Origin of the sequence: Kitasatospora sp. NPDC059160, assembly GCF_042755465.1 — a bacterium.
Taxonomy (GTDB): Bacteria; Actinomycetota; Actinomycetes; order Streptomycetales; family Streptomycetaceae; genus Kitasatospora.
Window position 1 is genome coordinate 1 of record NZ_JBHZCN010000002.1, and the last position, 112,247, is coordinate 112,247.

Sequence of the window (112,247 nt, forward strand, 5' to 3'; positions counted from 1 at the left end):
AAGAGACCGCCGTCGCGGCACCCGCCCCCGGCGTCGCCCCCGGACCGCCGCCCCGGCCCGGGCCGGTCAGTCCTGCGGCACCACCAGGGCCAGGGCGAGCCGCCGGTCGCCGGCGCTGCGCCCGGCCTCGACGGTGTGCACGCCGGTGTTGGTGCGCCAGGTCTGCGCGGCCGGGTCCCAGCTCTGCACGGCCCGCAGTGGGAGGGTGATCCGGGCGGTGGCCTGCTCGCCGGGCCCGGCCTCGACCACGGCGAAACCCGCCAGCTGGCGGTCCGGGCGGCTGCGGTCCGAGCCGTCGGTGGCGACGTACACCTGCACCACCTCGCGGCCGGGCCGCGCACCGGTGTTGCGGACCCGGACGGTCACCTCGGCGAGGGCCTCGGCGGAGCCGTCCGTCGGCCGCGCCTCGCCGGTCAGGCGCGCCTCCTCGGACTGCCGTGCCTCGCCGGTCAGGCGCGCCTCCAAGCCCTCGTAGGACCAGTCGGTGTAGCCGGTGCCGGAGCCGAACCAGTAGGCGGGGGCGGCACCGGAGCGGCGCTGCCAGGCCCGGTAGCCGATGAACAGGCCCTCGCTGTAGTCGAGTCGGCCGTCGGTCGGGGAGACCTCCCAGACCGGGCTGTCGGCCTCCTCGGCGGGCCACGTGGTGGGCAGTCGGCCGCCCGGTTCGACGGTGCCGAGCAGCACGTCGGCCAGCGCCTCGCCGGCCTGCTGGCCCGGGAACCAGGCGAGCAGCACCGCGGCGACCGACTCCCGCCAGGGCATCAGCACCGGGGCGCCGGAGTTGACCACCACCACGGTGCGCGGGTTGGCGGCCGCGACCCGGGCGACCAGCTCGTCCTGGCGGCCGGGAAGTCGCAGTCCGGCACGGTCCACGCCCTCGCTCTCCACCTCCTCGGTGGTGCCGACCACGACCACCGCGACCTCGGCCGCCCGGGCCGCCGCCACGGCGCGTTCGATCAGCTCCTCCGCGGAGGCGGTCGGGGCGGCGTGGCCGAGGGTGAAGGAGACCAGCCCGAAGCCGGCGAAGCCGGCCGCCTCCGGGAGGAAGTGGGTGAGCGTCACCTCGGCGGTGCCGGTGTCGGTGAGCTCCAGGTCGAAGCGCCGCTCCGGCGGGTTGAGGAAGGCAGCGGCCGGGTCCTCGCCGACGGGCAGCAGGACGTCGTCGAAGAGCACCGCGCCGTCCGCCTCCAGCCGGAAGCGGCCGACGCCGCGGACGGAGAGCTGGTGGCGCCCGGCGGGGCCGGCCGGGACGGTGGTGGTGACCCGGACCCGGGACAGCCCGCCGAAGGCCACGCCGCCGGGCAGGGTGCCGAGCCAGCGCACCTCGCCCTCCGGCAGGACGGCGGTGCCGAGCGCCGTGCCGTCCGCGTCGAGCAGTTCGGCGGTGCAGTCGGCGGCCAGCGGGGAGAGGTGGGTGCGGGGGTCGGAGCCCAGCTCGTACACCAGCTCGGCGCCGGGGCCGAGGGCGGCGCGCAGGCCGTCCAGCGGGCTGACCACCCGGGTCGGGAAGACCTGGGCGCTGCCGCCGCCGCCGATCCGGGCCTCGGCGGCGGCAGCGCCGATCACCGCGAGCCGGGCCGGCGCCGGGGCGAGCGGCAGTATGCCGCCCTGGTTGCGCAGCAGCACGAAGGACCGGGCGGCCAGTTCGCGCACCAGCGCCTCGCCGTCCACGGGCGCGGGCAGCTGCTCGGCCGGGACGGCCGCCGGTGCGCCGGCCAGCAGGCCGACCCGGGCGGCCAGCCGCAGGACGCGGCGGGCCAGTCCGTCGACCACGGACCCGGGGACCAGGCCCTCGCGGACGGCCCGCACCAAGTGCTCGCCGTAGACGGTGGCCGGGCCGGGCATGGCGACGTCGAGGCCGCCGAGCGCGGCCCGGACGGTGTCCCGGGCGCCGGTCCAGTCCGAGACCAGGACCCCGTCGAAGCCCCACTCCTCGCGCAGGACCCGGTTGTTGAGCTCCTGGTGCTCGCTCATGGACGGGCCGTTGACGCCGTTGTAGGCGGCCATCAGGCCCCAGGGCCGGGCCTTGCGGACGATCGTCTCGAAGGGTGCCAGGTACAGCTCGCGCAGGGCGCGTTCGTCCACCCGGACGTCGACGGTGTAGCGCTCGGTCTCGGAGTCGTTGGCGACGAAGTGCTTCGGCGTGGTGCCGACCCCGCCTTCCTGGACGCCGGCCACCAGCGCGGCGCCGATCTCCCCGGTGAGCACCGGGTCCTCCGAGTAGCACTCGAAGTGGCGGCCGCCGCGCGGGCTGCGATGCAGGTTGACGGTCGGGGCGAGGACGACGTGGGCGCCCTTGCGGCGTGCCTCCTGGGCGAGCAGCCGGCCGGCCCGGCGGGCCAGCTCCGGGTCCCAGGTGGCGGCGAGCGCGGTGGGCGAGGGCAGGGCCACGGACGGGTCGTCCGGGGTCCACCGCTCGCCGCGCACGCCGGCCGGGCCGTCGGACCAGACCAGTCGGCCGAGGCCGATCCGCTCGTCGGCGGGCAGCGACCACATGTCGGCGCCGGCCAGCAGGGCGACCTTGCCGGGCAGGTCCAGCCGGGCCAGGGCGGTCTCGACGGCGGCTTCGCGGCGGGCGTCGGGGGTCATCGGGTTCTCCTTGCGGTCGGTCACGGGTCAGATCCAGCCGTCGAGCGCGGCCATGAAGCCGTCGAAGTCGTCCCGCTGCACGGTGTGGCCGGCGCCGGGCACGGTGCGGACCTCGAAGCCGCGCCCGCGCAGGGCCTCGGCGTCATCGGGGCCGACCAGGAAGCTGCCGTCGGCGAGCACCACCAGCGACTGCACGGCCGCGGCGGCGGGCAGGCCGGCCCGCCGGTCGGCCAGGCCGCGCGCGGTGTCCGGGTCCCAGACGGCGAGGGTGGCGAGTTCGACGTCGACGTCGGCCGCCTCCCAGCGGGGGTTGAGCGCGGTGATCTGCTCCCGGGTGGCGTCCCGGAAGGCGACGAACATCTCCGGGTCGACCTGTGCCTGGGCGAACTGCCAGGCCGGGTCGACGTACACGGCGCGAGTCGGCCTCAGCCGCTCGACCGCGCCGAGCAGGCTGAGGCCGCCGAGCGAGTGGCCGACGGCCAGCTCGATCCCGGCCGGGAGGGTCTCCACCAGGTCGTCGGCGTACGCCTCCAGCGGGTAGCGCTCGTGCGGGCTCGCGCCGGTGCCGCGCGGGCTGAGCCCGTGGCCGCGCTGGTCGACGGCGATGACCCGGTAGCCGTGTTCGGCGAGCGCCGGGCCGACCCGGCGCCAGCTGCGGTGGTCGGACATGATGCCGTGCACCAGTACGGCGATCCGGTCGCCGCTGCCCCACTCGTGGGTGCTCAACTTCATTGCTCTGCAACCTTTCCGGGGGGTGAGCAGCGTGTTCGGTGCCGCAGCGGTTGGTCATGGTTACACGTGTAACGGTTACTCGTGTAACCATAGGTTTAGCAGCAGGATCCGGCCACCGGCCAGAGCCTCGGCGTGAAAAGATGCGAACCGTTATGAACAGCAGCGACACTCCGGCCCCCGAGGCCCCCGCAGGCCGGCCGACCGCTCCCGGCGGGGCTCCGTCGGCTCACAGCGGCACCTCGTCCGCGCCCGCCGGCGGGCGGCCCGGTCTACGGCCCGACGGACGGCCCGCCGACGTACCGGCCGACGACGCACTGCCCGCCGACGTCGGTGGCGCGCCGACCAGCGCGGACGTGGCCCGGCTGGCCGGGGTCTCCCGCGCCACCGTCTCCTTCGTGCTCAACGACACCGCCGGCGGCCGGGTGAGCGAGCGCACCCGGACCAGGGTCCGCGCCGCGGCCGAGCAGCTCGGCTACGTCCCGCACGCGGGAGCCCGCTCGCTGCGGGCCGGCCGCACCGGACTGGTCCTGGTGGTCGGCGACGCGGTGCCGATCGGCCCGCTGTTCAGCGGCTTCTACCGGGAGTTCCAGGAGGCCCTGCACGGGCACGGGTACACCGCCGTCCTGCTCGGCCCCAGCCAAGGAGCCGGGGACGCCGCGGCCCGCACCTGGGCCGAGCTGCGCCCCACCGCCGTGCTCTGCCTGGCCCGTGACCTCACCCCGGACGGCGTGCGGATCCTGCGCCGCTCCGGCACCCGCGCCGTCCTCACCCTCGGCGTGCCGCCCGTCCCCGGCGCGCACGCCCTGACCATGGACCAGCGAGAGGTCGGCGCGGTCGCCGCAGCGCACCTGCTGGAGCGCGGCCGGCGCCGGATCGGCGTCGTGCTGCCCGAGGACCGCGCCCTCGACGTGTTCAGCGACGCCCGGTTGGCGGGCGCCCGGGCGGCGGTGGCCGCCACGGCCGATTCCGGTTCCGGCCCCGGAACCGGTGCGGTCGTCGAACCGCTGCGCCTCGCCTACACCGAGGCATCCGCCGCCGCCCTCGCCGAGCGCTGCCGCGCACTAGGCCTGGACGCCCTGTTCGGCTACAACGACGAGTACGCCGTCCTGGCCCAACGCGCCCTCCAGGACGCCGGGGTCGACGTACCCGCTGCGGTGGCCGTGGTCGGCGCCGACGACCTGCTGCTGGCCCGGCTGGTGCGGCCGAGGCTGAGCTCGGTCCGGGTCGGGCTGCCGTCCGGCGAGGAACTCGCCGCTCTGGTCGAGCAGTTCGTCGCCGATCCGGAGGCACCCCGGGTGAGCCGGAACCTGATGACGGTCGACCTGGCCGCCCGCGACTCCTCGTAGGCCGTCCGCGGGGTTCCTGGTGGTGATCGGGGCGGGGTGCCGCTCCCGGTCGGCAACCCGGCTGGCCGGACCGCCGCAGGTGTTCGGGGGAATGGTCCGGGCCGAAGGGGGCAGGCGGGCGGTCGGCAGGGCGTCGGCGGGGCCGGCGGCCGGCCCGATGGGGAGGGGGCGGGTTCCGGAGTGCTGGGTCAGTCACATGCGATCGGCGGGGCGCTGCTCTTCGCGGCGACCGCGCCGGTGCTGCCGGAGGCGCTGTTCGACACGGGGATGCGGCCGAGCGAAGTGCTGATCGGCACCCTGCTCTGCGCCGGAGCGGCGCTGCTGCCGGACCTCGACCACCACGACGCGACGCCCGCGCACCTGCTGGGTCCGCTGTCGAGGGGGCTGTGCCGGCTGATCGGCAGGCTGTCGGGGGGCCACCGGCACGCGACCCACTCGCTGCTGTTCGTGGCGCTCACCGGGTGGGGCACCTGGATGGGCGTCACCCGCGTCGGCAATGGCTTCACCGTCGGTCTCGCCTTCGTGCTGTTCGCGCTCGCGGCGCGGGCCCTGCACCTGCACCCGCCGGGCCGCGGGCTGACGGCATGGGTGACCTCCGTCGGTCTGGCCGGGGTCGGGGCCGCGACGGTGGCCGTCTGGTTCACCGGCTTCGCCGACCGGCTGCCCTACACGGTCTGCCTGGGGACCTTGAGCCACCTGGTCGGTGACTGCCTGACCCGCAGGGGCGCGCCCCTGTTCTGGCCCTGGCCCGGGCGCTTCGAGCTGGTGCTGATCAGGCGCACCGGCGGGAAGGTGGAGACCAGGTTCGTCGTCCCGCTGATGACGGTCGCCACCTTCGCGGTGCTGTGGTTCTCGGTCTTCTCCCCACTCCTGGCCGCGAGTTGAGCGCCGCGGTGCGGTCCGCGGCTGAGTCGACCAGGTGAGCCGCCTCATGCGATCCGATCACGGGCCAGATCCACGCGACCAGGGCGATTGACCGGGCGTTTCGGGGACAGACGGCTGCTGTGATGAGATTTCTCGCAGTTGCCCTGACAGTCTGTTCAGCGGTCGGCACCACGGTGGCCGCCCTGGTCGTCTCGCCGTGGTGGTGGTGTGCGGCGGCCGTCCTCCTCCCGTTGTCGGCACTGGCCCTGGCGGACCTGTTGCAGACCCGGCATTCCGTGCTGCGGAACTTCCCGGTCATCGGTCATCTGCGGTTCGTGCTGGAGGGCATCCGGCCGGAGGTGCAGCAGTACTTCGTCGAACGCAATGTGGACGGCAGCCCGTTCGACCGTGACACCCGCAGCATCGTCTACCAGCGGGCCAAGGGGACGGACGCGGAGGAGCCCTTCGGCACGGAGCTGGACCTGTACGGCACCGGACGCGAGTTCCTGGTGCCGTCGATGGCCCCGGTCGCCGTGCCGGACCGGGCGCCCCGGGTGCCGGTCGGCGGTCCCGACTGCGCCCGGCCGTACCCGATGGCGTTGCTCAACGTGTCGGCGATGTGAGCTACGGCTCGCTGTCCGCCAACGCGCTGCTGGCCCTGAACACCGGTGCGGCGCTGGGGGGTTTCCCCCACGACACCGGCGAGGGAGGGCTGTCCGAGTACCACCTGCGGCCCGGAGGAGACCTGATCTGGGAGATCGGCACCGGCTACTTCGGCTGCCGCACCGAGGACGGCGACTTCGACCCCGGCGCGTTCGCCGAGAAGGCGGCGCACCCGCACGTCAAGTGCGTGTCGCTCAAGCTCAGCCAGGGTGCCAAGCCGGGGATCGGCGGCGTGCTGCCCGGGTCGAAGGTCGACGCGCGGATCGCGCGGGTGCGCGGGGTCCCGGAGGGCAGGACGGTGGTCTCCCCGCCCTACCACCGGGTGTTCTCCACGCCGCGCGAACTGGTCCGCTTCATCGGCCGGATGCGCGAACTGACGGGCGGCAAGCCGACCGGCTTCAAGCTCTGTGTCGGTTCGCGCCAGCAGTTCCTCGCCGTCTGCAAGGCGATGCTGGAGGAGGGGGTGACACCGGACTTCATCGTCGTGGACGGCGCGGAGGGCGGGACGGGGGCCGCCCCGCTCGAATTCGCCGACCACCTCGGAATGCCGCTCACCGAGGGACTGATGACGGTCCACGACGCACTGGTCGGCACCGGGCTGCGGGACCGCATCCGGATCGGCGCCAGCGGCAAGGTGGCCACCGGGAGCGACCTGGTCAAGCGGCTGATCCAGGGGGCGGACTACACCAACGCGGCCCGGGCCATGATGTTCGCCGTCGGCTGCATCCAGGCCCAGCGCTGCCACACCAACACCTGTCCGGTCGGCGTGGCCACCCAGGACCCGCGCCGCGCCCGTGCGCTGCACGTGGGCGACAAGTCCCAGCGGGTACGGCGCTACCAGGAGGCCACCGTCCGCAGCGCCCTGCAGATCATGGCCGCCATGGGCGTCGACCACCCGTCCCAGCTGCGCCCGCACATGCTCCAGCGGCGCCTCGGCCCGCAGACCATCCGCTCCTACGCGGACACCCATCACCGGCTGGAGCCCGGGCAGTTGCTCCAGGAGCCACCCGCCGGCTGGGCGCGCGACTGGGACGCCGCCCGCCCCGACCGGTTCACCGTCTGACACCCCCGAGAGGAACCCCCGTGGCACGAACCGTAGCCCGCGTGATCGTCGATGCCCTGCAGGAGCTGGGCGTGCGCCAGGTGTTCGGCGTCGTCGGCGACGCCCTGAACCCGCTCACCGACGCCATCCGCACCACCGAAGGCCTGGACTGGGTCGGCTGCCGGCACGAGGAGGCCGCGGCGTTCGCGGCCGGCGCCCAGTCCCAGCTGTCCGGCAGCCTGGGCGTGTGCATGGGGACCGTCGGCCCCGGCTCCGTGCACCTTCTCAACGGACTGTACGACGCGGCCAAGAGCCGCACCCCGGTACTGGCCATCGCCGGCCAGGTTCCGCGTTCCGAGCTGGGCAGCGACTACTTCCAGGAGGTCGACAACGACCTGCTGTTCCGGGACGTCGCGGTCTTCCGGGCCACCGTGACCTCGCCGGACCAGCTGCCCAGGATGCTGGAGACCGCCGTCCGGAGCGCGGTCGGCGAGCGCGGTGTCGCCGTCCTCACCGTCCCCGGGGACCTCGGCGACCGTGAGTTGACCGACGACCGCCCCGCCCGCTTCCCGCGCGTGCGGCCCGTCACCCGGGCCGATGACGCGGGCATCCGCGAGGCCGCCGACCTCGTCAACGCCGCGGAGCGGATCACCCTCCTGGTCGGCCGGGGGGCCCGGGACGCCCGCCAGGAGGTGCTGGAACTCGCCGGGCGGCTGTCCGCCCCGATGGTCCTCACCCTGAAGGCCAAGGAGGGCTTCGAGGGGGAGAACCCGTACCAGATCGGCCAGACCGGCCTGATCGGCAATCCCGCCGCCGCCCAGGCGCTCGACGCCTGCGACACCCTGATCATGCTCGGTACCGACTTCCCCTACCGGGACTGGTACCCCGCCGACTGCAAGGTCGTCCAGATCGACCTCCTGGAGCGCAACCTCGGCCGCCGCACCCCGGTCGACGTGGGACTGGCCGGCGACACCGGTGCCACCCTCCGCGCGCTCCTGCCGCTCCTGCGGCCCGCCGGGGGCGACGCCCACCTCAAGGAGGCCCGCGAACGCTTCGAGCAGTGGACCGAAGGACAGCGGCACCTGGCGGACCCCCGGCACGACCACCGACTGCTCGGACGGCTGCGCAGCGCGCTGGACAACCGCGACCACGACGTCCGGCCGGAGGCGTTGGCCGCCGCGGTCGACGCCTGCGCGAGCGACGACGCGATCTTCACCTCCGACACCGGCATGGCGACGGTCTGGCTGTCCCGGTTCGTGACCATGCGCGGCCGCCGTCGCCTGCTCGGGTCCTACAACCTGGGTTCGATGGCCAACGCCATGCCCCAGGCCATCGGCGCCCAGCTCTGGGCCCCCGACCGGCAGGTCGTGGCCTTCTGCGGTGACGGGGGGCTGAGCATGCTCCTCGGCGACCTGATGACGATCAGGACCCACCGGCTGCCGGTCAAGCTCATCGTGTTCGACAACCGCCGCCTCGGCATGGTGAAGCTCGAACAGGAACAGGCCGGACTGCCGGAGTTCGGCACCGAGCTGGACAACCCGGACTTCGCCGCCGTCGCGACCGCCCTCGGCCTGACCGGTATCCGGGTCACCCGTCCCTCGGAGCTGTCCGACGCGGTCCGCCGGGCCTTCGACACACCCGGACCGGTGCTCCTGGACGTCCTGACCAACCCGCAGGAACTCGCCGTTCCGGGCAAGCCGACCGTCGAGCAGGGTTGGGGATTCGCGATCGCCAAGATCAAGGAGACGCTCCGGAGCCACGACGGCTGACCGGGACCCGCCGGGGTTCAGGGCGGGTCACCGGCCGACGTCATCGGCCCCGCCCGGCGATCGCGGGTCTTCGCCGGGCGGGGCCGGGCGTGCTCCGGTCAGGGCGGCGACGGCCGCTTCGACCCGCTGGTGGTGCGTCACCAGGCCGTCCACGCCGGTCAGGGTGAACAGCATCCGCAGGTGGGCGGGTGTGCCGACCAGCGGGAGCCGGGTTCCGGGGGGACGGGGGCGGCGGGAGGCGAGGACGAGCTCGGAGACCCCGATCGAATCGCAGAACTCCAGCCCGGAGATGTCCAGGACCACCGGTACCCCGGTCGGGACCCCTTCGAGGGCCCGGTGGAGGCGTGGCGCGGTGTGGTAGTCGAGCTCCCCGGCGAGCACGACGACGGCCGCACCCGCCGGATGGGTGCTGACGACGATGGTGAGGGTGAAGGCGGGCACCACGTGGCTCCGGGGAGGTCGGTCAGTCGAGGCGGGCGAGCAGGAGGGCGACGTCGTCGGTCTGGGCCCTCGCGAACGTGGTGAGCAGCAGGTCGCCGGTCGCGTCCAGGTCGGCGGGGGCCCGGCAGAAGGTGTCCCGGAGACCCTCCAGGCTGACTTCCAGGTCCTCGCCCGGTACCTCCACCAGGCCGTCGGTGACCAGCAGCAGGGTGCTGCCGGGAGGCACGTCGTAGGTGCGGACGGGCGGCTGCGGCAGGTCGAGCCCGAGCAGGATGCCGTGCTCGGTGAGGTAGCCGGCCGAGCCGTCGGGCAGTCGCAGCAGCGGCGGCAGGTGGCCCGCGTTGGCGAGGTGGAGCCGGCGGCGGCCCGGTTCGATGAGCACCAGGCAGACCGTGGCGGTGACGCCCGGGCGCAGCCGGACGAGCAGTGTGTCCAACCGGCGCAGCAGGGCCTGCGGGTCGTGCCCCTCGATCGCGTAGGCGCGCAGGGCGTGCCGGAGCTCGCCCATCACCATGGCGGCTTCGAGGGAGTGCCCGGCGACGTCGCCGATGGCCAGGAGCAGGCCGGCCGGTGTGTCGATCGCCTCGTAGAAGTCGCCGCCGATCTCGCTGCGGTCCGAGGCGGGCTCGTACCGGACGGCGAGGTCGACGCCGGCGACGGTGGGGAGCCGGCTGGGCAGGAAGCTCCGTTGGAGGGTCAGGGCGAGAGCGTGCTCCTCGGCCTGGCTGCGCAGTGCTTCGAGGGCGAGCGCGGTGGCCTGGGTCAGCTGGGACAGCAGCCGGCGTTCGTCCAGTCCTGCGACGGCCCGGGCTTCGACGGCCAGGGCCACCAGGGGGCGGCCGGGCTTGGTCCGGGCGACGACCAGGGCGACCGGACCGTCCTGCGGCGCACCCGGCGAGCCGGCGCTCTCCGCCAGCGCGGCCCGCCACTCGGCGGCGCCGAGCTCGGCGATGGCGGTTCCGGTGGTGTCCCCCAGGGTGTGGTGGGCGATCGTGTCCAGCAGGGCAGGCCGCGCGGTGAGCAGGCGGATCCCGTGGTTGTCGGCCGCCACCGGCCGGTCGGTCGCCCCGGGCGCCGCGCCGCCCGGGGAGCACTCGGCGAGGTGGACCGACTCGGCGTGGGGGCCGAGCGCGATGGCGGTCGCGCAGCCGGCGCCGAGGTCGGCCGCGCCCAGCGCGGCGGCCGTCACCAGGGCGTTGGCGTCGGCCGCGCCGTAGAGCGCCAGGGTGCTGCGGTGCAGCGCGGCGACCCGCCCGGCCAGCAGTTCCGCCCTGCGGCGTGCCCGGGAGTAGCGCAGCACGGCGCTGACGGTGGCCTGGAGTTCGGCGGGGTCGATGGGCTCGGTGAGGTAGGCGTCGGCGCCCCGGTGCAGTCCCTGGGTGCGGTCGCTCGCCTCGATGGCGGTGGCCGAGATGTGGATGACGGGGAGGTCGGCCGTGCGGGGCCGCTCCTTGATCCGCTCGCACACCTCGAAGCCCGTCATGTCGGGCAGCTTGACGTCCACCACGGCCAGTTCGGGCAGTTCCCGCTCGGGGGCGTCCGCGAGCATGGCCAGCGCCTGGCCGCCGTCGACGGCTTCGACGACGGTGTGTCCGTTGCGGCGCAGCCAGCTGCCCACGACGTAGCGGGTGGCGGGGTTGTCGTCGAGGACCAGGATCGTGGCCGGCCCGGCGTCGGGAACGGCGGTACCGGTCATGGGTGCTCCTCCGGCTGGGCGGGCGGGCCCGGCGGCCGCCGACTGGGCGCGCTGGTCTCCGGCACGGCGGCGCGCGCGGCCCCGCCGTGCAGGGCGCGCCCCAGCCGGTCGCCGGTCAGGTCCGACTTGTGCAGGATCGCTCGGGCCCTGGTCAGGCGGTCGTGGTCGAGGGAGGTGAGCAGGGCGGAGGTGAGGACCACGACCGGCAGACGGCTGACGGCCGGGTCGGCCTTCAGCTGCGCCAGCACCCGGTAGCCGTCGAGGTCCTTCATGTGGAGGTCGAGGAAGACGCCGTCCGGCTGTTCGCGCCGGATCACGGAGAGTGCCTCGGCACTGTCCGCGACCTCCACGACGTGCTCGGCGACCTCGTGCAGCAGGGGTTTCAGCACAGCACGGAACGCCGGGTCGTCGTCCACCACGACGACCCGCGCCGCCCGGGGCGCCGGTCCGCCGCCCTGATCGGGCGACAGCGGGAGCCGCACCGTGATCGTGGTGCCCACGCCCTCGGTACTGCTCAGGTGCAACTCGCCGCCGAGGAGTTCGGCCAGTCGCCGGGCGTACGGCAGGCCGAGGCCGGTGCCGTGCCGCCCCCGCTGGTGCGGGCCGCGGACTTGGTAGAACTCCTCGAACACGCGGCTCTGCTGATCAACCGGGATCCCGATCCCGGTGTCGGCCACGGTCAGGACGAGCTGCTCCGGTCCGAGCGGTCCGGTCCCGTCGAAGCGGGCGTCGAGGTTCACCGACCCCGTCTCGGTGAACTTCAGGGCGTTGGACAGCAGGTTGCGCAGGATCCGGGTGAGCATCGTCTCGTCGCCGAGGACCGGCCGCGGGTCCTGCGGTGCGGTGATGGCCAGTTCGACGTCCGGGCCGGCCAGGCCGCGCAGTGTGCCCTCCAGCTGGGTCAGTACGGCCCGCAGGTCCAGCTGCGCCCAGGTGGGTTCGAGGTTCCCGGATTCGGCCTTGGCCACGTCCAGGAGTTCGTCGACGAGGGCGAGCAGGGTGCGGCCGGAGTCGGCGATCAGCGAGAGCTGCTGCCCGCGTTCGGCCTCCGGGCACCCGGTGTCGGCCAGCAGCAGCTCCGCCAGCCCCACGACCGCGTTGACGGGCGTGCGCAGCTCGTGGCTGACATTGGCCCAGAACCGGGTCTTGGCCTCACTGGCCTCGCGCAACTGCCGCGATTTCTCGTCCAGTTCGGCGTAGAGCGCGACCACGCCGCGATTCGTCTCCTCGAGCTCCTTGGAGAGTTCGGCGTAGAGGGCGACGACCCCGCGGTTCGTCTCGGCCAGCTCCTCGTTGAGGCGTTTGAGCTCCTCGCGCTGCGCCCGGGTCTGTTCCAGCGCGGCTATCAGGTCGTGGGCCTGCGCCCGGGAGTCGTCCAGGTCGCTCTCGCCGCCGTGGCTGTCCAGCAGCCACCGTGCCCGCTGTACGGCGACGAGTTGGTCGCCCGCCAGGTGCGGGAGCTGCTGCTCCAGGCTCACCCAGCCGCCCGCGCCGCCGGGGCCGATCCTGGTCGTGAGCAGCCGGCCGCAGGCGCCGACGGTCTCGTCCGAGGGCACCCGGGCACCCTGCCACTCCAGGGTGACGTGCAGGCCGGGGAGAGGCGCTAGGTGGAGGTCGAAGCGGGCGGTGAGCAGCTCACTGCCGAGCAGATCGCGGCAGAGCTCGCTCAGGGCGGTCGCCAGGCGCACGGCGTCCTGGTCGTCGGACCCGAGCAGCTCCGCGACGGTCTTGCCGACCCGGCGCAGGACGAAGCCGTCCCTGGCCGAGACGACCGGTACCGTGCCGAGCCGGAGTGCGGAGGGTTCCACCGGGGCGTTCACCACAGTCCCTTCGCCACCAGGACGCCGGCGTCGTCCCGGCGCACGCCGGCCTCGCGCAGCAGCAGCGCCGCGGCCGTGGCCGGCAGGTGGGAGAACGCGCCGCCCAGCTCGGAGGGCCGCCAGCGGTCGGTCAGCCCGTCGGAGTGCATGACCACCGCGCTGTGGTCTGCCAGTCGGTGGCTGATGGTGCGCAGCACGGGCAACTGGTGGCCGACGATCCCGGGAGCCGACGGGAGCGAGCGGCGCGTCCCGGTCGCCGGGTCGACGACGAAGGTGCTGATGTTGCCGACACCGCTGAAGCTGACCCGGTGCTCGGCCGGCTCGACCAGGGCGACCGCCACCGCGCCGCCGCGCCCGGAGCGCAGGGCGCGGTGGATGTCGGCCAGCACCCCGTCCGGCGTCCGGGCCGCGCTCCGGCGGAAGGCGGCCACGGCGTCCAGGGCGGCCTTGGCGGCGAGCGGCCCGTGCCCGAGACCGTCGCAGAACATGGTCAGGAACGCCCGGTCCGCGGGCCCGGTGGCGCGCTCCGCGGCAGCGGCGGTCGGTGCGGCGGGCCGGAGCGCGGCGCGCGTCGCGGACGCGTGCTCCGCCCGGTCGGCCGGGCGCGACGGCCGGGTGCCGGTGAGCACCGACCAGTCCAGCACCGTGCGGTGGGCGGCCGGCCGGGTGGCCGGCTCGACCGCCCCGGCTTCCGGCGCCGGGCGCACGGCGTCGACCGGGCGGGCGGCCCAGGCGTCCCCGCAGTGGTCCTGACCGCTCATCGGCCGGGTGATGCCCGTCACCACCGGCTCCGGGCAGGCCGCCGCCCGCCGCCCGCCCGCCGTGCGGTTCCAGAACCGTGCCGTCAGCACGGTGCCCGCTCCGGGCAGTGAGTGCAGGTCGAAGGTGTCGGCCAGGCGGGAGATGGCGCCCAGCCCGATTCCGAGCGTCCCGCGCGAGGAGACGCCGTCGGTGAGCGACCGGTGGACATCGGCCATGCCGGGCCCGCTGTCCATGGTGACGCACTCCAGTGCGGCCTCGGAGTCCGTGCGGACCACCCGGAGCAGCAGCGACCCGTCCCGGGCGTGCCGGCGCAGGTTGGTCGCCGCCTCGCTGACCGCCAGACCCACCTCGCCGACCCGCTCGGGCAGCAGCCCCGCCCGGTGGCCGATGCTGCGGGCCGCGCTCCGGGCGGCGGCCGGCAGCGATTCGGTGTCCCGGAACCAGACCGCGTCCTCGCACTCCAGCAGGGGGACGGTCAGCGTGCCCATTTGGTCACCGACACCTTCGTGCCCACCGCGACCACGCTCTCCAGGGCGAAGTCGTCCACCAGCCGGCGCGCACCGCTCAGCCCGAGCCCGAGTCCACCGCCGGAGGTCCAGCCGTCGGTCAGGGCCAGGTCGAGGTCGGGGATGCCGGGGCCGCTGTCCTCGAACACCGCGCGCACGCCCCGCCGCCCGTCCCGGTGGATCGCGCCGCAGCGCATCGCGCCGCCGCCCCCGTAGACCAGGGTGTTGCGGGCGAGTTCACTGGCGGCGGTGACCAGCTTGGTCTGGTCCACGAGGGAGAGTCCGCACTGCTGGGCCAGGTTGCGCACGAGCTGCCTGGCTCGTACGACGTCGTCGTTGGACACGATCGGTACCGTCTGCTCCGTTCCTTCGCCCGACCCGGTCATGGGCGCTCCGCACGGGAAGTGCGGTCGCGCTCCAGCAGGGCGAGGCCCTTCTCCAGGGTCAGTGCGGTGCGCACACCGCCCAACGACAGGCCCAGTTCGACCAGGGTGATCGCGACCGCCGGCCGCATGCCCACGACGACGGTCTCGGCGTCGAGCAGCTTCGAGATCGCGGCGGCGCCGGCCAGCATCCGCCCGACGAAGGAGTCGACGATCTCCAGCGCGGTGATGTCGATGACCACGCCGATCGCTCCGGTCGCGACGATCCGCTGGGCCAGGTCGTCCTGCAGGTCCAGTACGGTCTGGTCCTCCAGGTCGATCTGGATCGACACCAGCAGGACCCGGCCGAGCTTGAGGATGGGTACGCGGTCGGTCACTTGTGGCCGCCCGCGGCGCTCTGCTCGGCACCGATGCGCTGCAGCACGTACCGCAGTGCGTCGGCCAGGGTCGCCTTGGTGACGATGTCCCCGAACTGGACGCCGAGGGCCACCAGGGTCTGGGCGATCTGCGGCCGGATGCCGGAGATGGTGCACTCCGCGCCCATCAGCCGGGCGGCCACGACCGTCTTCAGCAGGTGCTGCGCGACCTCGGTGTCCACCGCGGGCACGCCCGTGATGTCGATGATCGCCTGCTCGGACTCGGAGTCGACCAGGCTCTGGAGCAGCTTCTCCATGACGATCTGGGTCCGTGCCGAGTCGAGCGTGCCGACGAGTGGAACCGCGACCACACCCTCCCACAACTTGACGACGGGAGTGGAGAGTTCGAGCAGCTGCTCGGCCTGGGCGCTGATGATCTCCTCACGCGTCCGGGCGTACGCCTCGATCGTGAAGAGCCCGAGCCCGTCGAGCAGGCGGGACAGCTGGAGGTAGGCGGTGATGTCCTCGGCCGAGCTGGACGTGGTGGGCTCCAGCACGTCCTTGCAGGAGAACACGCTGGCGGCGGTCTCGGTGGGGGTGAAGCCGTGCTGCGCCCGGCTGCGCGAGAGCTCCACCAGCAGGGCCCGGACCTCCGAGTGCTCCTCCGCCCGCCAGTCCAGGCCGCCCTGGCGGAGGCCGTGCGCCAGAGCCTGGTAGAGGTCGGTCAGCTCCCGTTCGATCTCCGCCCGGCTGATCCGGCCGCGCAGGTTCCCGGAGACTTCCTCCACCCACTTGTCCAAGACCGCCGCGTCCCGCGTCAAGAGCTCCACGAGCCGCTCGGCCGATTCCACTGCCGCCATCAGGCGCACTCCTCCACTACCGCCGAATCGGCTCCCGGAGAGCCCGGGAGCCGGGAGACCGCCCGGGCGCACCGCGGCGGGACGACCGGGCGGTCTCCCGGCCGACCGGTCACCCGGTGCCGATCGGGACCCGTCTGCCCCGGAATCCGGATTCCACTCAGCCGAATCCGATTCCCGGGAACACCCGGGGTGCGGAGGCGGGCTCCGTCAGCCCTGATCGGACCGCCGGGCCGGTACCCGCGCGCCCGGACCGCCGCCGTGGGGTCCGCGGAATCCGACGCGGATCCTCGTGCCGGCCGTGTACGCGGCCGCCGTCGCGTAGGCCGTGTAGGCGCGTCGGTCGGCACCGGTCAGGTCGGCGTCGTGGACGAACGGGCTGGCGAGTCCGCGGGGCCACAGCCGCAGGTGCCGGACGGCGGTGACCTCCGCGCAGGCGACCAGGGCGAGCGCCGCCAGGTAGAGCCAGGCCATCAACCCCAACACGATGCCGAACAGGCCGTACGTCGCGGTGGCTCCCCGAAGCACGTGCCCGACGTAGTACGTCCCCGCCGACAGCAGGAGCTGCCAGACGAGCGCGGCTCCGAGCGCCTCGGGCCACAGGCGGCGCACCGGCGGACCGTCACCGATCAGGAGTTTGAAGGCGAGCAGCAGTAGCCCGCTGTCGACCAGGACGGCCAGCGGTCCGGCCCCGGCCCGGACGAGCGAGTCGAGCGGTGCCGGGCCGACGTCCGCCGTGGCGGCGATGGTGGCCAGGGCGCCGGAGACGGCGACCGCGGCGGCCAGCAGCCCCAGCAGCGGAAGGCCCCGGAGCCTGGCGGCGACGGCGTTGCGGCGCCGGTGCCGGGGCACGGCCCAGACCGTGTCGAAGGCGTTCTGGATGGCCTGGGCCACGCCGGAGGCGCCGTAGAGGCTGCCGGCGATCCCGATGCCGAGGGCGGGTCCGTTGCCCTGGAGGGAGTGGATGTTGGTCGCGATCTGATCGCCGATCACGGGGAACCGGCCCAGCGCGGAGTGCAGGATCTGCTGCTGGAGCTGCGGGTCGCCGTGCAGGGCGAAGCCGAGTGCGGTGACCAGGAGCAGCAGCACGGGGAAGACCGAGAGGAAGCCGTAGTAGGTGATCAGTGCGGCGAGGTAGGCGCCCTGGTCGTCGACGAACTTGTAGATGACCGCCAGTACGGCGCCAACGCGCCGGTGCCGGCGCTGGTAGTCGTCGAGCCGGTCCAGCAGTTCCACGGGCCGTGCCTCCTCGGATGTGCGGGGCCGCCCCGGGAGGGGCGGCCGGTGCACCGTCCAGGGGACGGCCGACGTTGCGGGGCGGGGCCCGGCGGGCGGAGCCGACCTGTCCCTTTCGGGTGACGGCACTCGTCTGCCCCGCTCCGGCCCGGGCATTCCCGCCTCCGTCGGGTCGCGGGCGCTCGGGCGTGCCGGTCCGCCGGGAGTGGCGCCTGCTCGGGCGGACGGTGCGGGCTGGTCAGCGGAGCAGGTAGTCGAAGGTGCCGGTGAGGTGCAGCAGCCGGTCCAGGAGTGCCGGGCGGGGGTCGATCCGCAGGCGCAGGCCGGCGGCGTCGGTGTGGCGGCGGATCTGGATCAGGGTGGACAGCCCCATGGAGTCGCACATGGTCATGGCGGTGCAGTCCAGCTGGAGCGTGCTCGCGCCCGGCCGCGCCGACAGCTCGGTCGTGACGGCCGAGAGGAGGGCGTCACAGGTCTCGTGGTCGAGGTCGGCCTCGACCACGACGGTGATCGTGTCGGGTCGCGGGGCCGGTCCGGGCGCGACGGGGTCTCGATCGGTGGGTGTGGTCATGCCGGGTTTCCGTGGTGCTGGTTCGGGACGTGGACCGTCGGTGGGAGCAGGGCCGCGACCGCGGTGCGCCCGTGGTCGAGCAGGGTGACGGAGCGGGGCAGGTCCCGCAGTTCGTGACGGAGGATCTCCAACGCCGGCAGCATCGAGGAGGCCGGGACGGCGCGGGAGCCGAGGACACCTGCGGTCCAGCTCAGGAAGCCGCAGAACAGGTCGGGGTCGTCGGTGTAGAGGCCGGCGGCCAGGAAGTCGACCACGTGCGCGATGTCCTCGGCAGTGTGCTGGAGCTGTGCCTCCGTGTAGGCCCTGACTGCGGGCACCTCCTTGAGCAGGCCGGAGACGACGGCGCCGACGAGGCGGGGCGCGCTCCGGCTCAGCAGGGTGTACTCCTGGTCGGCGAGGTGCGGGAGGTCGTCGATGGGCTGGTGCTCTGGCACCGGGGAGGCGAGTCCCCGGGCCAGCCGCTCGGCCGCGCCCCGGGCGCTCCGGGCCCAGGCGTCGGCTCCCAGCAGCCGGGCGTACCGGCCGTCCTGGCCGAACGCGGCCCCTCCTGCGAGCACCGGCACGCCCGCCGCCTGGGCGGCCGTGATCGTGGTGTGCGCGGCCGGCAGCCGGGGGGCGAGCGAGGCCGACAGGGCCAGCGCGTCGGGCGCGGTGCGGTGCAGCTCACTGATCAGGAGCGGAGTGGGGACCTGCGAGCCGAGGTAGTCGACCTGCCAGCCGCGCAGGACCAGGACCTGGGCCAGCAGCCGGGCCGGAAAGGCGTGCCACTCGCCGTCCACGCACGACACCGTCACCCTTCCGCGGGGGGTCCGCGGGACGCTGCCGCGCACCGCCGGGTGGGCGACGAGGGCGGTGACGACCCGGTCGTTGATCGCGGTGGCGGTGTGCTCCTGGGCCACGGTCAGCCGGTTGGCGGCCCACTCGGCGCCCACCCGGGCCTGGACGGGGGCGATCACGTCGAGGAGGACGGCCTCCGGCGCCACCCCGGCGCCCAGGGCGTCGAACGCGACGGCGCCGGCTGCCGCCTCGTCGCCGGCCGACACCGCGGCCCACAGACCATCGGCCCATGCCGCCGGGTCGTCCGTCCGCGGAGCCGGAACCTCCAGGTCGGGGGCCGTCACTGGTCCGGCTCCCCGGCAGCGCGCCCGGCACCGGCGGAGAGCCGGCTGCCCTGCGGCGCCGCGATCACGAGAACCGCCATGTCGTCGTGCCGGCTGCTGCCGACCCATTGGGAGGCGAGCATCAGGACCCGTTCGACGATCGCCTCGGCGGGCATCCGGGCGCATTCGCCGAGCACGCGCACCAGCCGTTCCTCCCCGAACATCACGTTCCCCAGCGGACCGCCCCGGGCTTCGGTGACCCCGTCGCTGTACAGGACGCAGGCCTCGCCGGGAGCCAGGACGACGGTGTCGGACTCGATCCGAGTCTCCGGTAGGGCGCCCACCAGGCTGCCGGACGTACGGGCGGTCTCGACGCTCCCGTCCGCCCGGACGACCAGTGGAGCCGGATGGCCGGCCGCCGACAGCCGGACGGTGACCCGGTCCTCCTGCCGCCGCACCGATGCCAGCACCATGGTGGCGAAGCGCGTGTGCTGCGAGGTGAGCAGCGCGCGGTTCAGCAGGGTCAGCAGCCTGGGGTGGTCGTCCGCGAGCGGCAGCAGCGCGTGCAGGGTGTTGCGGATCTTCCCGGTCAGTACGGCGGCCGCCAGCCCCTTCCCGCAGACGTCGCCGAGTACCGCCAGGGTCTCGCCGTCCGGGTCCGTCGCGGGGTGGACGTCGTAGAAGTCGCCCCCGATCCGGTCCCGGTCGACCGAGGCCCGGTAGCCGGCGGCGTAGTCGGTCCCCGCCACGTGTTCCAGCCGCGGCGGCAGCAGTTCACGCATCAGCAGGTCCGTGACGGCGGCCTGCTCCGAGTACATCACCGCAGCCGAGACCGCCGCGCCCGCGCGGGCGGCGAACAGCCGGGCGAAGACCTCCTCCGAGGGCGAGAAGGCGCCGTGGCCCGCGCCGCGCAGCAGCACCAGCGCCCCAGCGGGAACACCGTGGCCCGGCAGCGGGGTGACGGACACCGCGCCGACGGCGGTCATGCCTTCGGGAACGAGCCACTGGGGCGCCGAGGAGGGGTCGATCCAGCGCGAGGGCACGGGCGGGAAGCCCCGCAGGGCCTCCGCCAGGCCGGGTACGGCGGAGGCGTCCGCCCGGGCCCGGCCGTGCACCGGCGGCTCGCCCCGGACGCAGGACACGAAGCGCAACAGCCTGCCGCTGGTGGGGGAGACGACCACCGCGGCGTCCGCCAGGTGGACCGCGGCCTGCTGGGCGGTGGTCTCCAGACACCGTTCGACGTTGAGCGAGGCGAGCAGCTGGCCCGAGAGGTGGGCCAGCAGTTCCCAGCGGTCGCGTTCGAGGGCCGCGGCCAGACTGCGGTCGGCCCCGTCCACCAGCCACCACACGACGCTTCCGTCGGCCTGGACCGAGGGATGGGCCTCGACCTCGCCGCCGGCCAGGACCCCGCGGACGGCCGGCGAGGAGCCCCGGGCGGAGCGCCCGGGATCGCCGGGGCCCTCCCCGGACATCCGCAGGTGGGCTTCGAGCAGCCACGGTGCGACCGCGGCGCCCCGGGCTGCGGAACGGCCGCCGAGCAGCTCCCGGGCGGTGCCGCTGGCATGGACCACGGTCCCGTCGGCGGCGAGGAGCAGCACCGGGTGGGGGGCGTCCGCGAGGAAGGCCAGACCGGGGTGGGTCGGCGTGGGTGGATCGTCCGTCGGAAGGATTGGCATCTCGTCCGGCCCTGCTGGACCATCACCTCACTCTGTTCGTGCAGCGGCTGCGACCGGTGCGCGCTGGCCCGAAGGACTCGGTCGGCCGGCCGCGGAACCGCACGAAGTCGACGGTGCGCTGGATGAGGGTCCATGGTAGCGGCCTCGATCCGCCCCCGGGCCGACCCGATCGGCCGCGCGCGGATGCCGTAGCATCCCGCTGTGACGGAGAACGACGAGGTGGTCGTCCACGGGGCCCACTGGCCGGGCCATCGACTGGTGGCAGCCGAGGGCGAGCTCGAGTGGGAGAGCGCCCAGGCCTTCGCCGAGCAGGTCGACCGCGCCGTCGAGGGGTTCTCGGGCCTGCTGGTCGCGGACCTGTCGCGGGTGGAGTTCGCCGATTCCTCCGCACTCCACACCCTCTTCGAGGCCCACCGGAGCCTTGCTGCCGGAGGCGGGCGGCTGGTGATCGCCGGCCCGCTGGATCCGCTGGTGCGGCGCCTCTTCGAAGTCTCCTCGACCACCGGGTACTTCGCGTTCGCGGAAACCGTGGCCGAGGCCGTCGGTGGACCGGAGCCCACCGAGCCCCGTGCGGGTGGGGCCGGGTGACTCCGGGACCGGAGCGGTGCGGAGTGATGCACGGCTCACCGGGCATGCGAAGGTTGACATCCCGCACCGTTCGCACTCCGAACCTTCCCTGCGGCTTCACCCCGTCAGAGGTCCTCGTATGCCGGAACCGCTCCTCCCGCCCGACAGCACGGCGGGCCCCGCAGTACTGCGCACAGGACCCCCGGCGGACGAGCAGGGGGTCCAGGTGCACCGCGCGGCAGTCGGCGGAGGCCTGCCGGTGGCCACCGCGGCGGATGCCCGGTCGGTCATCACGTCCTTGCTCAGCGCCGTACCCGGTGACACGAGCGCGGCGCGGCGGGACGCCCACCTGGCCGTGACCGAACTGCTCACGAACGCCCTACGGCACGGGGGCGGGCTGACCGGCTTCCGCGCTCGGCTGGACGTGAAGCCGCCGGTGCTGCGCATCGAGGTGGAGGACCGCTCGGACGAACTGCCCCGGGCCCCGGAGCGGGAGGGGCCGGGCCCAGACCGGCTCGGCGGCCGCGGGTGGGTGATCGTCCGGCGACTGGCGGCCAGCTGTAAGGTCGAGCGGTTCCCCGGGGGAGGAAAGCGCATCACCATCACGATCCCCGTCCGCTGAGGGCCCGCCGCCGAACCGGCGGGGGGCGTAACGCCGGACGTCGGTCGGCCCGCGACATGGCATGCTCCTCGCATGACGGACCACGACCGACCAGCACCGCCCGGTTCGAGCGCTGACAGCAGTGCGACGCCGGGTGGTCATCCGCAGGAGAGCGCGATCCAGGACGTGCTGGACGCCTCCTTCGGGTCGATGGTCCTGCTCACGCCGGTGCTGGGGACGCACCGGGAGGTGGTGGACTTCCGCTTCACCGCGAGTTCTCCCCAGGCGGTCGACATCGCCGGGCGCCGCGGCCCGGAGCTGCTGGGACGGAGCGTCCTGGAGATGTATCCCGGGGTCGCCGGCAGCGACCTCTGGCGCGGCTACCTCGACGCCCACGCGACCGGCGTCCGCTGGGAGGGCGAGCTGAACTACGAGGAGGTCGCGGCCGGCATCCCCCGGTCCTCCCGCTACAAGGTGCGGGCGGTGCCCTGCCGGCAGGGACTGGTCGTCTCCTGGACCCGCCTGGACGCCCACGAGCGGAAGCGGCGCAGGCAGGCCCTGATGCGGCAGTTGGGCCGGACCGGCTGGATGGACCACGACCTGGTCCGCGGCGAGGTCAGTTGGTCGCAGGAGGTCTACGCGATCTTCGACCGGCCCCGGCAGCTGGGGCCGCTGGCCTTGTCGGACCTGCCCGCCCGGGCAGCGGAAGAGGACCGTGAGGTCCTGGCCGCAGAGGTCGGCCGGTTGATGGGCGGCGGCGGGCGGATCGACCGCACCGTGCGGATCGTGCTCGCCGGGGGAGAGGTGCGACACGTCCGGATCGTCGCCGAGGCCCAGATGGACGCGCACGGTGATCCGGTCGAACTCAACGGGCTGTTCCAGGACCTGACCGCGGACAGGCGCGCCGAGCAGGAACTGCTGGAGCACCAGCAGGCGGTGCTCGCCCACCAAGGACTGCTCGCGGCCGAACGGGACCTGGCCGCCCGGCTCCAGAACACGCTGCTGCCGCAGTCGCACCAGGTGCTCGAACTGGCGGGCCTGGTCGTCGACGTCGCCTACCGGCCTGTGCAGGAGGGGCTGAACGTCGGCGGCGACTGGTACAGCACGCTCGAACTGCCGGACGGCAGTGCGCTGCTGGTCGTCGGCGACGTCGCGGGCCACGGCCTCGACGCGGTGGCCACGATGGCCCTGCTGCGCTTCACGGCCAAGGGCATGGCCATCACGGGCACGCCGCTGCCGGAGATCCTCCACCGCCTCAACGCCCTGCTGCTGCACAACTACGACCGGCCGTTCAGCACCGCCACCATGATCATGGCCTGCTACCGGCCCGACACCTCGCGGTTCACCTGGGTGCAGGCCGGCCACCTGCCGCCGCTGCTCCTCCGGGACGGCGAGGCCCGCTTCCTGCCGGCTCCGGCGGGCATCCTGCTGGGAGCGACCGGCACCCCGCGCTACGAGGCGTCGTCGATCGAACTGCTGCCCGGCGACGAACTCCTGCTCTACACCGACGGGTTGATCGAGAGTCCGGGGGAACCCCTGGACGCGGCCATGGCGCGACTGGCCTCCGCGGCCCGGGGGCGTGGCGGCGGCGGGCCGTTCCTCGCCGGGCTGGTGCGGGAGTTGGTGGGGACGGCCGAGCGCCGCGACGACGTCTGCGCCCTGCACGTCCGTCGCTGACCGGACGGCAGCCTGTCCCGGCACGTCCGGCGTACACGGAATCTTCACGCCGGAGCCGGGCATGCTCCCGCCGCGAGCGGGTAGTCGCGCCGCCGGCTGTGCCGGAGTGATGGAGGAAGAGGACCGACATGGGTATCACCACTGAAGAGCTGCTCCAGGTGGAGACCGGCCTCGCGCCGGATGCCGCCGGCCCGCTCGTCGGCGCTTCCGGACGCGACGCTGCACCGGAACTCGCCGACGTGGAGGACCCGGGTGAGGTCGCTCCGGCGGACGCCCGGGAGCTGACCCGGGCCCTGCTGGCGCGGCTGGCCGCCCTGGAGGAGGGCACCAAGGAGTACTCGTACGTGCGGGGCACCCTGGTCGAGCTCAACATGTCGCTCGTGCGCTTCGTGCTGCGGCGGTTCGGCGTGAAGCGGGAGAACCAGGACGACCTGCTCCAGGTCGGTGCCATCGGCCTGATCAAGGCCATCGACCGCTTCGACCCCGAGCACGGGGTGGAGTTCAGCTCCTTCGCCATCCCGACGGTGCAGGGCGAGATCCGCCGCCACTTCCGCGACAACACCTGGACGGTGCACGTCCCCCGGCGGATGCAGGAGCTGCGCCTGGCCCTGGCCAAGGCCCAGGACGCGCTGTCCCAGCAGTTCGACCGGGCGCCCACGGTCGCGGAACTGGCCCGACACCTCGAACTGCCCGAACCGGAGATCGTCCAGGGCCTCGCCGCCGCCAACGCGCGTACGGCCGGTTCCCTGGACCTCTCGGTCGACTCGCAGCGGGACGGCAGCGCCATGTCCGTGGCCGACCGGCTGCTCGGCGTCGACGAGGACCACGCCGAGCGGGTGGCCGATCTGGTGGCGCTCAAGCCGTTGATCGCGGCCCTGCCGGCGCGGGAGCGGCTGATGCTGTCGATGCGGTTCACCGAGGACATGACGCAGAGCCAGATCGGGGAGCGGCTGGGACTGTCGCAGATGCACGTCTCCCGGCTGCTCAGCCGCACGCTCAAGACCCTGCGCGAGGGCCTGGCGGGCGACGGGGACCGAGCCAGGCGGGTCGGCCGCAGCAGTGGGCGGGCGTAGGGTGCGTAGGGGTTCGGTGGACGAAGGACGATGATGACGAACGAATCGGGAACCAGCAGCGTGCCGCGGGTCGAGGATCCGCCCGTGACCGGGCTGGAGGTCCGCCTCCACCGCACCGCGGGCGAGCTGTCCGTCTGCGCACTCGTCGGGGACCTGGACATCGAGTCCCGCGCCCCCGCGGGCTGCGCGATCGACGGACTGATAGCGGAGCGCCCCCCGTTGGTCGTTATCGACCTGGAGCGGGTCGGGTTCTGCGACTCCTCCGGCCTCAACCTGCTCCTGCGGGCCCGGATGAACGCCATCGCGGCAGGAGTCGACTTCAGGCTCGTCCACCCCTCGCCCGCGGTGGCGCGGGTCCTGGAGATCACCGGCACCGACTCCATCTTCTCGATCGACGCCGACGGTGAGAGCCTGCGCACCGCGTCCGGCCGATGAGGGACCGCGGGGCGGAGCCGGTGCACCGCGGGCCGGCGGCCGAGCCGTCGATCCACGTCCGAGTCCGAGTGAGCAGCGGGTCCGGCCGGACCGGTACCGCAGTGGAAGGGGGCAGCCGCCCATGACTGCCAACGGGGTGACCCTGGGCGACGGCAGAGCGGCCGTCGGGGCCGTACGACCGGCCGGCGGACAGCTCCGGCGGCTCGGACTGGCAGGGGTGGCCAAGCCCGTGGCCCGGTCCCGCTCCTTCACCGCGCGAGCGCTCGCCGACTGGTTCGGGCCCCTCGAACCGGTCGAACCCTTCGGGCCCGAGGCGTCGGCGCCGACGGGCCAGGACGTCGTCCTCCTGGTGGCCGAACTCGTCGCCAACGCCTTGATGCACGCGGGCGGTGCGCTGGAGCTCGCGCTGCACGCGCGTCCGGGCACGCTGCGGATCGAGGTCAGCGACGGCTCCCCCGTCCTGCCCGCTCTCCGCCTCCCGCACCTGCCCGGTACGCCCGGCGGCCACGGGCTGGTCATCGTCGAGCGCGCCTCCTGCCGGTGGGGCGCCGAGACCCACGAGCTGGGCAAGACCGTGTGGGCCGAGGTCCGGCTGTAGCGACCCCGCCGGAAAGCCCGCAGACGATTCCGCCGATGCCGACATTCAATCCCGGATCCAGGGCACCCGAGGAGCAGAGAGCCGACTGACGAGGAGTGGGACAGCATGGGTATCGGTGGCTGCATCGGATTGTTCGCCCTCGGCGCCATCATGGTCTTCGCGACGGACTGGCACCTGAACGGAATCAACGTGCACACGGTGGGCTGGATCCTGATGGCCGCCGGACTCCTGGGCATGATCACCTATGCGAACATCTACCGCCGGCGGCGCCTGGTCCGCCGGATCGGAGTGGACGAGCCGGTCGAGGAACGCCGCTACTACGAGTAGGCGTCGGGCCGGGGGAATCGCCCGCGGTCAGCGCGGCCTGTGCCGTCCGCGGGCACGACCGGGCGCCGTCGCCGGTCGGCTGCGGCTCAGTAGGCGAACGTGGCGCGAATGCGCTTGCCCCCGTTCGGCAGGGGCTCGATGCGGCAGGTGTGCGCGAGGATCTGCACGAGCGCCCAGCCGCGGCCTCCCGGTGCTTCGGGGGCCCGCTGGTCGAGCGGCTCACCCGTGGGGTGGCGTTCGTCGGCGTCCTCGACATCGACGACGAGCCGGCGGCGCTCGTGGTCGATGCGGGCGTGGAAGCCGGTCAGCCCGCCGGCGTGCCGGTGGGCGTTGACGACCAGTTCGGTGGCGGCGAGCTTGACGTCGGCGAGCAGGCGGTCGGTGTCGCCGTCCAGGGTTCGGACGAGCTCGGTGAGCAGGGCGCGGGCGTCGGCTGCGGTGACCACCCGCCGGGGTCGGTGACGGGTGCCGTCCGCGCCCGGTCCGTCGGGTGAGACCGTTCCGTCGGCGTGGGACATGATGCGGCCTCGTATCAGGGTCTTGTGCGCGGAGCGAGCAGAGGAAGGACGCTGTGGGGCGCTGTGCGATGCGTGTGCCCGGAGAGTGGTGGTTGATGCCCGGACGGAGTGGTCACGTCGGGCCGGTGCCCGTGGTGGGCGGTCGGCGGAAGGCCGCGGCCATCCGCGCGGCCTCGCGCGGATCGGGTGCGAGGGTGAAGTGGCGGTCCGTCGCGGTGACCTCGAGCAGGCGGCTGACGGCGCTGGTCAGCGGCCCCACCAGGAGGAGCAGGCCGCCTTCGGACCGCATCCGCCGGTCGGCGAGGACCAGGAGGCGCAGCGCGAAGGAGTCGGCGAAGGTGACCTCGGCGAGTTCCACGGCGAGCACCGGCGGCCGCGCGGCGACCGCGGCGTCCAGCTGCTCGGAGAGCTCGGCCCCGCGGTCGTAGTCGAGTTCGCCGCTCAGCGCGAGCACGGCCATGCCCGGGGTGTTCCTGTGGTCCGTCACCCGGCCGATGCTATAGACCTCGGGGTGGCGGCCGGGAGGCGGGTCACCTGCCCGTAAGGTCGTCCACCGGTGCGTCGGCCGGCCCGGCCGACGCGGCACGATGACCCGGTCCAGTGCGGTCGGGTGTGCCCACGTCGACGGGGGAGGAACTCCGGTGCCAGGTGCAGTGCTGCCCCCGGCGGGAGGTGTGTTCGGCGCCGACCCGCTCGTCGGCGCCGACCTGGCCCGGGTCGACTGGGCGGCGACGCCGCTGGGAGAGCCGGAGCACTGGCCGCAGAGCCTGCGAACCGCCGTGCAGATCCTGCTCTCCTCCCGGTTCGCGATGTGGATGGCCTGGGGCCCGGAGCTGACGTTCTTCTGCAACGACGCCTACCGGCGCGACACCCTGGGGCAGCGGTACCCGTGGGCGCTCGGCCGGCCCTTCCCCACGGTGTGGCCGGAGGTCTGGGAGGATGTCCGCCTCCGGGTCGACAGCGTCCTGCACGACGGCGTGTCGACCTGGGACGAGGACCTGCTGCTGTTCCTCGAACGCTCCGGGTACCCGGAGGAGAGCTACCACACGTTCTCCTACAGCCCGTTGCGCGACGAGTCGGGCGCCGTGGCCGGCGTGCTGTGCGTGGTCAACGAGGAGACCCAGCGGGTGGTCGCCGAGCGGCGGATGGCCACCCTGCGCGACCTCGGCTCGGACCCCGGCGCGGTACGCACCGAGGGCGAGTTCCTGGCGTTCGCCGCGGAGCAACTCGCCCGCAACCCCTACTCGATGCCCTTCACGCTGACCTACCTGTTCGAGGAGGGCGGATCGGCGCGCCTGGCGGCCTCGTCCGGCATCGACGCCGCCCACCCCGCGGCCCCGGCGCGCCTTCCCGCCGACACGGAGGTGCCGTGGCCCGTGGCGGCGGCCCGCCAGGGACACAGCCGGGTGGTGGACCTGGACGCGGCACCGGTCTTCGACGGACTGCCGCACGGGATGTGGAGCGAGCCGCCGGCCCGGGCACTGGTGGTCCCGCTGACGCGCGCGGGGGAGAGCCCGGACGGTTTCCTCGTGTCCGGGCTGAACCGGTTCCGGCCGCTGGACGGTGACTACCGCGCCTTCCTCGGCCTCGTCGCGGGCCACCTGGCCGCCGGGATCGCCAGCGCCCGCGACCACGAGGCGCAGCGGCGGCGTGCCGAGGAACTCGCCGAACTGGACCGGGCGAAGACCGCGTTCTTCTCCAACGTCAGCCACGAGTTCCGCACCCCGCTGACCCTGATGACGGGTCCGGTCGGGGACCTCCGCCGACGGCTGGCCGACGCCGGAGAGGACGTCCGGGCCGATCTGGAGGCCGTCCACCGCAACGGCCTGCGGCTGGGCCGGCTCGTCAACGCCCTGCTCGACTTCTCCCGCATCGAGGCGGGACGGTTGCGGGCGGCTCCGGTGCCCGTCGACCTCTCGGCGGTCACCGCCGACCTGGCGTCCGTTTTCCGCTCCGCGATGGAGGCGGCGGGCCTGGCGTTCGAGGTCGACTGCCCGCCCCTGCCGGCCCCGGTCGCGCTCGACACGGGACTCTGGGAGCAGGTGGTGTTCAACCTGCTCAGCAACGCCCTCAAGTTCACACCCGAAGGCGCGGTGCGGGTGCGGGTACGCGCGGTGGACGGGCGCGCGGAACTGACGGTGCAGGACACCGGCACCGGCATCCCCGCCGCCCAGCTCCCGCACCTGTTCGAACGGTTCCACCGGGTGGACAATCCCCGGGCACGCTCGCAGGAGGGCAGCGGCATCGGCCTGGCCCTGGCCAGGGAACTGGTCGAACTGCACGGGGGCACTCTCACCGCCGTGTCGGTCGAGGACGAGGGCAGCAGCTTCACCGCGGCCCTGCCGCTCCGCCCCGGGGCGCGGCCGACGGAGCCCGCCAGCTCCGGTCCGCCGTCCCCGGGGGCGCAGTCCTACCTTCAGGAGGCCCTGGGCTGGCTCCAGGACGCCGAGGAGCCCGACGGCCGGTACGCCGACCCTTCCCGGGACGGCTCCCCCGCGACCGCCGCGGCCGCCACCCGCGTGCTGGTCGCCGACGACAACGCGGACATGCGCCGCTACCTCGCGCGCATCCTGCGCGGCGCCGGCCACTTGGTCACCGTGGTTGCCGACGGTCGGCGCGCACTCGCCGCGGCCCGGGCCCACCTCCCCGACCTGGTGGTCAGCGACGTGATGATGCCCGGTCTGGACGGACTCCACCTGGCCCAGGCCCTGCGGACCGACTCCCGCACCGCAGGGGTGCCCATCCTCCTCCTCTCCGCCAGGGCCGGACAGGAGGCCGCCGTCGAAGGACTGGCGGCGGGCGCGGACGACTACCTGGTCAAGCCCTTCGCCGCCGCCGAACTCCTCGCCCACGTACGCTCGATCGTCGACCTGTCCCGGGTCCGCAGCCGACACGCCCGCTGGCGCACCGCGCTGGTCGACTCCCTCCATGACGCCTTCTTCGTCTGCGACGGGGACGGCGCCGTCGTCGAGACCAACCCGGCCTTCGCCGCACTGCTCGGCCACGGCCCCGAACACCTCCCCAGCGCCCCGCCCCACCCGTGGTGGCCGGACGCCGACACCGAGCCCGACGCGCACCGGCGGACGGCGCGCGCCTTCGCCCGCCTCGTCTCCGGGGACGGCGGCCGTGCCACCCTGTCCGTGCGGCACGCCGACGGGAAGCGGCTGTGGGTGCAAGCGGCCTGCAACCGCGTCCAGGACCCCGACACGGGGACCACCGTCACCGTGGGAACCTTCCGCGACGTCACCGCCGAGTACCACGCGATCCGGCGCGAGGGTGCGGTCGCGGCCTTGGGCGAGATCGTCGCCGACGCGGTCGGCGTCGCCGGGGCCCTCGACGGAGCCGTGGCCGAACTGCGGGCCCTGTGGGACGCGGAACGGGTGCTCGCCGTACTGCTGCCCCGCGAAGCCGCACCGGTGCCGGTCGCCTGGGCCCCGGCCGCCCAGGAGGCGGCGGCCGTTCCCCGGCACCGCGATCTCGCGGCCGTGGCGGGAGCCCCGATGCTCGCGCCGATGGCAGTGCCGGGCGGGGCCGTGGTCCTGCTGGAGCACCCGGCCGGCCCGCTCGCCCTGCTGGTCGAGCTGGGCGGACGCCGGCCCTTCACCCGCGAGGACGAACTGCTCCTCACCCTGCTCGCCGGTCGTCTGGCCCAAGGGCTCGCCCGAGCCCACCGGATCGATCAGCAGCGCGAGACGGCCATCGCCCTGCAACGCGCCATCCTCGGCCCCGCCGATCTCCCGCAGGACTTCGCGGTCCGCTACGAACCGGCCACCCGCCCCCTGGAGGTGGGCGGCGACTGGTACGACACCGTCCCCCTGCGCGACGGCCGGATCGGCATCGTCGTCGGCGACTGCGTCGGCCGCGGGATCGAAGCCGCCACCGTCATGGGCCAGTTGCGCAGCGCGTGCCGTGCCCTGCTGCTCCAGGACCGCAGCCCGGCCCGCACCCTCGCCGCCCTCGACGAGTTCGCCGCCGGCGTCCCCGGGGCCCTGTGCACCACCGTCTTCTGCGCGGTCCTCGACCCGGTCACCGGTGTCCTTCGGTACTCGATCGCCGCTCACCCGCCCGGCATCGTCGCGCTGGCGGACGGCGGGACCGTCCTGCTCGACGACGGCCGGTCGCTGCCCCTCGCCGTGGCCCCCGACACGGTCAGGCCGGAGGCCGTCGCGGTGCTCCCGGCCGGCTCCGTCCTGCTGCTGGCCACCGACGGCTTGGCGGAACGCCGCGGGGTCCCGCTGCCCGAGAGCGTCGAGCACGCCGCCCGGGCCCTCGCCGAGAACGTCGGACTCCCGCTCGACCGGCTCGCCGACCGGCTGATGCAGACGCTGGCCCCACCCGGCGGTTACGAGGACGATGTCGCGCTGCTGCTGTACCACCACGGCGTCGCCCCGGCCGAAGGGCCACCGGACGGTGACGATCCGATCGGGCAGCAGCCCTGGTGACGTGCCGTGGCATCCACGACGCCGCGCCGCGGGACGACGGCGCGCGACGACCGCTCGGGGCTGCACCCGGCCCCGTCGCCCCGACCTCCGGCTCCCGTACGGCCCCCGGTACCGGGTGTGCAGCAGCCCTCGGCGTTCCGGGCGGGCGTCGTGCCGGGAGCGAGGAGGCGGAACGGCCGTCCGACGACGGCCCGGTGGTGCATGAAGTGGTGGCACGGGGGTAGCCGGAGGTGTGTGGACAGGCCGGCGGCGCGCAGGTTACCCCCCGGACTCGGCGCGCCGCTCCTGTCCTCCGGCCGGTCTCGCTGCGGTGAGACCGGCCCCACTCCTCTCCCGGGTGGTCTTCGTCCGACGCTGCCGCCTCGGGCCGTGCGCCTCCCTGGTGTGTGCTTCGCGCACGTTCTCTCCTCGGTCCATTCCGAAGGTTCTGGGGCTGGGTCGGGCAGGTCGTCGCCCCCGGTGGGGACGGGCGGCCCTGACCCTGGCCCCGCAAGTGGTGCGCGACCCTCACCCACCGGATTCCGGTCACCGCCGGCGGCGGCCGCACCACCGGCGACGTCCAGCTCGCCCACTGGATGGGCAGCCTGACTGGTTTCTTTCTTGATCATTTCAGGTAGGATCCCTGGCGCTGATGACTGGTCTTCGTCATCACCAGAGCCACCGGGGGATGGCCCCAGAAATGGATGTAGTCGCTATGAGAGCACGCGCACTGGCACGTGTCGCTGCGGGCGTGACGTTGTCACTGTCCGTGGTCGTCGGCCTCAGCGGAACGGCCGAGGCCTCCACCACCGCCCCTTACGTGCAGAAGGGGTCGCACGGACCCGCGGTTTCGTGTGTTCAGGCCTTCCTGAACGGTGTCGGCCTCGGCCACAGGATCGCCGTGGACGGCGACTTCGGGCCGGATACGGAGGGCATGGTCGAGGACTTCCAGCGCGCGTACGGCAACGGCCTCAGCAGGGACGGCATCGTCGGGCCCAAGACCGGTACCGCCCTGTGGAATTCGTACTGGCAGATCAATCCGCAGGGCGGCTTGCAGTACTGCTACGACTACATCCCGACGAACTCGTAGCCTCGCTGATGATGCCGGACGGCCCCGGCGCTCCTGCGCAGCGGAGATCCCGTTCCAGCACCGCACCCGCCAGAGCCCGACGTACCGCGCTCACGCCCCCGACGTCGACAACCCGGCGTCCGGCGCTGATGATCGGCCCTTCGGACCGTGAACCACTCCTTGCCCTCGGCGGAGCTGTACGCCAGGACGATGATGCCCGCGATCGATGCCGGCCAGCGAGATGATCGAGCCGCGGGAGAGCAGCTGGATCACCCCGGTGGCGATCGTGAGCCACTCGATCACCAGCACCGTCTTCCGGGTCCGCCGAGACCGTCGCGGCGATGTCCACCCCGGCGGCGGTCATGCTCAAGGAGAGCGTCAACCGCTCCTTCGAGACGACGCTCGCCGAGGGCGTCCGCTTCGAACGCCGGCTGTTCCACTCGGTGTTCGCCACGGCGGACCAGAAGGAGGGCATGGCCGCCTTCGCCGAGAAGCGGGCGCCGAAGTTCGAGCACCGCTGACGGTCCGCGCGTGCGCAGCCCCCTCGCCCGGGGCGGCGCACGCCGGTCAGCCCTCCGACCGCCGCAGCAGGTAGGTGTCCATGATCCAGCCCTTGCGCTCGCGTGCCGACTCGCGCAGCTCGCGGATCCGTGGGGCGGCTTCGGTCAACGGCCCGGCGACCAGGATCTCGTCGGGAGTGCCGAGGTAAGCGCCGTAGTGGATCTCCAGTCCCTGGGGGTCGAGGCCGGTGAAGGCGGCCCGGCCGTCGAGCATCACCACCACGTCGTCCACCCCCTCGGGGAACCCCTCGGCCAGGCGGCGGCCGGTGGTGATCTGCACCGGGCGGCCGACCCGGGTCAGGGTGGTGCGGTGGGCGGCGGCGAGCGCGGAGACACTGCTGATGCCTGGGACCACCTCGTAGTCGAACGCGACCGCGCCGCGGGCCCGTACGTCCTCCACCACCGCGATGACGCTGTCGTAGAGGCCCGGATCCCCCCAGACCAGGAAGGCACCCGTCTCGCCCTCGCCGAGGTGCTCGGCGGCCAGCCGCTCGACCAGGTCGGCGCGCCGGAGGCGCCAGTCGTCCACGGCGGCGGTGTACGCGGGCGTGGTGCGGTCCCGCTCCGCGTCCGGTGCCTCGACCACCCGGTGCCCGGGCCGGCCGTGCTCGGTCAGCATCCGGCGCCGCAGGTGGATCAGGTCCTGTCGTTCCTCGCTCTTGTCGAGGATGAAGAACACGTCCGTGCGACCGATCGCCCGGACCGCTTGCAGGGTGAGGTGGTCGGGGTCGCCCGCGCCGATGCCGATGACGAAGATGTGCCGCATGGGAGCCATTCTGCCGTCCCTGAGGACCTGGCCAGGACGGCGGGGAGAGGAGCGCGCGTCGCGACGGCGGGTGCCGGGCAGCGTGGTGTCGCGCTCGAACCCTTGACCGGATCTTTTCCGTGTCGCCATGATGGGCCGTCAAGTTGTGACTCCGCCCTCGGGGGAAGTCCGGTTCGAGTCCGGCGCTGACCCGCAACGGTAGGCCTCCGACTCCGCGTCGGTGGCGAGCCCGAGTACCCGTCGGCGGAGGTGTGTCGTCCACTCCTCCCGTCGTGGTCTGCGGGCCGGAGCTCAGAGGGCTGCCCGGTGCGTCGCCGAGGCCCTCCGGGCCCCTGTGTGCGGGCCCGGAAAGGTCTCCATGCCCGCGCTCCGCCGCACCCTCGGTCTGCTCGCGATACCCGCTCTCGCCCTTGCCGCCGCGCTTCCGGCGGCCACCGCCGCGAGTGCCGCGCCCGCCGCCCCGACCTCGTCCGCGACGTTCCGCCCCGACGCCGCCGCGGGCGGCTGGCTGGCCCGCCAGCTCGTCGGCGGCGACCACTTCGAGTCCGTCTTCAACGGGACCGCCTACCCCGACCAGGGCCTGACCATCGACGCGGTGCTGGCCTTCGCCGCCTCGCGCAGCTCCGACGACGCCGCCGCGAAGGCCACCGCCTGGCTGGCGAAGCCCGAGATCATCAGCGGCTACCTCGGCGACGGCACCACCGAGGCCTATGCGGGCGCGACCGCCAAGCTGCTGCTCGCCGTCGAGGTCCGCGGCGGGGACCCGACGGCCTTCGGCGGCGTCGACCTGCCGGCCCGGCTGCGCTCGCTGCAGACCGCCGGAGGCCGCTTCTCCGACCGCTCCCAGTGGGGCGACTACAGCAACGCCTTCGGCCAGTCCCTCGCCCTGATCGCCCTGCACCGCACGCCCGGTGACGCCCCGGCGGCGGCCGTCGACTTCCTGGCGAACAGCCAGTGCGCGGACGGCGGCTTCCCGGTCTCCTTCGGCCAGGCCGCCTGCACCAGCGACCCCGACGCCACCGCGCTCGCCGTCCAGGCCCTCGCCGCCACCGGTCGCGCCGCCAAGGCGAACACGGGACTCGGCTGGCTCACCGCCCACCAGAACGGCGACGGCGGGTTCGCGGCCGCCGGGGCGACCGCCTCCAACGCCAACACCACCGGCCTGGCCACCCAGGCGCTGTTCTCCGGCGGGCGCCTGGCCGCCGGGTTCAAGGGCTGGAGCCGGCTGGTCAAGTTCCAGCAGGACTGCTCCGCCGACCAGGCGGTCCGCGGCGCCGTCGCCTACGACGCGAGCGGTTTCAACGCGGGCAACGGTGCCCGGGCCACGGCACAGGCCGTCCTCGGCCTCGCGGGCACCCCGCTGGCCACGCTGTCCGCCGCCGGTGCACGCCCCGGCGCCCCTACCCTCGCCTGCCCGGCCACGGACACGGCCAGGGACACGGCCACGCCCACGGCCGTGCGCTGAACGAGCCTGACTCCAGGAGGATTTCACCGATGACCGACACCTTCACCGCGGTCCGCCCGGCCCGCCGTGCCCGCCCGGCCCGCCGTACGCTCGGGTCGATCGCCGCTGCGGCGGCCCTCACGGCCGGCCTGCTCGGCGTCTCCGCCGTCCAGGCCCCGCAGGCGCGGGCGGACGCCTGCACCGGCACCACCGGGGTCACCGTCGTGGTCGACTTCACCGCCGTCGGCGGCGGCGTCCAGACCGGCTGTGCGCCCGGCGACCCGGCCAGCGGCCTGGCCGCGCTGACCGGGGCCGGTTTCTCGTACTCCTTCCACCCGCGCTTCCCGGGCTTCGTCTGCACGATCAACGCCCTGCCGACGACCTGCACCAACCCGACCGGCAGCGCCTACTGGTCGTACTGGCACGCCCAGCACGGCGGCCCCTGGTCGTACAGCAACCTGGGCGCGGGCAGCTACAACCCGGCACCCGGCGACGTCGAGGGCTGGTCCTTCGGCGCCGGTGCCCAGCCGGGCATCACCGCGCCCTGAACCGCGTCCTGAACCGCGTCCTGAACCGCGGACGCCGACCGGTGCCCCGGCTCCTCTCCCGGGAGGGGCCGGGGCACCGGTGACCCCCCCACCGCTGCGCGTCAGCCCCGGTGCCGCACCCGGGTCCTCCCGCTCGGCCACCGCTGACGCCTCATTGACTCTGCTTCGGTCAACGTGGTCTGATGAACCGATTTTTTGCCCTCGGCATTCAGGGGAAGCCGGTCCAACTCCGGCGCTGACCCGCAACCGTGGACCCACCTGAGGGTGGGTGAGCCGGAATGCCTGGACCGGGGGTGTGTTCACACAGCACTTGCGTCGTCGCGGACTACGACGTGGTCTCGACGGTCCCGTGTTCCCCGTGGGCGGCCGTCGGCTGCGCCGTTTCTCCCGTGTCGACCGACCAGGGAGTCGTCGTGAGGGTCAGCAGCAGTCGTACACGTCACAGAAACCGGGACCTCGCCTCGCTGGTGGTCGCCGGTGCCGTCGCGGTCGCCGCCTGCGGTACGGTCCTGCTGGGGCACCCCGAGAGCGCGGCAGCCCGGCCGACGATCCCGGCCCTGACCGGTGCCGACCTCACCACCGCCCGGCACGACGCGGACGGCCCCACCGCCACACCGACCCCGCCTGCCGGGAGGAAGCCGGACGCCGCCAAGGGGAGTGCCTACCTCACCGACCCGTCCCGCCTGACGGACGGTCACTACTACGAGGGGTTCCCGGCCTTCGCCGACTTCGGCCTGACCATCGACGGGGCCTACGCCCTCGCCGCGACCGGTACGGACGACGCCGCGCTGCGCAGGATCGTCGACTTCCTGGACCAGCAGGGCAAGGACGCGAGCGCGCGCACCGTCAACGACTGGACCGCCATCGGCACCGAGTACGCCGGCGGCGGGTCCATCGGCAAGGAGGCGCTGCTCGCCGAGGCGGTCGGCCGCAACCCGCGGAACTTCGGCGGCCACGACCTGATCGCCGCCCTCGCCGCGATGGTGTGCACCAAGGCCGACGCGAGCACGGGCTGCGACGCCCCGGGCAACTACACCTACGCCACCTCGGTCTTCTCCCAGGCGCTCGCCGTCATGGCCCAGCTCCGGGCCGGAGAGTCGACCGGTGCCGCTCCCGCGATCGGCTATCTGAGGAGCCTCCAGCACCCGGACGGGTCCTGGCCGAGCCTGATCCCGGCCGCCGGTGACGCGGATGTGGACAGCACGGCCATGGCCGTCATGGCCCTCGCCCTGGTCCCCGGGGACGAGGCCGCCCAGGCGGTCGAGAAGGGCCTCGGCTGGCTCGCCGCACGGCAGTTGCCCGACGGCGGCTTCCCCGGCGCGGCCGGCAACTCCACCAACTCGGCCGCGCTGGCCGTCCAGGGGATGACGCTGCGCAAGGCCGCCTACGGCGGACAGATCGCCAAGGCGCTCGACTTCCTCGCCGGGCAGCAGAACGGTGACGGCGGGTTCAACGTCGCCTCCACCGGGCAGCGGGGGTCGGACGTCCGGGCGTCCACGCAGGTGCTCGGCGGCGCCACCGGCATCTCCTTCGGCACGCTGTCCCGCGACCTCGGCGGCTCGCCGACGCCGACCGGGACGCCGTCCACCACGCCGACGGGCACGCCGACCCCGACCGGTACGGCCACCCCGACGGGTACGGCCACCCCGACGGGTACGGCCACCCCGACGGGTACGGCCACCCCGACGGGTACTCCCTCCACCACTCCGACCGGCACGCCCACCCCGACCGGCACGCCCACCCCGACGACCACGTCCTCCGGAACCCCGACCGGCGCGCCCCCCACGACCGCGCCCGTCCCCGCCACTGACCCGCCGTCGTCCGGCGGCGGCGACGCCCCGGTGGGTAGCGGTGCCGATGCGGTCGGAGGCGGACCGGCGCAGACCGGTTCGGACCACCTGGCCAGCACCGGAACCCAGGCACTGGCGCTGACGGCGGCCGCCGGTGCGCTGACCGCGCTCGGTGCCGCTGCCGTCGTCGTCGCCCGTCGCCGCCGGACGGCCGCCCCGGGGCGTCACCGGTGAGCCGGGGACTCGGGCAGCGGCTCGCCCGGCTGTCCGGAGCGGCGGCACTGACCTCCGCGCTGGCGTTCGGCGGCCTCGCCGTGGGCGTGGTCCCGGCTGCCGCTGCGCCGTTGCCGATGGAGCAGTGCACTCCGACCTCCGGGGTCGTCCTCGCCGTGGACCTGAGCAAGTGGGGCGGCCCGCTGCTGCGCTCCTGCGGCTCCACGCCCACCACCGGCTACACCCTGCTGAACCAAGGGGGTTGGAAGACCACCGGCACCGGCCACGACGGCCCGGCCTTCATCTGCCGGATCGGCTACAGCGGTTACCAGGGCGGCAAGCAGTTCCCGACCCCGGACCAGGAGAAGTGCGTCCTGACACCTCCGGCCACCGCGTACTGGTCGTACTGGCACGCTGATCCGGGCCAGAACGAGTGGTCCTACAGCCAGCTCGGGGCGATGCTCTACCAGCCGAAGCCCGGCAGCGTCGACCTGTGGATCTACGGCGGCACCAACGTGGAGGGCACCGAGGGGCGTCCGACCTTCTCGCCGGACAGCGTCCGGGCCCACAACCCCAGTTCCGGCGGGCAGCCGGCCGACCCGGGCCAGGGCACGACGGGCGGCTCCGGCGGAGCGGCGAGCGGTTCCGGTACGACGGGCGGATCGGGCACGACGGGCGGCAGCGGTACGACGCGTGGCGGCGGCTCCGGCTCGACCGGGGGTGCCCCGGCCCCGGCCGCACCCCGGCCCGGCGGAACCCGTCCGCCGGCGCCCGCCGCGACCCCGGGAACGGGTACCGCGGCCACTCCTGCGGACGGCATCACCCCGCCGGGAGCGCCCGATCCCACGCCGGTACCGGCCGAAGTCTCCACCGCCCCGCCGACCGAGACCCCGAGTGACGGGCCGACACCGCAGACGGCCGTGGCCGCGGCCGGGGCGACGTCCGCGCCCGCCGTGCCCGGCGGGGTGGTGGACGCCAACCCGGTGGCCGACGCCCCGCACGACTCCGGTTCGATGGTGCCCGCTGCGCTCGGGGCGGTCCTCGTCGTGGCGCTGGGCGTGGCCACGGTGGTGGCCGCACGCCGTCGCCGCCGACGGGCCGAGTGATCCGGTGAGCGCGCAAGACACCTGCGGCCTCGGCTCCCCGCAGCGCAGCCCCGGGCGGGGCGCCGGGGGCCGGCGCGCCCCGCGCAACCTCCACCCGCTGGCCTGGTGGGCCTGGGCGCTCGCCCTGGCGACCGCGGCCAGCCGCACCACCAACCCCTTGCTGCTCCTGCTCGTCCTCGCCGTGCTCGGCTACGTGGTCACCGCCCGCCGCAGCGAGGCCCCGTGGGCCCGCGGGTTCACCTACTACCTGTGGCTGGCGCTGACGGTGGTGGCGATCCGGGTGGTCTTCCGATGCGTCTTCGCCACCGGTGTCACCCCGCACGACCACCTGCTCTTCTCCCTGCCGCACATCCCCACCCCCGACTGGTACGCGGGGATCCGGATCGGCGGCCCGGTCTCGCTGGAGGCCACGCTCTCCGCCGCCTTCGACGGGCTGCGGCTGGCCTGTCTGATCTGCTGCATCGGCGCCGCGAACACCCTCGCCAACCCCAAGCGGGCCCTGCGCGTCCTGCCCGGTGCCCTCTACGAGCTCGGCGTCGCCGTGACGGTGGCGCTCAGTGTCGCGCCCCAGCTGGTGCAGAGCGTCCAACGGGTCGCCCGGGCACGGCGGTTGCGTGCGGGGCGGCGCAAGGGCGTCCGTGCCCTGCGCAGCATCGTGGTGCCGGTCCTGGAGGACGCGCTGGAGCGTTCGCTGGGCCTCGCGGCCGCGATGGACTCGCGTGGCTACGGGCGTTCCGGCACCGCCTCGCGCCGGTCCCGCCGGCTCACCGGGGTGCTGATGCTGCTCGGCCTGTGCGGCCTGTGCGCCGGGGTGTACGGACTGCTGGACGGGACGGCCCCGGCCGCGCTCGGCCTGCCCGCCTTCCTCGCGGGTGCCGTGCTCTGCGTGGCGGGTCTGCTGCTCGGCGGGCGCCGGGTGCGGCGCACCACCTACCGGCCGGACCGCTGGCGGGCCGCGGAGTGGGGCGTGGCCGGTTGCGGAGTGGCCGCCGCCGTGCTGCTGTCCGCCACCGTCGGCTACGACGCCACCGACCTCAACCCCTCCCTCTACCCGCTGACCTGGCCGACGCTGCCGCTGGTCCCGGTGCTCGCCCTGCTCCTGGCGGGCGCGGCCGGGATCGTCTCGCCGCCGCCCGGCCGCACGCCCGGACCCACCGCCGTGCCGGGGCCGCGCCCGACCGCGCAGCCCGACGACGCCACCGCCATCGCCGCCGCCACCACCACCGACCGCACGACCTCCGAGGTGAGCACGTGATCCGATTCGACCGGGTCGGCGTGGTGTACGACGGCGAGAGCACGCCCGTCCTGCGCGACGTCGACCTGCACATCCCGGAGGGCGAGCTCTGCCTGGTGGTCGGCCGTACCGGGGCGGGCAAGTCCACCCTGCTCGGCGCCGTCAACGGCCTCGTGCCGCACTTCACCGGCGGCACCCTGCGAGGCCGGGTCACCGTGGACGGCCGGGACACCGCCCACCACCCGCCGAGGGAACTCGCCGACGTGGTCGGCGTTGTGGGACAGGACCCGTCGGCCGGCTTCACCACCGACACGGTGGAGGAGGAACTCGCCTACGTCATGGAGCAGTTGGCGATCCCCCCGGAGGTCATGCGCAAGCGGGTCGAGGAGACCCTGGACCTGCTCGGCCTGGCCGAGCTGCGCCACCGCGCCCTGCACGAGCTCTCCGGCGGCCAGCAGCAGCGCGTCGCCATCGGATCCGTCCTCACCGCGCACCCCCGCGTGCTGGTCCTGGACGAGCCGACCTCCGCGCTCGACCCGACGGCGGCCGAGGAGGTGCTGGCCGCGATCACCCGGCTGGTCCACGACCTCGGGGTGACCGTCCTGCTGGCCGAGCACCGCTTGGAGCGCGTCGTCCAGTACGCCGACCGCGTCGCCTACCTGCCGGGGGACGGGACGGTCGTGCACGGTCCGCCCGCCGAGGTCTTCCGGGACACCGCGATCGCGCCGCCCGTCGTCGACCTCGGCCGCCTGGCCGGATGGCGGCCGCTGCCGCTGTCCGTCCGGGACGCCCGCCGCGCCGCCGCACCGCTGCGGGAGCGGCTCACGGACGTACCGGTTCCCCCGCCGCGCCGGGCAGCGGCGGCGGGGGAACCGGTGCTGGAGGCGAAGGGCGTGGTGGTCCGGTACGGGCCGGTGGCCGCCGTCCGGGACGTCCGGCTGGACCTGCGCGCGGGCGAGGTCACGGCGCTGATGGGCCGCAACGGCTCCGGGAAGTCCTCGCTGCTGTGGGCCCTCCAGGGTTCCGGGCCCCGCCAGGGCGGCAGCGTGAAGGTCACCGGAGCCGGGGGCGGGAAGGCCGAGGACCCCAAGCGCCTGCCCGCGGCCAGGGCGCGGCAGCTGGTCGGGCTCGTCCCGCAGACCCCCACCGACCTGCTGTACCTGGAGACGGTCGCCCGGGAACTCGCCCAGAGCGATGCCGAAGCCGAGGGCGCCGACGGGCCGACCGCCCGGCAGATCCTGGACCGCCTGGCCCCCGGGATCCCGGACGACACCCACCCCCGGGACCTCTCCGAGGGGCAGAAGCTGGCCCTCGTCCTGGCGATCCAACTGTCCGCCGCACCAAGGGTCGTGCTGCTGGACGAACCCACCCGGGGGCTCGACTACCACGCCAAGGAGGCGCTCACCGGCATCGTGGACGCGCTCGCCGCCGAAGGCCGTACGGTCGTCGTCTCCACCCACGACGTCGAGTTCGTCGCCTCCGCCGCCGACCGCGTCGTGGTGATGGCCGAGGGCGAGATCGTCGCCGACGGGCCGACCGCCCAGGTCATCGTCGCCTCGCCCACCTTCGCCCCGCAGACCGCCAAGATCCTCGCCCCACTCGGCTACCTGACGATCCGACAGGTCGCCGAGGCCCTCGAACCGGCGGAGGCCGCGCGATGACCGCCGTACGGATCCCCGGCCGGGCCCGCGTCGTCGTCGCCCTGGCCGCCTTCATCGGCCTGGTCGCCTTCACCTGGCCGTTCGTCGTCGCACCCGGGAAGTTCGGCTCCAACTACGCCCCGCCGCTGATCTTCGCCGCCCTGCTCGTCCTGGTCCTCGCCGTCGTCATCGCCGAGATCTCGGCCGGCGGCATCGACGCCAAGGCGCTCGCCATGCTCGGCGTCCTGTCCGCCGTCAACGCCGGGCTCCGACCCCTCGGCGCCGGGACGGCCGGCGTGGAGACGGTCTTCTTCATCCTCGTCCTGGCCGGCCGCGTCTTCGGCCCTGGCTTCGGCTTCACCCTCGGCTGCACCTCGCTGTTCGCCTCCGCCCTGCTCACCGGCGGAGTCGGCCCCTGGATGCCCTACCAGATGTTCGGCTGCGCCTTCGTCGGCATGCTCGCAGGCCTTCTGCCGAAGACCCGGCGCCGCCGGGTGGAGGTGCCCGTGCTGGCCGTGTACGGGGCCTTCTCCGGCTACCTGTTCGGCTTCCTGCTCAACCTGTCCTTCTGGCCGTTCTCCACCGACCCGAACAGTTCGATCGCCTACCTCCCCGGTCTGCCCTTCACCGAGCAGTGGCACCGCTACCTGCTGTTCGACCTCGCCACGTCGCTCGGCTGGGACACCGGCCGCGCCGTCACCACCCTGACCGCCGTGCTCGTCGTCGGGCCCGCCGTCCTGACCGTCTTCCGCCGAGCGGCCCGCCGCGCCAACTTCGAACCCACCGTGCGCTTCGAGGCCGATTGACGGCCCCGGCGGACAGGCCTACTCTGCCGGATGTAGTGATGGCGTAAGGAAGCCGGTGGAACTCCGGCACGGTCGCGCCACTGTGAGCGGATCGCCCTTCGGGACGGCCCGCGAGTCAGATACGACGCCATCACGATTCGCCCCAACAAGAGCGGGACGCACGATCCCCGAAGGAGGCTCCACCGTGAGCACCAGTATGCCCGGACCCTCTGCCCTGCCCGTCCCGGTCGTGGTGCCGGCGTCCAAGGCCGTCGCCTGGCTCGTCGTCACCGCGTTCCTCGCGCTGGCCGTCTACTACTTCATCGGCGTCGACCAGGGCGCCTACTCCGTGTTCGGCAAGGACATGCACATCCACGAGTTCGTCCACGACTCGCGGCACTTCCTCGGCTTCCCCTGCCACTGACGAGCGGAAGCAGCGAACAACCAGACATGGAGAAGAAACTCATCCTGCGCGGCGTGCTCGCCGGCGCAGTGGCCGGCCTGCTCGCCTTCGTCTTCGCGCGGATCTTCGCCGAGCCGCAGATCAACGCGGCGATCGAGTACGAGAGCGGTCGTGACGACGCGCAGGGCCTGCTGGACAAGGCCGCCGGCCTGCCCATGGACATGGGCGGACCGGACATCTTCAGCCGCACCGTCCAGGCCAACGTCGGCATCGGCACCGGCATGATCCTGTTCGGTGCGGCGATGGGCGCGCTGTTCGCGGTGGCGTACACCGTGTGCCTCGGCCGAACCGGCAGGCTCCGCCCGCGCAACCTGGCGATGCTGGTGGCCCTGGGCGGGTTCCTCGGCCTGTACCTCGTGCCGTTCGTCAAGTACCCCGCCAACCCGCCGGCCATCGGACACCCCGACACCATCCGCGACCGCGGCAACCTGTACCTGGCCATGGTCGCCTGCTCGCTCCTGTTCCTCGTGCTGGCGGTCTGGCTCGGCAAGCGCCTCCAGGCCCGGTTCGGGAACTGGAACGCCACCCTGCTCGCCGCCGGCGCCTTCGCGGCGGCGATCGGCATCGTCATGGCGGTGCTCCCCTCGCTCGGCGAACTCGCCGACAACGTCCAGCAGTTCGGCCATCACGCGACCGAGACGCCGCTGCCGCTGACCGACGACAAGGGCGCCATCGTCTACCCGGGCTTCCCGGCGGACACCCTGTTCGAGTTCCGCTTCTACTCGGTGGCCGCGCAGCTGCTGCTGTGGGCCGCACTGGGCCTGCTCTTCGGACCGATGGCCGAGCGAGTGATCAACGCCCGTGCGGCGGCCGCCACGGCGGTCCCGGCCGAGTCCGGCCCCGAGCCGGTCGGCGCGGCGTGACGCACACCCGACCGAGGACCGCGACGCCGCAGCGTGTCGCGGCCCTCGGGCCGTTCTTCGCCTACGAGACCCACGAGGCCGACGAGGCCCACGAGACCTGCCAGGCCCACGAGACCCATGACGACGGCGCAGTCGCCGTGCCGTGGCGGCCGATGGCCGAACTCCTCGATGATCCAGCGGTGTTGGGGGAGCGGGTGGCCTTCGCCCGGAACCACCTCGTGGCGGCGGGGGGTCGTCCGCCCGAGGCGGTCGAGCAGCGGGTGGCGGCCTCGGTGACCCACCTGGGGCTGGTGGCGCGGCTGCTCTCACCCGCGTTCGCGGTGGCCGTCCTGGACGGGGCGCTGCTCGGGTACGGGCTGCGGGAGGCGAGGTGGCAGCCGACACCGGGCGGCCTGTTCCCGCTGTCGCTGCCCGCCCGTGACGCCGTTCCCGTCGCCGACCGGGCCGAGCTCGCCGCGCGGTTCGCGGCGGAGGTGCTGGACGGGCCGGTGCGGGAGCTGGGCGAAGCGGTGGCCGCCTTCTCCGTCTCACCGCGGATCCGCTGGGGCAATGTCGCGTCGGCGGTCAACGGAGCGGCCGCGGGCGTCGCCCGCTCGCGGCCGGAACTCGCCTTGGCAGCACGGGAGTTCGCGAGGCGCCTGCTGGCGGTTCCGCCGCTGCGCGGGGCCGGCACCGTGGCCGCGGACGGCACCGGCTTCCGCCGCCGCAGCTGCTGCCTCATCTACCGGGCCGCACCGGACCGGGCCGGCGCGCTGTGCGGCGACTGCGTCCTCGCCGGGCCGGCGGACGCCTGAGCGGAGCAGGGCCCCCTCGGGCCTGCCGCAAAGCCCCCGGGCGGCCGATCCCAGGAAGGATGGTGAGCGGAGCCATGGCCCCACGCGAGGACCGACTGCCCCGGCGGCTCACCGAGGTCCCGATCGGCTGACCGACCGATCGAAGGGGTGACCGGCCGTACGGTTTTCGGCCAAGTGGGTCGCGGGCGCCGGGCCGTTCCACGACTCCGCTTAGGGATACCCGTGGGCATGTTATTGAACATGTCCCTGACAGGAGTGTCCGGGCGGTGACAGCCGGACGCTGTGACCGGTGTTCCGTTTGGAGGCACGGCGGTTCGGTGGATCCGGCCAAGGTGTACCGGCCCTGTTCCGTGGGGTCCGTCGTTCGCGGAGGATTCGTTGCCCGAGTCCTCCGGTCGGGACCGGAGGAGCGTGGACACGCGTCCTGCCGTGCCGCGGGTCCGGCGGACGTCAACGGAGTTGGAGGGGGCTTTGTCCAGAGGTGCCGGCATGGCGCGGTCGTCCGCGCGCTCGCGGTTCCGGTGGATCGTGTTCGTGGTGGCGACGGCGCTGGTGGCTCCGTTGGCACAGGCGGGAGGCCTGCCACCGGCGCAGGCGTCCGCGCCCGCGCCCGCGTCCTCATCCGGATCCGTGGCATCGAGAGCGGTGCCGCGGGATCTGCCGATCCTGTCGGTCCCGTCGGCGGCCGGGCAGCAGCCGCAGGCCGAACTGCGGGAGCCGAAGGCCGACTTCGCGCCCTTGGCGGCCAGCGGGGATCCGCGCTCCGACGAACGGGGGCGCGAGCGCGCCGCAGCCCAGGAGGCGCCGCAGACCAGCCCGGTGTCCCCGGTCGACGGCGCCGTGGTGGGGACGGAGACGCCCGCGCTGCAGGTGGCCGCGGCCGGTGACGGCGTCCTCTACTGCTTCAAGGTCTCCACCGGGTTCGACGGCCGATCCGGCAGCGTGGTGGACTCCGGGTGCCTCGACCAGCCGCAGTGGACGGTCCCCAAGCACGTGCTGCACGACGGTGGCCGGTACACCTGGACGGCGGCGACCGCGGTGTCCGGCGGGACGACCGCCACGCCGCCGCAGTGGGTCGGGCACTTCACGGTCAACCAGCGGGTCGGCGACCCGGGGCCGGCACCGACCGACCACCTGGGCCCGGTCACGGTGAACCTGTTCAACGGCAACGCGCACGTCGAGGCCGCCGGGCCGGCGTTCCAGACCGTCGGCGGATCGGCGGGCGTCAACCTCGCCTACAACTCCCGGGAGGGCGCCCCGCACGGCGTCCGCGCCTCGTACTTCAACGACTCCCGGCACGCGGGCGCCCCGGACGCGATCCCAGTGATGGTGCGCGGCGAGTCACAGGTCAACCTGGACTGGGGCATCCCGTGGACCGGCAACCCGGACAACCTGCCGTGGCGTGACAACCCGATGCCGCCCGCCCTGGACAAGAACTGGTTCGTGGTGCGCTGGGAGGGCCAGTTCAAGGCCCCGGTCACCGGGGACTTCCGGTTCGCCGGCGCCCACACCGACGGCGCCCGGATCTGGCTGGGCGACAAGCTCGTCTACGACAACGCGGGGCCCGCCGAGCCCGGCAACGACTTCCTGCTGCCCGGCCCGCGCCAGGCCGGCGAGGTCGCGTTGAAGGCCGGCCAGTCGGTGCCGATCCGGGTCGAGCTGTACCACCACTCCGACGACCGTCCGCGCATGGTGCTGTGGGCCAAGAGCAGCACCGGCACCGACGACCACCGCACCCACAACCTGGATCCGAGGATCGTGCCGACGGAGTGGCTGCTCTCCGCGGACTCCCAGGCGCTGCCGGCGGGTTGGACGCTGTCGGCGCAGTCCAGCGGCTACAGCCGTGCCGAGATGCTGGACGGCTCGGTGGTGCTCACCGACGGAGCCGGCGGCAAGCACACCTGGGCCAAGGCCTCCACGGGCGGCTACGCGCCGCCGGCCGGTGAGGACGGCGTCCTCGCCTTCGACACCTCGGGCCGGATCACCCTCACCGAGGGTGACACCGTGTCGCTGTTCAACCCCGACGGCACGCTGGCGGCGGTGGAGTCGGTCCTGGACGGCAAGAAACCGGCCGCCCTGCAGTACCTCTACAGCGGGACGCCGCCGCGGCTGACGCAGATCAAGGACCCGGTCTCCGGCCGCTCGCACCAGCTCTTCTACAACACCGACGGCGGCGACGGCTGCTACGGCGCAACGCCCCGCCCGCCCGGCTCGGACCCGGCGCCGCCGCAGATGCTCTGCCGCATCCGGTACTGGGACGGCAGCGAGACCAGGCTCTGGTACCAGATGGGCACCCTGGCCCGGGTCGAGAACCCCGGCGCGGTCATGCAGGACTTCGACTACCTGGGCCGGGCCTCGGCCAAGCAGCGCTACGACGAGGCCGGGGACAACGAGGAGGAGAAGCAGAAGGCCCTGGACAGCATCGGGCCGCTGGCCACCATCCGGGACGCCCTGGCCTACGACTGGGTGGCGCACCAGGCCCCGTCCGCGGCGAACGCGTGCACCAACACCGGTGACACCGCCGCCGTCTGCACGGTGATCGGCTACGACTCCGTGACCGAACAGCCCCAGGAGCCGCCCGCCCTGCGCGCGGTCCAGGTGCTGGCACCGGCCCCGGACGGCCGCTCCGCCGACAAGCGCGCCGAGCACTTCTACCAGTACTACCTGGAGCGCAAGCAGGCCACCGTGGCCCTGGCCGGGGTGTACGACTCCACCCGCTCCCGCACCGTCACCTACGACGACGCCGGACGCACCCTGGTCACCACCGACTTCACCGGGGCGAGCATCGCCGCGGAGTGGAACACCAAGGACCAGGCCACCGCGGCCGTCGACAGCGCCGGCCGCCGCTCCACGACGGTCTACGACCACGCCGACCGCCCGGTCGACAAGTACGGGCCCGCACCGGCGTCCTGCTTCACCGGCCAGACCCCGACACCCGCCTGCGCGGCGAAGATGCCGCACACCCACACCACCTACGACGAGGGACTGGCCGGGCTGTCGGCCGCCTTCTACGACAACCCGGAACTGGCGGGCGTCCCGCAGGCGTTCGCCACCGGGGTCGGCGCCGCCGACGGGGCACTGTCACGGTCGTGGGGACCGAGCCCGCCGGTGGCGAACACCGGCGGCTGGTCCGGACGCTTCACCGGCGAGGTGCAGTTCCCGGCAGCCGGGCAGTACGGCCTCGGGTTCACCGCCGTCGACGGCGTCCGCCTCTGGGTCGACGACGTCCTGACCGTCGACAGCTGGAGCGACAAGCCCGCCACCGCAGTCACCGGCACGTACGCCAACACCACGGCCGGCAGCCGGCACCGCGTCCGCGTCGACTACTACAACCGCTCCGGCACGACCGGGGCCCTGGCCTTCACCTGGACCCCGCCCGGCACCGGTACCCCGGTCCCGGTACCCGGGACGAACCTCGCCCCCCGCTACGGCTGGGCGACGGGCACCACCACCGACGACACCTCCGGCGGCGACCAGGAGCGGGCACCGTCCAAGCACAGCGCCAGCAGCTACTCGGACCCGGCGGCGGGCATCGACCCGGCGTACGGGCTCACCGTGTCCACCACGGCCGATCCCGGCGGAATGGGCCTGACCGCCCGTACCACCTACGAGCGTCCGGGCGACGGATACCTGCGCAGGTTGGCCTCGGCCATGCCTGCCGGTGACATTGCCAACCCCGACAAGCGCACCACGACCGTCTACTACGGCGATTCCGAGACCCGCGCCAATCCCTGCGATCCGAGCGCTCCTGCCGCCAACCAGGCCGGCATGGCGAAGACCGCCACTGCGGCCAAACCGGACAGCGGGGCGGCGCTCACGGGTGAGACGGTGTACGACGAGGCGGGCCGCGTGGTGGCCCAGCGCGTCAACGGCGAGCCGTGGGCCTGTAACAGCTACGACGCACGTGGACGGGTGGTCAAGAAGAGCGTTCCCGCGCAGGGGGGCAAGCCGGGTCGTACGGTCGTCACGGACTGGGCGGTCGACGGTGATCCGCTGATCTCGAAGCTGACCGACGAGAACGGGTCGATCACCACCGGGATCGACCTGCTCGGCCAGGAGGTCCGCTACACCGACGCCAACGGCGTCACCTCGACCTCCACGTACGACCAGGTCGGGCGCCTGATCACGGACACCACCACGGTCAAGGGCGTGTCCAGCACCGTGACGTACGCCTGGAACGACGCCACCCAGTTGACCAGCGTCAAGCTGGACGGGACCACCGTCGCCACGCCCGCCTACGATGCGGCCACCGAACTGGTCGGTGTCGCCTACGGCAACGGATCCCGCCTGGACTCGCTGGTACGCAACAGCGCGGGCAAGGCAACGGCGTTGGCGTGGAGGACCTCCGCGTCCACGGTCGTCGACACGGTCACCCGGTCCCGCGACAACCGGGTCACCGACGACGTGGTGACCGCGGACGGGAAGTCCGTCGCGACGTACGCCTACACCTATGACACGGTGGGCCGGCTCGTCGCGGCGAGCGTCCCGCACCACCAGCTCACCTACCGGTTCGACCCGACCGACGGTTGCGGGACAGCGAAGGCCGCCGGGCTGAACACCAACCGCACCACGTCCACGGACAGTCTCAACGGTGCCCCGGCGGTCGCCACCGGCTATTGCTACGACGGTGCCGACCAGCTGACGTCCACCAGTGGTGGCACCGCGCTGTCGTTCGGCTACGACGACCTCGGCGACACGGTCAAGGCCGGGGGCGACACCCTGGGGTACGACGTCACCAAACGGCACGTCCAGACCACGACCGCCTCCGGGACAGCGATCTCGTACACCCGGGACCCGGCCGACAGGCTGACCGCCCGCACGGTCACCGGTGCCACGGACGTGTCGAAGAACGGGACCACCCGCTACTCCTACAGTTCCAAGCACGACGACGCCGACCTCATCCTCAGCAAGGACGGCGGACTGCACCAGCGGATCGTGGCACTGCCCGGCGGCGTGCTGCTGACCAAGAACTACGACCAGACCGCCACCACCAACTGGTCCTACCCCAACATTCACGGGGATGTGCTGTTCACTGCGGACGGGGCCGCCACCCTCACGGGTGGCATCCGCCTCTACGACCCCTACGGCCAGACCATCGACCCCGCCACCGGCTCCTTCACCGACGTCCCGATCCCCGCCACCGTCGCCGGCGGGATGGACTTCGGGTGGCTGGGCCAGCACGAACGGCCGGTGGAACACCTGGCTGGCCATCAGGCCATCGAGATGGGCGCCCGCCTCTACCTGCCGGTACTCGGCCGCTTCCTCCAGGTCGACCCCGTCGCGGGCGGATCGGCCAACGACTACGACTACGTCAACGCGGACCCGGTCAACGGCTTGGACCTCGCCGGTACCTTCGGCTGGAAGTCCGTCGTCTCCACCGCCACCAAAGCGGCAGAAGTCGTGGCCTACGTGCCGGGCCCGATTGGAACTGTCGCCTCCGGCGCAGCCGCAGCCGGGCAGCTGGCGCAAGGGCACTACAAAGAAGCCGCCATGGACGCGCTCGGTGCCATCCCCGGTGGCAAGCTCGCCAGCACTCTCGCCAGAACCGCCGGAAAGGAAGCCTCGACGGTCGGTAGAGCCGTGCAAGCTGCGGAGAAGTGCAACTCCTTCTCCGTGGAGACCCCTGTGGTGATGGCCGACGGCTCGACCAAACCCATCAGCGTCGTTCAGGTCGGCGACCGGGTCCAGGCCACGGACCCCGCCACCGGCGCGACCCTGGACGAGCCCGTCACGGACGTCATCGTCGGCCACGGCACGAAGCACCTCATCGACATCGGTCTCGATGCCCGGACCCCTGGGACCACGATCACCGCGACCGCCAACCACCCGTTCTGGGTGGACGGCCCGGGCTGGACCGACGCGGGGGACCTGCGGCTCGGCGACCGCATCCGAAGCGGAGGCGGCGTCGACGTCGCGACCGTCACCAGCGTGCACGATCGCGGTGACGTGGACGGCCAGACCGTCTACAACCTCACCATCGGCCACGTCCACACCTACTACGTACTGGCAGGGCCCACCCCCGTCCTGGTGCACAACAACAGTTGCGGCCTGCCGCAAGAGGGCGTTTACGCGTTCAAGGACAGGGCGGACGCGCAAGGGCGCACGTACGTGGGGCAGACCAACGACTTCGACCGCCGACTGAAGGAGCACGCCAGGAACGGCAGGACGGAGAAGGGAGACGACGTCCTGCTCGTCCACGTGCCGGGTGGCAAGGCAGCCCGCGAGAAGGAAGAAGCGTCTCTCATCGCCGAACTCGGAGGCAAGGGAAACCTTTCGAACAAGGTCAATTCTCCGGGGTACAGGCCGTAAGGACCCTGATAGATGCGCTACGAAAGGATCACGCCGGTGACAACCGAACGACCAAGGCAGAGACGGACCTTATGGAGGAAAGCCACCGTCGTCGCGGCGGTGCTGTGCGCGGCAGTGGGACTCATGGCGTCCCCCGCCGCCGCGCGTGAGGAGAGTGGCACGTCGGTCACGGCGCTGGTCCAGCTGACCTTCGCCAACGTCAGCAACGGGAAGCTGCTGGACATCCAGGACGGCAGCTACGACGACAACGCGGCCGTCTCCGTCAACCCGGCGCCGGGGTCCGCCACGACGTGGCGCATCAACACGAACACGAGCCTCGGCTCGGGCTTCGCCATCGTCAACACCACCACCGGCAAGTGCGTGGACCTGACCACCGCCCGCTACCAGCTGCGGCAACAGCCCTGCGACGGGCGGGCGTCCGAGCAGTGGTACTTCCAGCCGATCGCCGGATCGGCGCAGAAGGCGTTCAGGATCCGCCAGGTCGGCGACAACTCCTGCCTGACCGTCCAGATACCCCCCGCCTACGACAACTGGGCGTACACCTACCGCTGCGACAACACGCCGTACCAGCAGTGGACGCTGCCCGACGCGGTCTACCAGACGGCGTGGAACATGGCCGTGGACTACGCGGCCGCCCGGTGCAACAAGGACACGGCGACCTGCTCGTGGTCCACGACCAGCCAGACACCGCCGTTCACGCTGCCGGAGGCCTGCGTCTCCCCGATCTGGTTCAACGACACCTCGACCACGATCCCGTGGGAGTTCTCGCTGAGCACCACCACGGGGTGGACCAACACCATCGGCTTCAAGCTCGGCGGGAGCCTGAAAGTCGGCGGCAACATCGGCCTGGCCAACGTCGAGCTGACGATCACCGGTGAGATCAACGGATCGACCACGCTGGACCTCAAGCAGGAGCTGGGCAGCAAGCTGACCGTGAGCGTGCCCCCGCGCCAGTACGGCTGGGTCACGCTGTCCGAGCTGGCCACGAAGGCCACCGGAACCTTCACGTTCGACGCCCAGGGCTTCCCCTGGACCGCCGACGACACCATCACCGTGCCCCTCAAGTACGACACCAACGGCGGCGCGAGCATCTACAGCGCACGGACCAGGCCCACGTTCACCAACTGCGCCGGAACGTAGCAGCGCCCGGTCGGGTGAGGGGGTGTGGTGGCCCAGGCCACCGCACCCCCTCGTCGCGCTGTGTGATCACGCCCGTCGACTACCCCTCGTCGACGTCCGGGTCGACGGCTTCGTTGGCGCGGTCGATCTCGGCCATGTGCTCCTCCGCCCAGGTCCGCAGGCCCGCGAGCACGGCCTCCAGGGACAGCCCGAGTCCGGTGAGCCGGTAGAACACCCGCGGCGGCACGGTCGGTTCGACCCGGCGCGACACCAGCCCGTCGCGGGTCAGGCTCCGCAGTGTCACGGACAGCATCTTCTGCGAGACGCCGGGCATCCGGCGTCTCAACTCCGCGAAGCGCACCTCGTCCGGTGCGGCGTCGGCGAGCGTCTTGACGGTCATGGACGTCCACTTCGTGCCGATGCGGTCCAGCAACTGCCGCGTCGGGCAGAGCGGATCGAACAGGTCGCCGCGTGCCCCGCGACCGGCGGCCCGGGCTCCTCGGGTGGTCACCCGTGGCTCACCACCTTCCCTGAAAGTGCCGTCTAGGAAGCGGTCCGACGGTTACCTATCGTTCCGTGGTAACCAATGGTAACCGTCCTGAGGAGCCGTCATGCCCGTCCCCACCGCACACCGACTGCACCGCATCGCGACGAACGGCGTCCACCTCAACGTCGCGATCGCCGGGGACGGGCCCGCGGTCCTCCTGCTGCACGGCTTCCCGCACACCTGGCGACTCTGGAGCGGCACCATGGACCGACTGGCCGGCCGCTACCGGGTCATCGCCCCGGACCTGCGGGGCCTCGGCGCCAGCGAACGCGCCGTCGGGGGTTACGACGCCGGCGCCCTGGCCGCCGACGCCGAGGGGCTGCTCGACGCACTCGGCGAGCCCTCGGCGGCGGTGGTCGCCATCGACGCGGGGACCGCCCCCGCCGTCCTGCTCGCGCTGCGCCGGCCCGACCTCGTCCGGCGCCTGGTCGCGATGGAGGCACTGCTCGGCACCCTGCCCGGAGCCGAACACGCCGTCACGGGCGGTGCCCCGTGGTGGTTCGGCTTCCACGCCGTCCCCGGCCTCGCCGAAACCGTCCTGGCCGGGAACGAGGCGCCGTACGTCGACTGGTTCCTCGACGCGGGGACGCTCGGGCGAGGAGTGCCCGACGACATCCGTGCGTCGTTCGTTCGTGCCTACACCGGCAGCGAGGCCCTCCGCTGCGCGTTCTCCTACTACCGGGCCCTGCCCACCAGCGCGCAGCAGATCCGGGACGCCGTCGCGACGGCTCGGCTGACCATGCCCACCATGGCCGTCGGCTCGCACCCCGTCGGCACCGGGCTCGAACGCCAACTCCGCCCCATCGCCCACGACTTGGTCGGCCACCTGCTCCGGGACTGCGGCCACATCATCCCCCTCGACCGCCCCGACGACCTGTACGCGCTCCTCGACCCCTTCCTCTCCGCCGACCTGCCGAACTGACCGGACCCGAGCCGCGGAGTGCCCTCGTGCGGACCCTCAAGACCCGCGAGCGGATCGAGCGGCTCACCGAGCTGCCTGAGCAGTCTCAATCCGGCGTGCGGCGGCTGATGCGCGCCTCCTTGAGCTGCGGATCGCACTGGTTGTCGCGAAGTCTTGACAGTGCGTGATGAGCTGAGAACTCCGGTGCTGTACTCCAGGGACGCGAGGGACACGGCATGCCATGGTTCGACGAGAGCGGACGCCATCAGGGTTTCCCGGCGGCGGTGTTGGCGGACGGCAGCGAGCCGGCGCCGTTGCCGGACGGGCGCACGACCTGGTGGCTCTACAACGGCGCGGACGGCCCGCGGGCCGTCGCGGTGCGGGGCGGTTGGTAGCTGTCGCATTGCCGTGAGCGGTGACTGTGGGGGTTCGGCGTTCCGAGCAGCGCACGCCTTCGGCGATCGTCTGGCCGGGGCGGCAGCCGACGAAGTCCAGCAGCCAACCGGCGCTGGCGCGGAGTCGGCCGTCGCTGTCCCGGTGGACGGGGCAGCCGAGGCCGGACCAGCGCGTGGCCTGGGCGTCGGCGGAACTCAAGCCCGGTTCGGTCGGCGCCTGGGACTGTTCGGATCGTTGTCACCTGGGCGCCATAGCGTGGCGCGGGCCCCGCCCCACGGCAGGGCCCGCGCTTCTGCGGCGTTCTCAGGCTGTCACCGTCACCGTGGTGGTCTCGGGGCTGGCGCTGTTGCCCTGGTAGACGGTGTCCCCGCTGTAGACGGCGGTGATGGTGTGGGTGCCGGCGGTGTGGAAGGCGGTGACGGTCCCGGCCGCCGCGCAGGTGCCGAGGGAGAGGAACAGGCGTCCGGTGCCGAGGGTCGTGCCGGTGGTGGTGTCGGTGAACGTGACCGTGCCGGTCGGCCTGGTCGTGGCGCTCGTACTGGCCGGGCAGACGATGTCACTGAGCACGACCGGAGCGCCGACCCGGGTGCGGGAGGGCATCGCGGTCAGGGTCGTCTTCACGGGCTTGCCCGGGGTGGTGTAGCTGATGGTGATGCCCGGGGCGGCGCTGGTGGCGGTGGGGCCGGTGCCGCCGGCGGGGACGAGCGACGAGCCTCCGCCGCCGCCACCCCCGCCGCCGCTCGGACTGATGAAGGGGTTGATGTTGCCGCCGCCGCCTCCGCCGTAGTAGCCGCCCCCGCCGGCACCGCCGGTCAGGGAGGCGCCCGGGCCGCCTCCGGTGCCGCCGGTACCGAGGGTGCCGGGCCCACCACCGAAGAACCCGCCCCCGCCGGTGCCGCCGGCCCCGCCCTGGGTGGACGTCCCCGCCCCGCCGCCGTTCCCTCCGTTGCAGGTCGCGTTCGTGCCCGGCTGGCCGGCGTCTCCGCCTGCGCTTCCGGTGCACTGGCCGGCCCAGCCGGCTCCACCGCCGCCCGCGGCCACGATGAGGCGGGAGTCGGTGGTGGTGAGGGGCGTGGTGCCGGGCTGGGTGCGGACGTCGGAGGCGCCGCCGCCGCCTCCGCCGAAGTGGGTGCTGCCACCGCCGTTGAACCCGCCGGTGCACTGCGCGCTACCGGCGCACTGGGCGCCGCCGGTGGCGGTGGCGCCGACTTCGACGTAGAGGGTCTGTCCCCCGGAGAGCCCGGTGAGGGTGCCGGACACCTGGGCGCCCCGGCCGCCGCCGACGCCGTTGTCCTCCACGCCGCCGGCCCCGCCGATCGCCGTGACGTCGACCTGCGTGACACCGCCGGGCACGGAGAACGTCTGCTCGGCGCCGGTGGAGGCGAACGTACAGGTGGTGGTGGGGCCGGACACCGTGCAGGTGCCCTGTGCGTGGGCGGGCGCGGGCAGCGCCAGCGGGGCGACGGCCGCGGCGCAGAACACGGCGGCCGCCATGGCCGCCACCCGGCTCCGACGCCCGGGCGAACCGGCATGGTGCCCGCGCGTTGAGCTCGGCCGGTCGGCGACCTCCGACAGTGGGAACATCACGATCAACTCCAGAAGACGGAAGAGGGTCTCTCGGCGAGGGATCGCCTTCCGTCACTGTCGATCACACGGGCGGGGTCGCGGTCGCCCACCGGGCTGACACACCGCCGGTTCACACCGGCGGCCCCTGGCCGGGCGTTCGGCAGTACCCGAGTCCAACGGGTGCGGGCGCAGGCGGAGGGCGCCGGCGACGGCGCTTCCTGGGCGGGGCCGGCCGCCGACGCCGTTCTGTTCGCTCCCGGAACGATGAACAGCATCAACAGCCTCGCGCTCGGCATCACGACCTCCTGGGTCATCGGCTACGCGGCCGAGGCGACCGGCAAGGGCATCCCGCTGACGGTGATGCCGTGCACGAACACGGCGCTCACCGGGCACCCGCAGTTCCCGCGGAGCGTCGCCACCCTGCGTGACGCCGGTGTGCGGGTGCTGCTCGGTGAAGGAGGGTTCGTCCCGAACGTTCCGGGTCAGGGAGTCGACGACGGCGTCCGCGCCCAACTGGCGGGCGGTGCTGCGCTTCTCCTCGCTGGAGGCCATGGCGACGACCGTCGCGTCCACGTGCTTGGCGAGTTGGACGGCGAGCGAGCCGACACCCCCGGCGGCAGCCGGAATCAGGACGGTGTCGTCGGCCGTCCTCGCTGAGCACGAGTTCGCGGTCACCACCGCCGCCCGCCGCCTCGCCCGGGGCGAAGCGATGATGCAGGAGGTCATCGACGTCATGGACGTCCGCGACCGCATCCACACCCTCGCCGTCTACACCCTGGCCCTGCTCCTCGCCGTCTTCTGCCGCAAGCGGGTGCAGAACATGCTCGACACGCCGCCCGGACGACCGAGGCGGTCAGCGGTCGGTCGCGCCCGTACGAACCTGGACACCACCACCCCCGGCGGTCGGCTCGTCTTCCACGCCTTCGCCGCCTTCGCGGAGTTCATCCGCGAACTCATCGTCATCGGCACCAACGAGGGCCTGGCCGCAGCCCGCGCCCGGGGCCGCGTCGGCGGACGTGAACTGCGCGCGGGCGCCGGCCCCCGCCAGCTCGAAGCCCCCGCGAAGTAGCCCAGCACGAGCAAGATCAATCTCAGCGGCACTTCTGTACGGCAACTACTCACACCCGGATCAGCGGGGCAGGATGCGCAGTACTGCCTCGCGTTCGCCGCTGAGCCGCAGGCCTTGCTGTAGTGCGGTGCTCAGGTCGAGGTCGCCGAGCAGGGTCGCGGCCAGCAGGTGCGGCGGTCCGGTCAGGGACGCGGTGGGGTGGTCGACGCGGCCGGCGTGGGTGTGCACCGAGCCGTCCTTGACTTCGATGACCAGGTCTTCGTTGCCGTCGGCGTGCAGTTGCAGGGCGATTGCCGGCTGGTCGGGGCGATGGTCGGTCAGTGCCCGGGCGGGCATGTCCAGCCAGTGGGTGCGGAAGGTGTCGCTGCCGCCCGGCTCACGCAGCAGCGGCACGCCCCACCGGCTCAGTTCCTGCAGCACCGGCTCCAGCGCGCGGCCACGCTCGGTGAGGGAGAACAGGGTGGTGGCCACCGGCGGCGGGGCGGCCTTGCGGTGGATCAGGCCGGCTTCCTCCAGTTCGCGGAGCCGGTCGACCAGCAGATTACTGGCGATCCCGGGCAGGCCGTTGCGCAGGTCGGTGTGCCGGCACGGACCCAGGGCGAGCAGTTCACGGACGATCAGCAGGGTCCACCGGTCGCCGATGGTGTCCAGTGCTTTCGCGATGCCGCAGTACTGCCCGTAGGTGCGCATGCCACCACCCTACCTTGTGGCGTTGAGATTCAGAACTCTCTTGTTGACTTTCTCAACAACGGAGGTCTAGCGTCGCTGCCCATGACCACCACTCTTTCCGTGCGTCGGCTGGCCTGGGCCGGCGTCGAGGTCCGTCTCGGCGACACCCGCCTGCTGATCGACCCGCTCGAGAACGTCGCTCCGCTGGCGCCGGTGATGGGGCCGCCGCACCGGCCGGTCGACCCGGTCGACACCCCGCCCGGCACCCACGCCCTCATCACCCACCTGCACCCCGACCACTACGACCACGACCTGATCGCCCGGATCGCGGCCACCGGCACGATCGGCTGCCACACCCCGAGCGCGGCGGCGCTGCAAGAGGCGGGCATCACCCCCGTTGCCCAGGACCTGGGCCGGTCACGCCGCATCGGAGAGCTGACCGTCACCCCGGTGACCTCGCTGGACTGGCGCGGCAACGACTGCGACCAGGTCGCCTGGGTCGTCGAAGGCGCCGGTCGGCGGATCATCCACTGCGGTGACACCCAGTGGCACGGCAGCTGGTGGCAGATCGCCCGCGACCACGGCCCGTTCGACGTCGCGTTCGTCCCGGTCAACGGCGTCATCGCCCACTTCGAGGGCTACGCGGCCAACGTCCCGGCGACCATGACCCCCGAGCAGGGCGTCGAGGCCGCCGTCGCGCTCGGCGCCGGCACCGTCTGCGCCATGCACTACGGCCTGTTCCACAACCCGCCGTTCTACACCGAACAACCCGACATCGAGCAGCGCTTCCGGCACGCCGCCGCCGAGCGCGGCATCACCGCGGCCGTCATCGCCGACGGCCGGCCCGTCCTGTGACCATCGGAAACAAGGAGCAACACATGAAGATCGTCCTGTTCGGTGCCAGCGGCAACATCGGCCGGCCCACCACCGAGGAACTCCTGCGTCGCGGCCACACCGTCACCGCGGTCACTCGAGCCGGCCACGTCGACGGACTCGAGCACGAGGCCCTGACCGTGACCACCGGTGACGTCACGGACGCCGCCGCGGTCGCCGGCCTCGCCGCCTCCCACGACGCCGTACTGTCGGCCGTCGGCCCCCGGATCGGCCAGGAGAACGACCGCGCCACGATCGTCGGAGCCGCCCGTGCGCTGATCGACGGACTTCGCCGAGCCGGCGTCACCCGCCTGGTCACCATCGGTGGTGCCGGTAGCCTGCGCACGCCGACCGGCGCCCGGGTCATGGACGACCCGGACTTCCCCGCGCTGTGGAAGGCCAACGCCGAGGCCCAGTCCGAAGCGCTCGACCTCTACCGCGGCGTGCACGACCTCGACTGGACGTACGTGTCGCCCGCCGCGGTCATCGCAGCGGGCGAGCGGACCGGGGCCTACCGCAGCGCCGGGGACACCCTGCTCACCGACGACGACGGCAACAGCCGCATCTCGTACGCCGACTACGCGATCGCCTTGGCCGACACGATCGAGAGCGGCACCGCGATCCGCCGCCGCATCACCGTGGCGTACTGAGCCATGAGCAACGACGCCGCCGGCCCGCACACCCGATTCATCGTCCTGCTCGCAGCGCTCGCGGCCCTGGGACCACTGTCCATCGACGGCTACCTGCCCGGACTGCCGGAACTCGCCGGCGACCTGCGCGCCGGCGCCGCGGCCACCCAGCTCACCATCACCGCCTGTCTGGCCGGGCTGGCCATCGGGCAGCTGATCGCCGGGCCGCTGAGCGACACCTACGGCCGGCGGCGTCCGTTGCTGGCGGGCCTCGCCCTCTACACGATCGCCAGCGCGTTCTGCGCGGTGGCACCCGACGTCCCGACCTTCGTCGGCCTGCGCCTGGTCCAGGGCATCGGCGGGGGGTTCGGCATCGTCATCGCCAACGCCATGGTCCGCGACCGCACCTCCGGAACCCGCACCGCACGTCTCTTCTCCGCACTGACCTTGATCACCGGCCTGGCGCCCGTGTTCGCGCCGGTCCTCGGCGGCCAGCTACTGCGCGTCACGGCCTGGCCCGGAATCTTCGTGGCCCTGGCCGTACTCGGCGCCGTGATGCTGGCGGCCTCCGCCGCAGGACTGCCGCAGACCCGCCCCTCCGCGTCACGCCAGCCGCTGCCGGCTGTCGTCGGGCAACTGCTCAGCGACCGGGTCTTCACCGGGTACGTCCTGGCCAACGGCCTGGTCTTCGCGGCGATGTTCGCCTACATCTCCGGCTCGCCGTTCGTCCTGCAGGAAATCCACGGCCTGTCACCGCAGCAGTACAGCGCCGTGTTCGCCGTCAACGCCGCCGGACTCATTGCGGCCGCCCGGATCAGCGGCCGGCTGGTGGCCCGGGCCGGCGCCCGCGTGCTGCTGCTCGCCGGTCTGCTGGGCGCGACAGCCGGTGGCACCACGGTCCTGGGCGCGGTGCTGACACGGGCACCCCTGCCCGTGCTCCTGATCGGCCTGTTCGTCCTGGTCTCCAGCGTGGGCCTGGTCATGCCGAACGCCGCGGCCCAGGCCCTGGCCGACCACGGCGGACACGCCGGGTCGGCCGCCGCTCTGCTCGGCTTCAGCCAGTTCATGTTCGGCGGGGCACTTGCTCCGCTGGCCGGCGCGGGTGGCGCCACCGACGCCTTGCCGATGGGAATCATCGTCGCCGTGCTGCCGGCGCTCGCTCTGCTCACACTCGGCGTCCTCACCCGGTCGATGCCCGGTGAGCGCACTCCCAGGCCGGCTCGCCAAGGACCTGCCGGGCACCGGCGACCGCGCCGGCACCCACGCGGATCTTCTCCATGACCGGCTCGAACTGGGTGCAGTCCGCCCGCTGTCCGGGTGTGACCAGCAGCGACAGCGGGCGGCAACGGCCATCCGCGCTCAGGTGGACCTTGGCGGTGAAGCCGCCGCGCGAGCGGCCCAGGCCCTCACCCGGAGCACCACCTCCTCCAGCTGGCCTGCCAGGCCCGTCCACGCCGGATCGATCCGATGTTCCGTCACGGTCGGCGCGGTGGGCTCAGCCGGCGGTGATGATGCGGCAGACGTCGCCCTCGGTGCAGGTCGCAGGGTCGGCCGGGGAGGCGGTGCGGGTCAGTCCCTCGGGGCCGGCCGGTTCGACTTCGATGGCGCGGCGCAGCTGTTCCATGCGTTGGGGCAGCGGGTGCCAGCCGGGTTCCGCGGCCATCTCGGTGTTGAGGTCGTGGATCGCGCGGGCGTAGGCGCGGGCCAGGCCGCGGAAGTGCAGGGGCAGGCCGGGGCGGGGGTGGCCGCTGGGGGCGATGCTCACCCACAGGGCGTCGGTGGTCTCGTTGCCCGGGCCGAGGGGTTGGGTGGTGTCGCGTGCGACGAGGTGGCTGCGGACGGTGAGCCAGTGGCGCATCGCGGTCCGGGTGGGGCTGGACAGCGCGACGGTCTCGGTGGCGGGCGTGGTGCGCGGGTTGCGGTGCTGGGGGAGGCGGGTGAGGCGGATCGTGCCGCGGTGCAGGTCGACGTCGTCCGTGCGCAGGGCGCAGAGTTCGCCGGCGCGGCAGCCGGTGTCCAGCACGGTGCCGATGATCGCGAGGATCCGGCTGCGGGACTCCGAATGGCCGGGGCGGGCGGAGTGTTCGAGGTGGCCGAGGAGGATGCTGCGGGGGCGGGCGGGGACCACGGGCCGGAGTTCTACTCGCGGCGGGTTGCGGTCCGGGAGTATGACGGTGATGCCGGCCAGGGCGCCGAGGATGCGGAGGCAGTCCTCGCGGACGCGCATGGACGCGGGTGAGGCTTGGCCCGGTCGTGCGGCGGGCTTGCGTCGCAGCAGGCCATGCTCGGCGGCTGTGAGGTAGTCGGCGAGGGTTTCCGGCGCGAGGAGCAGGGCGAGTGAGCCGGTGGCCATGGGCGCGATCGCTCCGCGCTCCAGGGCGGTGCGCAGTTCGCCGGCGACCCAGCGCAGTTGCTTCGCCCGAGACCTGCCGGTCGGCGGTTCGCAGGCACGCTCGACGAGGGTGTCCAGCGCCTCGACGCAGGGTGCTGCTGTCGTCGGGGCGTCCGCCATGAGGTCACCCTAGCGCCGGGGTGGGGCGGGTCGGCGGGTGCTTGCCGGCATAGGGGACTCGGAAGGCCCCACAGGCCCCGAGCGTAATAACTGGCTTGAAGCAAGATCGTCGGTGGGAGCAGACGGCGTGGTGGCTGTCTTCGCCGGCCCGCGCCGCTCCGGTGGTGACCGTCCTTCGGCAGCCGCCGAGGGGGCCGTACCAGGGCTCCGCCCTTTCTCGCGGTGGAACCCGACGATGACTTCCCGGGCGCGGTGAGCGCCCCGATCAGCCCTGACGGACCATCAGTAAACTCAGCATTGAGTCAGCATTGGTCCTGTCAGGCCCTGTCGCGGATGGTCGAACGGTGTCATGCGTCAAGGGCGGAAGTGAGTGCCGGCCGGGATGCTTCGGGGTGAGCGCAGGGGACTCCGGCTCGGTGGTGCGGCGGACCCGGCCGCCGCACCACCGATTGGCAAATACCCAGGTCAGCGCACGTTTCCCCGGGGCTTGAGGGGGGTTCCCGGGAGCTCCGGGGCGGGCAGGCGGTCGCCCGGGTAGCCCTCGACGGCGCCGAAGCGGGCAGGCTCCGCGGAGCTCATCCACTCCTCGCGGGCTCGGGTGATGTCTTCGTGAGAGCGCCCGATGAAGTTCCACCACATGACGATCTCCTCCTCGAAGGGCTCGCCGCCGATGAGGACGAGGCGGGCCGGGGCGTCGGCGGTGTTGGTGAGGGTCAGGGTGGTGGCGCCGGGGGCGAGGTAGCCGAGGTCGCCCGGGTGGAGGGCGGTGGTGGCGAGGCGGACCTCGCCGTGGTCGACGAGGACGCCGTGCTCGAAGGCCGGGTCGACGGCCAGGGTGACGATGGCGTGCGGGGCGAGGGTGAGTTCGGCGCCGAGCAGCGGGGTGAAGGTGGGGACGGGGGCGGTGCGCCCGGCCAGGGTGCCGAGGAAGACGCGGACCTCGGCGCCGTCCAGGGTGACGGGTTCGGGGACGTGGTGGTGGAAGTCCCGTGCCGTGTCGCGGTGTTCGTCGGGCAGCACGACCCAGAGCTGGACGCCGTGCAGCACGGTGGTCGCGGGGGTGGAGACCTCGGAGTGGCAGATGCCGTGGCCGGAGGTCATCAGGTTGAGCTCGCCCGGGCGGACGAAGGCGTGGACGCCGAGGCTGTCCCGGTGCTCGATCTCGCCGGTGAAGAGCCAGCTGACGGTCTGCAGGCCGGTGTGGGGGTGCGGGGCGACGTCCATGCCGCCGGTGTCGGCGACGTCGTCCGGTCCGTAGTGGTCGACGAAGCACCAGGCGCCGATCAGCCGGCGGGAGCGGTGCGGCAGGGTGCGGCGGACGGTCATCGCGCGCGGTCCGCCGAGCGGGACGTCCCGGGGGGACAGCACCTCGACGTACGGGTCCTGCTGGTCCTGCGGCCTGGCGGCGGGGTGCGGCTCGGTCTCGGCGGTGCTCACGGCGGTGGTCCCTCCCTGGACGGTGTCGACCGGCGGTGCCGCCGGGCGACGTCGACTACTGGATAGTTCTAGATTCAACTATTATGGCATGGCAGAGTGTCGAACGGCAGCGGGCCAATGATCGCAGTGGGAGTCGAGGAGTCCAGGTGAGTGCTGACATGACGGTGGTTCCGGCGGAGCGGCGGGTGTTCATCGACAAGCAGAGCCCCAAGGCGTACAAGGCGCTGCTCGCCGCCGCCGAGGCGGCCAAGGAGGTCGCGGCCGAGGCCGGGCTGGACCGGCGGCTGGTGGAACTGGTCAACCTGCGGGTCTCCCAGATCAACGGCTGCGCCTACTGCCTGCACGTGCACACCCGGGCCGCCCTGCGCGAGGGCGAGACCGCCCAGCGCCTGGGCGTGCTCCCGGCCTGGCGGGACACCGAGCTGTTCACCGCCCGGGAGCGCGCGGCGCTGGCGTTGGCGGAGGCGACCACGAACCCGGCGGACGCGGCCCTCCAGGCGGCCGCGTACGGCCTGGCGCGGGAGGTGTTCACCGAGGAGGAGCTCTCGGCGGCGATCTGGGTGGCGATCACGATCAACTCCTTCAACCGGGTGTCGATCATGAGCAAGCACCCGGTCCGGCCGATGCCGGGGCTCTGACCCCCGGGTCCTTCGGTCCGCGGCAGGGGCCGGTCGGCTCCTCCGTTCGGCGTAGTGTCTACGTTGGTGGGAGTACGACCGGTTCCTCCCGGTGGAGGATGACGGATCATCACGTCAGCGGCGAGGCTGTGGACTCGGAGGCGGGCGGGGCCCGCCGTGGACGAGGGGGTCGCATGGCACGTCGTACGGGTTCCTTGACGGTGGTGGCGGCGGCGGTCTGCCTGGTGCTGGCCGGGCCGGTGGTTTCGGCGGGCGCCGCCGAGCCGCCCGCGGCCGTCGCGGCCGAGAATGCCGCGCGGACGGCGAACGCGGCGCGGACGGCGGCGCTGAGGGCGGTGACCGACGCGGGCGCGGCCGCGGCCATCGCCGAGGTCCGCGACGAGAACGGGGTCTGGCGCGCGGGTACGGGCGTCGCCGACCTCGCGACCGGCGCCCCGGTGCGGGTGGACGGCCGGTTCCGCGCCGGGAGCATCACCAAGACCTTCACCGCCACCACCGTGCTGCAACTGGTGGGGGAAGGCCGGCTCGGCCTGGACGACCCGGTCGAGCGCCACCTGCCGGGGCTCGTCCCGAACGGCGGGCGGATCACCGTCCGTCAGCTGCTCAACCACAGCTCCGGCCTGTGGGATCCGACCAACGAGCCGGGCGGGCTGTTCCCGCACACCACGGACCCGGTCGAGATCCGGAACTGGCTCGACCAGGGCGGGCTGACCCGCAGCATCACCCCGGCCCAGGTGGTGGCCGCCTCGGTGGCGCACGCGCCCAACTTCCCGCCGGGGGCCAGGTTCAGCTACTCCAACGTCAACTACACCCTGCTCGGCATGATCATCGAACGGGCGACCGGCCGCAGCTATGCCCAGGAGATCACCGCGCGCATCCTGCGGCCGCTCGGGATGACTGCGACGTACTTCCCCGGCACGGCCACCGACATCCGGGGCCCGCACGCCCACGGTTACTGGACGCTCGCCGAGGGCCCGGCCCCGGAGGACCGCAGCGACCGGGACGTCACGGTGGAGAGCGTCACCTGGGCGAACTCCGCGGGCGAGCTGATATCCACCCTGTCCGACCTGAACCGCTTCCACCGTGCCTTGCTGGGTGGGCGGTTGCTGTCGCCCGAGCTGATGCAGCAGATGACGACCACCATCCCGGCGCAGTCCGGCGACGTGCCCGTGACCCTGTCGTACGGTCTGGGGCTGGCCCGGCTGGAACTGTCCTGCGGGCCGGTGTACGGGCACGACGGCGGGATGCCCGGGTTCTCCTCCCAGTTGTGGAGCAAGGGGGATCGGCAGGTCGCGATGTCCGTGACGTCCAGGGGTGACCAGGCGCAGGCGGTGCAGCAGCTCCTCGCGCAGGGCGGCTTCCTGGAGGAGGCCTTCTGCGGCAAGCACCAGGGCGGGGGTGAGGTCCGGCCGAAGCTCGGCTGAGTCGGCCCCGGCTGCCGAGTCGACCGCTGCGCTCCCTCACCACGGAAGCGGCCCGGGGTCGCCGAAGAGCGCGAAGGGTGCCCATGCGACGGGCTCCGGGAAGCGGCGCCGCACGGCCTGTTGGCCTCGGCGCAGCGCCGCGGTCCTGGAGGCCCCGCGACGCAGCGCGCGGTAGAACTCGCACATCAGCTGCACCGTCGGCTCACTGGGAACGTCCCAGACGCTCACCAGGACGGACCGGGCGCCGGCGATCTCGAAGGTGCGGCGAAGGCCGAACACGCCCTCGCCCGGATGATAGGAGCCGAGGCCGGTGACACAGGCGGAGAGCACGACCAACTCGGTGCCGAGCAGGTCGAGGTCGTAGACGTCGGAGGCGGTGAGGACTCCGGGGCCCAGGCCCTCGGCCGGCTCCTGTCCGGCGAGGAAGGTGTTCGCGCCCGCCAGGGCCAGGCCGGTGCAGAGGAGCGGGTCCACGGCAGGGCCCGGGGTTTGCGCCGGGTCGGGGGTGCGTGCCGGGTCGGGAGGCGGGGCGCCCGGCGGGCTGGGCGCGGGGCCAGGGTCCGGCCGTCGGGCGCCGGTCGGGCGCAGGGGCTCGGCCAGGGCGTAGCCGTGCGTCGCCAGGTGGAGGACCAGCGGACTCCGGGCCGTGCGCAGTCGGGATGTCGAGGCGTCCGGGCCGGTGTACAGCTCGGCGCTGATGTGGTCGGCGATCCACCGCCCCTCGGCCCCGGTCTCCGGCAGTGGTGCGAACGGGCCTCCGTCGAGGGCGGTGCCGCCGGCCTCGTAGTCGATGTCGGCGAACACGACCGGCGGCGCCGGGCGGGGCCCGTACCGGCCGCGCAGCAGGTCCCGGCCGGTGGTCAGGAAGCCGATCTCGAACGTGTCGAGCAGTCGGCTGCCGTCGGGCGAGGGGAGGGCGGCGAAGGGAAGGAGGTTGAGGCTCCCGTCCGGCGAGATGAGCAGCCGGTCGACTCCGGTCAGGGCGGCGTCGATCCGCCGGATCAGCACCCGGTGGAGCTCCAGGCCCAGCGCCCGTTCCCCGGTGTCCTGGTGTCGGAGGAACTCACGCCACTGCCGGACGCCCTGGTCCAGGGTGTCAGCGGTGCCGTGGGTGAAGAGCTGCGGCGGCGAGCCCGGGGTGAACACCAGGCTCAGTACGGCGGCTTCGTCGCCCAGCTCCGCGCGGTAGTACTCGACGAGTGCGGTACCGGGCGGGAGGGCGGCGGTCACTGCCTGCCAGGTCGGCAGGGCCGCCGGGGTACCGCCGAGGTCGGTGTCGGTGTCGGGGTTGGGGCCGGTGCCGGGGCCGGGGTGGGAGAGCCGGTCGGCGAGGAGCATCTCCAGCCGGCCCTGCCGGGCCCGGAGGTCGTGGACGTGCCGGTCCGGGTGCGGCCGGAGGGGCTCGTCGTCGAGCGCCAGGCGCCGCAACTCGTGCCGAACGGTGCGGAGTTCGGTGGCGACGGCCGCGATCCCGGGCTCGGGGCCGTTGGACAGCATCGCGCGGTCGCGGGCCACGGCCTCCGCGACGACGGCCTTGCGCCGCAGGACGGCGTTCGCCAGGAGCTCCAGCAGCTCCGCGCCGGGCTCGAAGCCGGTGGCGGCGAGCAGGACGACGACGAAGGCGTCCAGTCTGCCGAGGAGGGTCCGTGCGTAGGCCAGGCGCTGCACCTCGGAGGAGGCGGCGAAGACCTCGAGCAGGTGGGCGTCCTCGATGTCGAGCTGCTCCCGCACCAGGGCGGCGGCCTCGCCGAGCCGCCCGGTTTCGAGGCAGAGCATCCCGAGGCTGAACAGTGAGTCGGTCATCGCCACGCGGTTGGGGTCCGCCAGTTCGCGCCGGCGGGTGATCACGGCGCGGTAGAGCTGTTCCGCCTGGTCCCGCTCGTCCAGGGCGTGGTGCACCAGGGCGAGGAGGTCGAAGGTGTTGAGCTGCTCCTCGGTGGCCGTCGCCGGGGCGAGGTGCGCCGCGGCGGCCCGGGCGTACGCCAACGCCCGGGTGAGGCGTCCTTGGTGGCGGCACCGTTGCCCGATGCTGGTCCGCAGCGAACGCAGCAGTTCCGGTGTGGTCTCCGGGTCGTCGGCGGCCGCCGTGAGTGCCGCGTCCAGGTGCTCGTCCGGGACGTCCAGGCCGTACCGTGCGGTGGCGACCAGGGCCACCGCCGTCCTGAGCGGGGACCGGCGGGGGCGGGCCCGGGCCACATCGGCGGCCCGGAGAGCCAGTTCGAGAGCCCGGGCGAGGTTGCCCAGGCGGTCCTCCTCGGAGGCCTGTTCGATCAGCGTGCGGAAGGTGGCATCGGGGTCGTCCGGTTCTCCACCGGCCTGCGGCCGGGCGTCGTGCGCGAGTTCGAGGAGCATCCGGCGGCTCGGGGACCGCCCCTCCTCCTGTTCCAGGGCCGCGAAGTTGCGCAACACGGCGGCGGAGGGCGCCATGCCTGCCGCCGCATCCCGCAGTTCCCGGTAGATCGACCGGGCGACGGCGGGGTCGCCGTGGAGCTGGTGGTAGGCGGCGAGGTTGCCGCGCGCCTCGGCGAGGTGTGCGGCGGCCTCGGGGCCGGCCGCGGTGAGGAGTTCGACGGCTTCGGTCAGGACGGCCTCGGCGCGCGGATCGCCGTCGAGGGCCAACAGCTTGCCCAGGTTGGCGAGGGTGATCCCCAGGTCGATGTCCGGCATCCGCGGGTCACACCGTGCCTCTCGACCGCACCGCTCAGGCCCCTAGGCGCCGGAGCTCGACCGCTTCCTCCAGCAGGGCCCTCGCCGCCGCGTCGTACCCCGCCTTGTGCAGGGTGACGGCGATCTGGTTGAGCGTCCTGGAGAGCTCGGCCGGATTCGAGCCGAGGATCTCCCGGGCGTAGCGTTCCGTGGCCTTCGCGGCCTCTCCCACCTGGCCGGGGCCCTCCGCGCGGCGCAGGGATTCGGTGTAGGCGGCGAGCCAAGGCGGCAGCAGGGCGACCGGTCCGTGCTCCTGGACGTGGTGCACGGCCATGCCGGCGACGGCGAGCGCGTCGGGGTGCGCGCCCGTCTCCTCGGCGATGCCGTGCATCGTGGCCAGGTGGCGCAGGCAGCCCTCGGCGTCCTGCATCCGGTGGCACAACTCCTGGGCCGTGCTGGTGTACTGCCAGGCCTCCTGGTGCCGGGACAGGTGGCGGGCCAGTCCGCCCATCCACTCGTAGCAGGTGGCCTGTCCCACCTCGGGCGGCCGGGACAGGGCCTCCCCGCTGGCGAGGAGCCCGGTCAGCAGGGCGAGTGCCTGCTCGTGCCCGCCCTGCCGGGAGAGTTCCCCGCACCGGGCGAGGGCCCGGTCGAGGGTCTGCGACACGGCGACGCCGGGCAGCGGGACGCCCAGGCGCTCGGCGACCGCGAACGAGGCCCGGCCGTACCGCTGCACCGCGGCCGGGTCGTGGCGGAGTTCTGCCGGTACGGTGAACCGGGCGGGGAAGTCGGCGCGCAGCCGGTCCCCGTGGAGCCGGCAGAGCCGGTCCAGCAGCGCGGAGTCCCCGGCGTCGACGGCTGCTTCGAGCTCGTACCAGAGGTGTCCGGTCATCTCATGCTCCGACGTCCTCGTAGGTGAGTTCCGCGAACACATGGCTCTCGGCCGTCCTGCTCTCTGCCGTCCTGCCCTCCGCCGGCCCGCCGACGGTGCTCCCCGCCGGGCCTCGGCCGCCGAACTCCTTGCGGCCGAACAGCCGGGGGCGTACGCCGGAGACGCGGAACAGCGGCGTGAGGCCGTCCGGGGCGATCACCTTCACGCCGACGCCCTTGGACCCGACGATGCTCAGCCCGGCGGACGCGGAGGCGAGCGGGATCGTCCCCGAGAGCGCCTCCGCGGAGGCGGCGAGGTCGACGCTGGCGCCCTGCTGCTGGGAGACGAGGATCACGGCGGGGCCGGTGGCCACCACCTCGGTCACCACGACCTGGGCGGCCGGCCACCGCCCGGCCGCCGCCAGGTCGAGCACGCGTCGGCCGAGCGCCTCGCGGTCGGCGATCTCGCTGATCCGGCACGACCGCGCCTGGAAGACGATGCCGTGCCGGCGGCTGAACGACACCGCGACGCGGGCGAGCGGTCCGCCGTCGACGTCCGTCGAGACGGCGACCTCGGCGGCCGAGCTGTAGTCCAGGTCCACGCCCCGCTCGCGCTCCCGCACCGCGAACCCGATGCCCAGGTCGGCGAGCGAGGTCAGGCGCTCGAACCGGTCCCGGTGCAGGCGGCCGACGTCGCCGAGTTCGAGATGGGTGTTGGGGAGCCAGCTGGACAGGTAGTCGAACTCCGCGCGGAGTTCCTCCGAGTACTGCTCGTGGATCGCGGGCACGCACCCTCCCCCTGGACGCCGGAAGCGCCGGCAGTCGGCATCGTAGGCCAGTGCCCGGACCGGCGGGGTGCAAACGGGTACTCCCAACTTCTGCGCCCGGCAGCGGCGTTGCGGGAGCAACCGGTCCGACCGGTCCGACCGGTCCGACCGGTCCGACCGGTCCGACCGGTCCGACCCGTCCGACCGGCCCGGCGTCGCCGGTGGCATCAGGCGGGGCGGCGCTGCTCCGCGAGGTAGTCGTGCACCGGGGTGACGGGGGAGAGGGTCAGGTCGGTGAGGACGTGGCTCGCGGAGACCACCTCCAGCACCGGCAGGTCGGCCAGGGGTGCCATGACGTGGGCGTTGAGCTGGAGGCGGGCGGGGCCGGTCCAGGCCTCCTTGACCGTGAGGTCGGTGATCCGGGTTCGGACCAGGTCGCAGACCCGCAGGCCGCCGGTGTAGTCGGGGACCACCTTGACCGCGAAGGTCGGCACGCCGATCTGGGCGCGGGCCTCCTCCCGGTCCAGCGGCCGCCACTTGTAGGCCATGGTCGCGGTGGCGACCCGCTGGCTGGCGTAGTCCAGGGTGCCGACCAGCGCCCCGGCCTCGGTGAACAGGCGTGGCGAGCCCATCACCTTGGGGTAGGCGCTCAGTTCCCGGCCGGCCGCGGTGGCGGCGAAGTTGTCCAGGTACATCGCGTGCAGGTACTCACCGTGCTCGTCGCCGTGGCGTACGGGGACCACCTGCCCGGCCTCGACGTACGGGCCGTAGCCGTCGACCTCGCCCATCTTCATGATCTCGAAGCGCACCAGCGGCTCGTCGATCTCCAGCGGTTCGGGGACGACCGCGCGCAGGGCCTCCGGGTCGGTCCGGTAGACGACGTTCAGGTACTCGCGGTCGGTGAAGCGGGTGGCGCGCAGCGGGTAGACGGGGGCGGAGAGCGGGGTGGTGGCGTGGCGGACGACCTGGTCGGAACGCATCGGGGGCTCCTCGGGGGCGGGATGTGCGGGGCGGGGTTGTGCTGCCCGCCCAAACGGATACGATGTGTATCGGATACACCATGCATCCGATGGTGGCGGTGAGGCAAGCGCGAACCACACGGCGCAGGCCCGGGCCCCTCGGAGCGCAGTACAGCCAAGGAAGTGATCTCGATGTCGTTCACCACTCCCGACCCCACCGGTCGCCCCGTCGCCGTCGTCGGAGCCGGCACCCTCGGGCGCCGCATCGCCCTGATGTTCGCCACCGACGGCGGCGAGGTGCGGATCTACGACCCCTCGGCCGAGCAGCTCGCGGCCGCCGGCGCCTACGTGGCCGAGCAGCTGCCCGCCGTCGCCGCCGGCGTCGGTGCGGGAGGGCCGGGCACCGTCGCCGTCACCGGGGACCTCGCCGAGGCGCTGCGCGGCGCCTGGCTGGTGATCGAGGCGGTTCCGGAGCGCCCCGAGCTCAAGCAGCGGGTCTTCGCCGACCTGGACCGGCACGCCGACCCGGACGCGATCCTGGGCAGCAACTCCTCGTCCTACCCGACCAGCCACTTCGTCGACCGGGTGCGCGAGCCCGAGCGGCTGGTCAACATCCACTTCTACATGCCGCCGACCCAGAACGCGGTGGACGTGATGTCCAGCGGCCGCACCAGCCGGGCGGTCATCGACCTGCTGTTGGCGGAACTGCCGCGGCACGGCGTGTTCCCGTTCGAGGCGCGCCGGGAGAGCACCGGCTTCATCTTCAACCGCATCTGGGCGGCCATCAAGCGCGAGTCGCTCGCCGTGGTCGCCGAGGGCGTGGCCACCGCCGAGGAGGTGGACGCCATGTGGTCCGTCAACACCGGCCTGCGCGGTGGCCCGTTCCGCGCGATGGACCAGGTCGGCCTGGACGTGGTGCTGGACATCGAGCAGCACTACGCGGCCGAACGCCCGGGCCTGCCGGACGGACCGCGCACCCTGCTGGCGGAGTACGTCGGGTCCGGCCGACTCGGCGTCAAGGCCGGGCGCGGCTTCTACGAGTACGAGGCCGGGGCCAGGGACGGGGCCGGGGACAGGGACCGGGAGGGCGCTGCGGCCGCCTGAGGGCTCTCCGGCGGGGCGGGCGGCCCCGGTCCACCCGTAGACTGGGTCCGGGGCCGCCGTCGGCACCGCCGAGCGAAGAACGAGACCCGAGGACCGCAGTTCGTGCCCAAGTCACCCACGAAGCGGCGCCCGCTGACCGTCGCCGCCCTGAACGACAGCGCCCTCGCCCTGTTCACCGAGCACGGCTTCCACGCCACCTCGATCCGTGACATCGTCGCCCGCGCCGGGCTGACCCGGGGCGCCTTCTACTCCAACTACCAGGACAAGGAACAGCTGTTCCTCGCCCTCTACGACCAGCAGATCGACCGGCTGCTCGCCGACCTGCGCAGCGCCTTCACCGCCGCCGCTGCCACTGCCGCTTTTGACAGCGCCACTGCCGCCGCCGCTTCCGGTAGCGCCGCCGCCCAGGATGTGCCGTCCCGGCTGCTGCGCGAACTGGCCGACCGGCGGCGGGTGGACGAGGGCTGGTTCCTGCTCTCGATGGAGTTCACCCTGCACGCCGCCCGGCACCCGGAGGTCGCCCGCAGCCTCGCCGAGCACGAGGCCCGGCTGATCGACGGACTGGTCGAGCTGATCGGGGAGGCCACCGACCACGCCCCGGAGATCAGCCCGCGCGACCTCGCCCGGTTGCTCGTCATCCTGCACGAGGGCGCCACCGCCATGCGCCTCACCGAGGAGGCCCGCGGCGACCTCGCCGAGTTCCCGGAGGACCTGCTGCACCGCGTCGTCGACGGGCTGTTCCACCCCACGGCTCCCCGGTAGGCCTGTCCGGCCCCGCTCTGCCGAGGCGGACAATGGTGGACGTGACAGACATGACGCTCAACCTCTGGCGGCAGCCGCTCGGCCCGGTGGCCGCCGAGGTGCTCAGCTCGGTGTGGGACCGCAACGACCTGACCGTGCTCATCCTCGCCGAAGGCGCGCTCTCCGAAATCCCGCCCGGCATCAGCCGGTTGATGCGGCTGCGCACCCTCGACCTCGGCCACAACCTGTTCACCGAGGTGCCCGCCGAGCTGACCCGGCTCACCTGGTTGCGGGACTTCCTCTACCTGCACGACAACCAGCTGACCGTCCTGCCGGACGACATCGGGAAGCTCACCGAACTCCGCTACCTCAACGTCGGCGAGAACCAGCTCACCGAACTCCCGTTCGCCATCGGCAAGATGACCGAACTGGTCGAACTGCGGGCCCAGCACAACCGGCTCGGCGTCCTGCCCGAGTCCATCGGCGCCCTCGGCGAGTTGCGTGAACTCTGGCTGCGCGGGAACGAGTTGACCGCCCTCCCGGCCTCCTTCGGGCTGCTCTCCGAACTGCGCGAGCTGGAACTGCGGGAGAACGCCCTCGCCGAGCTGCCCGCCGTCCTGGCCGGGCTGCCGCGGCTGCGCCGGATCGACCTGCGCAGCAACGGGATCACCGGACTGCCGGACTGGCTGGCCGACCCGGCCGCACTGCCCGCGCTGGAGAAGCTCGACCTGCGGTGGAACGACGTCCAGGTGTCGGACCGCGTGCGGGAGGCGCTCGCCGAGCGCGGCTGCGCCCTGCTGATGTGAGCTCTCCCATAAAGATCAACGCCAAGGTCCGGGTGCTGCTACCGTGGAAGGCATGAAGCGCGCTGCACTCGCCACGACGACGCCGGAAAGAGTCCCGGCGCTCTGACTGCTGACCTAGTCCGAAGCCCCGGGGCGAGTGCCCCGGGGCTTCGTCGTTCCCGTCCCCACTCGCCCGCGGATCCCGAGTGGAGACCATCCCCATGAACGACCGCCTCGTGAACGACCGCCCCGCCCCCGCCCCCGCGCACGACCGCCCCGCCCCCGCGCACGACCGCCCCGCCCCCGCGCACGACCGACCCGCGCACGACCACCGCAAGCTCGGCCGCGAACTCGACCTCTTCGACACCGACCCGCTGATGGGCTCCGGCCTGCCGTACTGGCTGCCCGACGGCGCGGCGATCCGGCACACCCTGGAGGAGTTCATCCGCGGCCGCGAGCGCCGGGCGGGCTACCGCCACGTCTACTCGCCGGTGCTCGGCAAGCGCGAGCTGTACGAGATCTCCGGCCACTGGGACCACTACCGCGAGGACATGTTCCCACCCATGCAACTCGGCTCGGAGGAGATGGTGCTGCGCCCGAGCCTGTGCCCGCACCACGCGCTGATCTTCCGCTCCCGTCCGCACAGCTATCGGGAACTCCCGCTGCGGATGGCCGAGTTGGGTGGCATGTACCGCTCCGAGCTGTCCGGCGTGCTCGGCGGGCTGACCAGGGTCCGGGCGATCCAGCTGAACGACGCGCACGTCTTCTGCACCCCGGAGCAGGCCGCCGACGAGGCCGTCGCCGCCCTGGAGCTGATCCGTGAGGCGCACCGGGCGCTCGGCATCAAGCCGGTCCGCTACCGGCTGTCGCTGCCCGGCGAGGGCGGCAAGTACGTGGCCGACCCGCAGCTGTGGCGGCGGGCCACCGCGCTGCTGACCGACGTACTGGAGCGCTCCGGGGTGCCGTTCGAGGCGGCGGAGGGCGAGGCCGCGTTCTACGGGCCCAAGATCGACGTGCAGATCGCCGACGGCGCCGGGCGGGAGTTCACCCTCTCCACCGTCCAGATCGACTTCCACCAGCCCGAGCGCTTCAACCTGCACTACATCGGCGCGGACGGCGCCAAGCACCGGCCGGTGATGGTGCACCGCAGCGTGATCGGCAGCGTCGAACGGGTGGTCGCCCACCTGATCGAGCTGTACGGCGGGGCGTTCCCGGCCTGGCTGGCACCGGCCCAGGTGGTGCTGCTGCCGATCTCCGACGCCGAGCTGCCGCAGACCGAGCGGCTGCGGCAGCGCTGCCTGGACCTCGGGCTGCGGGCCGAGGTCGCCGGACCGGAGCACGGCAGCCTGGGCGCCCGGATCCGGGAGGCCCGGCTGGTGCCCTACCAGGCGGTGATCGGCGCCAGGGAGGCCGCGGACGGCCGGGTCGCGCTGCGGCTGCGGGACGGCCGCCGGCTGGAGCCGATGGCGGCGGAGGAGGCCTGGGCGCGGATCGGCGCGCTGGTCGCGGACTGTAGCGCCGAGCCGTGGCGGGACGCCCCGGCCGAGTGAACCGGGAGCATACGTACGACTAGTGCGCTGCGCGGTGTGTCGGCGGGGCCGGCGGCGAGGGCCGCCCGTCGAATGGGCGGGGCGGCCGAGTCCCCCGCCGCCGCTGTCCCCACCCTTCCGGAGGTAACCGTGCGCAGACCGCGCAGCTTCGTCGCTCCCGCCCTCGCCGCCTGCCTGACCCTCGCCGGGGCGGTGGCCGCCGCCCCGGCGAGCTCGGCCGGGCTCCGCCCGCTGCCCGTCCCCGAGGTCCAGTACTGCGCGGCCGTCCTCGGCCACCTGCCCGGCGCCGACGGCGCGTCGCCGGTGCTCGGCCGGGCCTGCTCGCCGGACTCCCGCGCCGACGCGCTCGCCCTGGCCGACGGCCGGACCCTCACCCGCGGTGCAGACCAGCCGGCCGACCGGACGCTGCTGCTGGAGGAGTTCAAGGACATCGACTACCAGGGCGGCGTCATCTACTCCTTCTACGGTGACGCCGGCGGTTGCGACGGCACCGGCTACCACCTGGTCAACTACATCGACGTGGCGCTGAGCGTCTCCTCGATGAAGGGCTACAACAACTGCAACGCCGTCCACCTCTGGTCGACCCTCGGCGTGGAGAAGACCACGGACCTCCCGGCGGCCCAGCTGGGCGCCAACTTCAACGACGCGGTCCGCGAACTGCAGGTCTTCCACCGCTGAACGCCCCGGGCGTCGTCGACCGCCGGGAGCGCGCCCCGGCGGTCACGGTCAGTAGGACTGCAGCTCGATCAGGTGGCCCTCGGGGTCGCGCAGGTGGGCGCTGCGCAGGCCGGGACCCCACTCGGGGTGGTCGGTGGCCGGGACGGCGAGGACGCCGCCGTGCCGGAGGCAGAGGGCGAGGGCTTCGTCCACGTCGCCGACCCGGAGGACCAGCATCGCGGTGTCCTGGGTGGGGGTGGCCGGGCGGGCTGGCAGCCCGGTGGTGCCCAGCGTGGCGGACATCGCGGCGCGGTCGAACAGCACCAGGACGGCCTGCCCGTCGACGTCCCAGTTGGCGTACGGGCCCTCGGGCGTGCCCTTGACCAGGGTGGCGCCGGTGAGAGCGGGGAGGACGGCGCGGTAGAAGCCGAAGGTCTCGGCGAAGCGGGTGACGAGCAGGCGGGGGTAGAGGGCGTCCACGGTCGGGCTCCAGCGGGGATCTGAATCAGTGGGTTGACACCCACTATAGGGATCGACCCTAGAATGTCGCCATGGCCTCCGAGAACCCCGCCCCGCCCGACGCGCTGCCGCCGACACTGCTGGGCCTCAGCACCTTCCTGCTCGCCCGGACCGGTCGCACCGCGCGGGCGCGACTCGCCGGGCAACTGGCCGAACGCGGCCTGCGGCTCTGGGACATGGCCGTGCTGGCGGCCCTCGTCGACTTCGGTCCGCAGGCGCAGCGGGACCTGGTCCGGCGGCTGGGCATCGACCCGAGCGACCTCGCCAAGGTCGCCGACCAGCTCGGCGCGGCCGGGTACGTCGAGCGCAGCCGGGACCAGGCGGACCGCCGGCGGGTCTCGGTGTCGGTCACCGCCGACGGGCGGGCGCTGCTCGCCGAGCTGGAGGCGCGGGCCCGGGCGGTGCAGGACGAGGTGCTGGCCCCGCTCGACCCGGCGGAGCGCCGGGTGCTGCACGACCTGCTGCTGCGGGTGGAGCAGGGGATGCCGGAGTGACACGCCCCCGCGTGATCCACCGGACGGGCTACGTGGGCACCGCTCCGGGGCGGCGGGCGCCGGCGAACTCGTTCGCCCAGCGCGGGATGTCGAGCACGTGCTCGACCCGGGCGATCAGGGTGCCGGTCCGCTCGGCGTGGATCATCGCGCCGTCGCCCGTGTAGATGCCGACGTGGTGCAGCGGGGCGTCGGGGCGGGAGAAGAACAGCAGGTCGCCGGGGCCCAGGGCGTCACGGTCGACCGGGGCGCTGCGGTTGAACTGGGCCACGGTGTAGTGCGCGAGCTCGATGGTGCCGTGGCTGGCGCGGTACCAGCAGTACAGGGACAGCCCGCTGCAGTCGAAGCCGACCGTGCTCTCGCCCATGCACACGCCGTTCAGGTAGCCGTTCTCGCCGTCGCAGAAGCCGAGGCCCGGGCCCAGCCGGTCGCCGCCGCCCCAGGCGTACGGGAGGCCGAGTTGGGTCTCGGCCACCGTGACGACCCGCCGGCCGAGGGCGGCGGCGGGTTCGGTGCCGACGGGGTCGGTGGGCGCAGGGTCGGTGGGTGCCGGGTCGGTGCGGGCGTCGGACGGCGGTGCGGCGTGGGCGGGTTGGGACGCTGCGGCGAGGGCCGGGGTGAGGCCGGCGCCGAGGGCGAGGCCGAGCACCCGCCGGCGTCCGACACCGGACACCCGGTCGTACTCGGGGGGTTGGGGCTCCATCGGTCGACTCCTTCTGGCTGGGGGTGGCCGGTCGCGGCCGACGGTGGTCGATCGGGGTGCCGGCGTGGGTCGGCACCAGGATCGACGTCTGGGGGTGTCGTCCGCCATCACCCACAACGGTGAATCGTGGGCACACGGGCCTTGGTACGGAAGGGGTTTCGCCCGAAATCGGTTTGACGCCCGTTCGTCCGAGGCCAACGATGAGCGCGAACGTTCGGTCGCGATCCCCTCGGAGGCCCCATGAACAGCGCGGTCAAGCTGGTCCGCAACACCCGCCTGACCCAGGCCGTCGACTACGCCTACGCGGCGGTGGTCGACGCCCCGGTCCGCTCGCTCTGGCTCGCCGGGGCCTGCCCGTTGGACGAGGAGGGCCGTACGGTCGCGGTCGGCGACTACGAGGGCCAGGCCCACCAGGTGATGCGCAATCTGATAACCGTGCTGGAGGACGCGGGCGCTGGGCTCACGGACATCGCGCGGACCACCGTGTACGTGGCCTCCGGCAACCAGGCGGACTTGGTGAAGGTGTGGAACGTGTACCGGGAGTACCTGGGGGAGCACGACGCCCCCAGCACGCTGCTCGGCGTCTCGGTGCTCGGCTACACGGACCAGCTGGTGGAGGTGGAGGCGGTGGCCGTGCTGCCCTGACGGACCCGGGTGCTCAGGAGGAGGAGGCGGCGGCGAGCAGGGCGTCCAGCTTCCGGTAGCCCTCGGTCACGCCGCGCTCCATTCCGCTGGCCAGGATCGCGTCCCGGGCCACCAGGTTGTCGACCACCGACAGGACGGTGACCCGGGTGCGGCCCTCGCCGACGGGCTCGAAGACGGCGGTGTCCAGCGAGACGCCGTCCGGCACGCCCTCGAAGGTGAAGGTCTGAACGAGTCGGGTGGCCGGCCGGATTTCGTGGAAGGAGCCGTAGAAGGCGGCGACCTCCTGGCCCTCGCGGTGCACGGAGTAGCGGTAGTGGCCGCCGGTGCGGGCCTCCCACTCGTCGATCTTCAGGTCGAGGTCCTCGGGGCCGAGCCACTGCGCGACCAGCCCGGGCTCGATCCAGGCCCGGAAGACCCGCTCCTGGGGGGCGTCGAACTCGCGGACGATCCGGATGGTGGGCAGGGCCGGGTCCGCCTCGATGCGGGTCTCGCGGCCGGTGGTGGAGGTCATGACGGGTCTCCTTCGGTGGGTGCGGTGGGTGCGGTGAAGCGGTCGGTGCGGGAGTGGGTGCCGGTGTCCGGGGTCGCATCCTGGGTCGGGGCGGTGGCGGCGTTCTCGTCGGTGGCGTCGCTGTCGCCCATGGCCGCGAGGACGGCGTCCAGGCGGAGGAAGCGTTCCTCGGCCCGGCGGCGGTAGCGCTCGATCCAGCTCGTCATCAAGTCCAACACCTGCGGCTCCAGGTGGCACGGCCGCCGCTGGGCGTCCCGGCTGCGGCTGACCAGCCCGGCCTCCTCCAGCACCTTGAGGTGCTTGGAGACGGCCTGCATGGACATCGCATAGGACTCCGCCAACTCGCCGACGGTCGCGTCCCGGACCGAGAGCCGGGCGACGATGTCGCGCCGGGTCGGATCGGCCAGGGCGACGAACGCCCGGGAGAGCTGGTCGACGGCCACGGTGGCACCTCTGTTCTTCCTCAACCGATTGGTTGACAACCACGCTACCCCTGCCCGCCTGCTTGTTCAACCGATTGGTTGTGGAAGTCGCGGAAGCGGAGCTTTGGCAGCTGGTGTCCGGAGGAAGAAACCGTTCATTCGGTTTCTTGGCAGTACTACGAGGCGGCGGTCGCACTGTTCGGCCGATCCATCGGGAGGTGCGACCCCTGATCGCCGAGTCGGGAACTGGCGGACCGTTGACGGCAACTGTGCGGGCAGGTGGGGGAAGAGAGGGCGATTCGGCTGCCTCGTGGGCATCGTCTTGTCGCCCGTTGGGCGCCCGTAGCTAAGATACGGGGTGTTTGGTTTGGTTTTCCCGGAGCGCAGGGCGGGGTGGTTGCGGTGGTACGGCAGGAGCGGGCGCTCCGGACGCGCCGGCTGATCCTGGAGGCCGCGGCGTCGGTCTTCGACGAGTTCGGCTACGAGGGCGCGACCATCGGGGAGGTGGTCTCCCGGGCGGGTGTGACGCGCGGTGCGGTGTACTTCCACTTCGCCTCGAAGCGGGACCTCGCGCAGGGAGTCGTCGAGGAGCAGTTCGTCCAGGACGGAGTGCCGGAACGGAGCTGCAAACTCCAGGAGTTCGTGGACACCGGGATGGTGGTGGCGCACCTGATGCCGCGCGATCCGCTGCTCAGCGCCGGTGCCCGGCTCTCGCTCGGCCAGGACGTGTCTGACGACTTCGGCAGCGGTGCGATCCCCGGCTGGATCGGCCGGATGGAGGCGCTGTTGGTCGCCGCCGGCGACCGGGGCGAACTGCTGCCGCACATCGTCCCGGCCGACACCGCCTGGCTGATCACCGCTGCCTGGACGGGTGTTCAGATCCAGTCGCAGAAGCTCTCCGGCCGGGCCGACCTGGAACTGCGGGTGTCCGGGCTGTTCCAGCACCTGATGCCGAGCGTCGCGGTGCCCGGGGTGCTCGGCTCGTTGCAGATGGGGCCGGACCGCGGGGGGCAGGTGGTCGCCGAGGTTGCGGCGGCCCGGGCGGCGGAGGGTGCTGCTGACGGATCGTCGGCGGGGTCGGAGACGGCGGGTGTCGCGGACGGGGTCGGGGTGGGCTGACCGGCGGGCCGCGCGGTACGGGCGGCAACGGGCCCCGGGGCCAGATGAGTTGGGTACAGGTGGCGGCGCGAGGCCCAGGGGGCCGGCGCCGCCTTCGGTTTGTCCGGGGGTGGGCGCGGAGGGTGATCACGTGCGGACGCGGGGCCCCGGTGGTGGGTCGCCCGGTGAAGGTCGGCGCTCGATTCCGTAAAAAACAGCGCGTACGGTTTTGTATTGACAAACCGCACGTGCTGTTTTTCACTGAGGACGGACGGTTGACCCAGGGGTGTCGACTCGGGGTCGGCTGTGGCGGAGGCGCTGCGGCGGAGGGGCCGTGGCGTTCCGCGTGATGGGGGTGGTCATCGTGGAGATCAGGGTGCTCGGGGCGCTGGACGTCCGGGTGTGCGGGGAGTCGGTGGTGCCGACGGCGCCCAAGCCCCGCCAGGTGCTGGGCTTGCTGGCAGTGCGAGCGGACCAGGTGGTCCCGGCCGGGGTGCTGGCCGAGGAGCTGTGGTCCGGCCGCCCGCCGCGCACGGCGCGCACCACCGTGCAGACCTACGTCCTGCACCTGCGTGACCTGATCGACCGGGCGCTCGCCCGGGCCGCTGCGCCCGCCGGGGTCTCCTGCGCCAAGGACGTCCTGGTGACCTCGCCCGGCGGCTACCTGCTGAACAGCGGCAACGGGACGCTGGACGTGCGGGAGTTCGAGCGGCTGGCCGGGGCGGGCCACCGGGCGATGGGCGAGGGCGACCATCCGCAGGCCGCCCGGACGCTCGGCGAGGCGCTGGCGCTGTGGCGCGGACCGGCCTTCGCGGACGTCCCGGCGGGCGGCCAACTCGCCGTTGAGGCGCAGCGGTTGGAAGAGGCCCGGCTCTGCGCGCTGGACCAGCGGATCGAGGCCGACCTGCGGCTGGGACGGCACCGGGCCCTGCTGGCGGAGCTGACCGTACTGGTCGACCGCTACCGCACCCACGAGAGCCTGCACGGCCAGTACATGATCGCCCTGCACCGCTCCGGCCGCCGGGGCGAGGCCCTGGCGGCCTACCAGCGCCTGCGCGCCACCTTGGTGCGGGAGTTGGGCATGGAACCGTCCGCCGGGTTACGGCGGCTCCAGCGGTCCGTCCTGCTGGCCGGCTCGGAGGGGGCGGAGCGCGAACCCGCGCCGGCGGCGCCGTAGCCGGCCCGCCGTCGGCCCACCCGGACGGCTCGGAGCATCTGGTTCGCCCGGAGCAACCGGTTCACTCGGCCGATCGGGTACCCGTTCCCGGGCCCGCCCGCGCCGAACCGGGTCGAATGTCAGTGCGCCTCGCCATGATGGCGGTATGAAGGACGCAGCCACCACGGCCACCCCCGCCACCCTCGCCTCCCCGCAGGCCTACGCCGACGCCGTCGCCACCGCCGTCCGGGCCGCCGGGGCGTACTACGGCGACGGCTCCACCCCGCTCGGGGACGACGAGTACGACGCCCTGGTCCGGGGGATCGAGGCCTACGAGCGCGCGCACCCCGAGCAGGTGCTGCCCGAGTCGCCCACCGGCAAGGTGGCCGGCGGCGCGGTCGTCGGCGACGTCCCGCACAGCACGCCGATGCTCTCGCTCGACAACGTCTTCTCCGCCGAGGAACTGGAGTCCTGGGCCGCCGGGCTGGAGCGCCGGCTCGGCAGACCGGTCGCCGCCTGGTGCGTCGAGCCCAAGCTGGACGGCCTCGCGGTCGCCGCCCGCTACCGGGCCGGCCGGCTGCACCAGGTGCTCACCCGGGGCGACGGCCTGGCCGGGGAGGACATCACCCACGCCGCCGACGCCGTGCTCGGCCTGCCCGCCCGGCTCAGCGAGCCGCTCGACGTGGAACTGCGCGGCGAGGTGCTGCTCACCCACGAACAGTTCGAAGCGGCCAACGCCGTGCGCACCGCCCACGGCGCCACCCCCTTCGCCCACCCGCGCAGCGGCGCCGCCGGCACCCTGCGGGCCAAGGACCGCCCGTACCGGGTCGAGCTCACCTTCTTCGGCTACGACGCCCACGGCCTGCCCGGCCTGCCCGGCCTGGACCACGCCGCGCTGCTCGCCCGTATCGCCGGACTCGGCGCCAACACCGCCGCCACCACCGCGGCCGCGCCCCGCCGCTGCGCCACGCTCGCCGAGGCCGAGCAGCGGATCGAGGAGATCGCCGCGCTGCGCGCCGCACTGCCCTTCGGCATCGACGGCGTCGTGGTCAAGGCGGACGCGGTCGCCGACCAGGAGGAGGCCGGTTCCGGTTCCCGCGCGCCGCGCTGGGCGGTCGCCCGCAAGCTCCAGGCCCAGCACAAGGTCACCCGGCTGCTCGCCGTGGAGTGGAACGTCGGCCGCACCGGGATCATCGCGCCCCGCGCGGTGCTGGAGCCGGTGGTGATCGACGGCGTCACCGTCACCTACGCGACCCTGCACAACCCCGCCGACATCGAGCGCCGCGGACTGATGCTCGGCGACCAGGTGTTCGTCTACCGCGCCGGCGACGTCATCCCGCGCGTCGAGGCGCCGCTGGTGGACGAGCGCACCGGCGCCGAGCAGCCGATCGCCTTCCCCGAGGCCTGTCCGCGCTGCGGCGATGCCATCGACCGCTCGGAGCAGCGCTGGCGCTGCGTGCGCGGCCGCGGCTGCCAGGCCGTCGCCTCGGTGATCTACGCGGCCGGGCGCGACCAGCTCGACATCGAGGGCCTCGGCGGCACCCGGGCCGTCCAGTTGGTCGAATCCGGGCTGGTCGCCGACCTCGCCGACCTCTTCACCCTGACCAAGGAACAACTGCTCACGCTGGAGCGGATGGGCGACACCAGCGCGGACAACCTGCTCGCCGCGATCGAGACCGCCCGCACCCGCCCGCTGAACCGGGTGTTCTGCGCCCTCGGCATCCGCGGCACCGGCCGGACGATGTCGCGCCGGATCGCCGCGCACTTCGGCAGCATGGCCGCGATCCGGGCCGCCGACGCGGAGGCGCTGGCGGGCGTGGACGGCATCGGAACGGAGAAGGCGACCGTGATCGTGGCCGAACTCGCCGACGTGGCGCCGCTGTTGGACCGACTGGCGGAGCAGGGCGTGGGGACGGCGGTCACCGAGCCGCTGGTCGCGGCGGCTGATCCCGCTGCCAGTGCGGCGGGCGAAGGCGCGGAGACGGAAGGTGCGGTGGCCGGTCCGCTGGCCGGGCAGAGCGTGGTGGTCACCGGGAGCATGACCGGCGTCCTGGCCGAGCTCTCCCGCAACGCGATGAACGAACTGATCGAGCGTGCGGGCGGCAAGGCCTCCTCCTCGGTGTCCAAGCGCACCACCCTGCTGGTCGCGGGGGAGAAGGCGGGCTCCAAGCGGGCCAAGGCGGAGGAGCTCGGGGTGCCGGTCACCACCCCGGAGGACTTCGCCGTCCTAGTCGCCGACTTCCTCGGCTGATCGCGCGGCCGACCGCACGGCTCAGCGGCCGGTCGGTGGGCCCGGTCGGTGCGGTAGGGTGGCCGACGCTGTACACGACGAACACGACCGAGAGCCAGGGAGGTGAGACCCATTACCGGTATGTCCGAGCGGGTGCTCCCGGAGCGCGGCCGTGCGGGCGCATCGCGCGCGTAGCGCGGGCGCGCCGACGCGGTGTCGGCCCTGGCGGGAGCCCTGACGGAGTCCTCCGTTCTCCTCCCGTCCTGCCCTAGGAATCCCCTTGTCGGTCTTCTCCTCCGCCGCTCTCCGTTCCTCCGTCGTCTCCCGACTGCGCGCCGCCGGCTGCGTGTTCGCCGAGGACGAGGCCCGGATCCTGCTCACCGCCGCCGCCTCACCCGCCGAACTGGCCGCCATGGTCCGGGCCCGCGCCCAGGGCCGACCGCTCGAACACGTCGTCGGCTGGGCCGAGTTCGCGGGTCTGCGGATCGCCGTCGACCCCGGCGTGTTCGTCCCGCGCCGCCGCAGCGAGTTCCTGGCCGCCGAGGCCGCCCGACTCGCCGGCCCCGGCGCCGTGGTGGTCGACCTGTGCTGCGGCAGCGGTGCCCTCGGCGCCGCCGTGGCGGACCAGGTCGACCACCCGGTCGAGCTGTACGCCGCGGACCTCGACCCCGCCGCCGTCCGCTGCGCCCGGCGCAATCTGGCCGGGACGGGCGCGCGGGTCTACGAGGGCGACCTCTTCGCGCCCCTGCCCGAGGCACTGCGCGGACGGGTGGAGGTACTGATCGCCAACGTCCCGTACGTACCGACCGCGGACGTCGAGCTGTTGCCGCCCGAGGCGCGACTGCACGAGGCCCGGCCCGCGCTGGACGGCGGTGCGGACGGGCTGGACGTGCTGCGCCGGGTGGCCGCGGTCGCGCCCGGGTGGCTGGCGGCGGGCGGGGCGCTGCTGTTCGAGACCAGCGAGCGGCAGGCGGCCGGTGCGCTGGAGGTGGCCCGGGCGGCGGGGTTGGCGGCGGAGGTGAGCCGCGAGGAGGAACTGGACGCCACGGTCGTCACGGCGACCCGGAACTGACCGTCGTCGGCGGGTGGTCGCCTGGGGGCGCCTGGGGGTTGTCGGCCCCGGGAGGCGGGTGGTCGTTCGGGGGCGCTCGTCCGAGGGCGGTCAACGGCCCGGCCACCGTTCCCCTGTGACGGTGGCCGGGCCGGGCTGGTCGGTCGCCGGTCGCCGGTCGCCGGTCACCCGGTCATCCGGTCATCCGGTCAGATCCGGGCGCCGTACACGTGGTCGACCGGGATGGTGAGCAGTACCCGGCGGTCGGCGACCATGACCCTGCGGTAGTCCGCCCAGTCGGGGTGCTCGCCGGCGGCCCGGCGGTAGTAGTCGACCAGGGCCTCGACCTCGGGACCGTCGGGGTCGAGGCCCGGTCCGGTGAGGGTAGCGGTGCCTTCGGCGGTGGCCCAGGAGCGGCCGTCCGGTGCGGTCACCTCCAGGCTGACCCGCGGGTCCCGGCGAAGGTTCGCGGTCTTCGCGAGTCCCTCCCGGGTGGAGATCAGGAGGACGTTCGCCTCGCGGTCGTAGTACGGCAGCACCGGCGAGAGCTGGGGCCGGCCGTCGGCCTTGATGGTGGCGAGGATGCCGAGGCGGCTCTGCGCGAGGAGGGCGTACGGGTCGTACGGAGGGCGCGTGGTGGTGGTCATGGGAGCATCATCGGGCTTCACGCCGGTGTGAAGGGCGGGACCCGGCAGGTGTGTTGCGCCGCTGGCGCCTGGTTGGCCCCGAAAGATGAGGATCTGCGGAATCGCCGGTGGCCGCCGCCGTGCCGCGGCTAGGGTCGGGAGCCGACAGGGCGTGACGATCCGTCACCGAGTGCTGGTCCGAACCGAGGGAGCACACGCGATGGCTGCCGACTACCGGCCCAGGGAAGTGCTGGAGTTCTCCGACGACCTGCACCACGAGGACGTCCTCCCCTTGCAGGCCTTCCTGTCGGCCCGTCTCGGCGAGGTGGTCAAGGCCCAGCCCGAGGGCAGCGCCGGCCGTTTCGCGGCCGAGCGCCTCGCCGATGTCACCCGCCGCGACTGCGTCCACCTCGGCGACCTCCTCGTCGCCTGGCGCGAGGTGGTGGTCGAGGACCGGATCGAAGTGCCCGGGGAGACTCAACGGCTCCGGCAGGACGTGATGGTGTGGTGGGAGCGGCTGTGCGGAACGGCCGACGGCTTCCGCGACCACCCCGACCACAGACCCCGGTGGCGGGCGCTGCGCTTCCTGAACCTCGCCCATGCCGAACTGATGGCCGGTCTGACGGACCTGTCGCGGGGCGGGTACGGGGACGGGGCGCACCCGTGAGCTTCTGAACGCCCGAACGCCGGAACGTCCGCACGCCGGAATGCCCGAACCTCGGAACGTCCGCACGCCGGAATGCCCGAACCCCGGAACGTCCGCACGCCTGGAACCCCGGCCACCATACGGGCGGTGACCGGGGTTCCAGGGCTCAGGCGCCGGGCGGGGTCCGGCCGGCGTGGGCCGAGGTGATCACGGCGGTCGCGGCGGAGAGCGCGGCGGCCGTCCGCCGCACGTCCGCCTCCGTGGTGCGCCAGTTGCTGAACGCCGCGCGCAGGGCGGGCAGGCCGGCGTAGCGGGTCGGGGTGAGGAAGGCTTCCGCGGAGAGCTCGGAGGCGAGGGCGGCGAGGCGCTCCGGGGTGGGGTCCTCGGTGAGGGTGAAGCACACTACGTTGAGGCGGACCGGCGCGAGCAGCCGCAGGCCGTCGATCGCCTCGACCGCCGCGCCGAGCGCGCGGGCCCCGGCGACATTGCGCTCCACGATCTCGCGGTGGCCGGCCCGGCCGTAGGCGCGCAGCGTGAACCAGGCGGCCAGGGCGCGCAGGCGGTGAGAGTTCTCCGGGGTCAGGTGCACCAGGTCGGGGTGGTCGCCGACCGGGCCGAGGTAGGCGGCGGCGTTCTGGAAGACCCGGGCCTGGAGGTCGCGGCGGCGGGTGAACTGCACGGCGCTGTCGTAGGGCACGTTGAGCCACTTGTGCAGGTCCACGCAGACCGAGTCGGCGAGGTCGAGCCCGGCGACCAGCTCGGTGTGGTGGGGGGAGAGCGCGGCGAAGGCGCCGAAGGCGGCGTCCACGTGCAGCCAGAACGGGTACCGCTCGCGGAGGGCGGCGATCGCCCGCAGGTCGTCGAAGTCGACGGTGTTCACGGTGCCCGCGTTGGCGACCACGACGCACGGGCCGTCGGCCCCGGCGAGGGCCCGCTCCAGGGCGGCCACGTCCACGGCCTCCCGGCCGGGCAGGGCGGGGACGGCGGTCAGCGCGGTGCGGCCGAGGCCCAGGACGGACAGCGCCTTGGCCACGCTGGAGTGCGCACTGCCCGACAGCACCCGGACCCGGCCCAGCGCGGCGACCCCGTCCTCGGCCACGTCGACCCCGAGGCGTTCGCCCAGCCACTCGCGGGCGATCGCCAGTCCGACCGTGTTGGACTGGGTGGCGCCGCTGACGAAGGTGCCGCTGTGCGCGGGGGAGAGCCCGAACAGCTCGCGCAGCCAGCCGACGGTCTCCCGCTCCAGGTGTTGACCGGCGGGGTCGAGCGAGGAGTTGGAGTTCTGGTCGGCGGTGGCGGTCAGCCAGTCGCCCACCAGCGCGGCCGGGGTCGCCCCGCCCGTCACGAAGCCGAAGTAGCGCGGCCCGGCGCCGGCCGACAGCCGTGGCTCCCAGCGCTCGCCGAACTCGGCCAGGGCCGCCCGCAGTCCGTCGGCGTCCTCGCGCAGCGGCTCCGACGGTGTCGGTCGGCCGGCCTCCTCCGGGATGACCGGCCGGTCGTCGAGCCCGCCGAGGAAGTCGACGGCCCGCTGCCGGGCCTCTTCCAACAGGGCGGGCAACTGGTCGAGGTCGGCGGCGAGTTCGCGGTGCATGGGTTCTCCGTTGATCGGTGGTCAGGCCGAGGCTAGTGGCGGACGGAGAGGGTGTCGCGGGCCAATTCCGTGCCGGTGGCCCGGGCGGTCGGGGGGCGGGACCGCCCGGGCCACCGGGGGTCGGGGCTGGGGCTGGGGTTGGGGTTGGGGGCTCGGGCCGCTCGGGCCGCTCGGGCGCGGGCCGGGCTCAGGCGGTGGCGGTGTTCTGCGCCTCGCCGGCCCTCGGGTCGGCGGCGGGCCGGTCGGGCGCGGTGGCGGCGATCGGCGGGGCGGGGATCGCGGCGGCGACGGCGGCCGCGAGCAGGGCGACACCGCAGCCGAGCACCAGGCCGACCCGGAATCCGCCCTCCGAGGGCAGGGTGCGGCCGCCCAGGGTGGTGGTCAGCTGGGACAGCACCACGCCGACGACCGCCGCCGACACCGAGGTGCCCAGGGAACGCATCAGGGTGTTGAAGCTGTTGGCGGAGGCCGTCGAGGACAGCGGCACCGCGCTCATGATCAGGGCGGGCATCGCGCCGTACGCCAGCCCCACGCCGCCGTTGGAGACGAGGGTGGCGGTCAGCACGCCCCAGGTGGAGCCCATCAGCGGCAGGGCGAGCCCGTAGCCGGCCGCGATCGCGAGCGCGCCGACGACCAGGGTGAACTTGGGACCGCGCGCGGCGGAAAGGCGTCCGCCCAGCGGGGAGACGAGCATCATCATCAGACCGCCCGGTGCCATCCACAGGCCCATCGCCAGCATCGACTGCCCGAGGCCGTAGCCGGTGGCCTTCGGCAGTTGCAGCAACTGGGGCACGATCAGCGCCTGGGCGTACATGCCGAAGCCGACCAGGACGGACGCGGCGTTGGTGAGCAGCACCCGCGGGCGGGCGGTCACCCGCAGGTCGACCAGCGGCGCGGTGACCCGCAGTTCCCAGCGGGCCCAGAGCAGCAGTACGGCCGCGGCGGCGGTGAACAGGCCGAGGGTGCGGGTGCTGCCCCAGCCCCAGTCGCCGCCCTTGGAGACCGGCAGCAGCAGGCAGACCAGGCCGACGCTGAGTCCGGCGGCACCGATGAAGTCGAAGCGGGTGGCGCTCGGTCGGGTGGCCGCTGCTGGGGCCTGGGTCGGTGCGGGTGCCGGTGCTGGTGCCGGTACGACCGTCCGGATCATGCCGATGATGACGACGGTCAGGACGGCCGTGCCCCAGAACAGGGCGCGCCAGCTGGCGTAGTCGGCGACGGCGGCGGCGATCGGCAGGCCGAGGCCGCCACCGATCCCCATCGAGGCGCTGACCAGGGCGATCGCGGAGCCGAGCCGCTCGGGCGGCAGGACGTCGCGCAGCAGGCTGATGCCGAGCGGCACCAACCCCATGCCGATGCCCTGGAGGGCGCGTCCGGCGATCATCGGCAGCACGGAGGAGGAGAGCGCGCACAGCACGGAGCCGAGCAGCAGCGGGACGCAGGAGGCGATCAGCATCGTCCGCTTGCCCAGGAGGTCGCCGAGGCGCCCGATGATCGGGACGAAGACGGCGGCGGAGAGCAGCGTCGCGGTGATCACCCAGGAGGCGTTGGACGGGGTGGTGCGCAGCAGTTGGGGCAGCTCGCTGATCAGCGGGGTGACCAGGGTCTGCATGATCGCGGCGACGGTGCCGGTGAAGGCGAGCGTGGCGACGATCGGACCGGTACGGAGGGTGGGGGCGGGGCCGTCGATGGCGGGCCTCCTGGGGCTCGGCGGGCGAATGTGCTCCATGCATGAGATGTGCATCATGCACATCGCTGGGAGCATACCCCTCTTGTGCGCCGTGCACATCATGTGGGCGCTGCACTCCTCTGGCATACTGATGGTCGCGATCAATGAGGAATCCGCAGGTCGAGCGGGCGATGGAAGGACTTCGACATGACCAGCCCCACGCACCAGGTCGCCCTTGAATTCCTGGTGTTCGCCCGTCACCGCGACCTCGGCCAGGTCGGCAACCGCCCCGAGGGCAGCCAACTCGAGCGCAGCGCGTACATCCTGCTCAGCCGGGTCGAGGCCCAGGGGCCGATGTCCATCGGCCAGCTCAGCGATGCCTTCGGCCTCGACGTCTCCACCCTCAACCGGCAGACCGCCGGGCTCACGGGCGCCGGCCTGCTGGAGCGCATCCCCGACCCCGACGGCGGGATGGCCCGCAAGTTCCGCCTCACCGACGAGGGCCGCCGCCGCCTGGACGAGGAACGCGGCGCCCACGTCCGCGCCCTCGACCTGGTGATGTCCGACTGGTCGGATGCCGACATCGCCGGCTTCGCCGACTACCTGCGCCGCTTCAACACCGGCATCGAACGCCTCGACGGACGGCCCTGGCCCCGGCCCTGAGGCCGCACCCCGCAGGGCGGTTCGCGGGGACGGCGGCCGCTGGTAGGGCCACGTCGGCGACGTCGAGTTCTTGACCGCCCGGCTCGCACACCCAGAGGTACGTTCCAGCGGTAGTGCTGGAACGAACCGTCGGTTCGCGGTCGGCAATAATGCCCTGGTGAAGACCTGGACGGACCGTCTCCCGCAGATACCCTTCCCCTACCACGCGCTGCCGCCGGACGGTCCCTGGCTGACCCAGGAGGAGACGGCGTCCTACCTCGGTGTCGGGGAGTACCACCTGAACACGTTGACGTGCGTCACCCACCGGATCGACATGGTCCGCACCACCACCGACAAGAAGTTCGCCTGCACGCGTGCCAGCGTCGAGGCCGAGAAGGAGTGGCGCGACACCGCCAAGCCCTGGCGGAAGATCCTGCGCCTGCTCCGGGACAGCCTCAAGCAGTTCTGAGGACGGCCTCGCCGAGGCGGCCAGCTTCCGCCTGGTCAAGTGATGCCTGGCCGTGCCCGGTTGTGGGCCGTGGGCGGGGTGCGGCGTCGGGGGCGTCAGCGGCGGGGGAGTTCGGCGGTTCGGACGGGGCTGTCGACCAGGCTGCGGCTGACGGCGCCGACGGCGGCCGCGCCCTCGGGGGTGCCGGAGAGGTCCGACTCGCGGAAGCTCCAGCCCTCCTCGGAGGAGACCTGCCACCAGCGCTCGCGTCCGTCGCCGCTCTGGGTGGCCGCCTCGGTGGCGAAGCCGTGCTCGGCCAGCTTGCGCAGGTGATAGCTGACCAGGGGGCGGATCCGAAAGGAATGTTGCGCGATGAAAACTGCGCAATGAATATTCCTGATCTTTCCGGAGCGGAGCCTTCTAGGATCTTCGGCATGGCGACGAGACTCGTGCAGATCAACATGAAGGCCCGGGACGATGCGGCGCTCGGCCGGTTCTGGGCAGCGGCGCTCGGCTGGGGCATCGGCAGCGAGGCGCCCGGCGTGACCAACCTCGAACCCGTGGGCTTCGCCTATCCCGACCCGGCGGCGGTCTGCATCGACCTGGTCGTCAGCGAGGAACCCAAGACGGTGAAGAACCGGGTCCACCTCGACCTGGCCACCACCTCGGCCGCCCACCAGGCGGAACTGGTGGCGCGCTTGAAGGGCCTCGGCGCCACGCTCGCTGACGTGGGGCAGGGTGACGTGCCCTGGACGGTCATGGCCGATCCGGAGGGCAACGAGTTCTGCGTCCTGGAGCCCCGCGAGGTGTACCGGGACACCGGGCCGGTCGCCGCGGTGGTGGTCGACTGCGCCGACCCGCGAGGAATGGCCGGGTTCTGGGGGGAGGCGACGGACTGGACGGTGCACGAGGTCGCCGACGGTTTCGCGTCGATGCGTTCCGCCCGGGGCGTCGGCCCGTACCTGGAGTTCATCCGCACGTCCGATGCCAAGAGCGGGTGGAATCGCGTCCATCTCGACGTCAGCCCCTACCGCGGGGACGACCCGGCGGCGGAGGAGGCCCGGCTGCGCGCCCTCGGTGCCACCGACCCCGGGATCGACCAGTCCTCGATCTCCTGGAGGATCCTGGTCGACCCGGAGGGCAACGAGTTCTGCCTGCTCAGTCCGCGCTGAGGCGCGGTGGGGGTGCCGGTCGTACTCGGGCCGACGGCCGGCAGGAGGGGGCCGGGTGACGGGGCCGGGCGGTGAACGGTTCACCCCCGATTGGATTGACGCGAACATGACGTGCATCGTTGTCGGGCCCGGAACCGCGGTGCCAGGATCGGCGCACTGTCCGTACGAACCAATGGGAGAACCCATGAGGATGCGTACCGCTCTGCCCGTCGCCCTGCTCACCGCGGTCGGCCTGTTCGCTGGCGTCAACACCGCCACGGCGGCGGGCGGCGGCTACCCCGGCTTCCAGTGCTTCAAGACCGCCGACCGCGACGTGTACTGCAGCGACGCCAAGGTCAAGAACCACGCCACGGGCGCCGCCTGGATCGCGTCCTGCCCGGCCGACGTCGTCGCGCACATCAGTGGCAAGCCGTACATCGCGGCCTCGCGCCCCGCCTCGGCGCACAGCTGTTGATCCTCCGCAGGAGCTGACGAGCCCGCCCGGTGGACATCCGCCGGGCGGGTTCGGTCGTCTCCGGGCTCGGTGGCTCCTGGGGCCGGGTCAGCGGGTGAGGGTCGGGACGGCGCCGCCCTCGACGTGGTCGACCCGCACGCCCGGCAGGCCGCGGGACCAGGCGGCGGCCACCGCGGCGAGCTCGGTGCGGGGGAGCGGGGCGGGGCCGAGGCCGATCGGGAAGTGGGTGCGGCCGTCGCGGGTCCGGTACGGCTGGGGCCAGGCGTGGAGCCCGGTGGCACCGGCCTCCTCCAGGGCGGCGAGGAGGCTGCGGAGGCGGCCGCGCGCCGGGCCGACGGACTCCTGGTCGGCGGAGACCACGGCCCAGGCGGCGTGGCGGCGGTGCAGCGGGGGCGGGGTGAGCAGGGCGGGCCAGGGGTCGGGGTCGGTGGTGGTGAGTTCCCAGGCGCGGTAGAGCTCCTCGGTGAGCTGGTCCCTGGTGTCCGGTCCCACCTGGGTGGTGCAGCTGCGGACGGGGGTGGAGGGGGTGAGCACGGTCAGCGGGCCCCCGGCTGGTCCGGAGTCGGAACTCCCGGTGGTTTCCCTGGCGGTGGCCTCCGCGGTGGCTTCCACGGTGGCGGGTTCTGCGGTGAGGGTGACGGGTTGGCGCCAGTCCCAGGAGGCCCAGGTCTCGGTGAAGCGCTGGAACAGGTCGTCCTCGGAAGTGTCCAGCAGGTCGAGGACGGTCCGGGCGGCGAGCACCGACCAGGCCAGCGAAGGCAGTTGACCGAACGGCGCGCCGTCCAGGCCGCGGGCCCGGGCCCAGGACTTGACCTGCCGGGCCAGTCGGACGAACCGCGGCCGTTGCTCGCCGAGCGCGGAGCGGATCGCCTCGGCGTCGGTGACCGCGCTCAGTGCGACGGCCGCCGCCTCGCCCAGTTCGGTGCGCCGGGCGACCGCCTCGGCGGGGTCGAGGACGCCGGTGAACACCACGGCGAGGTCGACGGTCAGCCCGTCCGCCTCCAGCCGCAGCCCCGGCACCCGGGCGCCGCGCACCTCGCGGAGCCGACGGGCCTGCGGCAGGGCCGCCGCCACCCGGGCCAGCACCCCGGGAAGGTCCGCCGGGCCGGGCAGCGCCGCCACCAGGTCCAGGTCGCCGCCGTCCAGCTGGCAGCCGAGCCGCCGCGAGCCGACCTGGTGGACGACCCCCTCGGGCAGCGCGGCGGTCAGTCGGCGGGCCAACTCGTCCGCGACGGCGGTGCGTTGCGAGGGCTCGGGGTGGAGAGACACCGTCGGCTCCGCCGGGAGCACCCGCACCTGGCCCGTTCCCAGGGTGACCACCGCGCGCGGGCGCATCGGCTCCTCGCCCCGGCGGGACAGCACCACCAGCTCACCGACCAGGGCGTCCGTCCCGCGCAGTCGGGCGGCGCAGTCGGCGGCCACCCGCTGGGGGTCGTCGCTGCGCCCGAGGCTCAGGTGCGGGGTGTACCCCTCGGCGCGGCCCCGGCAGCGGGGGAACCGACCTTCGAGGGCGTGCCGCAGTGCCGCCCAGGGTTCGGCCGCAGTGGCGGCCGGGTCCAGCCAGATCGTCGCGTCCTCGCGGTGGCCGAAGGTGTGCACGCCCTCCAGCCGGGCGGTGAAGGGGGCCACCTCGGCGGCGGCCGCGCCGAGCAGTGGCAGCGCGCGGTCGAACGCGGACTCCGGCACGAAGCCGAACAGCAGATTGACGTGCGGGGGCCAGCGGCGCAGCTGCGGGTCGTACGCGGCGCGCAGGTCCTGGATGGGCGGCCACAGCTCCTCGGGCGGGAGCCAGGCGACGGCCGTCCGGGCGGTGGGCGCGGCGTCCAGGGAGTCCGGGGAGGCGGCACCGTCGAGGGCGAGGGCGAGGTCGACGACCAGGCCGTAGTGGTCGGAGGGGTGGAGGCCGTCGGCGGTGGGCCGGTCGCCGAGCAGGGCGGCGGCGGTGACAGCGGCCCGGTCGGCGCGGTACAGGACGCGGTCGATCCGGCCCGGGCGGCCGGTGAGGGAGGAGACGGCGGCGAGCGGGTTGACGGTCGGGTCGAAGGTGGGGGTGTCGTCGCCCCGGCCGTGCACCTGGGTCCAGGCGTCCCGGAGGCCGAGTGCCGTGGCGGGGCCGTCCGGTCCGGAGCGGGCGTCGTTGAAGTCGCCGAGCAGCAGCAGTTCTCCTTCGACGCCGGCCAGGCCCTCGGCCAGCCGGGTGAGTTCGGCCTGGCGGCGGGCCGGGCCGTCCGTCGAGTGGTCGCTGCTGAGGTGGACGGCGGCGACGGTCAGCGGCGCGTCGGCGGCCCGGACGGTGACGGCCGTGACGGCCTTGTGCGGGCCCAGCGCGTGCCGGCCGGCCTCCAGGACGGGGAGACGGCTGAGCACCAGCAGGCCGTACTCGGGCACGTCGCGGCCGGAGGGGTCGGTGCCGAGGACGTAGCGCTCCCGGACCCAGGGCTCCGCCAGCAGCTGGACGACCAGGGCGGGCTCGACCTCCTGGAGCGCGATGACGTCGGCGTCGGCGGCCGCCAGCTCGGCGAGCAGCAGCGGTCGGCGGCGGGCGGTGGCGATCCGGTCGGCGTCGTAGCGGTCCCACAGGGTGTTCCAGGTGACCACGCGCAGGGTGCCGGTGGCGGTGGGAACGTCTGTGGTGGTGGTGGTGGTGATGGCGGCGGCGGTCGGGCCGGTTCCGCCCGTGGTGCCGTCCGCGGTGTGGTGGGGCTGCCAGCCGCCGTCCGGCCGCCAGGCGTACGGGGTGGTGGCGGTGAAGAAGGGCGCGGGCAGGTGGCGCGGTTCGGCGCGGTGCCCGGCCTCGGTGGTGTCGAGGTCGTCCACGCCGGTGGAGCGGTCCCACACCACGACGCCGTCGGCCTCGACCTGGTACACCCGGTGCCAGGGGATCTCGCCGGACGCCAGGAAGGCCTCCAACGGGACGCGCGCGATGCGGTCGTCGCGCTGGCGCACGCCCAGGGTGAACCGGGCCGGGTCGAAGCGGGCGTCCCAGCGGATCCGCTGGCAGACCTGTTCGATGGGGCGCATCAGTCCTCCTCGGAGTCGAGCGTTCCCGCCGTGTCCTCCACGGTGCCACCGGCGCCGACGTACCAGGTGCGGTGTGCCTGGCCGGGGTAGGGCGGGTTGAAGCGGTGCAGTTGGGCGGAGAGCACCTCGGGCGGTACCGGGTGCGGGCGGACGGCGTTGCGGCGCAGCAGTTCCTGCTCGCCGACCAGCAGCACCACCTGGGTGACCAGGGCGTCGCGGCGCCGGGCGGTGCCGTGGACGTGGGAGCGCTGCTCGCGGTTGAGTGAGGTGGCGTCCCAGACCACGGTGGCGGCCCGGTCGGCCAGGGCGGAGTCCAGCCGGGCCATGGCGGTGCGCAGCACCTCGGGGTTGTTGCGCTGGTCGGCGCGCGAGCCGCGGGCGGCGCGCAGGTCGTCCAGGCTGATCCGGGCCGAGACACCGGGCAGGGCGGCCGCGAAGGTGCTCTTGCCGCTGCCGGACGGGCCGCTCAGGTGGACCAGCCGCGGGAAGCGGCCGTCGCGCCAGCGCCAGGTGGCGGCCACCGCCTCCTCGACGGTGCTGATCCGGCCGAGGGCGTAGGCCTCGCGGGCCTGGGCCCAGCAGCGGTCGGCGGCGTCCGGTGCGTCGGCGGCGAGGTCGGCGAGAGCCTCGCGCAGGCCGGTGCGCAGCCAGGCCAGTGGGTCGGGGTCGAGCAGTCCGGCGTCCTCGGCGTGCAGGGCCGACCAGGCGACCTGCTCGCGCTCGGCGGGCCAGGGGGCGGTGGCCGCGGCCACCGCGTGCAGCACCCCGAGGTCGGCGGCGCTCGCGAGCCGGACCAGCCCGGCGCGGCGCTCGGTGTCCGGGTACGGCTGCTGGAGGCCGGGGTGCAGTCCGACCAGGTCGGCGACCCGGCGGGCCAGGGGCAGGCCCAGGCGGTCGGCGAGCCGGGGTGCGAGCGACTCCCGGCGGGCGGAGCGCAGCGCGGTGGCCAGCACGCCGGCCAGACGGGCGTCGCCGGTGCGGCCGAGCTCGTCGAGGCGGGCGGAGACGTCGGCCAGCTCCTCCGACCGGCGGTCGGGGCCGGGTGCGGTCGGGGCTCCGGGCACGGGCACGGGTGCGGGTGCGGGTGCGGGTGCGGGTGTGGGGGAGGGGACGGGCACAGTGGTGAGTTCGGGCAGGTCCAAGGCCTCGGCCAGCAGCGGGAGTTCCGGCAGTCGGCCGGACCGGATGTCCCAGAGTGGGGCGTCGGGACCGAGGCCGTTCTCCACCACGGCGGCGTACATCCAGTGGGTGTCGGTCCGTACGTGCTGCGGGCGGACCCACTTGGCGACCCGCACGCCGAACTCGCCCCGGGGGAAGCCCCGGACGGTCCGGACCACGTAGCCCTCCTGGCGGTCGAGGTCCAGGCGCAGGGCGCGCAGGGCCCGTTCGTCGAAGCGGCCGCGCCAGAGCACCCGGGGTGTGGGGATGCCGAGGCGGCGCAGGAAACGCACGGTGGCGTCCCAGTCGAGGCACTCGTCCCGGTCCGTCCAGACCGAGAAGCCGTAGAACCAGCTGTCCAGGTCGGTGTACGGGATGGAGTGCCGGGCGAACAGGTTCTCGCCGCAGATCCGCCAGCCGTCCGGGATGCGGGCGCCGACCCGGTTCTGCAGGCCCTTGACCCAGGCGCGGGAGGGGTGGTGGGCGGAGTCCAGCGAGCGGGCGTGCAGCCCGTCGGGGTAGAGGGTGGTGTTCTCGCCGTCCAGCTTCTCGGTGACCACGATCTCCGCCCCGGCCAGGCCGGAGACGTCCCCGGTCCGTACGTCGTCCGCCGCAGCCCCCGGTGACCAGGGGAGATGCGGCGTCCGGGGGTAGTGCACACGCATGCTCGGCTCCCTGAACGTCCTTGATCCGGCGGCCACTGTAGGAGCCGCTGGGACGGGAGGGCCACCGATTAAAGCTGCTGGTGGGGGCTTTGACGGGACTGCTGCCGGGGGTTCGGTCGGGTGCGGGAACGGGAGGGTGCGGGAACGGGAGGGTGCGGGAACGGGAGGGGCCGGGAGGTGGCCGGTGCGGGTCGGGGATCAGTCGATGCGGTGCTCCTGCCAGAAGGGCGTCAGGTCGACGGACGTCGCGGCCTGGGCGGCGGCCTTGAACTCGGCGGTGGTGGAGACGCCGAACCAGTGGGCGCGGACGTAGTCGTGCAGCAGCGCGGACATCGTGTCCGTGCCGATCAGCCGGCGCAGTTCGTGCAGGGCGCAGGAGCCGTGGTCGTAGATGACCGCCTCGTAGCGGTCGGGGTGGGTGTCCCAGTAGCTCATCGGATTGGTGAGGCGTTCGGCCGGGCTCCGGAAGGGAGTCGCGGCGGTGCAGCCCTCCTTCGTCCGGCCCATCTCGACGTCCATGGCGTACTCGGCGAAGGACTCGTCCAGCCAGGGTGCGCGGTACTGGTCGTCGCCGACGATGCCGTACCACCACTGGTGCGCCAGCTCGTGGATGACGGCGGAGGGTCGGATCCGGTCGAGGACGAAGGCCGGGTACTCCATGCCGCCGAACTCGAAGGCGTCGTCGAGGACGGTGGCGACGTCCCCGTACGGGTAGGGGCCGTAGCGGGCGGAGTGGTCGTCGATGGTCCGCAGGGAGAGGTCCAGCATCGCGCGGGCGTCCTCGGCGGAGACGCTGCTGACCGAGTAGACGGCGACCCGGACGCCGTCGCCGGACCGGCCCTCGATCCGGTGGAAGGGCCCGGCGGCCCAGGCGAACTCGCGGACCTGCCGGGCGCCGATCCGGGTGACCGTGCGGCCCGGGCCGCCGGGGGTGTCGACGGCGGTGCCGGTGGCGGGCACCAGGACCTCGGTGGGGTGGTCGAGGGTGACGGCGAAGTCGGAGGCGAGGCCGTAGAACGACTCGCCGAGCTCGCTGTACGGGTCCAGGTGCCAGCCCGATCCGTCGTGGACGGCGAGGACGGGCAGGGCGTTGCCGATGAAGCTGAACGCGCCGTCCCGGCCGAAGCGGTCGAGGCCGTCGGGGACGTCGACGCCGAGGTCGAACTCGACCGTGTCGGAGGCGCCCTGGTGCAGCGGGTGGGCCAACGGGACGCGCAGCGCGGTGCAGTCGACCTCCGCGGTGCCGTCCAGACCGGTCACCCGGACGGACGGGGTCGCGCAGCCGCCGCGGAAGTTGTCCCAGAGGCGCAGGTAGACCTCGTGCAGGGGCTCGGGCGAGGTGTTGGTGAAGACGATCCGCTCGTGGCCGCGCCAGTGAGCTCCGGTGGCGTCGCTGCTCAACTCCACGGTGTAGGCGGGGGCGCCGGGGGTGCGGGTCGGGTCGGAGGGGGCGCGGCCGGGTGGCGCGGCGCCCACCGAGAGGAGCACGGTGAGGACAGCGAGCAGGGGGAGGAGGCGCCGTGCGCGGGAGGGTGCACCGGGCCGGTCGAGGAGTCGTTGGACGGTGGTGGTGAACCGGGCGGACGTGACCGGCCGGAAGGGTGGGCCGGTGGACTTCATCATGGAGGACCTCGGAAACCTCGGGGACGTCGGAAGCAGGGCTGCAGGCGTGGGTGCCGGAGAGGTGGTCGGCGCGTCGCCGGCACCGAGCCTGAGAACGGCCCCCACCGGCCAGGGGACACGCGGCAGCCCTCCGTCGGGGTGATCCGGCCTGGTCAGCGGAGTGGCTGGTCGGCTTCCGGGGACTCGGCCAGTAGCCGCAGCAGCGCGTCGGCGACCTGGGCCGCACCGGCCGTGCCGACCGCGCTCGTCAACGCCGTCCAGTCCGGGGCGGGAGGAGCGGTGGCAGCCACGGAGGCCAACTGTCTGAGCTTCTCGACCAGGCCTTCCCGTACGGCCGCAGCCGTACGGTGGCGGCCGAGGTCGGCGGCGCGGGCGATGCCGCCGTGGATCAGGTCGAGGGCCTTGCCCGCGCCGTGGGCGCGCAGGGCCAGTGCCTCCTCCTCGTCGAACACCTCCGGTGGCCAGCGCAGGCGGACGTCGGCGCCGAGTACCCGGCTGTGGAAGCGGCCGTTGAAGATCTGGCTGAGGTTCTGCGGCGGCAGGCAGAGCGTGGGGGTGCCGAGCTGCCCGGCCTCCAGGAGGGTGGTCAGCCCGGGGGAGGTGAGCAGGACGTCGCAGTCGGCGAGGCGGTGCAGGAAGTCCTGGTGGCGGAGGGCGCCGACGGTGGTCACGGGCGGGTGGGCGCAGGAGTCGACCAACTGCGCGGCCAGCCAGGCCGGCAGGTTGCCCGCGATGTGCACCTCGGTGACCCCGCTCGCGGTCAGTGCCTCCAGCGCGGCGGGCAGCACGAGCTGGGGATAGCTCGCCCAGTCCGTGAGGTGGGGCGCGCGCAGCCCGCCGAGGTTGAGCAGGGCGCGCCGAGGGTGGGGCGTGGGAGGGCTGCTGCGGGCGGTGCCGCCGTCGGCGATCACGGCGTCCACCCAGCGCAGCCGGTGCACGTCGGCCAGCACCCCGACGCCCTCCGGCGGCAGTTCCACGCACCGCTGGGCGCAGTACACCTCGGCGTCCAGCGGGAGGTCGGGCCGGTCGCCGTCCGTCCAGAGGAACGGCAGGCTGTCCACGAACACCACCGGCACCCCGCAGGCCCGCAACGCCTTCGCCAGCACACCGTCCAGCACCACCAGTGCCGCCTGCACCCGCTGCGCCCGGACGATCCGGCCCAGCTCCTGGTCGGACCGCTCGTCCGGGAGGTCGAACCAGCGCTCCACCGGCTGTTCGGCGAGCAGCGGTCTGCCCAACCCGGAGGCGAGGCCGATGAATCTCAGCCGCCTGCTGCTGTGGGCCCGGAGGGCGGACAGGACCGCGCTCAACTTCCCCGAACTGCCCCAGCCGAACTCGACCCCGGCCACGGCGACCGTCGTGGTGCCCGCCGTCGTGGTCCCTGCCCTCGTGATCCCTGTCCTCGCCCGCATCCGTGTCAACTCCCCCGCCCGTACCGGATCTTGTGTCGCTCCGCATTCGTACCAGGCGCTCGGAGAAGGGGCGGTTCGACTACCTACGGAAAAGCGAGACCTAACCACCCCGATAGGTGAAGTTCCCGCTCGGTGCATTGACGGACGGACGGAGGGGCGGAGGGATGGGCAGGCGGGCGGCCGGTCGGCCGGCCGGAGGCTGGGCGACCGGCCGCACTCAGGCCCTTCCGTGAGGCTGTTCCGGTGGGCGTGACGCGTGGTCACGCGTGGTCCGGGAGTCGTGCTCCGCCGCCTCGGCGAGGCGCTTGATGTGCGCCAGCCGGCGGTCCCAGTCGGCGGCGAGCGAGGCCATCCAACGCGCCGTGGCGTCGAGCGCCGCGGGCCGCACCGTGTAGCGCACCTCGCGCCCGATGCGGTCGCCGCTCACCAGTCCGGCGGCGTCCAGGACGGCGAGGTGCTTGACCACGGCCTGGCGCGAGACGGGAAGGTGCCGGGCGAGCGTCGTCGCGGTGGCCTCGCCCTGTGCGGCGACCAGTTCGAGCAGTCGGCGTCGCGTCGGGTCGGCCAGGGCCGTGAGGACGGTGTCGACCGTCTCGGCGGCGCCGTGGGGTTCGTCGGTCACGTGGCGGGCTGTTCGGCGCGCGTCCTGAGCGCGTCGAGCTCCTGGCGCCAGCCGCCGGTGTTGTCCTCGACCGCCTTGCCGCGCAGTTCCTCGGAGCCGGCCAGTGCCGCGAAGCCGCTCTCGACCACGCGCAGCCGCGTCCTGCCGTCCTCCGGGGTCAGCGTGAACTCGACGAGGGTGCTGTTGTCCTCGCGCAGTTCCTCGCCGGGGAACGCGCTGGCCCAGCGGTAGGCCAGGTAGGTCGGCGGCTCGACCTTCTCCACGCGTACCGGGAAGTCGCCGTACTCCGGGTTCCTGGCCACCAGCTCCTCGCCCTCCCTGGCCACGGTGCCGGGCAGGCTCGCCTTGTCGGCGACCCAGAAGCCGGGCTCGGCCACCAGGGACCAGACCCGCTCCAGGGGCGCCTCGATCAGGGTCTCGCGTTCGATCCGGTCCTCGCTCATGAGGGAGCTCCTTCGCTTGCGGACAGTGGATGCAACTCCAGAGTTGCACGTCGCACCGCCGGGTGCAACCCGAGGGTTGCGCCTCGCGAGGGCTCGTCGCGGAGGAGCTCGGCCCTCGCCCTGCCGCGCCCGGCCGGCTACCGCCCGGGGGTGGCCTCCTCGATGGCCGTGAGCAGGCGGGTGTGGACGGCGGTGGCGGCGGCGCGGGTGGCCGGGTCCTGGTCCTTCAACAACGGGGTGATCAGCTCGGCGGCCGCGGCGAGGACCGGCACGGGCACGGTCGCCTCGCGCAGGTGGAGGAGCTGGGAGGCGGCCCGCTCGCCGGGCGTGGCCTGGGTGCGGGCGTCGGGGATGAGGGCGGTGAGGCCCCGGGGGAGCGGCTGAGTGCTGGTCACCCGCCCCATTCTTCCGTGCCCCGACGGCTGCCGGCCCCATGGCCAGCCCCCATGGCCGGTCGGCACGGCCGGTCGGTGGCGGCCGCGCGGGCAGGCCCCGGTCGAGATAACTCCTCGTCGGGCGAAGCGCCCGATGCCATGCTGTGCGAATGTCTGACGCATCGTATGAAGAGAATGTCGCTCCGATACCCGCCACGGAGGCGGCTCCGCCGGAGCCTGCGCAGGAGCCCCGGCTCCGGCCCTGGAAGGCCCCGGCGGTGTTCGCGGCTGCCGGACTCGTGGTCGGCGCCGGCGCCGTCGGACTGGCCTGGGGCCTGTCCGGACTTGGGGACGACGAGCCCTTCACGCTGGTGGGCCAGGCACGGATCAGCACCTCCGACCCCACCAAGTCGGGTACCTGCAACGGTGCCAGGGGCTTGGATGACGTGGACAAGGACGCCCTGGTGACCGTTCGCGACGCGGCGGGCCGGGTGGTGGCGACCGGCACCCTGGGGCAGGGCGAGTACCACGACTCCGCCTGCCGGTTCCCGATCGTGCTGCCCGACGTGCCGGGCGGTTCGGACTCCTACTCGGTGCAGGTGCTCTGGCACCCGAGGACGAAGGTCACGAACGAAGAGGCGCGGACGGGCGGCCTCGTGATCGATCTCAAGTGATCGGTCTGCACTGATCGGCCCCAAGTGACCGGCCCCAACTGACCGGCTCCAACTGATCGGTCCCGACTGATCGATCCGGAGTAGCGGCCACGGCGGGTGACGTCAGTCCTCGAACACCCGCCTCAACTTCCCGAGTGCGGACTCGATCTCCGCCATGTCCGCGGCCGAGAGCTTCGCGACGTAGGCGTCGTGGAGCTCCCGCTCGTACCGGAGTAGGGCCTGCCGGTAGGCCGCGCCGCGGGCCTCCAGGCGGAGGACGTGGACGCGTCCGTCCTGGGGGCTGCGCTGCCGGGAGAGGTAGCCGTCCTCCTCCAGGCGCGCCAGGTGCTGGCTGACGGCGCCCCTGGACACGCCCAGGCGCTCGGCCAGGTCCTTGGGGGTGATGCCCGGGTCGGCCACGATCCGCCCGAGCACGAGGTGCTGTTGGGCGGTGAGCCCGAAGTCGCCGTAGCGGGGCGCGTGCCGTTCCGAGAGGAGCCACAGGTCCGCGAAGAGCCGGTCGATCCGGGTGATGCGGGCGTGCAGGTCGGCGCTGTCGGGTCTTTCTCCGGTGTCCATCGGGCCCGTCAGTCCGTGGTCGGCGGCTGCTCGGCGGCGCGGCTGCGCCTCCTGAGCCCCAGGCGGGACCGGACTGCCCGGACGGCCTCCTTGCCGACGCCCGCCATGCCGATGAGGGCGCAGGTCTCGGCGACCACGAGCGTCCCGCCGAAGGCGGCGGCCTTGGTGCCGGACTCCAGCGGGAGGAAGAGGATGACGAGGACGGCCACGTAGGTCAGGGCGCTCAGGACGAGGAGCGCGATGCCGATCCTGAACCTGAGCGGCTTCTTCGGGGGTGCTGAGGTCGCCGGGGTCGCAGTCATGGAAATAGTTTAGAAATCTAAATCATCCGTGGTCAAGGACCCCGGCGGCTCCGGGTCGAGGGGCGGTCGGGAAAGGGTTTGGCGGGGCGGCCGGGAAATCTTGTATGGTTCTTCGCGAATCATCCAGAGGGGTGGAGGGACCGGCCCTACGAAGCCCCGGCAACTCCCCGTTCGATCCGGCGTCCGAAGTACGCGCCGTGCCGTCCGGGGTCAGTGCCAACTCCGGCCTGTCGCCAACGTGGCGCGGGGAAGATGAGGAGACACGGTGCTCTCAGTGCTGTCCTTCGCCCGGGCGCTTCCCGCCCCGGCCCTTTCGCGTACCCGTTTCGTGCTCGGCGCAGGCGATCTGCTGTTCCCGCAGGCCTGTTTCCGCTGACCACCCCGCTCCCACCCCACCGGAGCGCCCGTGAGCCGTACCCACCCGTCGCTCACGGGATCTGAGACTGGAGTACCCGTCCATGGAGAACACGAGCGGCGTCGGCGTGCTCGACAAGATCACCTCGATCCTCGGCACCCTGGAGGCCGGTCCGGCCACCTTGGCCGGGCTGGTCGACGCCACCGGGCTGGCCCGGCCGACCGCCCACCGGATCGCCGTCGCACTGGAGCACCACCGGCTGCTCGGCCGGGACCTCCAGGGCCGGTTCGTCCTCGGCCCGCGGCTCGCCGAGCTCTCGGCGGCGGCCGGTGAGGACCGCCTGCTGGCCGCGGCGGGCACGGTCCTCACCCACCTGCGCGACGTCACCGGCGAGACCGCCCAGCTGTACCGTCGGCAGGGCGAGGTCCGGATCTGCGTGGCGGCCGCCGAACGCCTCTTCGGCCTGCGGGACACCGTGCCGGTGGGCCTCGCGCTGCCGATGAAGGTCGGGTCCGCCGCCCAGGTCCTGCTGGCCTGGGAGGAGCCCGAGCGGCTCCACCGCGGACTCCAGGGCGCCCGGTTCACCGCCACCGCGCTGAGCGGGGTGCGGCGCCGGGGGTGGGCCCAGTCGATCGGCGAGCGCGAGCCCGGCGTGGCCTCCGTCTCCGCGCCCGTGCGGGGCCCGGCCGGCCGGGTGGTGGCCGCCGTTTCCGTCTCGGGGCCGATCGAACGGCTCAGCCGGCACCCGGGGGCCCGCCTCTCCCAGGCCGTCATCGAGGCGGCGGGCCACCTCACGGACGCACTGAACAGGCCCTGACCGGGCGGTCGGCTGACGTGGGGTGACCGGCCCGGGGCCCGGCCCGGACCGGACCCGAGCGCTCGGGTCCGGGCGGCCGCCGGCGCGGAGCTCCTCCGCGCCGGCAGCCGCCGGTCGGGTCAGCGCCGCAGGTGCTGCACGGCGCGCGGGTCGGCGGCGGGCGCCCCGGTGCGCACCGCCCCGGTGGTCGGTGCGGCCGCACCCGGGCTGCGCAGGGTGTCCGGCCGGAAGCGGCCGCTGTACACGTCGGTGGAGTTCAGCGGGGCGCCGCTGTTGGCGGTCACCAGCACCGGGCGGATCCGGTGGCCGTCGGTGATCAGGGCCTGGTAGTCGCCGAGGAAGTGGCCCCCGGCGTACGGCGCCTGGAGCCAGTCGAAGACCGGCGAGATCTGCCGCTCGACCGGACTGTTCTCGCCGCCGCGCGGGAAGCTGAGCAGCCAGGCGGCGGTGGGCAGCGTGGTGGTGTCGTCCGGGGTGAGGTAGCGCAGGTCGTAGTAGCTGACGGCGACGGTGCCGTCGGCCGTCACGGTGATCGACGGGGTGAACGCCGGCGCTCCCGGGGCCTGGTTGAGCCGGGTCGGGCCGCTCCAGGTCCGGCCGCCGTCGGTGGAGTGCACCAGCTGGATCGCGTCGTACCTGCCGCCGGTGGACTCCGAGCCCTCATAGGCGAGGTACAGCTCGCCGGTCTGCGGGTCGATCGCCACGCTGGGCAGTCCGGCGCCGGCCCGGAGGGACTTGGTGGCGTCGGTGGGCGCGTTCGGGTGGACCTCGGGGACGGAGGTGTCGGCGGCGACCCGGACCGGCGGGCTCCAGGTGCGGCCCTGGTCGGTGGAGCTGACCATGCCGAAGTGCACGTCGCTGACGGTCGTGGCGGTCGCGTCGGTGAAGGTGATCCAGTCGAAGAAGTCGTACAGCGTGTCGGTGCGCGGGTCGACCACGATCTGGTTGCCGATGGTCTGGGTGTTCGGCGTCGTGGCCGTGGTCACGAAGGGCTTCGCCGGGGACCAGGTCCGGCCGTGGTCCCGGGTGACGGACAGGTAGCCCGGCCCGTCGAAGACCGGGGTCGGGCCGGTGGTCTGGTCCACCCGGTCCCAGACCTGGTAGGCCACGCCCGGGTGCACCGGGTCGGCGGTGACGGCGTTCTTGTCGTCGGTGATCGCCGGGTCGTCGTCGCCGATCAGTTCGGTGACGTGCTGCCAGCTGCGCCCGCCGTCGGTGGAGGTGGCTGCGGCCACCGCGCTGCGGGGCGTGGTGGCGTCGAAGACCAGGGCGCTGGCGTACGCGGTGCCGTCGGGGCCGAAGCTCACCCAGCCGTCGGAGGCCCGCTGGTAGGCCAGCCCGCCCGGCGCGCAGTGGGTGAAGGGCAGCGCCGTCTGGGTGAAGTGCACGCCGTCCGTGGTGTAGCTGGAGCTCAGGCCCCGGGCACCGCCGTTGGACCAGCGGTCCTGCTGGTAGACGGTGATGGTGTTCGCCGGGTCGAGCGGGTTGGCGGCGGCGTACGGTTCGTCCTCCGCGCCCGGGTAGTTGGTGCCGTCGCCGTCCGCGCCGAGGTCGCAGGAGGCGTACGGATCGCCGGGTGAGATCACGGCGAGCGGTGCGCCGGGCGAGGTGTCGGGCGGGTTCGTACCGTCCGCGGTCGCGCCGGCCGGGGTGCCGGCGGCGACGGCGGCGAGGAGGAGCGCCGCGGCCGCGGTGGCGAGCGGTGCTCTGGTGCGGAACTGCATGGAGACCCCCATGGTCGTCGGCGGTACGTGCCTGGTGTCCTGGGTGGTGCCGCGCTGTGCCCTGCTCCGGTGCCGAACGGGAGTCGGCGCCCGGTCGGCCGTGCGTGTCGCCCGGCCGGTCGGCCGCGATGCCCGGTCGGCCGCGCGAGTCTAACCAGCCGGAGGGGGCGCGCCAACGGTCCGCGCGCGCTCCCTTACCAAGTCCGCACCATCGGCCGCTGTCCCCGCGCTGACCTGCGGTTATCCGTGCGCACCCCGGCCGCTGCCCGGGCGGTCGACCTTCCGGGCGCCCGTCGCGCGGATATTCGGTTTCCCGTGTCGTACCCCCGTTCTAGGGTGCTCCCGAACCGACCTGAGAGAGAGTCCGTTGAGCCGAACCTTTCGCGTCGACCTGCGCGGCATCGTCGACCTCCTGAGCCACCACCTCTACACCAGCCCGCAGGTGTACGTGCGCGAGCTGCTGCAGAACGCGGTGGACGCGATCACGGCCCGGCACCCGGGCGACGCCGCCGCGGCGGCGCGGGAGGCCCGGATCGCGATCGCCTCCAGCGACGCCAACGGCGACGGCTCGCTGACCATCAGCGACAACGGCATCGGCCTCACCGAGGCACAGGTGCACGAGCTGCTGGCGACGATCGGGCGCAGCTCGAAGCGCGACGACCTGGGGTTCGCCCGGCACGAGTTCATGGGGCAGTTCGGCATCGGCCTGCTCTCCTGCTTCATGGTCTCCGACGCCATCGAGGTCACCACCCGCCGGGCCGGCGAGCCCACCGTGCGCTGGCACGGCTCCTCGGACGGCGGCTACACCGTCGAGCTCGCGCCCGCCGACGAGCAGCGCGCGGAGCCCGGCACCACCGTCACCCTGCGCCCCCGCCCCGGCTGCGAGCACCTGCTCACCCGCCGGGCCGTCACCGAACTGGTCGGCCACTACGGCGCCCGGCTGCCGCACCCGGTCACGGTGGACGGCACCACGGTCACCGGCGGCCCCGCCCCCTGGGACCGCCCCGAAGGCGAGGGCGAACCGGCCCGCCGCGCCCGCCTGGAGGCCTACTGCGAGGAGGTCTTCGGCTTCGCGCCCTTCGACGTGATCGACGTGGCCAGCGCGGAGGCGGGCCTGCGCGGCGTCGCCTTCGTCCTGCCGATGCCGGCCAACCCGGCCGTCCCGGCCGCGCACCGGGTGTACCTCAAGCAGATGCTGCTCGCCGAGGGAGCCGAACGCCTGCTGCCGGAGTGGGCCTTCTTCGTACGGTGCGTCGTCGACACCTCCGAGCTGCGGCCCACCGCCAGCCGGGAGGCGCTCTACGAGGACTCCCTGCTGGAGGCGACCCGCGACGCCCTCGGCGACCGACTGCGCGGCTGGCTGGTGCGGTTGAGCCGCCAGGAGCCCGCCCGACTGCGCTCCTTCCTGCGTGTCCACCACCTGGGCGTCAAGGCGCTGGCGCTGCACGACGACGACATGCTGCGCCTGGTCGCCGATCTCTGGCCGATGGAGACCAACGTCGGCCCGCTCACCTTCGCCGAGTTCACCGACCGCTACGGCCTGCTGCGCTTCACCCCCTTGCTGGACGAGTTCCGGCAACTCGCACCGGTGGCCGCCGCGCAGGGCCTGGCCGTCGTCAACGCCGGCTACGTGTACGACGCCGAGCTGGTCGACCGGCTCGCGACGGTGGACCGGGCCCTGGAGGTCGAGCAGCTGCGCGCCGCCGACCTCACCACCCACCTGCAGCGCCTCGACCCGGCCGACGAACAGGCGATCGCCCCGTTCCTGGCCGTGGCCGACCGGGTGCTCGACCGGCTCGGATGCGACCTGCTGGTCCGCTCCTTCGAGCCCTCCGGACTGCCCTCGCTCTACCTCCTGGACGAAGACACCGCGTTCCAACTGGACGTCCAGGGCGCCCGGGAGCAGGTGGACGAGACCTGGGCGGCGATCCTCGGCACCTTCCAGGCCGACACCCCGCCCCGGCCCCGGCTGGTGCTCAACCACCGCAACCCGCTGGCCCGCCAGGTCCTCGCGCTGGCCGACCCGGAGCTCCAGGGCATGTGCCTGGAAGGCCTCTACACCCAGGCGCTGCTGCTCGGGCACCATCCGCTGCGCCCGGCCGACACCGCGGCCCTCAACCAGTCCTTCCTCGGCCTGATCGGCCGGGCCGTCGTCGGAGGTGCGCGATGAGCCGTACCGAGAAGGAGCTCCGCCGGCTCTACGACAGCACCTTCGGGATGCCCACGGGGGCGGCGAAGTTCGCCGCCCTGGAGGAGGTGATCCGGCACGCCGACGCGCTCGGCCTGGTCGAGTTCGCCTTCGACGTGCGGATGTCGGCGACCTCGGTCTTCCAGCACAGCTGGGCGCCGGAGAAGGCCTTCCTCACCTTCTCCTGGTGCCTGGCGGCCTACGACCGGGAGCCGCACCGCTTCGGCTCCGGACACGAGCACACCCTGCTGTGGCAGTTCAAGTGGATGGTCTACAGCGTCTACCAGTACCCCGAGATCCCGCTGCAGCGGGGGACGGACCTGCTCGCGGACATGGAGCGGCGCTACCGCCGGGGCGGCCACAGCATGCACGCCGTCCTCCAGCACCGCGGCGAGGCCGCGCAGTCCATCGGCGAGATCGAGCGGGCCCAGGCCCACTACGAGGAGATGGCGCTCACCCGCCGGGACGCCCTCTCCGACTGCGCGGGCTGCGTGCCGAGCAGCCAGGTGCAGACCCTGGTGGCACTCGGCCGGGACGAGGAGGCGATCCGGATCGGCGAGTCGGCGGTCCGCTCCGGCTGCACCGAACAGCCGCAGCTGATCTACTCCGAGCTGCTGCTGCCGTTCCTCCGCTCCGGCCTGGGGGAGCGGGCCGTCGAGGCGCACCGCGCCGCCTACCGGAGGATCCGCGACAACCCGCACCACCTGGGGGAGTTGGCGCTGAACCTGCTGTTCTGCGTGCACAGCGGCAACCTCGGGCGCGGACTCGACCTGATCGAGCGCCACCTCTCCTGGCTCGACCGGCCGCGCACGCCGCTGACGGAGATGGAGTTCGCGGCCGCCGCCGTGGCCGTCCTGTCCCGCAGCCAGGAACAGAACGGCGGCGACGGCGACGTGGTGCTGCGCTTCCCCACCGTGGAGGGGAAGCGGCGCCCGGACACCCGCGTGGCCGACCTCGCGGTGGAACTGCGCGAGCGCGCCCTCGGCATCGCGGAACGCTTCGACGCCCGCAACGGCAACACCCACCAGAGCACCCGAATACGCGGCTGGATGGACGCCGGCCCGATCGGCGAGCCCACACCGCTGTCGGTCTTCGAGCGCGACCTGAACTCCCGCAGTGGGGAGGGCCTCCGCGGCCTGCTCGACCAGGTCGCGGCCCGGACGGCGGCGGGTGACCTGACCGGAGCGGCCCGCACCCGGGCGGCCACCGCGGCGGCGCTGCTCGCGGACGAGCAGTACGCCGAGGCCGCGGAGGCTGCCGAGGAGGCCGTTCGCGAGCTCGACCGGCTCGGCCTGACAGCGGATGCCGCAGCCTGCCGGTGGGTGCTGGCGCGCGCCTACCGGATGCACGGCGGGAGCGGCACCGGTGCCCGGGTACTGCGCGACCTGCTGGACGCGGACCCGTGGGGGCAGGAGCTGCGGGGCGGTGGCCCGGTGGCTCCGCTGTCGGAGTCGGTGCCGGTGCCGGTGCTGCCATCGCTGCCCTCAGTGTCCTCGCTCCCGTCGCGCCCGGAGGTCGAAGCCGCCCTCGGTTGGTGGCTGGGCTACGGTGCCGAGGGCGCGGCCTGGGGGCTCGCCGCAGCGCGTGGCTTCGCGGCCGCCGGGCGGGAGGAGGAAGGGCTGACGGCACTCGGCGAGGCGCTGGCCCGGCACCCGGACGCCGACGCCGAACCCGTGGACGGCGTCCTCGCCGACCTGCTGGGGGAGGCCCGTACGGTGCTCGACCGGCTCCTCGGTGCGGCCGGTGTGCCGGGCCCGGTCGTCGCGCCCACCGTCGTCATCCTGATCGCCTATGCCGAGCACCTGCGCGCCGTCGGGCGGCTGGAGGAGGCCGCCGACCGGTTGCGGGCGGCCCGCGCCCTGCTCGACGCACACCCGGACACCGAGGCTGCCGAGCGGCTGGGCACGGTGCTCACCGATCTCGGAGAGGTGCAGCTGCAACTCGGCGACGTGGCGGGCGCCGAGGAGTTGGCCCGCGCCGCCATCGCACTGTTGGACGAGCCGGACGAGGCCTGGGAGGAGGCCCTGCTGCTCGGCAAGGCCCTGCGGGCCCGGGGCGCCGAGGAGGAGCTGACGAAGGTCCTGGCCTGCTACGGCCTGGACCGGGAGGACCTGGACGATTGACCCGACCAGATTCACCTGAGCAGATTCACCTGACCTGACCTGACCTGACCTGACCTGACCTGACCTGACCTGACCTGGTCCGAGTGCTACGCGCCCGACGGCGCGGTGGCGCGCCTACCGCTCGCTCTCCCACAGGGCGAGCTGGACGGTCCGCAGGGCGGTGGCCGACTGTTCCCAGCCGTGCCACCAGAACAGCCCGCCGTCCTGGCCGGCCTCGGCGGCGAGCGCGGTCAGGTGGGCCCAGGGGCCGGGTGGGATGCCGAACCGGGGCCGGGCGGCGAGCCGCCGGGCGGCCTCGGCCTCGACCGGGACCATGCCGACCAGCGGGAACGGCGTGCCGTCCGCGGTCCGGCCGGTGCCGTGCAGCATCGGGTGGAGGGTGATCGGGTCGAGCAGCAGGGTGAGCTCGGCGCCGGGCACCGGGGCCGGGCCGTCCTGCCAGCCGAGACGCCGGCCGCTCGACCCGGCCTTGGGCACGGGCTGTCCGTCGAGGGTGACGCCGTCCACCGCGACCCGCAGGTGGGCGCCGGTGTCCGGCCGGGACGGCAGCCGCAGCCGGTAGTCGCCGTACAGGCAGGGCGGCACGTCCGGCAGCGACTGGTCGAAGGGGACGGTGACCACGTCCACCTCGAAGTCCGCCACCTCGAAGCCCGTCACTTCGAAGCCCGCCGGGCCGAGCAGCACCGCCGCGGTGACGGGGTCGCCGTCGACGCTGACGTGCAGGCGCGGGAGCGCGCCGGGGGCGTCGGACACCACGTCCACCCGGACGCCACCGGCTCGGTACCCGCCCACCAGGTCGGCGAGCGGCGGGGTCTCCGGCAGCGGGTATTCCGTCAGGCGGACAGCGCGCGTGACGGAGCCCGCAGTACCGCCGACACCGGTAGCGCTGACGGTGCCGACGAGTCGGCGCCGGCCGTCCCGGCCGAACTCGGTGCGCAGTTCGCCGCCGCTGCCGTCCGGCTCGCGCCAGCGCAGCACGCCGCGCTCGTAGCGCGGGTCGGCGATCCGGCGGCCGTCGATGTGGACCCGGTGTCGGGGCGGGTCGGTCGCGCGGCCCAGGACGTAGACGGAGAGTTCGCCGTCCGGCGTGCCGTACAGGCCGGTCCAGGGGTAGAGGGCGTCGTCCAGAACGGATTCCAGGTCCTGGCGGAGCGACAGCCAGGCCGTGATGCCGTCCCGCAGCAGTGCGCGCGCCTCGGACTTGCGGGTGAGCAGGGTGCGCAGCCGCCGCGCGGCCTCCGGGGTGGGCCGGTGCCGTAGGCCACGGGCTGCGGCCTGGAGGGCGAGGTCCTCGCGCCGCGCCAGCAGGGCGCGTTCGGCCGCGCCGAGCTCCGGTGGCGCCCAGTCGGCGACGGCGGCCGCGGGCTCACGGACGTAGCGTGCGCGCAGGGCGCTGTCCTCGCCGAGGGCGAGGACGAAGCGGGCGCCGGGCGTGTCCTCCTGCCAGTGGTACGCAGCCGGAATGCGGAAGTCGGCGAAGCCGTCGAGGGCGGCGCGTTCGCGCGGGCCGTACTCGTCGATGGTGCGCAGCGGCCCGTCGGGCGGGCGGACGGTCTGGCCGGGCTGGAGCAGGCCGAGGCGGCGGAGCACCTGGGGGTCGGCCGGTGCGGCGGCGGTGGGGGCCAGGTACCAGGTGGAGGCGCTGGTGACGGTGCGCTGCACGGCCGGGTCGCGCAGGGCGGCGACGGTGTGCTCGGCGGTGACGGGTTCGAGGCCGCGGTAGCGGGCGCCGATGTAGTTGACCACGGTGTGGTCCGGCCCGTAGACCTCCTCCAGCCGGTCCAGCAGGACGGGCAGGTGCCGGTTGGTGAACCCGGCGCGCTGGTAGTCGAGTTCGCCGACGACGCCGACCTGCCAGAGCACCAGGTGCAGGCCCGGGTCGATGCGCCTGCCGCGGATCAGCAGGTCGGATGCCTCGAAGGTCTGCATGCCGGGGGTGCTCGGGTCCACCCCGAGGTCGGCGCAGAGCACGTCGAGGGCGCTGATGCCGGGCCGCATCACGGCGCGGTGCCCCTCTCGGCGGGCGATCCGGACGGCGCGGTGGGAGGAGAGCACGAAGATGCCCGGGTGGCCGTAGAAGACCGCGGCCACCCGCCGCCCCGCGCGGACGAAGTGCAGCACGGCCTCGGACATCTGGACGTACGTCAGGTAGCGGTCCTTGGCGTCGTCGTAGAGGACGCCGAGGTCGTAGGCGTCCGGGCGCCAGGCGTTGATCCGGACCACGGTGGCCGGGTCCGCCACGCAGTGGAAGACGTGGTCGGCCTCGCGGAGCAGGCGCTCGTCGGCCCGGGTGAACCCGGCCGCCTCGATGCCCGATCCGAGCACCGTCAACTCGCCCTTGGCGCCACCGTATTCATCACAGGATTCACGGCCGGATTCACCGCCGGGCGGGCCGGCGGCGGCGATCGCGCGGGTCAGTTCGGCCCACCGCTCCTGGTGCTCGTGCCGGGACGGGAAGCGGTCGAAGGGGCGGGTGTAGTGATGGCCGGAGGGCAGGTCGTGGTCCATGCGTGCGGCGCGGCCTCAGACGGTGTCGGGGGCGTGGGCACCCTCGGTGGCTGCGACGGTGACCAGCGGAGTCAGCGCGTCGACCAGGAGCGGCGGGTCGAGCTGGACGTACGTCTGCACCACCTGCGGTGCGGGCTCCGCCAGGGCGGTGGTGGTGTCGAGGTCGAAGCCCATCTGGGTGACCTGCGGCGGCAGCGGATCCATCTGGGTGACCTGCGGCATGGGGCTCTGCGGCAGTGCCCCGGTGGCAGCGAGGTCCGTAGCGGTGTCCGCAGCGGTGTCACCGGCCAGGGTGAGGTCGAAGTCCACGTCGATGTCCACGACGTCGACGGGCAGGCTGTTCGTGGTGAGCGTGAGCACGGCGGTCACTCGTCCCCTCGGGGCCATGGTGGAAGGCGAGTTCATGCTACTGATCAGGCGTTCGGTCGAACAGGGGCCGAGGTCCCGACCCGACCCCGGGCGGGGCCCCGCCGTCAGGCAACCGGCCCAGCTCCGCGAGCGCCCGCTCCGTCGGGCTGGTGAGCTGGGAGGGGAGCTCGTGGGCCGACGGGTCTCCGACAACATCTGGAGGAGGAGTCCGTGCCGGACCCGACGACGTCGTACGCCGACCTGCGCGCCCTGGTGATCAACTGCACCCTCAAGCGCTCCCCGGAGCGCAGCCACACCCAGGGCCTGATCGACGTCTCCACCGGCATCCTGCAACGTCAGGGCGTGGCCGTTGACGTCCTCCGCGCCGTCGACCTCGACATCGCCACCGGCGTCTGGCCGGACATGACCGAACACGGTTGGGAGACCGACGAGTGGCCCGTCATTTACTCCCAGGTGATGAGCGCGGACATCTTGACGTTAGCTGGTCCTGTGTGGCTGGGAGACAACTCGTCCGTGATGAAGAAGGTCATTGAGCGTTTGTACGCCTGCTCGTCGATCCTCAACTCCGAGGGTCAGTACGCCTACTACGGCCGGGTCGGCGGCTGTCTGATCACGGGTAACGAGGACGGCGCCAAGCACTGCGCGATGAACGTCCTCTACAGCCTCCAGCACCTGGGCTACGTCATCCCGCCGCAGGCCGACGCGGGCTGGGTCGGCGAGGCCGGGCCCGGGCCGTCCTACCTCGATCCCGGCTCCGGCGGCCCGGAGAACGACTTCACCAACCGCAACACCACCTTCATGACCTGGAACCAGCTCCACCTGGCCAGGATGCTCAAGGATGCCGGCGGCATCCCGGCCCACGGCAACCAGCGCTCCGAGTGGGACGCCGGCTGCCGCTTCGACTTCGAGAACCCCGAGCACCGCTGAACCGCTGGCGGTATTGAGCCAGGAGCAGGTGGCTGCGGCCGTCGCGAGCTGGCAGGTTGGGTGTCTTGAGGTGCCAGCGTCGGTATGCCTATGGCCTGGTGATCACGAGGTGAGAGACCTGCCGATGACCAGGTCCATGGACGCCTTGATGCTGTCGGCGGTGTGACCACGGCGCCGGAGGCGGTCGATCGCCAGGAGCAGGGCCTGAGCGGCGGTGTCGGCCGCGTAGATCCCGGTGAGGCCG

Annotated in this window: 98 protein-coding genes, 4 pseudogenes and 4 riboswitches (1 of these 106 running past the window's edge); of the genes and pseudogenes, 55 read left to right on the forward strand and 47 right to left on the reverse strand. The window is 73.5% G+C overall.

The annotated features are described in order from the left end of the window. Window positions 1-66: 66 nt before the first annotated feature. Both ACFXOZ_RS01010 and ACFXOZ_RS01015 read right to left on the reverse strand, forming a co-directional pair. Window positions 67-2,589, reverse strand: a complete 2,523-nt coding sequence (locus ACFXOZ_RS01010; protein ID WP_380586518.1) for a beta-glucosidase — start codon at window positions 2,587-2,589, stop codon at window positions 67-69. 27 nt (window positions 2,590-2,616) lie between these two features. Continuing rightward, window positions 2,617-3,321: an alpha/beta fold hydrolase gene (locus tag ACFXOZ_RS01015; protein WP_380524460.1), complete on the reverse strand. Its 705-nt coding sequence runs from the start codon at window positions 3,319-3,321 to the stop codon at window positions 2,617-2,619. Between the two features lie 152 nt (window positions 3,322-3,473). Here ACFXOZ_RS01015 and ACFXOZ_RS01020 point away from each other — a divergent pair, with 152 nt between their 5' ends. The 4 genes and pseudogenes from ACFXOZ_RS01020 (at window position 3,474) to ACFXOZ_RS01035 (ending at window position 9,005) form a co-directional block, all read left to right on the forward strand. Further along, entirely contained in the window at window positions 3,474-4,667 is a 1,194-nt protein-coding gene (locus ACFXOZ_RS01020) for a LacI family DNA-binding transcriptional regulator (protein WP_380524461.1), read from the forward strand. Window positions 4,668-4,847: 180 nt separating this feature from the next. Beyond that, on the forward strand, window positions 4,848-5,552 hold the full coding sequence (locus ACFXOZ_RS01025) for a metal-dependent hydrolase (protein ID WP_380524462.1): 705 nt from the start codon (window positions 4,848-4,850) through the stop codon (window positions 5,550-5,552). Window positions 5,553-5,674: 122 nt separating this feature from the next. Then, a pseudogene (locus ACFXOZ_RS01030) lies at window positions 5,675-7,257 on the forward strand (FMN-binding glutamate synthase family protein). 20 nt (window positions 7,258-7,277) lie between these two features. Next, on the forward strand, window positions 7,278-9,005 hold the full coding sequence (locus ACFXOZ_RS01035) for a thiamine pyrophosphate-dependent enzyme (protein ID WP_380524465.1): 1,728 nt from the start codon (window positions 7,278-7,280) through the stop codon (window positions 9,003-9,005). Window positions 9,006-9,032: 27 nt separating this feature from the next. On the opposite strand, the gene ACFXOZ_RS01040 is transcribed toward ACFXOZ_RS01035, so the two are convergent. The 11 genes from ACFXOZ_RS01040 to ACFXOZ_RS01090 form a co-directional block, all read right to left on the reverse strand. Then, window positions 9,033-9,446 (reverse strand): STAS domain-containing protein, encoded by a 414-nt coding sequence (locus tag ACFXOZ_RS01040; RefSeq protein ID WP_380586284.1) that lies wholly within the window; start codon window positions 9,444-9,446, stop codon window positions 9,033-9,035. Between the two features lie 22 nt (window positions 9,447-9,468). Further along, window positions 9,469-11,142, reverse strand: a complete 1,674-nt coding sequence (locus tag ACFXOZ_RS01045; RefSeq protein ID WP_380524467.1) for a SpoIIE family protein phosphatase — start codon at window positions 11,140-11,142, stop codon at window positions 9,469-9,471. Further along, window positions 11,139-12,962, reverse strand: a complete 1,824-nt coding sequence (locus tag ACFXOZ_RS01050) for an ATP-binding protein (RefSeq protein ID WP_380524468.1) — start codon at window positions 12,960-12,962, stop codon at window positions 11,139-11,141. Before ACFXOZ_RS01050 ends, ACFXOZ_RS01045 begins: the two co-directional genes overlap by 4 nt. Continuing rightward, a complete protein-coding gene (locus ACFXOZ_RS01055) occupies window positions 12,959-14,212 on the reverse strand; it encodes an ATP-binding protein (RefSeq protein WP_380586286.1) in 1,254 nt (417 codons plus the stop codon). The genes ACFXOZ_RS01050 and ACFXOZ_RS01055 overlap by 4 nt, the downstream gene beginning before the upstream one ends. Next, window positions 14,200-14,616 (reverse strand): anti-sigma regulatory factor, encoded by a 417-nt coding sequence (locus tag ACFXOZ_RS01060; RefSeq protein WP_380524470.1) that lies wholly within the window; start codon window positions 14,614-14,616, stop codon window positions 14,200-14,202. The genes ACFXOZ_RS01055 and ACFXOZ_RS01060 overlap by 13 nt, the downstream gene beginning before the upstream one ends. Continuing rightward, window positions 14,613-14,990 carry an STAS domain-containing protein gene (locus ACFXOZ_RS01065; RefSeq protein ID WP_380524471.1) on the reverse strand — a complete coding sequence of 126 codons (378 nt, stop codon included), beginning with the start codon at window positions 14,988-14,990 and terminating at the stop codon, window positions 14,613-14,615. Before ACFXOZ_RS01065 ends, ACFXOZ_RS01060 begins: the two co-directional genes overlap by 4 nt. Further along, entirely contained in the window at window positions 14,987-15,829 is an 843-nt protein-coding gene (locus tag ACFXOZ_RS01070) for an STAS domain-containing protein (RefSeq protein WP_380524472.1), read from the reverse strand. Before ACFXOZ_RS01070 ends, ACFXOZ_RS01065 begins: the two co-directional genes overlap by 4 nt. A 207-nt stretch (window positions 15,830-16,036) precedes the next feature. Continuing rightward, entirely contained in the window at window positions 16,037-17,062 is a 1,026-nt protein-coding gene (locus ACFXOZ_RS01075) for a YihY/virulence factor BrkB family protein (protein WP_380524473.1), read from the reverse strand. 238 nt (window positions 17,063-17,300) lie between these two features. After that, window positions 17,301-17,633: an STAS domain-containing protein gene (locus ACFXOZ_RS01080; RefSeq protein ID WP_380524474.1), complete on the reverse strand. Its 333-nt coding sequence runs from the start codon at window positions 17,631-17,633 to the stop codon at window positions 17,301-17,303. Further along, on the reverse strand, window positions 17,630-18,754 hold the full coding sequence (locus ACFXOZ_RS01085; RefSeq protein ID WP_380524475.1) for a B12-binding domain-containing protein: 1,125 nt from the start codon (window positions 18,752-18,754) through the stop codon (window positions 17,630-17,632). Before ACFXOZ_RS01085 ends, ACFXOZ_RS01080 begins: the two co-directional genes overlap by 4 nt. After that, window positions 18,751-20,409 carry a PP2C family protein-serine/threonine phosphatase gene (locus ACFXOZ_RS01090; RefSeq protein WP_380524476.1) on the reverse strand — a complete coding sequence of 553 codons (1,659 nt, stop codon included), beginning with the start codon at window positions 20,407-20,409 and terminating at the stop codon, window positions 18,751-18,753. The genes ACFXOZ_RS01085 and ACFXOZ_RS01090 overlap by 4 nt, the downstream gene beginning before the upstream one ends. A 201-nt stretch (window positions 20,410-20,610) precedes the next feature. On the opposite strand from ACFXOZ_RS01090, the gene ACFXOZ_RS01095 reads away from it, so the two are divergent. From ACFXOZ_RS01095 to ACFXOZ_RS01125, 7 genes are all read left to right on the forward strand, one after another. Next, entirely contained in the window at window positions 20,611-20,997 is a 387-nt protein-coding gene (locus ACFXOZ_RS01095) for an STAS domain-containing protein (RefSeq protein ID WP_380524477.1), read from the forward strand. A gap of 118 nt (window positions 20,998-21,115) precedes the next feature. Further along, a complete protein-coding gene (locus tag ACFXOZ_RS01100; RefSeq protein WP_380524478.1) occupies window positions 21,116-21,598 on the forward strand; it encodes an ATP-binding protein in 483 nt (160 codons plus the stop codon). A gap of 72 nt (window positions 21,599-21,670) precedes the next feature. Further along, window positions 21,671-23,254, forward strand: coding sequence for a PP2C family protein-serine/threonine phosphatase (locus ACFXOZ_RS01105; protein WP_380524479.1), 1,584 nt, complete (start codon window positions 21,671-21,673; stop codon window positions 23,252-23,254). A gap of 128 nt (window positions 23,255-23,382) precedes the next feature. Then, on the forward strand, window positions 23,383-24,327 hold the full coding sequence (locus tag ACFXOZ_RS01110; protein ID WP_380524480.1) for a SigB/SigF/SigG family RNA polymerase sigma factor: 945 nt from the start codon (window positions 23,383-23,385) through the stop codon (window positions 24,325-24,327). Between the two features lie 84 nt (window positions 24,328-24,411). Next, on the forward strand, window positions 24,412-24,762 hold the full coding sequence (locus ACFXOZ_RS01115) for an STAS domain-containing protein (protein ID WP_380586289.1): 351 nt from the start codon (window positions 24,412-24,414) through the stop codon (window positions 24,760-24,762). Between the two features lie 121 nt (window positions 24,763-24,883). Beyond that, window positions 24,884-25,360: an ATP-binding protein gene (locus ACFXOZ_RS01120; protein WP_380586292.1), complete on the forward strand. Its 477-nt coding sequence runs from the start codon at window positions 24,884-24,886 to the stop codon at window positions 25,358-25,360. Between the two features lie 105 nt (window positions 25,361-25,465). Further along, complete coding sequence (locus ACFXOZ_RS01125) at window positions 25,466-25,687, forward strand: DUF6458 family protein (RefSeq protein ID WP_380524483.1); 222 nt, start codon at window positions 25,466-25,468, stop codon at window positions 25,685-25,687. A gap of 86 nt (window positions 25,688-25,773) precedes the next feature. Here the strand turns inward: ACFXOZ_RS01125 and ACFXOZ_RS01130 are convergent, their stop codons facing one another. After that, window positions 25,774-26,205 (reverse strand): ATP-binding protein, encoded by a 432-nt coding sequence (locus ACFXOZ_RS01130; protein WP_380524484.1) that lies wholly within the window; start codon window positions 26,203-26,205, stop codon window positions 25,774-25,776. A gap of 112 nt (window positions 26,206-26,317) precedes the next feature. Continuing rightward, entirely contained in the window at window positions 26,318-26,692 is a 375-nt protein-coding gene (locus ACFXOZ_RS01135) for an STAS domain-containing protein (protein WP_380524485.1), read from the reverse strand. 100 nt (window positions 26,693-26,792) lie between these two features. On the opposite strand from ACFXOZ_RS01135, the gene ACFXOZ_RS01140 reads away from it, so the two are divergent. The 3 genes and pseudogenes from ACFXOZ_RS01140 to ACFXOZ_RS01150 all read left to right on the forward strand — a co-directional run. Beyond that, window positions 26,793-30,647, forward strand: coding sequence for a SpoIIE family protein phosphatase (locus tag ACFXOZ_RS01140; RefSeq protein ID WP_380586295.1), 3,855 nt, complete (start codon window positions 26,793-26,795; stop codon window positions 30,645-30,647). A 730-nt stretch (window positions 30,648-31,377) separates the two neighbouring features. Continuing rightward, window positions 31,378-31,716 (forward strand): peptidoglycan-binding protein, encoded by a 339-nt coding sequence (locus ACFXOZ_RS01145; protein ID WP_380524487.1) that lies wholly within the window; start codon window positions 31,378-31,380, stop codon window positions 31,714-31,716. 302 nt (window positions 31,717-32,018) lie between these two features. Next, window positions 32,019-32,216: pseudogene (locus ACFXOZ_RS01150) on the forward strand (enoyl-CoA hydratase-related protein); the annotation flags it as partial. 46 nt (window positions 32,217-32,262) lie between these two features. Here the strand turns inward: ACFXOZ_RS01150 and cobF are convergent. Continuing rightward, window positions 32,263-33,021: a precorrin-6A synthase (deacetylating) gene (cobF, locus tag ACFXOZ_RS01155; protein ID WP_380524489.1), complete on the reverse strand. Its 759-nt coding sequence runs from the start codon at window positions 33,019-33,021 to the stop codon at window positions 32,263-32,265. Window positions 33,022-33,132: 111 nt separating this feature from the next. Continuing rightward, window positions 33,133-33,281: riboswitch (cobalamin riboswitch) on the forward strand. A gap of 98 nt (window positions 33,282-33,379) precedes the next feature. Between cobF and ACFXOZ_RS01160 the strand changes: the two genes are divergently transcribed. From ACFXOZ_RS01160 to ACFXOZ_RS01215, 12 genes are all read left to right on the forward strand, one after another. Further along, complete coding sequence (locus ACFXOZ_RS01160; protein WP_380524490.1) at window positions 33,380-34,486, forward strand: peptidase; 1,107 nt, start codon at window positions 33,380-33,382, stop codon at window positions 34,484-34,486. Between the two features lie 29 nt (window positions 34,487-34,515). Continuing rightward, the gene (locus ACFXOZ_RS01165; RefSeq protein WP_380524491.1) at window positions 34,516-35,013 is read left to right on the forward strand and encodes a flagellar hook-length control protein FliK; all 498 of its coding nucleotides are present in this window, start codon (window positions 34,516-34,518) and stop codon (window positions 35,011-35,013) included. A gap of 160 nt (window positions 35,014-35,173) precedes the next feature. Continuing rightward, a riboswitch (cobalamin riboswitch) is annotated at window positions 35,174-35,318 on the forward strand. 162 nt (window positions 35,319-35,480) lie between these two features. After that, window positions 35,481-37,037, forward strand: coding sequence for a prenyltransferase/squalene oxidase repeat-containing protein (locus ACFXOZ_RS01170; RefSeq protein ID WP_380586298.1), 1,557 nt, complete (start codon window positions 35,481-35,483; stop codon window positions 37,035-37,037). Next, complete coding sequence (locus tag ACFXOZ_RS01175; RefSeq protein ID WP_380524493.1) at window positions 37,034-38,122, forward strand: hypothetical protein; 1,089 nt, start codon at window positions 37,034-37,036, stop codon at window positions 38,120-38,122. Before ACFXOZ_RS01170 ends, ACFXOZ_RS01175 begins: the two co-directional genes overlap by 4 nt. 4 nt (window positions 38,123-38,126) lie before the next feature. Beyond that, a complete protein-coding gene (locus ACFXOZ_RS01180) occupies window positions 38,127-39,377 on the forward strand; it encodes a CbiQ family ECF transporter T component (RefSeq protein WP_380586301.1) in 1,251 nt (416 codons plus the stop codon). Further along, entirely contained in the window at window positions 39,374-41,017 is a 1,644-nt protein-coding gene (locus ACFXOZ_RS01185) for an ABC transporter ATP-binding protein (RefSeq protein WP_380586304.1), read from the forward strand. The genes ACFXOZ_RS01180 and ACFXOZ_RS01185 overlap by 4 nt, the downstream gene beginning before the upstream one ends. Next, on the forward strand, window positions 41,014-41,802 hold the full coding sequence (locus ACFXOZ_RS01190; protein WP_380524496.1) for an ECF transporter S component: 789 nt from the start codon (window positions 41,014-41,016) through the stop codon (window positions 41,800-41,802). The genes ACFXOZ_RS01185 and ACFXOZ_RS01190 overlap by 4 nt, the downstream gene beginning before the upstream one ends. Before the next feature lie 22 nt (window positions 41,803-41,824). Then, a riboswitch (cobalamin riboswitch) is annotated at window positions 41,825-41,949 on the forward strand. Between the two features lie 37 nt (window positions 41,950-41,986). Continuing rightward, window positions 41,987-42,205 carry a CbtB-domain containing protein gene (locus tag ACFXOZ_RS01195; protein ID WP_380524497.1) on the forward strand — a complete coding sequence of 73 codons (219 nt, stop codon included), beginning with the start codon at window positions 41,987-41,989 and terminating at the stop codon, window positions 42,203-42,205. Window positions 42,206-42,231: 26 nt separating this feature from the next. Then, window positions 42,232-43,107, forward strand: a complete 876-nt coding sequence (locus ACFXOZ_RS01200; RefSeq protein WP_380586307.1) for a CbtA family protein — start codon at window positions 42,232-42,234, stop codon at window positions 43,105-43,107. Continuing rightward, window positions 43,104-43,901, forward strand: a complete 798-nt coding sequence (locus tag ACFXOZ_RS01205; RefSeq protein WP_380586310.1) for a (2Fe-2S)-binding protein — start codon at window positions 43,104-43,106, stop codon at window positions 43,899-43,901. Before ACFXOZ_RS01200 ends, ACFXOZ_RS01205 begins: the two co-directional genes overlap by 4 nt. Window positions 43,902-44,546: 645 nt before the next feature. Continuing rightward, a complete protein-coding gene (locus ACFXOZ_RS01210; RefSeq protein ID WP_380586313.1) occupies window positions 44,547-50,210 on the forward strand; it encodes a PA14 domain-containing protein in 5,664 nt (1,887 codons plus the stop codon). Window positions 50,211-50,333: 123 nt separating this feature from the next. Beyond that, entirely contained in the window at window positions 50,334-51,350 is a 1,017-nt protein-coding gene (locus ACFXOZ_RS01215) for a ricin-type beta-trefoil lectin domain protein (RefSeq protein ID WP_380524501.1), read from the forward strand. A 79-nt stretch (window positions 51,351-51,429) separates the two neighbouring features. On the opposite strand, the gene ACFXOZ_RS01220 is transcribed toward ACFXOZ_RS01215, so the two are convergent. After that, window positions 51,430-51,840 (reverse strand): winged helix-turn-helix transcriptional regulator, encoded by a 411-nt coding sequence (locus ACFXOZ_RS01220; RefSeq protein WP_380524502.1) that lies wholly within the window; start codon window positions 51,838-51,840, stop codon window positions 51,430-51,432. A gap of 100 nt (window positions 51,841-51,940) precedes the next feature. Here ACFXOZ_RS01220 and ACFXOZ_RS01225 point away from each other — a divergent pair, with 100 nt between their 5' ends. Both ACFXOZ_RS01225 and ACFXOZ_RS01230 read left to right on the forward strand, forming a co-directional pair. After that, on the forward strand, window positions 51,941-52,798 hold the full coding sequence (locus ACFXOZ_RS01225) for an alpha/beta fold hydrolase (RefSeq protein ID WP_380524503.1): 858 nt from the start codon (window positions 51,941-51,943) through the stop codon (window positions 52,796-52,798). Between the two features lie 215 nt (window positions 52,799-53,013). Further along, the gene (locus ACFXOZ_RS01230) at window positions 53,014-53,172 is read left to right on the forward strand and encodes a hypothetical protein (RefSeq protein WP_380524504.1); all 159 of its coding nucleotides are present in this window, start codon (window positions 53,014-53,016) and stop codon (window positions 53,170-53,172) included. A gap of 304 nt (window positions 53,173-53,476) precedes the next feature. Here ACFXOZ_RS01230 and ACFXOZ_RS01235 read toward each other — a convergent pair whose 3' ends face one another. Together ACFXOZ_RS01235 and ACFXOZ_RS01240 are read right to left on the reverse strand one after the other, a co-directional pair. Next, window positions 53,477-54,667, reverse strand: a complete 1,191-nt coding sequence (locus ACFXOZ_RS01235) for an Ig-like domain repeat protein (RefSeq protein ID WP_380586316.1) — start codon at window positions 54,665-54,667, stop codon at window positions 53,477-53,479. A 144-nt stretch (window positions 54,668-54,811) separates the two neighbouring features. Next, window positions 54,812-55,492: a zinc-binding dehydrogenase gene (locus ACFXOZ_RS01240; RefSeq protein WP_380586319.1), complete on the reverse strand. Its 681-nt coding sequence runs from the start codon at window positions 55,490-55,492 to the stop codon at window positions 54,812-54,814. Window positions 55,493-55,616: 124 nt separating this feature from the next. On the opposite strand from ACFXOZ_RS01240, the pseudogene ACFXOZ_RS01245 reads away from it, so the two are divergent. Further along, window positions 55,617-55,808, forward strand: a pseudogene (locus ACFXOZ_RS01245) (recombinase family protein); the annotation flags it as partial. Between the two features lie 60 nt (window positions 55,809-55,868). On the opposite strand, the gene ACFXOZ_RS01250 reads toward ACFXOZ_RS01245, so the two are convergent. Further along, window positions 55,869-56,498 carry a winged helix-turn-helix transcriptional regulator gene (locus ACFXOZ_RS01250; protein ID WP_380524508.1) on the reverse strand — a complete coding sequence of 210 codons (630 nt, stop codon included), beginning with the start codon at window positions 56,496-56,498 and terminating at the stop codon, window positions 55,869-55,871. Window positions 56,499-56,579: 81 nt separating this feature from the next. On the opposite strand from ACFXOZ_RS01250, the gene ACFXOZ_RS01255 reads away from it, so the two are divergent. From ACFXOZ_RS01255 to ACFXOZ_RS01265, 3 genes are read left to right on the forward strand one after another with little or no spacing between them, the layout of a single operon-like run. After that, the gene (locus ACFXOZ_RS01255; RefSeq protein WP_380586321.1) at window positions 56,580-57,332 is read left to right on the forward strand and encodes an MBL fold metallo-hydrolase; all 753 of its coding nucleotides are present in this window, start codon (window positions 56,580-56,582) and stop codon (window positions 57,330-57,332) included. 23 nt (window positions 57,333-57,355) lie between these two features. Then, a complete protein-coding gene (locus ACFXOZ_RS01260) occupies window positions 57,356-58,000 on the forward strand; it encodes an NAD(P)-dependent oxidoreductase (RefSeq protein ID WP_380586324.1) in 645 nt (214 codons plus the stop codon). Window positions 58,001-58,003: 3 nt separating this feature from the next. Beyond that, window positions 58,004-59,260 carry a multidrug effflux MFS transporter gene (locus ACFXOZ_RS01265; RefSeq protein ID WP_380586327.1) on the forward strand — a complete coding sequence of 419 codons (1,257 nt, stop codon included), beginning with the start codon at window positions 58,004-58,006 and terminating at the stop codon, window positions 59,258-59,260. 214 nt (window positions 59,261-59,474) lie between these two features. On the opposite strand, the gene ACFXOZ_RS01270 is transcribed toward ACFXOZ_RS01265, so the two are convergent. Together ACFXOZ_RS01270 and ACFXOZ_RS01275 are read right to left on the reverse strand one after the other, a co-directional pair. Then, a complete protein-coding gene (locus ACFXOZ_RS01270) occupies window positions 59,475-60,491 on the reverse strand; it encodes a tyrosine-type recombinase/integrase (protein WP_380586329.1) in 1,017 nt (338 codons plus the stop codon). Between the two features lie 465 nt (window positions 60,492-60,956). Continuing rightward, entirely contained in the window at window positions 60,957-61,928 is a 972-nt protein-coding gene (locus ACFXOZ_RS01275) for a pirin family protein (protein ID WP_380586332.1), read from the reverse strand. A gap of 158 nt (window positions 61,929-62,086) precedes the next feature. Between ACFXOZ_RS01275 and ACFXOZ_RS01280 the strand changes: the two genes are divergently transcribed. Beyond that, window positions 62,087-62,566, forward strand: a complete 480-nt coding sequence (locus ACFXOZ_RS01280; protein WP_380586521.1) for a carboxymuconolactone decarboxylase family protein — start codon at window positions 62,087-62,089, stop codon at window positions 62,564-62,566. Between the two features lie 173 nt (window positions 62,567-62,739). After that, complete coding sequence (locus ACFXOZ_RS01285) at window positions 62,740-63,990, forward strand: serine hydrolase domain-containing protein (RefSeq protein ID WP_380586335.1); 1,251 nt, start codon at window positions 62,740-62,742, stop codon at window positions 63,988-63,990. 36 nt (window positions 63,991-64,026) lie between these two features. Here the strand turns inward: ACFXOZ_RS01285 and ACFXOZ_RS01290 are convergent, their stop codons facing one another. The 4 genes from ACFXOZ_RS01290 to ACFXOZ_RS01305 all read right to left on the reverse strand — a co-directional run bounded on the left by ACFXOZ_RS01290 (window position 64,027) and on the right by ACFXOZ_RS01305 (window position 69,253). Then, entirely contained in the window at window positions 64,027-66,657 is a 2,631-nt protein-coding gene (locus ACFXOZ_RS01290) for a CHAT domain-containing protein (RefSeq protein WP_380586338.1), read from the reverse strand. Window positions 66,658-66,691: 34 nt separating this feature from the next. Beyond that, window positions 66,692-67,528, reverse strand: coding sequence for a hypothetical protein (locus ACFXOZ_RS01295; RefSeq protein WP_380586341.1), 837 nt, complete (start codon window positions 67,526-67,528; stop codon window positions 66,692-66,694). A 1-nt stretch (window position 67,529) separates the two neighbouring features. After that, complete coding sequence (locus tag ACFXOZ_RS01300) at window positions 67,530-68,294, reverse strand: hypothetical protein (RefSeq protein WP_380586344.1); 765 nt, start codon at window positions 68,292-68,294, stop codon at window positions 67,530-67,532. A 206-nt stretch (window positions 68,295-68,500) separates the two neighbouring features. Next, a complete protein-coding gene (locus ACFXOZ_RS01305; RefSeq protein ID WP_380398619.1) occupies window positions 68,501-69,253 on the reverse strand; it encodes an acetoacetate decarboxylase in 753 nt (250 codons plus the stop codon). A gap of 171 nt (window positions 69,254-69,424) precedes the next feature. Here ACFXOZ_RS01305 and ACFXOZ_RS01310 point away from each other — a divergent pair, with 171 nt between their 5' ends. From ACFXOZ_RS01310 to ACFXOZ_RS01330, 5 genes are all read left to right on the forward strand, one after another. Then, window positions 69,425-70,336, forward strand: coding sequence for a 3-hydroxyacyl-CoA dehydrogenase family protein (locus tag ACFXOZ_RS01310; RefSeq protein WP_380586348.1), 912 nt, complete (start codon window positions 69,425-69,427; stop codon window positions 70,334-70,336). Between the two features lie 102 nt (window positions 70,337-70,438). Then, a complete protein-coding gene (locus tag ACFXOZ_RS01315; RefSeq protein ID WP_380524521.1) occupies window positions 70,439-71,098 on the forward strand; it encodes a TetR/AcrR family transcriptional regulator in 660 nt (219 codons plus the stop codon). A 50-nt stretch (window positions 71,099-71,148) separates the two neighbouring features. After that, complete coding sequence (locus ACFXOZ_RS01320) at window positions 71,149-71,883, forward strand: leucine-rich repeat domain-containing protein (protein ID WP_380586524.1); 735 nt, start codon at window positions 71,149-71,151, stop codon at window positions 71,881-71,883. A 356-nt stretch (window positions 71,884-72,239) separates the two neighbouring features. Beyond that, a complete protein-coding gene (gene thrS, locus ACFXOZ_RS01325) occupies window positions 72,240-73,412 on the forward strand; it encodes a threonine--tRNA ligase (protein ID WP_380586527.1) in 1,173 nt (390 codons plus the stop codon). Between the two features lie 129 nt (window positions 73,413-73,541). Beyond that, on the forward strand, window positions 73,542-74,090 hold the full coding sequence (locus ACFXOZ_RS01330; RefSeq protein ID WP_380524523.1) for a hypothetical protein: 549 nt from the start codon (window positions 73,542-73,544) through the stop codon (window positions 74,088-74,090). Between the two features lie 48 nt (window positions 74,091-74,138). On the opposite strand, the gene ACFXOZ_RS01335 is transcribed toward ACFXOZ_RS01330, so the two are convergent. Further along, window positions 74,139-74,549: a VOC family protein gene (locus ACFXOZ_RS01335; protein ID WP_380586351.1), complete on the reverse strand. Its 411-nt coding sequence runs from the start codon at window positions 74,547-74,549 to the stop codon at window positions 74,139-74,141. A gap of 71 nt (window positions 74,550-74,620) precedes the next feature. Between ACFXOZ_RS01335 and ACFXOZ_RS01340 the strand changes: the two genes are divergently transcribed. After that, window positions 74,621-75,082, forward strand: coding sequence for a MarR family winged helix-turn-helix transcriptional regulator (locus ACFXOZ_RS01340; RefSeq protein ID WP_380586354.1), 462 nt, complete (start codon window positions 74,621-74,623; stop codon window positions 75,080-75,082). A 28-nt stretch (window positions 75,083-75,110) separates the two neighbouring features. Here the strand turns inward: ACFXOZ_RS01340 and ACFXOZ_RS01345 are convergent, their stop codons facing one another. After that, complete coding sequence (locus ACFXOZ_RS01345; protein ID WP_380524526.1) at window positions 75,111-75,782, reverse strand: C40 family peptidase; 672 nt, start codon at window positions 75,780-75,782, stop codon at window positions 75,111-75,113. Window positions 75,783-76,022: 240 nt separating this feature from the next. On the opposite strand from ACFXOZ_RS01345, the gene ACFXOZ_RS01350 reads away from it, so the two are divergent. After that, a complete protein-coding gene (locus ACFXOZ_RS01350) occupies window positions 76,023-76,427 on the forward strand; it encodes a RidA family protein (protein ID WP_380524527.1) in 405 nt (134 codons plus the stop codon). A 13-nt stretch (window positions 76,428-76,440) separates the two neighbouring features. Here the strand turns inward: ACFXOZ_RS01350 and ACFXOZ_RS01355 are convergent, their stop codons facing one another. Further along, entirely contained in the window at window positions 76,441-76,938 is a 498-nt protein-coding gene (locus ACFXOZ_RS01355; RefSeq protein WP_380586357.1) for an SRPBCC family protein, read from the reverse strand. Beyond that, window positions 76,935-77,381: an ArsR/SmtB family transcription factor gene (locus ACFXOZ_RS01360; protein WP_380524530.1), complete on the reverse strand. Its 447-nt coding sequence runs from the start codon at window positions 77,379-77,381 to the stop codon at window positions 76,935-76,937. The genes ACFXOZ_RS01355 and ACFXOZ_RS01360 overlap by 4 nt, the downstream gene beginning before the upstream one ends. A 372-nt stretch (window positions 77,382-77,753) precedes the next feature. Between ACFXOZ_RS01360 and ACFXOZ_RS01365 the strand changes: the two genes are divergently transcribed. The 4 genes from ACFXOZ_RS01365 to ACFXOZ_RS01380 all read left to right on the forward strand — a co-directional run bounded on the left by ACFXOZ_RS01365 (window position 77,754) and on the right by ACFXOZ_RS01380 (window position 82,916). Next, the gene (locus ACFXOZ_RS01365) at window positions 77,754-78,479 is read left to right on the forward strand and encodes a ScbR family autoregulator-binding transcription factor (protein WP_380586360.1); all 726 of its coding nucleotides are present in this window, start codon (window positions 77,754-77,756) and stop codon (window positions 78,477-78,479) included. A gap of 343 nt (window positions 78,480-78,822) precedes the next feature. Continuing rightward, on the forward strand, window positions 78,823-79,635 hold the full coding sequence (locus tag ACFXOZ_RS01370; RefSeq protein ID WP_380524539.1) for a BTAD domain-containing putative transcriptional regulator: 813 nt from the start codon (window positions 78,823-78,825) through the stop codon (window positions 79,633-79,635). A 145-nt stretch (window positions 79,636-79,780) separates the two neighbouring features. Then, window positions 79,781-81,865 (forward strand): NAD-dependent DNA ligase LigA, encoded by a 2,085-nt coding sequence (gene ligA, locus ACFXOZ_RS01375; protein ID WP_380586363.1) that lies wholly within the window; start codon window positions 79,781-79,783, stop codon window positions 81,863-81,865. A 259-nt stretch (window positions 81,866-82,124) separates the two neighbouring features. Continuing rightward, window positions 82,125-82,916 carry a putative protein N(5)-glutamine methyltransferase gene (locus tag ACFXOZ_RS01380; protein WP_380524534.1) on the forward strand — a complete coding sequence of 264 codons (792 nt, stop codon included), beginning with the start codon at window positions 82,125-82,127 and terminating at the stop codon, window positions 82,914-82,916. 188 nt (window positions 82,917-83,104) lie between these two features. On the opposite strand, the gene ACFXOZ_RS01385 is transcribed toward ACFXOZ_RS01380, so the two are convergent. After that, window positions 83,105-83,542 (reverse strand): PPOX class F420-dependent oxidoreductase, encoded by a 438-nt coding sequence (locus ACFXOZ_RS01385; protein WP_380524535.1) that lies wholly within the window; start codon window positions 83,540-83,542, stop codon window positions 83,105-83,107. A gap of 199 nt (window positions 83,543-83,741) precedes the next feature. Between ACFXOZ_RS01385 and ACFXOZ_RS01390 the strand changes: the two genes are divergently transcribed. Beyond that, a complete protein-coding gene (locus ACFXOZ_RS01390) occupies window positions 83,742-84,188 on the forward strand; it encodes a hypothetical protein (protein ID WP_380524536.1) in 447 nt (148 codons plus the stop codon). A gap of 145 nt (window positions 84,189-84,333) precedes the next feature. On the opposite strand, the gene ACFXOZ_RS01395 is transcribed toward ACFXOZ_RS01390, so the two are convergent. Together ACFXOZ_RS01395 and ACFXOZ_RS01400 are read right to left on the reverse strand one after the other, a co-directional pair. Next, a complete protein-coding gene (locus tag ACFXOZ_RS01395; RefSeq protein ID WP_380586366.1) occupies window positions 84,334-85,758 on the reverse strand; it encodes a pyridoxal phosphate-dependent decarboxylase family protein in 1,425 nt (474 codons plus the stop codon). Between the two features lie 187 nt (window positions 85,759-85,945). Beyond that, window positions 85,946-87,484, reverse strand: a complete 1,539-nt coding sequence (locus ACFXOZ_RS01400; RefSeq protein ID WP_380586369.1) for an MFS transporter — start codon at window positions 87,482-87,484, stop codon at window positions 85,946-85,948. 147 nt (window positions 87,485-87,631) lie between these two features. Here ACFXOZ_RS01400 and ACFXOZ_RS01405 point away from each other — a divergent pair, with 147 nt between their 5' ends. Beyond that, a complete protein-coding gene (locus tag ACFXOZ_RS01405) occupies window positions 87,632-88,087 on the forward strand; it encodes a MarR family winged helix-turn-helix transcriptional regulator (RefSeq protein WP_380398650.1) in 456 nt (151 codons plus the stop codon). A gap of 157 nt (window positions 88,088-88,244) precedes the next feature. Then, window positions 88,245-88,535: a hypothetical protein gene (locus tag ACFXOZ_RS01410; protein ID WP_380531390.1), complete on the forward strand. Its 291-nt coding sequence runs from the start codon at window positions 88,245-88,247 to the stop codon at window positions 88,533-88,535. Window positions 88,536-88,657: 122 nt separating this feature from the next. Here the strand turns inward: ACFXOZ_RS01410 and ACFXOZ_RS01415 are convergent. Continuing rightward, a pseudogene (locus ACFXOZ_RS01415) lies at window positions 88,658-88,858 on the reverse strand (transcriptional regulator); the annotation flags it as partial. Window positions 88,859-88,948: 90 nt separating this feature from the next. Here ACFXOZ_RS01415 and ACFXOZ_RS01420 point away from each other — a divergent pair. Then, on the forward strand, window positions 88,949-89,686 hold the full coding sequence (locus tag ACFXOZ_RS01420) for a VOC family protein (protein ID WP_380586372.1): 738 nt from the start codon (window positions 88,949-88,951) through the stop codon (window positions 89,684-89,686). A 184-nt stretch (window positions 89,687-89,870) separates the two neighbouring features. Then, the gene (locus ACFXOZ_RS01425; protein WP_360232567.1) at window positions 89,871-90,140 is read left to right on the forward strand and encodes a hypothetical protein; all 270 of its coding nucleotides are present in this window, start codon (window positions 89,871-89,873) and stop codon (window positions 90,138-90,140) included. 87 nt (window positions 90,141-90,227) lie between these two features. Here the strand turns inward: ACFXOZ_RS01425 and ACFXOZ_RS01430 are convergent, their stop codons facing one another. The 7 genes from ACFXOZ_RS01430 to ACFXOZ_RS01460 all read right to left on the reverse strand — a co-directional run bounded on the left by ACFXOZ_RS01430 (window position 90,228) and on the right by ACFXOZ_RS01460 (window position 99,479). After that, window positions 90,228-93,161, reverse strand: coding sequence for a poly(A) polymerase (locus ACFXOZ_RS01430; protein ID WP_380586374.1), 2,934 nt, complete (start codon window positions 93,159-93,161; stop codon window positions 90,228-90,230). Next, complete coding sequence (locus ACFXOZ_RS01435) at window positions 93,161-94,984, reverse strand: RNA ligase family protein (protein WP_380586377.1); 1,824 nt, start codon at window positions 94,982-94,984, stop codon at window positions 93,161-93,163. Before ACFXOZ_RS01435 ends, ACFXOZ_RS01430 begins: the two co-directional genes overlap by 1 nt. A gap of 198 nt (window positions 94,985-95,182) precedes the next feature. Further along, window positions 95,183-96,607, reverse strand: coding sequence for a M1 family metallopeptidase (locus tag ACFXOZ_RS01440; RefSeq protein WP_380586380.1), 1,425 nt, complete (start codon window positions 96,605-96,607; stop codon window positions 95,183-95,185). Window positions 96,608-96,759: 152 nt separating this feature from the next. After that, a complete protein-coding gene (locus tag ACFXOZ_RS01445; RefSeq protein WP_380586383.1) occupies window positions 96,760-98,019 on the reverse strand; it encodes a hydroxymethylcytosylglucuronate/cytosylglucuronate synthase in 1,260 nt (419 codons plus the stop codon). Between the two features lie 217 nt (window positions 98,020-98,236). Next, window positions 98,237-98,641: an ArsR/SmtB family transcription factor gene (locus ACFXOZ_RS01450; protein WP_380531409.1), complete on the reverse strand. Its 405-nt coding sequence runs from the start codon at window positions 98,639-98,641 to the stop codon at window positions 98,237-98,239. Continuing rightward, window positions 98,638-99,084: an SRPBCC domain-containing protein gene (locus ACFXOZ_RS01455; protein ID WP_380398667.1), complete on the reverse strand. Its 447-nt coding sequence runs from the start codon at window positions 99,082-99,084 to the stop codon at window positions 98,638-98,640. Before ACFXOZ_RS01455 ends, ACFXOZ_RS01450 begins: the two co-directional genes overlap by 4 nt. A 137-nt stretch (window positions 99,085-99,221) precedes the next feature. Then, window positions 99,222-99,479 (reverse strand): hypothetical protein, encoded by a 258-nt coding sequence (locus ACFXOZ_RS01460; RefSeq protein ID WP_380531413.1) that lies wholly within the window; start codon window positions 99,477-99,479, stop codon window positions 99,222-99,224. Window positions 99,480-99,736: 257 nt separating this feature from the next. On the opposite strand from ACFXOZ_RS01460, the gene ACFXOZ_RS01465 reads away from it, so the two are divergent. After that, the gene (locus ACFXOZ_RS01465; protein WP_380586386.1) at window positions 99,737-100,132 is read left to right on the forward strand and encodes a hypothetical protein; all 396 of its coding nucleotides are present in this window, start codon (window positions 99,737-99,739) and stop codon (window positions 100,130-100,132) included. A gap of 102 nt (window positions 100,133-100,234) precedes the next feature. Here ACFXOZ_RS01465 and ACFXOZ_RS01470 read toward each other — a convergent pair whose 3' ends face one another. Together ACFXOZ_RS01470 and ACFXOZ_RS01475 are read right to left on the reverse strand one after the other, a co-directional pair. Further along, complete coding sequence (locus tag ACFXOZ_RS01470; RefSeq protein WP_380586389.1) at window positions 100,235-100,690, reverse strand: MarR family winged helix-turn-helix transcriptional regulator; 456 nt, start codon at window positions 100,688-100,690, stop codon at window positions 100,235-100,237. A gap of 8 nt (window positions 100,691-100,698) precedes the next feature. Beyond that, a complete protein-coding gene (locus ACFXOZ_RS01475; protein WP_380586392.1) occupies window positions 100,699-100,992 on the reverse strand; it encodes a transporter suffix domain-containing protein in 294 nt (97 codons plus the stop codon). 116 nt (window positions 100,993-101,108) lie between these two features. Beyond that, a riboswitch (SAM riboswitch) is annotated at window positions 101,109-101,251 on the forward strand. Window positions 101,252-101,450: 199 nt separating this feature from the next. On the opposite strand from ACFXOZ_RS01475, the gene ACFXOZ_RS01480 reads away from it, so the two are divergent. After that, window positions 101,451-102,164: an IclR family transcriptional regulator gene (locus ACFXOZ_RS01480; protein WP_380398676.1), complete on the forward strand. Its 714-nt coding sequence runs from the start codon at window positions 101,451-101,453 to the stop codon at window positions 102,162-102,164. Between the two features lie 119 nt (window positions 102,165-102,283). On the opposite strand, the gene ACFXOZ_RS01485 is transcribed toward ACFXOZ_RS01480, so the two are convergent. Beyond that, window positions 102,284-103,888: a neuraminidase (sialidase) gene (locus tag ACFXOZ_RS01485; protein WP_380586395.1), complete on the reverse strand. Its 1,605-nt coding sequence runs from the start codon at window positions 103,886-103,888 to the stop codon at window positions 102,284-102,286. 367 nt (window positions 103,889-104,255) lie between these two features. Between ACFXOZ_RS01485 and ACFXOZ_RS01490 the strand changes: the two genes are divergently transcribed. Both ACFXOZ_RS01490 and ACFXOZ_RS01495 read left to right on the forward strand, forming a co-directional pair. Then, complete coding sequence (locus ACFXOZ_RS01490; RefSeq protein ID WP_380586399.1) at window positions 104,256-106,058, forward strand: HSP90 family protein; 1,803 nt, start codon at window positions 104,256-104,258, stop codon at window positions 106,056-106,058. Then, the gene (locus ACFXOZ_RS01495) at window positions 106,055-108,199 is read left to right on the forward strand and encodes a hypothetical protein (RefSeq protein ID WP_380586402.1); all 2,145 of its coding nucleotides are present in this window, start codon (window positions 106,055-106,057) and stop codon (window positions 108,197-108,199) included. Before ACFXOZ_RS01490 ends, ACFXOZ_RS01495 begins: the two co-directional genes overlap by 4 nt. A 114-nt stretch (window positions 108,200-108,313) precedes the next feature. On the opposite strand, the gene ACFXOZ_RS01500 is transcribed toward ACFXOZ_RS01495, so the two are convergent. Continuing rightward, window positions 108,314-110,707 carry an SAM-dependent methyltransferase gene (locus tag ACFXOZ_RS01500; RefSeq protein WP_380586405.1) on the reverse strand — a complete coding sequence of 798 codons (2,394 nt, stop codon included), beginning with the start codon at window positions 110,705-110,707 and terminating at the stop codon, window positions 108,314-108,316. Between the two features lie 15 nt (window positions 110,708-110,722). Beyond that, the gene (locus tag ACFXOZ_RS01505; protein ID WP_380586408.1) at window positions 110,723-111,076 is read right to left on the reverse strand and encodes a hypothetical protein; all 354 of its coding nucleotides are present in this window, start codon (window positions 111,074-111,076) and stop codon (window positions 110,723-110,725) included. 210 nt (window positions 111,077-111,286) lie between these two features. Here ACFXOZ_RS01505 and ACFXOZ_RS01510 point away from each other — a divergent pair, with 210 nt between their 5' ends. Beyond that, window positions 111,287-112,003, forward strand: coding sequence for a flavodoxin family protein (locus tag ACFXOZ_RS01510; protein WP_380586411.1), 717 nt, complete (start codon window positions 111,287-111,289; stop codon window positions 112,001-112,003). A 102-nt stretch (window positions 112,004-112,105) separates the two neighbouring features. On the opposite strand, the gene ACFXOZ_RS01515 is transcribed toward ACFXOZ_RS01510, so the two are convergent. Continuing rightward, window positions 112,106-112,247, reverse strand: partial view of a hypothetical protein gene (locus ACFXOZ_RS01515; RefSeq protein ID WP_380586414.1) — the 3' end only. Its footprint extends 281 nt past the window's final position; the window shows 142 of its 423 coding nt (coding positions 282-423); the start codon falls outside the window, past its right edge — the gene reads right to left on this strand; it ends in the stop codon at window positions 112,106-112,108.

Excerpts from the sequence above, each read along its gene's own strand:
- ACFXOZ_RS01285 (WP_380586335.1), top strand. The coding sequence starts at position 62,740 with ATGGCACGTCGTACGGGTTCCTTGACGGTGGTGGCGGCGGCGGTCTGC.
- ACFXOZ_RS01430 (WP_380586374.1), bottom strand. The coding sequence starts at position 93,161 with ATGCGCCCCATCGAACAGGTCTGCCAGCGGATCCGCTGGGACGCCCGC.
- ACFXOZ_RS01320 (WP_380586524.1), top strand. The coding sequence starts at position 71,149 with ATGACGCTCAACCTCTGGCGGCAGCCGCTCGGCCCGGTGGCCGCCGAG.
- ACFXOZ_RS01230 (WP_380524504.1), top strand. The coding sequence starts at position 53,014 with ATGCCATGGTTCGACGAGAGCGGACGCCATCAGGGTTTCCCGGCGGCG.
- ACFXOZ_RS01470 (WP_380586389.1), bottom strand. The coding sequence starts at position 100,690 with ATGGACACCGGAGAAAGACCCGACAGCGCCGACCTGCACGCCCGCATC.
- ACFXOZ_RS01110 (WP_380524480.1), top strand. The coding sequence starts at position 23,383 with ATGGGTATCACCACTGAAGAGCTGCTCCAGGTGGAGACCGGCCTCGCG.
- ACFXOZ_RS01045 (WP_380524467.1), bottom strand. The coding sequence starts at position 11,142 with ATGACCGGTACCGCCGTTCCCGACGCCGGGCCGGCCACGATCCTGGTC.
- ACFXOZ_RS01480 (WP_380398676.1), top strand. The coding sequence starts at position 101,451 with ATGGAGAACACGAGCGGCGTCGGCGTGCTCGACAAGATCACCTCGATC.
- ACFXOZ_RS01240 (WP_380586319.1), bottom strand. The coding sequence starts at position 55,492 with ATGCGGTCGCGGACGTCCATGACGTCGATGACCTCCTGCATCATCGCT.
- ACFXOZ_RS01140 (WP_380586295.1), top strand. The coding sequence starts at position 26,793 with ATGACCCGGTCCAGTGCGGTCGGGTGTGCCCACGTCGACGGGGGAGGA.
- ACFXOZ_RS01295 (WP_380586341.1), bottom strand. The coding sequence starts at position 67,528 with ATGACCGGACACCTCTGGTACGAGCTCGAAGCAGCCGTCGACGCCGGG.
- ACFXOZ_RS01080 (WP_380524474.1), bottom strand. The coding sequence starts at position 17,633 with ATGACCACACCCACCGATCGAGACCCCGTCGCGCCCGGACCGGCCCCG.
- ACFXOZ_RS01495 (WP_380586402.1), top strand. The coding sequence starts at position 106,055 with ATGAGCCGTACCGAGAAGGAGCTCCGCCGGCTCTACGACAGCACCTTC.
- ACFXOZ_RS01420 (WP_380586372.1), top strand. The coding sequence starts at position 88,949 with ATGGCGACGAGACTCGTGCAGATCAACATGAAGGCCCGGGACGATGCG.
- ACFXOZ_RS01265 (WP_380586327.1), top strand. The coding sequence starts at position 58,004 with ATGAGCAACGACGCCGCCGGCCCGCACACCCGATTCATCGTCCTGCTC.
- ACFXOZ_RS01225 (WP_380524503.1), top strand. The coding sequence starts at position 51,941 with ATGCCCGTCCCCACCGCACACCGACTGCACCGCATCGCGACGAACGGC.
- ACFXOZ_RS01260 (WP_380586324.1), top strand. The coding sequence starts at position 57,356 with ATGAAGATCGTCCTGTTCGGTGCCAGCGGCAACATCGGCCGGCCCACC.
- ACFXOZ_RS01440 (WP_380586380.1), bottom strand. The coding sequence starts at position 96,607 with ATGATGAAGTCCACCGGCCCACCCTTCCGGCCGGTCACGTCCGCCCGG.
- ACFXOZ_RS01070 (WP_380524472.1), bottom strand. The coding sequence starts at position 15,829 with ATGGCGGCAGTGGAATCGGCCGAGCGGCTCGTGGAGCTCTTGACGCGG.
- cobF (WP_380524489.1), bottom strand. The coding sequence starts at position 33,021 with ATGCGGCACATCTTCGTCATCGGCATCGGCGCGGGCGACCCCGACCAC.
- ACFXOZ_RS01190 (WP_380524496.1), top strand. The coding sequence starts at position 41,014 with ATGACCGCCGTACGGATCCCCGGCCGGGCCCGCGTCGTCGTCGCCCTG.
- ACFXOZ_RS01345 (WP_380524526.1), bottom strand. The coding sequence starts at position 75,782 with ATGGAGCCCCAACCCCCCGAGTACGACCGGGTGTCCGGTGTCGGACGC.
- ACFXOZ_RS01350 (WP_380524527.1), top strand. The coding sequence starts at position 76,023 with ATGAACAGCGCGGTCAAGCTGGTCCGCAACACCCGCCTGACCCAGGCC.
- ACFXOZ_RS01215 (WP_380524501.1), top strand. The coding sequence starts at position 50,334 with ATGGCGTCCCCCGCCGCCGCGCGTGAGGAGAGTGGCACGTCGGTCACG.
- ACFXOZ_RS01500 (WP_380586405.1), bottom strand. The coding sequence starts at position 110,707 with ATGGACCACGACCTGCCCTCCGGCCATCACTACACCCGCCCCTTCGAC.
- ACFXOZ_RS01235 (WP_380586316.1), bottom strand. The coding sequence starts at position 54,667 with ATGGCGGCCGCCGTGTTCTGCGCCGCGGCCGTCGCCCCGCTGGCGCTG.
- ACFXOZ_RS01305 (WP_380398619.1), bottom strand. The coding sequence starts at position 69,253 with ATGCGTTCCGACCAGGTCGTCCGCCACGCCACCACCCCGCTCTCCGCC.
- ACFXOZ_RS01255 (WP_380586321.1), top strand. The coding sequence starts at position 56,580 with ATGACCACCACTCTTTCCGTGCGTCGGCTGGCCTGGGCCGGCGTCGAG.
- ligA (WP_380586363.1), top strand. The coding sequence starts at position 79,781 with ATGAAGGACGCAGCCACCACGGCCACCCCCGCCACCCTCGCCTCCCCG.
- ACFXOZ_RS01020 (WP_380524461.1), top strand. The coding sequence starts at position 3,474 with ATGAACAGCAGCGACACTCCGGCCCCCGAGGCCCCCGCAGGCCGGCCG.
- thrS (WP_380586527.1), top strand. The coding sequence starts at position 72,240 with ATGGGCTCCGGCCTGCCGTACTGGCTGCCCGACGGCGCGGCGATCCGG.
- ACFXOZ_RS01355 (WP_380586357.1), bottom strand. The coding sequence starts at position 76,938 with ATGACCTCCACCACCGGCCGCGAGACCCGCATCGAGGCGGACCCGGCC.
- ACFXOZ_RS01405 (WP_380398650.1), top strand. The coding sequence starts at position 87,632 with ATGACCAGCCCCACGCACCAGGTCGCCCTTGAATTCCTGGTGTTCGCC.
- ACFXOZ_RS01475 (WP_380586392.1), bottom strand. The coding sequence starts at position 100,992 with ATGACTGCGACCCCGGCGACCTCAGCACCCCCGAAGAAGCCGCTCAGG.
- ACFXOZ_RS01425 (WP_360232567.1), top strand. The coding sequence starts at position 89,871 with ATGAGGATGCGTACCGCTCTGCCCGTCGCCCTGCTCACCGCGGTCGGC.
- ACFXOZ_RS01390 (WP_380524536.1), top strand. The coding sequence starts at position 83,742 with ATGGCTGCCGACTACCGGCCCAGGGAAGTGCTGGAGTTCTCCGACGAC.
- ACFXOZ_RS01165 (WP_380524491.1), top strand. The coding sequence starts at position 34,516 with ATGACCGACACCTTCACCGCGGTCCGCCCGGCCCGCCGTGCCCGCCCG.
- ACFXOZ_RS01435 (WP_380586377.1), bottom strand. The coding sequence starts at position 94,984 with ATGCGTGTGCACTACCCCCGGACGCCGCATCTCCCCTGGTCACCGGGG.
- ACFXOZ_RS01200 (WP_380586307.1), top strand. The coding sequence starts at position 42,232 with ATGGAGAAGAAACTCATCCTGCGCGGCGTGCTCGCCGGCGCAGTGGCC.
- ACFXOZ_RS01270 (WP_380586329.1), bottom strand. The coding sequence starts at position 60,491 with ATGGCGGACGCCCCGACGACAGCAGCACCCTGCGTCGAGGCGCTGGAC.
- ACFXOZ_RS01340 (WP_380586354.1), top strand. The coding sequence starts at position 74,621 with ATGGCCTCCGAGAACCCCGCCCCGCCCGACGCGCTGCCGCCGACACTG.
- ACFXOZ_RS01455 (WP_380398667.1), bottom strand. The coding sequence starts at position 99,084 with ATGAGCGAGGACCGGATCGAACGCGAGACCCTGATCGAGGCGCCCCTG.
- ACFXOZ_RS01290 (WP_380586338.1), bottom strand. The coding sequence starts at position 66,657 with ATGCCGGACATCGACCTGGGGATCACCCTCGCCAACCTGGGCAAGCTG.
- ACFXOZ_RS01160 (WP_380524490.1), top strand. The coding sequence starts at position 33,380 with ATGCCCGCGCTCCGCCGCACCCTCGGTCTGCTCGCGATACCCGCTCTC.
- ACFXOZ_RS01055 (WP_380586286.1), bottom strand. The coding sequence starts at position 14,212 with ATGGGCACGCTGACCGTCCCCCTGCTGGAGTGCGAGGACGCGGTCTGG.
- ACFXOZ_RS01395 (WP_380586366.1), bottom strand. The coding sequence starts at position 85,758 with ATGCACCGCGAACTCGCCGCCGACCTCGACCAGTTGCCCGCCCTGTTG.
- ACFXOZ_RS01060 (WP_380524470.1), bottom strand. The coding sequence starts at position 14,616 with ATGACCGGGTCGGGCGAAGGAACGGAGCAGACGGTACCGATCGTGTCC.
- ACFXOZ_RS01120 (WP_380586292.1), top strand. The coding sequence starts at position 24,884 with ATGACTGCCAACGGGGTGACCCTGGGCGACGGCAGAGCGGCCGTCGGG.
- ACFXOZ_RS01385 (WP_380524535.1), bottom strand. The coding sequence starts at position 83,542 with ATGACCACCACCACGCGCCCTCCGTACGACCCGTACGCCCTCCTCGCG.
- ACFXOZ_RS01250 (WP_380524508.1), bottom strand. The coding sequence starts at position 56,498 with ATGCGCACCTACGGGCAGTACTGCGGCATCGCGAAAGCACTGGACACC.
- ACFXOZ_RS01280 (WP_380586521.1), top strand. The coding sequence starts at position 62,087 with ATGACGGTGGTTCCGGCGGAGCGGCGGGTGTTCATCGACAAGCAGAGC.
- ACFXOZ_RS01400 (WP_380586369.1), bottom strand. The coding sequence starts at position 87,484 with ATGGAGCACATTCGCCCGCCGAGCCCCAGGAGGCCCGCCATCGACGGC.
- ACFXOZ_RS01125 (WP_380524483.1), top strand. The coding sequence starts at position 25,466 with ATGGGTATCGGTGGCTGCATCGGATTGTTCGCCCTCGGCGCCATCATG.
- ACFXOZ_RS01445 (WP_380586383.1), bottom strand. The coding sequence starts at position 98,019 with ATGCGGGCGAGGACAGGGATCACGAGGGCAGGGACCACGACGGCGGGC.
- ACFXOZ_RS01090 (WP_380524476.1), bottom strand. The coding sequence starts at position 20,409 with ATGCCAATCCTTCCGACGGACGATCCACCCACGCCGACCCACCCCGGT.
- ACFXOZ_RS01100 (WP_380524478.1), top strand. The coding sequence starts at position 21,116 with ATGCCGGAACCGCTCCTCCCGCCCGACAGCACGGCGGGCCCCGCAGTA.
- ACFXOZ_RS01105 (WP_380524479.1), top strand. The coding sequence starts at position 21,671 with ATGACGGACCACGACCGACCAGCACCGCCCGGTTCGAGCGCTGACAGC.
- ACFXOZ_RS01310 (WP_380586348.1), top strand. The coding sequence starts at position 69,425 with ATGTCGTTCACCACTCCCGACCCCACCGGTCGCCCCGTCGCCGTCGTC.
- ACFXOZ_RS01015 (WP_380524460.1), bottom strand. The coding sequence starts at position 3,321 with ATGAAGTTGAGCACCCACGAGTGGGGCAGCGGCGACCGGATCGCCGTA.
- ACFXOZ_RS01485 (WP_380586395.1), bottom strand. The coding sequence starts at position 103,888 with ATGCAGTTCCGCACCAGAGCACCGCTCGCCACCGCGGCCGCGGCGCTC.
- ACFXOZ_RS01130 (WP_380524484.1), bottom strand. The coding sequence starts at position 26,205 with ATGTCCCACGCCGACGGAACGGTCTCACCCGACGGACCGGGCGCGGAC.
- ACFXOZ_RS01010 (WP_380586518.1), bottom strand. The coding sequence starts at position 2,589 with ATGACCCCCGACGCCCGCCGCGAAGCCGCCGTCGAGACCGCCCTGGCC.